We start from the raw sequence: 115,343 nt of genomic DNA on the forward strand, positions 1-115,343 counted from the left end.
TAAGGTACTTCCTCACGAGAGGAAGATCATTGGCTTAAGCATTACTGGTCTCGACTCGCCGTATCCAGACGAATCGAGTACTCTTCGCGGCCGTTAAGGGATTAGATGGGATTTCCCAGGTACTGATAGGTCTGCAGGAGCAGCCCAGCAGATTTCTCTCGGTTACCCAGCGCGTCTTCCTGTTCATTCCTGCATAGCTGAAGCGATGCATCGCAGATCGTCTTGCAACGCTCATATCGACGATTGGAGTACATCTCAACTGCAGCCTTTGCTGTCGAAGTGGCCGCGATGCTCTCTGCGAGTACAACAGCGTCTTCGATGGCCATGCCACCACCAGATGTCATGTGGGGCGTGGGCGCATGAGCAGCGTCGCCAAGCAGAATCACACGACTGCGATGCCAAGGCGCAGGCACCAGTGTGATATCCAGTGGGCGGAAAATAATCTGTTTAGCATCGGTCACAAATTCGAGCGACTCGCGGATTGCCGGAGCGGTGTATTCCATCAACCGATCCCGAATAAGGTGGTGAGCCTCTCCTTCCGGAATCCGCAGAGGCTCTTGGCTGTTTTCGAGATAGAAAATGTAGCAGCTCTCTTGCGACGTTGGGAACGATCCGACGGTATGGCCAGTAGGCGTCCGGTAAAGGCAGAAGGCATCGATTTCTGCCGGCCTGGGCGCGTTAAAACGCCAGACACTTTGCCCCGCGAATCGGGGGCTGCAGTCTGTGCCAAACAGCTGATCACGGAGCTTCGAGTAAACACCGTCGGCCGCGACCACCAAATCGTAAGTAGCCTCGCGGCCGTCCGAGAATCGAACGTCAACGCCGTCCTCACGATTGACAAGATTCTCTACAGTCAAACCGCGATCGATAATGGCGCCGGCGCGCTCGGCAGCACCCTCCAGGATGCGCGCCAGTTCGGGGCGGCGAATCCCGCAGCTGGGAGGGGCGGGGTTGGTTAGTAAAAGCTCGCCTGCGGAGTTGAACTGGCGAAATTTGTCGAATCGATAGCCACTATCTAGGCAGGGCTCAGCGAGACCGAGACCGTTAAGAGCACGCATCGCATTGTGAAGCATGCATATTCCAGAGCCGGCCATCGGGGCTTCGGGCTTGATATCGATGCAGTGAACATCAACACCAATCCTGCGAAGCGCAAAAGCTGCTGTAGCGCCACCGATTCCGCTGCCCACGATCAGGACGCGTTTAATTGCATTCATTTCTTGTCTCCTCTCCGCTTCTTTGGCGGGTGGTATCTGCCATAGCAGGTGCAGTCGCCTGCGCGCACAAGCGCTCTGCGCGAGGCTGATCAATTTTGCGCCTCTTACTGATCGGCGCAGGTTCCTCGCCGCGGATATTTGCGGCTTGGAATCTGCGCCCGTCTGATCTGCTTGGATGCTGCACTATCTTTCCCAAGCAGGTCTAGTCACCTTCCGACGCTCAAACCACGAGGTTTGAAATCTTCATAGGCGGAAATTAACAGCTGTACATCTGATACCTACATGAACGGCTTGCGAGGCTCTGGCCACCAGGACTCTTGCGGGCGCTGCCCAATGCGGTTACGCAGCACACCGACACCGCCCACTTCCAGCTCGACCACATCACCAGGGTTCAGACTACGGCCCAGCTCGAATGCCGAGCCGTCACCCATGGTGCCGGAACCGATGACATCGCCGGGCTGGATGTGGTCGCCGATCGAAACATAGGCAATCAACTCTTCTGGAGTCCAGAGCATCTCGGACGAATCACCTTCGCCCCAAGTCTCGCCATTAACGCGCACGGACATCTTGATGTCGCTCAAGTTTGAGAACTCATCAATCGTGGTGATCCACGGGCCGATGCCATAAGCGAAATCCTTACTCTTCGTCGGACCCATGCCGATTGCGAACTCGTTGGCCTGGAGATCGCGAGCGCTGAAATCGTTGAAGATAGTCACGCCGAACAGATGGGAAAGAGCAGTGTCCGGAGTAAGGTTGTTGGCGCGGCTACCAATCACCCAACCGAGCTCCAGCTCGTAATCGATACGCTGGCCGCGTGCAGGCCAAGGTACTTCAGCATCGTGACCGATGACGGTCCAAGGCGAACCCTTGAAGTAACCAGGGATTTCCAGCAGGGCCGGTTGCGGAGTTACATTCATCCGCTCATGAAACTGGCGGATGTGCTTGGTAAAGGTGAGTCCGTCCCGGACAACTGAAGGATCGCAGGCAGCGCCCCACTTCAGACCATCCATGGCCAGCGATGCATCAGCGCCGTTTTTCTCCGCAGCTTCGGCGGCAGTCTCCAAGAACTGCTGCCCAAGAGCGATCGCAGCAGACATGCTTTCAGGGAAAACCGTAGATGCATAGCGAAGAGCCGCTTCGCGGGTAGCGCCCCTTGCTTGAAGGCGCAGCGCTTCAGCTGCACGCAGATCGATAACCCTGTTCTGCTCTGGCAAAACCATGCAGATACGCTGTACAGGACCATCCAGTCCTTCAACTACAAATCGACCTAGCTTCATCACTTTCTCCCGAGGGGTGGCTGTTCTTTCGATACCAAACTATACGTATCGTTTCACAAGTGCAACCACTCGGATCGACTTTTGAAAAACTAGCTAATGGATCTCTTTAATTAGCCTTGCCTGATGAAAATATTTTAGATACGCTCCGTTTCGTTATGGCGAAATCATCCCCTGCCTGGTACCGCAGGAGGGGCTTAACTGAGCTGTCATGCACATCGGAAGGCCACACGACCAGAAGCCTCCAGTTGCCTCACGAGGCAACCTAGCTGGCTGCAGATTTAGGGAGCTGTGTAGCTAGAGGCGTCTCTGCAGCGGACATGTTGCCGAGGCTGGGCCGCCCTGCTCTTGCTCACCCCGTAACCGCTGCGTTTTGGAATCAACCACATGACCGTCAATTTCAAAAACCCTGTCTTCATCTCCAGCGACACCGCACGGGCTGTCTTTCGCTGGGAAGATGCAATTGCCGCTCTCCAAAAAGCATACGCCCACTCTATCCCCGCGAAGGCGACACCGCCTCGCACGGTAGCGGTGCTTGAAAAAACCTGGCTGCGCAATCTCCCCGCTATTCCGCCTGGCAGCCGTTGCTACGGCGCCAAGCTGATGGGGTCGAACATGGGGGGCGACGCGCCTCCAGGTATCGAATACGTCATCGTCCTGTTTGATCGGACCACCAACCGGATTGCAGCTTTCGTAGACGGCAACCTGGTGACGGGCTTCCGTACCGCCTCCACCTCGGCCGCAGCCCTGGATCGGCTTGCCCCCAAGGGTCATGCTCGGCTGGCAGTACTCGGTAGCGGCCTGGAAGCAGCGATGCATACCCGCGCATTTGCAAGTGTCCGCGAGCTCACCGAGGTCACCGTATATAGCCCGACTCCCGAGCGTCGAACGGCATTCGCCGAGGCGGTGACGGCAGATACCGGCGTACCTGCCAAAGGTGTGGCATCTGCCAAGGAGGCAGTGGAAGGAGCAGACATCGTACTGACCGCGGCACGCTCTCGTGGCGAGGAGCCGATCCTGTTTGCAGAGTGGCTGAAACCTGGCGCAACGGTTGTCTCGATTGGCTCGACCATTCCTGAACAGCGCGAAATTGACGTTTCGGTCGTTGAGCGCAGCGACATCATCATCTGCGACACACTGGAAGAAGTGCTTGAGGAGACTGGGGACATGCTGGCTGCCAAGGCAGCGGGTATCGAGTTCCATAACAAGGCATTCAGCCTGGCCGATCTCATGAGTGGCGCGTGCGCTGATGCCCTGGCGAAATCTCGCGCACCGATGTTCAAGTCCGTAGGCGGCGGCTTGCAGGATATCGTCGTCGCTGAGCTGATTCTCACCAAAGCCATCGAAGCAGGCCTAGCCACCCCGCTCCCAATCGAATTCGAAACCAAGAGCTGAACGATTTTTTATCCAATAGCATCATCCATAGAGGAAAATGAACATGGCCAATTACAACAAAAAGGACGCCCGTGAGTGGGCACGTGAACACCTGCTCGGCGTGGCCAACGTCACCATTCCGACGATGACCTCCGACTTCAAACGCATCAACGAAAAAGCTGTGCGCCATGACGTCGAACTGGCGATCAAGCATGGCTTTGTGGGCACGCTGTCGTGCTCTGAGGTTGCGATCACTCAGGATCAGTACTTCGAATTCTGCCAGATCATGGCCGACCAGGCCGCAGGCCGGATGATCGTGGTCCACCAAGCTGTATTTAACACCCTCGAAGAAAACATCGAAGCGGTGAAGCGTGCCGAAGCTGCAGGCGCCGACTTGGTCTTGCTGGGCTACCCGCCTTACTTCTACCCGAAAGATTACGAAGAAGTCTTCCAATACACAAAGGCGGTCTGTGACGCGACCAATCTGGGCGTAATCATCTTCCCGCTACCGGCTTGGGGCTTCAGCCGACTGCATCCCGCAGACATCCCGAATTCTGTTCTGCGTCGTATGGTTGACGAAATACCTAACGTTGTCGCGATCAAGGCCGAAGGCGGTCTGCCCTACATAATGTCTGCCATTGAGGTGCATCGTGAGTTCCACGAGGAAGTCGTGATCTCGTCTCCTCTGGAATACGAATATGTACCCCTGGCCCAGGTCATGGATATTCCTTTCTGTGGGACCAACTACTCCGCCTACTACGGCCCGCTCTTGCCACAGATCCACAAGCTGATCCGTGCCGGCAACTACGATGAAGCCACCCAGCTTTGGTACAAGATGGACCCGGCCCGCAAGGCTTTCGCCAGCCTGCCGATGGCAGCCAACGGCCTGCTAAACCGTATGATGTGGAAGTACCAAGGTTGGCTCCAGGGCTACAACGGCGGTCCCCTGCCCCACCCGACTCAGCGTGTATACCAGCGAGACATGGCGATGCTGCGCAAAGGCCTCGAGGCCGCTGGCCTCAACCCAACCCGCGACGCAGACGAAGCCTTCTTCGTCGGCCGTAATCCTGTTTGAGGCCTACCATGTCCAGTGCGAATAATCTGCAATTGAAAGACCCTGACCTGCTGCGTGAAGCCATGCTGATTGATGGCCAATGGGTTCAAGCCGAAAACGGCCAAACCATCGAGGTCCGCAACCCTGCCACCGGCGAGCTGGTAGCTCGTGTTCCCAACGGTGGCGAGCGCGAAACTCAGCGTGCAGTAGCAGCCGCAGAGCGCGCCATGAAAAGCTGGCGCAAAACCCTGCCAAAGGAACGCTCCAAGGTTCTGCGCAAACTCTTCGATCTGATGCTTGAAAATATCGACGACCTGGCAATCATCATGACTGCCGAACAGGGTAAACCCCTGGTTGAGTCGCGCGGCGAAATCCTATACGCCGCTGGCTTCATTGAATGGTTCGCGGAGGAAGCAAAGCGTATTTACGGCGACATCATTCCGCACAACGTTGAAGGCCGTCAGATCCTCGTGCAGAAGGCCCCGATCGGGGTGTTCGCAGCTATCACTCCTTGGAACTTCCCATCTGCGATGATCACCCGCAAAGCCGGACCGGGTTGGGCTGTTGGCTGCGCCGGCGTGATCAAGCCGGCCAGCCAAACGCCACTGTCTGCGCTGGCACTGGCAGTACTTGCGGAGCGTGCAGGTCTGCCAGCAGGCGTCTGCAACGTCGTGACCGGTTCAGCCCGAGCAATCGGCGGCGAGTTAACTTCCAATCCGACCGTGCGCAAGCTGTCCTTCACCGGCTCGACCGAGGTCGGTGCGCAACTGCTAGCTCAATGTGCACCAACCATCAAGAAGACCAGCATGGAGCTGGGCGGCAACGCTCCGTTCATTGTCTTCGATGATGCTGATGTGGACGCAGCTGTGAAGGGTGCCATTGCAGCCAAATACCGCAACACTGGACAGGCCTGCGTTGCTGCCAACCGGATGCTGGTTCAGTCGGGGATCTACGATACGTTCGCACAGAAGCTCGCTGAGGCTACTGCAGCTCTGAAGGTTGGCAACGGTATGGACGAAGGCGTGGTTCTTGGCCCGCTGATCAATGAAGAGGCGGTCAAAAAAGTCGAAGAGCATATTGCTGACGCGGTAGAAAAAGGCGCCCGGGTAGCAACCGGCGGTAAGCGGCACACCTTGGGTGGGAGCTACTTCGAGCCGACCGTTCTCACCAATGTCCCGAACGAAGCGTTGATCTTCAGCGATGAAACCTTCGGGCCGGTAGCGCCCTTGTTCCGCTTTGAGTCCGAGGAAGAAGCGATAGCCATGGCAAACGACACTCCGTTCGGCCTGGCCGCTTATCTCTACGCGCGGGATGTGGGCAGGATTTTCCGCGTTGTGGATCACCTCGAGTTCGGCATGGTAGGTGTGAACGAAGGGATGATTTCTACTGAAGTTGCGCCGTTTGGCGGCGTGAAAAACTCCGGCCTCGGTCGTGAAGGTTCCAAGTATGGCGTGGAAGACTACCTGGAAATCAAATACGTCGCTCTTGGCGGCCTGAATCAGTAACCGCAGACTTCACTAGTACTCGGCAGCCAGAGGTGGCTGCCGAGTACACTCCTCGCCTATCCCCCGCTACGCACTGAAGCACTGGCATCGCCAATCGTTCCATAACCGCACTTCTTCCTACAACATAGCGCGTATGACACCGTCCGCATCATTGATGCAGGCTACACTGCTGCAGCATCTTGGGCCGACTGTGTATCCCCTGTGCGCGGCCGTGGAGTAACAGTTCGAGCATTCATGACTAGAACTCGGTTACATTACGATCCGCCGCGTCCCTTTCAGCTAGCCAAAAAGCGACTTGCTGCGAATCAAGTGTAAATACATCGCCACTCTCGCGCCCTCAAGGTCACGACGGGCAATAGCAGAGTAAATAGCTTCATGCTCATACTGCAAACGGTGGGTATAACTTGCTTGATCTCCACGCGCTACAGCGGCTGAGTTGATGCGTGAGCGCGGGATAATGCCACCGCCCAGACTCTGGACAATATCTGCGAAATACCGATTGCCGCTGGCTTGGGCAATGCACAAATGAAATCGAAAATCCGCCGACGCCGCGGCTTTACCATGCGTAGATTTATCGTTGAGCTCGTCCAGTGTGCTACGCATCTCTGCGAGCTGCGCATCGCTGCGCCGGTGCGCAGCTAAACCGGCTGATTCAACTTCCAGGGCTATACGCAGCTCCAGCACATCCAGTACACCCCGAATGGTCTTGATGGCGAATACATCGATCTGCAGTGCGCCTATCGAAGGCCCCAGTATAAACGTGCCGATACCATGCCGTGTCTCTACAAGTCCAGCCGCATTCAACCCAGAGATCGCCTCCCGAACGACGGTGCGGCTAAGACCTTGCTCGGCCATGAGTTGCGACTCAGTCGGGAGTCTGTCTCCATGACTGAGTTGGCCAGTGCGTATGCGCTCACTTAATACTGCCATCAGTTGCTGAGCCAAACTGCGCTTGACCTTGAAGTTTTCCGGAGCTTGATGTTGCATAAATATAATTCCGGCCGCCAAAAAATGGAGAATGGGTATTAATAAGATCATCTTGCAACTGATTGTCTGGACAATATCCGGGAGTGAGCTGCCCTATAAACTACTAACAGCACGAGACCTCCGCAGAACTTAAAGAAATGCGACAGGAAGGCGTAAATCCAGAAACTTGTAGGTGCTGACTGCGCAGCGGCCCTACGGCACAATCACGCCTCCACGCGCAAGGTTCCCCAGCTCACGGGCGAGGTCCTGCTTCAGCTCTAACAAGCTTAGTAAGGACTGTGAGCGAGGCGGTTCGCAAGTCTAGGTCAGAGGGGGGGAAGCCTACACTACCGCGCGATCAGTGCTTTGGCGAACCGAAGGTGCGCTGCAAAGTCCGGTATAGAAGGAGCAAGGTTGGATGCCTGGTACTCTCCGCTTCAAAACGCCCAGCCTTTCGGGCTGGGCGTGTGAGCACATCAGTACTTCAGAAAGCCATTGAGCATGATCGTGTCACCTCCCGAAGTATTGCGGGCATAGACGTCGTTCTGGTACGCGGCGACTAAACCCCACTCACGAGTTCCATAGCCAATCTGCGGTCCGATCTTGGTGCTGCGGCTACGGTTACCAATATCATGGCCGTTAGACTGGTCGTCGGTCAGCTGAGTAGAAATGTATCCACCGACACCTGCTAACCAGTTCTGGGACACTCGATAGTTTAGGCCATAGTCTGCCACCAGCTGAACACCCGACTGGTAGTTTGTATCATTATTCTCCCAGCTGTAGTTCAGGCTGATCTTCGAGCTGAGCTCGACGCGATCCATTGGCAACCAGGTAAAAGCATAACCCATGTACAAGGCGCGGGTATTGTTACCTGCATTGATGAGGGCGTGCTCGTCGTACTTTCCCCACGGCGCAATCAGCTCAATATCAATGTTATGCAGGTAAGTTGCAGACATCCAGCTGACCAAGAATCCAAACATCGGATCGCCCATGCCGCTGACAGAGTCCCGCTCGAATGGCCCCAGCGCCGGGATATTGATATGACCTTTTACGTAAGGCAGTGCGGCCTGCACAGAGATATCACCACCCAGAAACTTTGGGCCGTCCAGCGTGTGAACAACCCGAATGGCGTGGGCGTGAATACGCCCCTTAGCCTTCGGAAAGACTTTATTACCTTCATTATTTCGAATCGAATTAATATCGATCAGCTTGTTGTAGGTGTAGAAGGTTGTTTCACCGGGCGCTCCCACTGCACCACTCATTACAGTTACCGTACCTGCTGGGTAGCTAGAAGTCCCCCCCTCCAGAGCATAAACATGCGAGGACAGCAAAAAACCGAAGCAGCAGGTAGCCGCTCGCAAAGCACAGGTATTATTCATGGCGAGACTCCGTCTTTTTTTGTTTTAATTAGAAATGAGTCACCCGGAAAGTAGAGCCCCACCCCGCCATTTATTGGAATAAGGCAGCAGGCACGGAAACTACTCTAGGCGTTTACTACAAAAATATTACCATCCTTGTCTACGGCCACTGACAGGGCGGTGAGTTTGCTTCCCACGCAGGGGCCGTGAATACAAACACCGGTATCAACCTCGAACAATGCGCCGTGCCCGTGACAGACGATATACTTCGATGCTCCATCCAGGTATTGGTCCTTCCTCAGGGGCAGCGTTGCCCCCGGCCAGTGCGGGCAAGAGTTCCGATATCCATATATCTTCCCAGACTTGTTTACTAGGAAGATATCGTCCTTGCCAAACGGCGAATATCGGAACCCTATAGAAGCTCCAGGCAATACATCATCGATATGGCAGATTCTTTCCATAGCGACTTTCCCGAATCAACGTCAGTTAACGGGGGGCGCCGCCCGGGGCCCACTGCTCGCGCCAATGGAACAGGAAGACCTGGGAGTTATCCATGATCCCTGGAGCAATGCGAGGCTCCCAGCTGTCATCATGCTGATCCATATCCGCGTCGTATTCGATATGGCAGCCCATCGGGGTATTGAAGTACCAGAACCAGTTGGAGCCAAAACGGTGGCGGCCAGGGCCCCAGAAAGTTTCGTACCCCTTGTTGACCAGCGCAGTACCAGCACTGAGAACCTCGGTCGGGCCACCCATGTGGAAGGTGAAATGCTCACATCCTTGAAGATGCGGCGGGGTCTGGATGAAGAACAGGGTGTGGTGTTCGAAGGTGCCTGCAGGACGCAGGAATGGGCCCATACCGACAAACTTGTCAGTCAGCTTGAAGCCGAGACGATTGGTGTAAAACGCCTCAGCCTTGTCGATATCGGGCACGAAGAACACAACGTGAGAGAGCGAACGCGGGCGTGCGTCGATGGGGGTGGCGACATCGGACGGAACGCCGGTTACGTTTGCGGGGCGGCGGGCATCGCCAGGAGCGTTGATAACTTCCGCGGGTAGATCGAGAGGTTTACGCACAGTGACCTGGAAGCCAAGCGCGAAGCCAAGATCGTCTACGAGCTCCAGTGAGCCATCAGCCAGGATTTTAACCTCGCGCTCACCTTCGAATTCTTGCTTGATTTGCTGCAGCACCGAGGCGTCTTTAACGCCGTAGACGGTCTTGCGCAGCATGTTGGCAGTCGGGAGGTCCCAGGCCGGCAAAGAAGGATCGTTACGCTGCCTTAGCTCAACGCCAGTGCCATCAAGGGCCTCGAAACGGCCGTTGCCCACAGGCGTCAGACCATAGTCAGTCAGAAACTGCTCACAGAGAGCAACATCATCCACACCAAAGACAAGCATATCTGGGCCAATAATGTTCATTCGTTTACCTTCTTATTATTCATCGTGCTGTCGGTTTGACCAGCAGGCCTGACGAAGCCAGCCAGCTCTTGATACATGACAGGCATGCGCTCTTGCGACCACCTGCCACCCTATTCTGCCAGCGCTTATCGCCGCCGGGCGCCCCCAGTCCAGACCACCGGACCGACCGGCGAATCAAGCTGAGTAAACCTGATTTGATTCTTGGGCTCGAAAACCAATCTATACGGCACGTATCGTTTTGTAAAGCCATTTGCTAGACTCCGCATTAAGAGACGGTTCCATCCAGGCCTTCGCTTTCAACCAGCAGGTTCACGGCGCTGCGGTAGCAATACCAAAGCGTAGACAATATACTGTCCGAATCGTATCGTAAGCATCTCCAAAGCGGATTGCACGAGCGTTTTAGCTAATTAACAGGATGCATGCATGCAGGTTAATAAGACCGCATCGAACGAAAAAACATCAGTCGGCCGCCCCCGCAGCGAGGCAACTCGACGTCAAATTCTTAGCGCGACCATCGGCCTACTCCAAGACAAATCCATTCAGGGCATCTCCATCGAGGCGATTGCACGCGAAGCTGGAGTAAGCAAGGCGACGATCTACCGTTGGTGGGACTCCAAGGCGCTTGTAGTTATCGACGCCTTTATGGAAAACCACCTGGTTAAGACAACGATTCCACGTGATCTTAAGCCGCGCGAAGCCCTGGCCTATCACTTCGAATCGCTGGTCGAGCAATACTCGGGTTGGCCCGGCCGCCTGGTCGCTCAGATTATTGCCGAAGGGCAATCAGACCCCTCGATCTTGCGGGCATTCCGCGAACGTTTCCACTACGGCCGTCGAGCAGTTGTGCGTGAAGTACTCGAAGAGTGGAAGGTGAGTGAAGAAATACCAGCAGATACCAACATCGAGATCCTCATGGATGTGATCTATGGTGCAGTCTACATGCGCCTTATGCTGGGCCATGCACCGCTTGATGAGGCTTTTGCCGAATCTCACATCGCTTACGTGTACCACCTGCTCGGCATCGACTGAACATCAAAAAACCGGCCACAGGGCCGGTTAGGAAGAAGATAACTATCGGACTTAGAACGCAGTGTTGTCTTTACCTTTGAGTGCCAGGATTTCACGCGCCTCCGCTGGAGTCGCGATTTCAATCCCAAGCCCCTCGAGGATCTCGCGGATTTTTTGCACCTGCGCTGCATTGGATACTGCGAGCTCTCCGCGGCCGATGTACAGGCTGTCCTCCAGACCTACGCGCACGTTGCCACCCAGAATAGCGCTGATGGTGGACAACGGAATCTGATCCTTCCCCGCCCCCAGCACAGACCAGTGATACTGATCGCCAAACAGGCGATCAGCGGTGCGCTTCTGGTGCAGGACATCCTCGATGTGGGAGCCAATAGCCCCACGCAAGCCAAAGATGGTTTGAATAAACAGCGGCGCCTTCACCAAGCCTTGATCAAGGAAGTACTTCAGGGTGTAGAGATGGCTGACGTCATAGCATTCGAACTCGAAACGGGTCCCTGCACCACCGATCGTCTTCAGGATCCACTCGATATCGGCATAGGTGTTCTTGAACACCAGGTCCTTGGTCGCCTCGAGATGCTGCACCTCCCAATCGTACCTCCACTCCCTATCTTTCTTGGCCATTTCGGAAAGATTGAGGTTGATAGACCCCATGTTCAGCGAGCACATCTCGGGCTGCAGATCGATACCAGCGGCGGCGCGCTCATTGATCGGCATGCCCGGACCACCACCTCCGGTGGAGATATTCACGATCGCATCGGTTTCACACTTGATACGGCCGACAAACTCACGAAACACCTGCGGACTGCCAGTAGGACGACCATCCTCAGGGTTACGCGCATGAAGATGGACAATGGCAGCACCGGCCTTAACCGCTTCAATCGCCTGCTCGGCAATCTCATCTGGAGTCACTGGCAGGTAAGGTGACATAGAGGGGGTATGTGCACCACCAGTGATAGCAGCGGTAATGATCGCCTTTTTCACAGTTCCTCTCCTTCATTGAGAGCCAAGAGCACAAACAGCATTCGGCAGTTTTTTCCCGACCTATTCGACCAGCTATGATTTGTGGCACGCTGGATTAGAACGTCGCCAGCCTTCATCAATGACTCACCTTGATCGAGCATTGCGTAGATCTCGCCCTCAAGCACTACGGCGTAGTCCAGCGATTCGGTTTTGTGAAACCAGAAGTGCCGCGGCTGCGCGTTATCACGCACGCCTTCCTTGTCGAGAAACTCGAGAAGCTTCTCTTTGTCGTACGACTCGTCTGGCGGGAAGTCCACGATCCGCAAAAGCGAACCGCCTTCAGAATGGAAGCCGAATTTGTGTCCTGCCGGCGCTGGCTCTGCGCCGACCGCACGGCCTTCTCCGGTAGCCCAGAGCACCTGAGCGACAGGTTTTCCGTGCTCGGCAACAACGTTTAGCGAATGGCCATCGCTGACGATGATCGATTCACCTTTTTCGTTGTGACCAGTGACAATTCGTCGAACTGCTGCGTAACCCAGGTTTGCCGGCTTAGTCATGTTTTCTCCACAGAAACGGGACGTTTCGTATAATTATTGGTTAAATTTTTTTCCGCCTGGATTTACATCCATGACCAAGAACGTTGCCGAGGCATTTGCTATCAATATGTTTCTCTCGACGTCATGCACTTCGCTTCTGGCGAATGCCACCTGTCGACCGACACGGTCGACATTACCGGTAACCTTTAGCCGCTTAGGTGTTGCTGCAGACTGCATATTCACAGCGATGCTAGTGGTCGCGCAGGTCTTTCCGAAAGGCAGCTTACTGAGGACTGCATAGGCCATTGCATAATCCAGCATGGTCATCAAAGTTCCACCGGAAACAACACCATTACCCTGAATGGCCTTAGGCGATACCATAAAACTGAATTCCAATTCACCTGGCGATCCGCTTACCAGTCGAGCACCGAGTTCCTTCAGTCCTTCCGTTGTTTCGATAGCAAAATCAAACGTTTGACCAGCGATAATTTTTTCAAGTAGTGCACGGTCGGGATTATCATTTAGCGTTTGCATGGTCTGCCTCAGTTCGCCCCTGCCACACACTTCTGGCGCTGATGCCCGAGACCCGATATTTCACCGACCATAACGTCACCTTCAGTGAGATAACGATTGTAATGGGTGCCATTACCGGCAGGAGAACCGGTACAGATAATGTCGCCGGGTAAGAGTTTTGCATACTTGGAGATGTATGCAATTTGCTTTTCAATATTAAAAAGCATATCTGCGCTCGTCTCGTCCTGCATGACCGCCCCGGAAACCGTGAGCTTCATAAGCAGATCATACGGATTGTCGATGAAACATTTAGGCACAACGTAAGGGCCCAAGGGCAGGAAACCTGGCTGCCCTTTCGAGCGGAACCAATCGGTCCCAAGCATTTTATAATCGGTTCGCGGGATCAGGTCGCGGGCAGAGATATCATTTACGATGGTATATCCAGCCACGTAATCCATTGCATCCGCTTCGCGGATGTTGTATCCCTCTTTGCCAATTACGACCGCCAATTCCAGCTCCCAGTCTGGCTTTTCAGTAGTTGGCGGCAAAACCAGATCGTCATAGGGGCCAGAAATTGCGGACACCGGCTTAGTGAATACGTACGGTTCGCCGCTCGCGACCCGATTGTCCATCATCTCCTCAGCCCACTGCTTAAGCTCTTTTTTGCTGAGCCCTTCTGGTCCGACATTGGCATCTACGGTCATATCGACTACGTGCTTTCGATAGTTTGCGCCCGTGCAGAATATTTGCCTGGGAAGATCTACAGCCGGGTGAAACTCAAGATCGCTCTCATCGTACCACTGGGTAGTATCAATTTTTTCTACCAGTACGTTAAGTGCCTGGAAAGCAGTGGGCCATGAATCTAGAAGAGCGAGTACACTTTTCCCGGCAAGCTCAGGCTTGCCGTAAACTTCTGCCAGCTTGGAAATCGGAGCAATCTTACGATCCACCACAAGGCCAGCAAACTTCTCAGCACCTGCACCTCGAATGGAGAACGTACCTAATGCGAACTTTTTCATACCCACTCCAAAATTAATATATCAGTCTAGGGATACAACTTGATCGTAGCTAGCATCCGAACCGATCAATCCAAGCAGCCGCCGATGTTCAATTAGCAGATTTACACCACGCTCATCGGGTGTAAGCGATACCGGGATCGCGAGGATCATTGCATTAACAGCTTCATCAGGGAGCCCTTGGCCCGAAAGACTTTCCTGGAGCCTTTCCAGATTCTCGGGAAGCTGAGCGAGGGTCTCGGAAAGGTTGTTTAACCAAAGCCGTATGCCTGGATTCAAGGACAGCGATGACTTTCTGACGACCAGTCCCTGACCAGGGAACTCGGGGTAATACGCCTGCACCTCAGCAATTTTATGCATCCCTTCCTTGATTGCGAGCGTGTCGAACGGCGGGCCAAGGAGCGTGGCATCGCCCTCCCCGTTTACCAATGACACATAGCGTTCTTTCACACCCCCCACCGGGGCAAGCGTGTAATCAGGTAGATCCAGGCCTGCTTGATTCAGCATGGCTCTGAGAGCAATGACGAACCCATTTTCAGGAGCATCAACCAGAATTTTTGCGCCACCGAGATCGCTGACGCTTTTGATGCGAGGGGAGGTAACGATGGAAAGTGGCGTCGTGGTCTCTAGCTGAGCAACTATGACGAAGTCTTTGGGGCCAGGCCGATGATTCCAGTGGAAGACGTTGTCCATCGAAGTCACAACGGCATCTACGCTGCCGTCCGAGAGCGCAGCAAACTGCTCATCGGAAGACTGGGTACGGCTTGTCTCAACTGACAATCCCGCGCACTCTTTCCAAGAGGCGGCAATTGCGATCGCGGGGGGCACGAACCACATCACACTGAGCCTACGATTGGTCATTTTTTCTTCTCGTTTTTGTGGTGTCCAAATATAATACTGTACGTATCGTATTGTCAAATGAGCTTGATACGAGCTTCTACATCGGAAAGGCTATAAAATTCAATAGGTAATGACAGAGACTGCTCACTGCCTGAAGCCGCAGATTAGGCATTCCTGGCGCACTTTCGTCGGAACGAAAAAAAGGGAGGCGGCCGCTGGCCCCTCCCTTCTGGCACTTCTACCGATCCCCGGATTAGCCGCTGGCGATCAGGCTGCACAGCACGGATTTAAAGCCTTCAATCTGCTCAGGAGCAAATCGGGCGAAGATTTGCGCTTGCTGCTCTTCGGCAATACTCCACAATGTTTCTGCCTGGTCGTGACCCGCGGCGGTCAAAGAGCAATCGTCTTCATTCCTACGTACCAAACCCTTGCGCTCCAGAATCGCTCGAGCCTCCTCAATCTCCCGCAAAGGCATCGCCACCAGCTGTTGAAGCGCAACAGTACTAAGACTGGCGTCTTTCTCCATGACCATCAGCATGCGCGCCTCGCTGGTACGCAGGCCGTTTGCCAGCTGGCGAGGCTGATACTCAGCCTGATAACAGCGAACAGCCTGGGTCATGAGGTAGTAAAGGTTGTGATTAAGGCGCCCTTGGAACGCTGTTGGAGGCAAACCTGCTTGCGCTTCACGCAGCCTTGGATGTGGAAGAACACTGGAGTACACACCCTGGTGATAAAGCAGAGGTGCCCTTCCCAAGTCGTCAAACGCCACAACCCGACCGATCAAGATCCAATGATCCCCGCCATCCACGCGCTGATGCATCTCACACTGAAAACGCGCAGCACAGTCTGGCAGAAGCGGAGCTCCGCCGGCCCCCTCTTCGCAATCGACTCCGGCGAATTTATCGGCACTTTGGCGAGCAAACTGGTTGGACAGGTCGATCTGATCTGCGGCCAGAATATTTACTGCGTTATGGCTAGCGCGGTTAAACACGTCAAGGCTGTTGGCACGCTTGTCGATGCTCCAAAGCACCAAGGGCGGATCCAGAGAGACTGAGTTAAAACTGTTGGCGGTCATGCCGACACGCTCCGTACCGGCCGCCGCAGTCATTACTGAGACGCCGGTGGCGAAGTTACCCAGCGGACGTCGAAAGGCACGCGGGTCCAGGCCCACTTCGTTGTTCTTATTCATGGCAGATTCCTTCATGCCGGCGAGGCCGGCGAGCTAGCAAGGTTCAAGAGAGGTTGATCGTCAGGCTAAGGTCGGATCGGGCTCCAGGCCCATCAACTCTCGTCCGAGAATCTGTGCACAAACGTCATAGTCGGTGTACGCATGAGCACCGGTCATGTGTGAGTCACGGAACAGCCTCTGCACCTCATTGCTCTCAAACCAAGACGTACCACCTGCAGCCTCAAACAGTCGATCGACAGCCTGGATGCACATCTTGACGGCGTAGGCCTGATTGGTACGCCAGAAGGCCAGCGTTTCTCGGCTCGGGTAGTGATGACGCTCGCCGTGGTCGGCATGCTCTTGCCACCCCTTTTCGAGGAAAGCTCTTGCCGCAGCGACCTGATGCGTCGACTCAGCTAGGCGCATCAGTGCGGGCGTGGCAGCACCAACGCTGGCACCGGTATAGGCACGAACGCGGTTGCGCGTTTTTTCCCTAAATGCCTCGAGCATTCGCTCTGCAATGCCCAAACTGATTGCCGAGAAGCCACTTGCAAAATAAGGCCGGTACGGCGTGTAGTAAATCTTGCTGTAGGGGTAAAGTCCGAAGCCTGCGGAGTTTCCTTCCATCATGTCTTTTGCTGCCTGAATGCGATGATTGGGAACGAAAGCGTCCTTCACGATCAGCGTCTTTGTGCCACTCCCCTTCATACCAGCCGCGTACCAATCATCTCTGATCTCGTAGTCGCTGCGAGGCAGCGCAGCGAAGCAATAAAGCTCTTCACCTGCAGCATTGCGGCGGCGGAAGCCCATGATCGCCCACTCAGCATGATCGCTGCCGCTACTCCATCCCATTTCCCCACTGAACAGATCCCCCCCCTCCACCTCCAGGGTTTTGCCGAACGGTGCAATGCTGCTGCTCGCCGTTGCATCGGAGTTCTCGCCCCATACCTCGTCTTGAAGCTGCTTGGAGTACATCGCCAGTTGGTGGCTATGAGTACACAAAAGGCTGAAAGCCCAAGCGGTACTGGCACATGCCCCCGCCAATGCGACAACACAGTCCGCGAACTCAGGGAGAGAAATCTCCATACCACCGTAGCAATGCGGCTGGAAGGCCCTGTGCATCCCAATACCCTTCAGGAGAGTGATATTTTCTGCGGGGACCATTCGCTCCCTCTCCGCTCGCTCGGCGTTGGCCGCGATGGCAGGAAGGATCGATTTGAGATCTTCAAGAAGAGAGTTTGGTGCTTTCATTTCGGCGACCCTTGATTGTTATTGGTGGCTTGCCTTGAGGCCGGCGTTGTGACGCAAGACGGCCAGCATATGCACATGAAGCTCTCGCGATCAGTAAGAGAGGTGCGGTTATTATGGAACCGTGTCGCCACCAACTTGAATGCAACTTCCGAGCACTCGATTGTACTTTTCACGACCCTTTCGATGCTCGTGAGGCAGTACGAAGCGATGCCGCGTCAAGTTCCATGGGGACTTGGTTAACATGTAAACCCTGTAGTGGCTTTTCCGCTATCATTGCGCTTTCTCTGTTCGAGCGAGTGAGCGATGCTTGCGTCCTTTGGTTAGCCAAAGCGCTTGAGGGCTCTTCGGCATCGCAATGTCAGCCTGTATTTCGCAGGCCACTCGGTATCAACCCTAGGAACCTGGATCCAACAGGTTGCCCTGGCATGGCTGATAAACCGCTTGACCGACTCTGCTGCGCTTCTAGGGAAAACCAGTTGCCTTGCCCTACTGCCTCAACTTTTCATAGGCCCAGTCGCCGGCGCCTGGATCGATCGCCACGATAAGCTTCGATTACTGCTTGTCACGCAACGTCTCATGGCAGCGCAGGCTGCGATACGGCGACCTGAATGATCACCGCAGCGATGATCGTCGCCATGTCCGCACTCCTAGGCGTGCTGAGCGCCTTCGACACGCCGCTGCGTCAGTCACTGCTCAGCAACTTTGTTGGCGATCGGGGTGATCTACCTAACGCCTTGGCACTGAACGCGACCTTGTATACTTGCTCGCGGTTCGTTGGCCCGCTACTGGCTGGTTTACTGCTCGAATACACCAGCGATAGTGTCTGCTTTTCGCTTAATGCGCTGTCGTACCTAGCCCTTGTGGCGACCCTTTTGAGAGCTCGGACAGAACCGACCGCGCGCCGTCCGCAAAAATTACGCGGACACCACCGCCCTTACAGCCGGATTTTGGAAGGTGACCGGGTCGGACGCTTACGCATCAATCTGCTGAAGTACGGGATTAAAGGTCCAACACAAGTCGGGGCGACTTGCTCCCGGAGCAGCAGACAAACATTGTCTTATTGCTCGAGCGCTCATACTCACTAAGGATCGAGTCACGATGGTCTGGCTGCCCCTCAAGCACTTGGACCTCACACGCGCCGCAGATCCCTTCGCGGCACGAGTTCATCACCTCCACCCCAGCCTGACCCAGAGCATCCAGGACGCTCTGCCCCTCGACAACACTGACAGTCTTGCCGGAGCGAGCAAGATGAACCTCGAAGCCGCCTCCAGTGCTGGCTTCCTGCAGCGGCACAAAACTCTCGTAATGGACCCGCTCGGAAGGAACTGCCTTCGATGCCTCTAGATACGAGTTCAGCATCCCGGAAGGACCGCAACAGTAGAAGTGAGTATCGTCGTCACCAGTGCTCAAGAGCGAGCTGATCGTGCTGACAGTCTCGTCCACGGACTGAGCGAAATGCAGGTGCACCTCACCGTACTTGAAAGAGCTCTCGAGCCGATCCAACAGCGCTGCGTTTTCACGCCCCCGCGCAAAGTAGTGCAGCTCCCAATTGATGGCTAAGTTTTCCAGGCGCTGAGCCATCGACCAGATCGGTGTAATACCGATGCCGCCAGCCAATAGAATCGCCTTGCCACCCCCTTCGTAGAGCTCAAAGCAATTTTTGGGCGCACTGACTTTGATCTGATCACCGCAGTGCAGCTTCTCGTGAATCAGCCTGGAACCACCTCGACTCTTCGGATCCTTGGCAACGGCGATCACGTAGCGATTCTTGTCGCCTTGGGAGTTCAGAAGCGAATAGCTTCTGAGTGGCGCACCTTCAATGATCAGGTCGATGTGCGCCCCTGCTGAAAACGGCGGTAGTTCGGCGCCTGCCTCGGGTAAAGGCAAAAACTCATAGGAGAGAATATCGTGAGCTTCATGGACGACAGATTTAACGTAAACAGAGAAGGAATTCTGGGAACTCATGACAGCAATCACCACGCTTCTGGAGCAAAACCGAGCGCCAGCAATCTCTGGCGCTTATGTGGGCAAGCGTTATTCAAAGCGCTCGCAGCGCTCCTGCTGTTTCTGATTAGTGAAGTTCTGGATGTTCGTACCGACCGGGATCATCTCAGCTAAAGCACGCAGAGCGCGGTAGTCACTAGCATCTGCCTGTACACAATCCTCACCAGCATCAGACTGGCGGATTCGTTCCATCAGCTCGCGGCGCAACCGAACGATCGCAAGGTCGCCGCTACCTAGGAACTCACGCGTGCGGTCAACAATCGGAATGCTCTCTGCCACCGCATAGTCTTCAAATATCACGCCGGGCACACCGCTCCAGGTTTTCCCTGCACGCATGGCTTCGCGGTCTTGGCCGTAGTTCGGCAGCCCCTGACGCGAACCAGCGAAGTTGTCGTCCGACTCATCAGTGCCGAGCAAAGCGAAGTCGGGCAGGTTGCTGTCGATGTCCTGGCGCGCATCCCAGTAGACGTACCACTGGAGGCTGCGGGTGTTGTTGACCGGAACCACGATGATGAGGAACCCTGCTTCGGCATCGGTCGTGCCGATAAACGCCGAGGCCGGTGCAACGTACTCGGTGACGCGCAGGTAGTCTTTCTCACCACCAGTGGTCCGCAACGAATACGAACGAAGTCCGTAGGGACGCTGTTCGAGCGTGTACTTGGGAGTGTCGTTTCCGGTGACGAGCTGCAGGCCGGCCTGCGGCAGGTTCGCATCGGCGGTCGTATCGTGATGCAGAAGCCCAATGTGCGCGGAGTCCATCAGCGTCTCCAGGTTCTGCAGCCAATTAGCCTCATTATAAGAGGCTCGCGGGCGGGCATTCTGGCGACTCAAGTGGGTGAACGCGAAGTCAGAGAATTTCGGCGGCTCACCATCCCCCAGGTATACCCAAACGATCCCGCCGCCTTCGCGTACCGCGAACCCCTGCCCCTTCACCTTCTGGCAGAAGCTCTGATCTTTCTCGGTAGGCATGCGGGTGCAGTTGCCGTCCGCGTCGAAACTCCAGCCATGGAAGATGCAGGTCAGGCGATTGTTCTCGTTTCGACCAAGCGCGAGGGACACGCCACGGTGCGGGCAAGCTTCATAGAGAAAGCCCACTTTCCCATCGTGCCCACGAAAGGCGACGTACTTTTCGCACAGCAACTCTACGCGCTGCGGATCGCCTCCCGCAGCCAGCGCTTCGCTGCGCAGTGCTGGAATCCAGTGGCGTTTCCAATACCGATTTAGCGACGTCCCAGGGGTCACGTCGGTCAGGAGGCGGTTCTGTTCTGCAGTAAGCATAGGAATTTTCCTTGTTTTTATGGCGGGCCACGGCTCGATCATGCTCAGTTAATCTTAACGCTTATTCTTCTTAGCGGTTAAGATAATACAAAGCTATCCAGCGCTAATCTTACTGTCAAGCTTATTTGTTAGCATGTTAACCACCGAAACAGTACTGCAATCCCTTAGCAGTGCTTGTATCTGCCAGCCGTGAGGTATGATCGGCTGATCCATAGTCCTGGAATCGACCATGAACGAGCTGTTCTCACCAACCGCAAGCCCCGAAGCTATCGCTCAAGCATGGATGAGGGAAAGGCCGGACCTAGACCACACCGGCCTCTCCGTCGCGCTGCGAGTCAGGAGTCTGTCCATGCTCATCGATCAGAGTCTGTCCGAAATTGCAGCGAGCCTTGGGCTAGATCACAAGGAACTGATTCTGCTCTTCGCTCTTAGACGTAGCGGCAAGCCTTACTGCATGAGGCCTACTGATGTGTTCCGGCTGCTGAAGGTGACCTCTGGCGCCGCAACCTATCGCGTCGACAAGATGGTTGAGAAAGGTGTTGTTGATCGAGTGGCCGACCATCTGGATCGTCGGAGCCAGTTGATCCGGCTCACGAAGAAGGGCAAAACAGCGATCGACTCCGCAGCAACTCAGCTGGCAGCAACCAGTACCGCAGGCCTCGGGGAGTTGCGGGGCGATACCGCGCGGCTTCAGCAACTGCACGAGTTGCTGCGATCCCTGGAAGAAGGTTGGCTCAAGCTAACGCCACCGGGACAGAACCCCTTGGTGCATCAGAAGATCTCCGCAGACGACGCAGCAGACTGAAGGTTCGCGTCAGAGGTACGCCCGAATTCATGAACCATCCGCCTGGTTAGCTCATGAACCGATCAAACACCTGCTTCATCAATTGACGAAGCCAGATGTTCCCAGACTCATGGTGGTACCGCGGGTGCCAGTACTGTCTGAGATAGAGAGCCGGCGACGCCACAGGGGTGTTGATCACCTTCACTGCACTATATCGCTCGAAGGTTTTGCCAAGCTCTGTTGGAACCGTGGCAATCAACCCGGGATTCTTCTCCAGAATCATCGGAATGGTGATGAAGTGGGGCGTCGTCAGGTAGATGTCCCTACGTAGGCCAAGATCCTCAATGAATTGGTCGTAACGGGTGCTCTTATCCGACAGGACCACCGATATGTGTTTCATCGAGAGGAAGGTCTCAACATCCATCTGGTCCTGCTCGAAGCACCGACTGACGATGCTGGAGAACGAGTGCCTGAACAGCTCTTGCTGAAACAGACTGGACTCCTGAATGTAATGAGAACCGATAGCAAGATCGATCTCCCCTCTCTCCAAGGCGTTGAGGATGTTTTCAGCCGGCAACTGGGAGGTTCGAAGCCGACAGTTGGGGGCTACTTGCTGCAATTCCTCTATCAGCCGCGGCAGGAATACCAACTCACCCATATCCGTCATGCACAGGCTGAAGACACGCGTCGATGTCATTGGGTTGAAGTTCGATTGCGCCATCAGATTGCGCTGCACAGCCAACATGATTTCCAGCACTGAGGACGCCATTTGCTCAGCAAACGGCGTGGGCTTCATAGAATCCCCAATGCGCACGAACAGCGGGTCCTCGTAGAACTTACGCAGCCTTCGCAGGGCGTGGCTCATAGCGCTCTGGGTCAACCCCAGATGCTCAGCCGCCCTGGATACATTTCGCTCCCGGAGCAATGCGTCGAAGGCAACCAACAGGTTCATGTCGAATTTCTTACCATGAATGGTATGCATGGCCTGAATTAACCTCATGATCTATGCACATAAATCATCACGCTTTAGGCTGAAAAGGTGCAAGTACCTATAACAAAAAACACCTGAGGAACACCTGATGCTGATTCGAAACACGTGGTATGTCGCTGCCTGGTCCAGTGAAGTAGCTCAGGGCGAGCTTTTTGCACGGACACTCCTAAACGTCCCGGTGGTGCTCTGGCGCGACACCAACGGCTCGATCACTGCATTCGAGGATCGTTGCTGCCACCGTGGTGCACCGTTGTCGAAGGGCCGGCTTGAAGGCGATCGACTTCGTTGCATGTACCACGGCCTCCTGTTCGATACCGCTGGACGTTGTGTCGAGATTCCTGGCCAAGATCGCATTCCTCCCCAAGCACAAGTCTGCAACTTCCCGATTGTCGAGAAGCACAAGTGGATTTGGATTTGGATGGGAGAGGCGCACTTGGCAGATCCAGCACTGATTCCTGACACTCACTGGCAGGATGACCCTCAGTGGCGCAGCCTCGAGGGCTATACCTACTACACGACGAACTATCTGCTCATCGCCGACAACCTTCTCGATCTTGCACACCTGCCATATATCCACCCGACTACCCTGGGTGGCGACGAGGCTTATGCCGCATGCATTCCTCAGGTAGAGAAGCTGGCCAACGGAGTACGAGTTACCCGCTGGGGCGAGGGGATCAACCCGGCGCCCTTCGTGCAGAAAGTCAAGAACTACTCGGGCTTGGTGGATCGCTGGAATATTTATGATTTTCTGCTACCCAGCATCTTCCTCATGGACTCAGGCATGCAGCCTACCGGCCATGACGCCAAGCTGGGTAATCGCTTCGATGCAGCTGAGTTCCGCAGCACGCAGGCACTCACCCCCGAGACTGATGAGTCGACTCATTACTTCTTCTCGCAGCCCCACAACTTCGCCATCGACGATGCGAACGTGACGAAGGCGATTCACGACCAGGTTATCAAAGCGTTTGAAGAAGACAGCGACATGATTCATGCACAGGACAAAATGCTAAAGCTCACGTCTGACTTCAAAATGATCCCGATCGGCGCTGACGCCGCGTTGTCTTATTTCCGATGGCTGGTAGCGAAGACGTACAAGGCAGAGCAGGAATCAAAAGTGCCTGTCCTGGTTCAGGAGGTCTGAGATGAACGACTGGACGCGTGTTCGCGTGGTGTCAATTTCGAAGGCGGCTGAGTCGATCCTCGACATCCGCCTGCAGGGGGAGGCCGGACGAAGACTCCCAGCCACCGAGCCTGGTGCTCACATCGATCTCCGTTTGCCAAACGGGCTGGTCAGGCAGTACTCCGTTCACCAGTACGACCCTGCAAGCGGGATTTACTCCTTGGGCGTTGGCCTTGCCGAAGGGTCACGCGGCGGGTCTGCATTTGTGCACCTCCAGCTTCACAAGGGTGATTCCGTGGAGATCAGCGCCCCACGTAACAACTTTTCCTTGGACCCGAATTCCAGGGCGTATCTTTTTATCGCGGGGGGAATCGGCATCACGCCGATCCTCAGCATGATTCGCTGGTGCGACTCGGTGGGTAAGCCTTGGAAGCTTCAATACTGTGTTCGCTCTCGCGCTCGGGCAGCCTACCTCGAGCATTTGCCCCGAGGCGGCGAGCTGGTTTTCCACGCCGACGACGAGATGCAGGGCCACCCCGACCTGGAGTCGTTCATCAGCCGGGCCGACCAGTCCGACCACGTGTACTGCTGCGGCCCCTCCCCGCTGATGGATGCAGTCCGCAGCGTGAGCCTGCGCCATTTGCCAGGCAGCCAGGTGCATTTCGAACTGTTCAGCGTGCCCACCTGTGCCGACGCAGACAGGGGGGCCGACCGAAGCTTCGTGGTCGAACTGGCCCAGAGTCAGATGGAGCTGACCGTGCCCGCCCACAAGAGCATTCTCGAGGTGCTGGAGGCTGCGGGGGTCCTGGCGCCTTTTTCCTGCCGTGAGGGCCTCTGCCGTACCTGCGAGTGCAGCGTTCTTGAAGGCGAAATCGAGCATCGCGATTACGTACTCAGCGACGAGGAACGCGCCTCGAACAAAGTCATTCTCCAGTGCGTCTCGCGCGCCAGATCGGCAAAGCTTGTGCTCGATATCTGACTATCTGCCAAGAGACTACGATGAGCCAACACGAATTAGATAACGTACATGCGCAGCTGCTTGCTCGAAGAGCTACACCGCCTGCTTCATTGGCGGAGGCAAGGGACGGGTACGATCAACTCTGCAAGCGGTTCCCACCGCCTGCCGGCTGCACCTCGACACCTTCCGCGCTGGGGGGTGTTCCAGTGCGGGTGGTTGGGCCGCCCAGTGCAACTCGCGCTTTGCTCTATGCGCACGGTGGCGGCTTCATGGTCGGCAGTGCCGAAGGCTTCGCAGGGGTGGCCGGCACACTTGCGGCAGCAGCATCAGCAACGGCTTACGTCGTCGATTATCGACGTGCGCCTGAACATCCTTCACCAGCGGCAGAGGATGATGTACTCACAGCGTATGAAGCCTTGCTCAATAGCCATAATGCAGCCGAGGTTGTTCTGGTTGGCGACTCGGCCGGCGCATATCTCCTTGTCAGAAGTCTGATCAAGGCCAAAGCCAAAGGCATCCCGCTGCCGGGGTGCGTTGTACTTTTTTCTCCCTGGATTGATCTCGAACTTTCAGGAGCGAGCGTTCAGGCCAAGGCTTGTGTTGATCCGTTTCTCTCTGCCGACAAGCTCAAAGCCAGTGCCTCTGCCTATCTGGCAGCTACGCGCCAAGATCCATACACAATTTGTGAGAGCGACCTGAGGGGCTTCCCTGTGCTGCTGATTCAAGTTGGGGAGAATGAAATTCTCCTGGACGACGCATGCACGCTTGCCAGGATTGCAGGGGCAGCGGGAGTGCATGTCAGGCTAGAAGTATGGCCACAGATGTTCCATGTCTGGCATCTGTTTGCTCCGCAGCTGTCTGCTGCACGTAAGGCACTCACCGACGCTGCGGAGTTCATCGACAAGAGCATATGACGCTGCGATCAGTTGCGGTGGGAGGCGTAATCTTATTCAGGGCGAGACAGCGGATGCCTTCCGAGAGCCGAGCGCTGGCAGGCGACTTAGCGACCGCAAACTTAAACTGCAAGGACGGCCGGTGGACGCACCAATGAGTGTGGAAGATGTGGGCTTCAGCTCGGTGGTGCGCGAAAGCACCTGATTCAGTCAGCCGTTCGCCCAGCGCAGCAATTGTGTAGAGAGGTGTGCCCACGCCCGCTCGATCTCGGCTACGCCGAAGGCTCGTAAGCTCGAATGCACCATGCCCTCACCCACCCAAACCTCGGCGGGCACGCCGTGCTTCGTCAACGCAGCAGCGTAGGCGATGCCGTGATCGCACAGCGGGTCAATCCGGGCCACGATTACCAGCGCTGGTGCCAGCCCCGCAAAGTCATCAGCCTCCAGCGGCATCGCGCAGGGGGCGTTGCGCTCAGCCTCATTGGGAAGAAAGCCTTGCAGTGATTGCTTCAACCCCGCCACGGTCATCATCGGGGCCTGGGCATGTTCCTGCATCGACGGAAGATCCGGGCGTGCGGTGAGTACCGGGTAAACCAGCAGTTGCCCCAAGGGCTGCGGCTGGCCAGCGTCAAGCAGCGCTCTACACAGGCCGGCTGCCAAGGTACCGCCAGCGCTATCACCGGCAACCATCAATGCCATCCGGCTCAGGTTGGCATCGACTTCACCGTTGCGCAGAGCCATCCAGGCCTTGAGGCAGTCTTGTAACGGTGCGGGGTAGGAATGTTCGGGTGCAAGGCGATATTCGACGGCCACAATAGCCAACCGTGCCCGCTGGGCCAGGGCGTAGGCAAACCAGTCATGTGTGTCGAGGTTGCCCAAGTCCCAGCCTCCACCATGTACGTAAAGTACTGTCGGCCAGCCGCTTTCAGGTACCGCCCCACCAGGTCGGTAGCAGCGCAGACGCAGACCCTCGAGATTAATATCATCAATATGCCACCCCTCAGGCACCGGCGGGGTGCAGTCACGGCAGGCCCGCAGAAAGGCGGCACGGCGAGCGACCAACGTGTTTTCCTCAGGGGCAAAACGTTGACTGCTGTCGACGTAGGCCTGCATTGCGCAATCCAATTGGGTTGGCATTGCTTCACTCCTCGGCGTCTCTATGTGGCTACAAATTGCCGAGGGTGCATTGCACCCCAAGCGTGGTATTCAAAACAACGGCAGGGTGTACGCGATGATCACCCGGTTCTCGTCCCGCCGCCCGGTCGCATCACCTCGCAGCTCGACGTTACGCCAGCGCAGCGCCAGGTTTTTCAGAGGGCCGCTCTGGATTACATAAGTGACATCGAGGTTGCGCTCCCATTCACTACCCTCCTCTCCTGCCACCTTGAAGTTGTCACCGCGCACATATCGGGCGAACGCGGTTAGCCCCGGCACACCCAGCGCAGCAAAATCCAGGTCGTAACGGGCCTGCCATGAACGCTCCTGCGCGCGGTCGAAACGCAGCACCTGCACGGCGTTAGCCACCCCCGGCAAATCCGTGTCATGAATGAATGGCAAAGCGCTGTCACCGGCGTTGTACTGGTAACCCAGGCGGAAGGTCTGCGCACGCAGGTTGGCGCTGAGCATCGCCGAGGTCATACGGCTGTCCAGTTTGCCAGCCTCTTCGCTCCCGGACTCGCCGGTGTCGAGGTAATTCAGGGTGCCAGACAGCTTCCAGTCACCAGCCTGGAAACTCTGCGTACCCGTGTACAGCGCCTGCTGGTAGACATCCTGCAAACGGCCCGTCCATAGCCCAAGGGAGGTCTGCGGAGTGGCGCGCCAGGTTCCGGCCAGGTAGTCGAAGCGATCGCTAAAAACACTGTAGTAGTTGCCGACCTGAATATCGCGCGCGCCTGCGAACTCGCGTTGGTTGACCTTTCGCATCTGGCCCAAGCCGATGTCGAGACTCTCCAATTCGCGGATGTCGAGCATGGCGCCTTCGAAGAATTGCGGCAACAAGCGCGCATCGCCCGAGCTGATTAACGGAATTTTAGGGAACAAACCGCCGACCTTAAGTTCGCTCTTCGAGTATTTGAGTTTGAGCGCCGCGGTGGCCTCAGAATACTCGTCCACCGATCGCGGGTCAGCATTGCGAGGGCCGCCCGCCCGGTCATAGGCTGCGGGCAGCAATGCGGTGCCGCTGCGCGAAGGCGATGAATCCAGTTTCAAGCCAAGCCCCGCATAGACATCCACGCCTACTCCGACTGAAGTGTCGGTGTATCCCGACTCGCCTTTGAGAATAAAGCCTTGCGCCCACTCCTCCAGTTTGGATTGCGCGGGCTTGGTCGAGTCGCGCAAGTCATGGTTGTAGTAGAAATTGCGGAACGTCAAGCTGGCCTTGCTATCGTCCACAAAGGCCGCCTGAGCACACAGCGGCCCAAGACCCAGCAGCAGCGACAAGGGTTTTGCAGCGCGAGCGAAGCCCGCTCCAATCGAGGAGTCTTTCATTATTATTGTTCTCTTTTATGAGTTGTATCAGGTACAGCGGACGAGCCGGAACTCAGCGTCTTTGCCAGCTGAGGTCGAGAGTGGCCTCTAGATGCTGCCCGGGCGCGAGTTCCAAAGTGCCGTTCTGCGCCCAGCTATCCCGTGGCTGGTTGAACGCATCCGCCAGGTGTGACACCGGCTCCAGACATAGGTACGGGCTGCGGGCGGGAGCAAAGGCAACCAAGTGGCTCAGGGGCAGGCTGGCATTCAGGCACAACCTGCCGCTGGGGTAGTCAAGCTGAAGTTGGCCATCCCAGCCCGACTGGTAATGCGCCATCGCCTGGACGTCATCAGCATCGATCAACTGCGCTTGTGTCACTTCACGCGTGGCACCGGTCGCCAGATACTGGTCATCGATCTGCCATTCTCGGCCTACTCGATATTGCACCTTCAATCCTGGGTGGCGCTGAAAGTACGGGTGCAGCCCAAGGCCCGCAGGCATTGGCGAGTCGCCCAGATTGATCAGCACCAGCTCGATACTCAGACGTTGCCTATCAAGCAGATAGCGCTGCTCGGCACGGAACGGCCAAGGCCAGTGCCCGCCTTGATACTCACAGGCGATCGTCACCTGCTGTTCGCTCTGCTCCAACACCTGCCACGGCACGGTGTGGGTCACGCCGTGCAAGGTATGCGGCTGTGCGGCAGGGTGAGCTGGCAATGGGTAGCCGCGCCCGGAAAAATGCAGGTGAGCATTGCGGATGCGGTTGGAATAAGGCATCAGCGGATAGGCGCCGGCTCGCGGCCAGTCCAGCGGGTCGAATGCTTCGGCGTTAATCGGCAGCAGCACGTCGAGTCCCTCGGCTCGCAGGTGGGCGATTCGTCCGCCCCAAGCGGGCAGCAAGCCAATCGACCAAGTTGCATTGTTCAGCAGCAATGGTTGCATGAAACCTCCTATGCCCTTTTCCGGGCACGGCTTGGCCCAACCGCCACACCTGAGCGTGGCAGAGGGAAGCAGAACGGGAATAGCGCGTGGCTTAGCGGCGGAATCGCTCGGCCACGGTGAGGTCGATGTCCAGACCCAGCCCTGGGCCCTGCGGAACCTGCAACTGGTTACCCTGGCGCAACTGCTCCACCGGGTACAGCCAGCCCGCCGGCTCGACGAACAGGTACTCCACCTGCGACACCCGTGGCTGCACAGCGGCCAGGTGCAAGGTGGCGATCAGGCCAGGGCCAAAATACGGGCAATGTGGAAGCACCACGGCATCGTGCTGATCAGCCAGTACCGCGATGCGCAGGCACTCGGAAATGCCGCCGACCTTGGTCACGCTGGGCTGGATCGAGTCCACCGCGCCCGCAAGCAGTGCCTGTTCGAACTGCACCGCAGTACACCAGTTCTCCCCTGCTGACAGCGGCACCCCCTGCCCTCGCAAGCTGGCTAGGGTAGCGAAGTCTTCGGGCGGAAAAATCGGTTCCTCTAGCCAGGCCAGCTGCAGGTCAGCCAGCGCCGGCAGCCATTCGCGGGTGTCGGCTACAGTCCAGGCGCAATTCACATCGGTAGCCAGCGGCACATTGAGACCAATCGCATGGCGGCAGGCAGCAATTTCCGGCAGGGTCACTTCATGCAATTTGATATCGCGGAAACCCATCGCCAGCGCCTTCTCGCAGATTGCCGGAGCCACTACATCGTCGGCATAGCGCACCAGACTGGCATAGGCGGCCACTTCCTCGCGCTGGGCTTGGCCAAGCAACGCGTGCAGTGGCACGCCTTGGCGACGGGCAGCGAGATCCCACAGCGCGATGTCGACACCCGAGATGGCAAACATCGTCACCCCATAACGGCCAAACAGATGCAGGCGCAGTTGCAGTTCTCGGTTGAAGACAGCTATGTCCTCGACTTGCCGATCGAGCAGTAACGGTGCAATGAGGCGGTCGATCATGGCCTTGGTGGCATCAGCGACGAAATAACCGAAGGCTTCACCCCAACCGACATTACCGTATTCGTCTTCAAGGCGGATCAGCACGTTTTCCAGGCTGTGCCATGTAGTCGGGGTAATGCCCTGCCCTTTGCCACCGTCCTGGAACGGAATTTCGACGATTTGGGTATCGATACGGACGATTTTCATGCTTGCTCCAGCACGCTGGCCAAAGGAACCCCGGCGTAGGCGCCGCCCACGTGGTCGCGGCCAGAACCGACCGGCGCCATTGCATCATAGGCAAGGAAGTTTTCTGCCAAGTGATCGGCAGCGTTGTCCTGAGGGCAATAACCCAGCTCGTGCGCTCGGCGGTTGTGGAAGAACGCGTCCGGGCACTCTGAAACGCCGTAGACGATCTCGTGGCGCACCTCTGGATGCTCCATCCCGATCAGTACCAGTTGCGCCAGGTCTCGGGCGCTCGTCCATAAGCGCAGGCGACGGGCATCAGCGACTTTAGGGTCTGCATTGCCGATGCGAACAATGAAGGTGGCCAGCTCGCTACGCTGCGAGAAGGTGGCGCAGGCAGCCTCACCAAACACCTTGCTCAAGGCGTAATAGCTGTCGGGTGCTACGGGACTGTCATCGAAGTGTGTGGCCGACTCGCTGTGGTACTGGCCCAGCACATGGTGGCTACTGGCGAATACGAAGCGCTTGGCACCTACGCGCTGGGCAGCCTCCAGCAGGTACAAGGTGGCGTGGTAGTTGGGCTCAACCGTGGTTTGGAACTGGATATCTGTGCCGTGAGCACATGCCAGGTGAAGTACCGCGTCCACCCCTTCGGCTGCCTGGCGGACGAAGTTCGGATCGGTCAGGTCGCCGACAAGCGCGGTTTCCCCGCTCACCAGGTCAGTGACGGGGCGGCGATCCAGCAGGCGCAGGTTGAAACGTTCGCGCAGGTAAGGACGCAGTGCGGTTCCGACGATACCGGCGGCGCCGGTGACAAGAAGCGTAAGCATGGCGAAATCCCAAAATCATGTGTGGTGCAAAGGCCTGGCGGTGCTGGGCCGCCAGGCGTGGCAAGTCAGGCAGTGGCGGGCACGGTAGCGTGCTTCAGCGGTTTTTTGCCGACGAACAAGGCAACGATCAACGCTCCCAGAATGCCCAGGCCCGCCGCCAGGCCAAAGCCGCTGGCGTAAGTGCCGGTAGACTGGATGATGAAGCCGGTCACGGTTGGCGCAACGATGCCGCTGAGGTTGGCCAGGCCATGCATGAAGCCACCTGCAGTGCCGACCTGGTGATCCGGCACGGCGTCCTGGATTAGCGACCAGTAGGCCGGGGCGGTCAGCATCAAGAAGCCGATGGCCACTGTCATTACCACCACTGTGCTGGTAACGCTCTCGACCTGGCCAGTGAGGCCGATGCATACGGAAGCGATCAGCAGACAGGTCACCAGCACGACCTTGCGCGAGAATAGTTGCTTGCCGGTGCGCTTGAACACCCAGTCGATCAGCAGGCCGCCGCAGACGAAGCCGACTGTGCCCACGAGCCAGGGCAGCGCGGTGACGATGCTCATCGCCTTCAGGTCGATGCCTTTGGCGTCAATCAGGTAGCTGGGGAACCATGTCATGAAGAAGTAGAGGATGTAGTTGTAGCAGAACAGTGAAACACCGGTGACTAACACAGAGCGCTGCAAGATGATCTGCAGCACCGGCGTGCGTGGCGCGTCTTCTGCTGTGGTTACGGGCGCCTCACGGCCTTCATTGATTAGCGCCAGCTCTTCAGCCGACACCAGCGGGTGCTCTTTAGGTGTGGAAGCCGACATGCGCCACCAGGCAATCGCCCATAGTACGCCGACCACCGCAATGATCACAAAGGCCACACGCCAGCCTAGCCACAGGGCGAGAAAACCCACGATTGGGCCGGCCAAGGCACCACCCAGTGGGCCACCGGCCTGGTTGATGCCGATGGCACGGGCGCGCTCCTTGACCGGGAACCAGCTGTTAACCGTTTTGTTGGCGGTGGTCGATACCGGTCCTTCACCCACACCAAATAGCGCGCGCACGATGAGTAGCGACCAGAAATTGAAAGCCAGCGCGGTTGAACCGCACAGCACCGACCAGAAACTCATCGACCAGGTCAGTACACGCTTGGGACCGAAGCGGTCAGCAAGGTAGCCCCCGACGAAGCAGAACAGGGCATAGCCGAAGAAGAAGCTGCTGAAGATCATGCCCTTTTCGGCAGGCGTCAGGTGGTATTCCTGGGTAATGAAGGGCATGGCGATCGATAAGGCAGCGCGATCGACATAGTTGATGATCATGGCGAGGAACAGCATCGTCAGGATCGTCCAGCGATAATTCTTTTTCTTGTTCATGTGCGACTCCGCCCGGCACCTGTGATGCCGGATCTTTCTTGTTATAGCGCCTGACCCCAGCCAGCGGATCAGGCACTGATCAGGGGTCTAGACGCTGTAATCCACTGCCACCCACTCGAAGTATTGCTTGAGGTCGGCGACCAAAGCCTGGTGTGCTGGGTGTGGCAGATACCGTGTCACTGCATCGGCGTCGTCGAAGCTGGATTCGAGGATGTAGTCCCAGCAAATTGGCCGATCCAATTCGTTCGCAGCGACTCTCCAGTCGCGGATGAAGTCGATTCTCTCCCTGAGGTTGCGCATCTGCGCTATCAGCCCTGCTTCCAATTCAGGCTGAGGCTCGACGCCGGGCAGGCGGCGGAACAGGACGATATGTCTCATCATCGCTCTGCCCTCCTCAGCCCAACACCCAGGCCGGGGCATCCTGCAAGGCCACCGGCCGGAGGAAACGTTCGATGGCGGCGTAGCCGACCGAGGTACTCTGCGGTGCGGTGGATGCCGGCCATGGCCCACCATGCTGCTGGGCATGACACACGGCGACGCCGGTCGGCACGCCGCTGAACAGCACCCGCCCCGAGATCTGCTGGGCCGAGCGCACTAGCAGACGGTTTTCCTCGCTATCAGATTCCAGGCCCCATAACGTGGTGGTGAGAGTGCCGCCCACGGCATCTAGTACTTCGGCCACCTGAGCAGCCGACTGCGCAGTGACGATCAATGCGGCGGGGCCGAACATTTCTTCACGCAGGTCAGAATTGGCGATGAAGGATGCAGCGTCGGTGGCGAACAAACGCGGGGCCGGGCCGGCTCCGTCGGCCTGCGGGGCGAACACAGCAGTGGCATTGGCGGCTACCGCGGCAGCGGCAGACTCGAAGCCCTGCTGCATGCCCTGGGTGAGCATGCGGTGCGTGGCGATCGGCGCAATAGCCTCGCCCAGTTGAGCGACGAAACGGTGGCTGTGCGGCGAATCGAGCAGCACGATCACCCCAGGGCTGGTGCAGAACTGGCCGCAGCCGAGGGTGATCGACACAGCCAAAGTCTTGGCCAGGTTTTCACTATCTTTTTCCAGCGCCCTGGGCAAGGCGACCAACGGGTTGATCGAGCCCAGCTCGCCAAAGAAAGGTATCGGGCGGGTACGATCATTGGCCGCCTGCCACAGGGCTTTGCCGCCCTGATACGAACCGGTGAACGCCACAGCGGCAATGGAGGGGTGCTGTACCAGGTAGGTGCCGGCGGCGCGATTGGGGGCTTCGGCCAGGGTTAGCAGGCCTTCCGGCAGACCCTGGGCTCGCAACACGCCTGCAACCAGAGAGAACACCGCACGGGACAGCTCCGGGTGGCCGGAGTGTGGTTTGATCACGACCGGGCAACCCGCAGCCAGTGCAGAGGCGGTGTCACCGCCCAGTACTGAAAATGCGAATGGGAAATTGCTGGCCGAGAACATGGCCACCGGGCCCAGTGGGCGCTGGATGCGGGTCAAACGTGGGCGACCTGCAGGTGGCGCGCCCGTGATGGCCTGATCATCGATCTGGCGAAACGGCACGCCGGCCTCAACCTCGCTGGCAAAGCCGCGCAGTTGGAAGGCGGTACGTGCCACTTCGCCATTCAGGCGCCCTTCGCCCAAACCGCTTTCGCGGTCGGCGATGGCGACTAGTTCGGCTTGCTGCTGCTCGAGGGCGGTGGCCAGGCCGCGCAGCAAAGTGGCGCGCAGGGCGGCGCTGGATTCAGCCCAGAAAGCGGCAGCGGCAGCCGATTTGGCAACGACTGCATCGATAGCAGCGAAATCTTGGTTATGCAGGGTGCTCATCTTAACTCCTTGATCAGTACGAGGTGGCGCTCTCGGGCAAGCTCGTTCCAGTAGAGGCGGTCTTGCCCACTAAACGGCCAAAGGCGTTAACGCGCTTTTGGCTCCAGGTGATACCCACGGCCCACGTAGTCGAAATCAACCAGTTCATTGATGGTCACCTCTTTGTCAGCAGGCGATGCGTAGTAGGCTCGAATTTCCTTGATCAACCCGCTCTGCTCATCGAACACATACCACTCGTCCCCCCGCAGCGCGGTGCCGAGTTTGTTTTTCCAATGCGTCCACTCGATGACTGCTTCGTTGCTGTCGTGGCTGACCAGGATCTTCTCGATAGTCCACTGCGACCCCAGGTTTGCCACGCACCAAACCCACTTGCGAGCAATGGTGTCGGCGGTGCGCCATGGCACTTCCGGTAGCCCCGCAGGGAAGTAGTGCACCGCGTCCGGGGTAAAGCACGACACCAGCTTGTCGTAGTCACCTTCGTTGCAGGCGTCGAAATAGCGGCGGATCAGTTGCGCATGCTTGTGCTCGGCCATGGTTCAGCCCTCCTTCCTGTCGATGATCGATGGGATCGGCGGACGACCGGCAGCAACCCAGGCGTGGTAGTCGGAAATCGATGCCGGGCTCGGTGGGTAAACGCCCCATAGGGCTTCGCCCGAAGCGATGCGCATAGCCAAATAGTTTTCGATATCGTCCTGCACCCTGCAGACTTCGGCCAACTCTTCGGCCAAGTGAGCAGGCACGACCGTCAGGCCATCGGCGTCACCAACGATGATGTCACCTGGATAAACGGCCACCCCGGCGCAGCCGATCGGCACCTGCAGGTCGGCCACATGGTGGTAGGAGATGCGTGTAGTAGCGGTGATTTCACGGGCATAGGCCGGCAGTCTCATTGCCGCGATCTCGCTGCCGTCGCGCAGCGCACCATCGGTAACGATGGCCTTGGCGCCGCGTGCAAGCAAACGGGTAACCAAGATGTTGCCAGCCGAAGCTGCTGCAGGATCATTGCGGCTGTCGATCACCAGTACATCGCCTGGCTTGATCTGCTCAACACCGACCCACTGCAAGTTGTCGTCGTTGGGCTTAGTGGTCATGGTCGAATAAGTGTCGATGTCTTCACGCGCGGGAATGAAGCGCATGGTGAAGGCACGCCCGGCGAACGGCTTGACGTCGCGGGTCATGTTGCGCAAGCCGACCAGCGCCGGTTGGCGGAAGCCGCGCTTGAACAGCTGAGTGGTCAGCGAGCCACTGCTGCACGTAGCCAGTTTGGCCAGTACTTCGTCGCTGACTTCGACTTGCTTGCCCGAGACGCTCTCATGAGCATCGGCATAGTTGTGGATGACGGACATTGTTATGAGTTCTCCTCGCAGGTTCATCCGATGGCGATCAGAGCGAATTCCCATGATGTGGGAAACTGCTTTGCAACCAGCCGTGTTGAGACCGATCTTATTGGAGAAACCGATTTTAAAAAGAGGCAAACTGCATACCTACGCACTGGAGTTCCAAATGGTGGGAAAACAATGAAGACAGGTGAAGGAACTGCGGCTTTAGAAAAGGCGCTAGATGTGTTGCAGGCCATTGGGGCTAGTCCCAGTGGTATCAGCCAGGCCCAATTGGCCGCACAGGTAATGCTGCCCCGCACCACGCTGTACCGCATCATTGCCACCCTGGTGGAGCGCGGCATGATCCGACGTGATCCGACCCGTAAGGTCTACCGGCTAGGCTTCAACTACTTGGAAATGGTGCGCAACGCCTATCTGGAACCCGACCTCGTGTCAGCGGCCAGCGAAGAACTGCGTGCCTTGCGCGATCTGACCGGAGAGACCTCTTATCTGGCTGTACTCGACGGCAACCAAGTGCTTTCACTTGAACGCTGCGACGGCGCTCATACTCAGCGCTCGGCGGCAAGCCTCGGTCAGGCAAAGCCGGTGTACTGCACTGGCCAAGGCAAAGCCATTCTCTCAGCGCTGTCACCTATGGCTCGCGACGAGATCCTGAAAGGTCTGGTTTTGTCCCCGCTGACCCCCTTAACCATCACCGATCGCCGCAGGTTGTTGGCAGAGCTGCAGATCACTCAGGCTCGCGGGTACGCACTGGACGACGAGGAAATTCGCTTGGGCGTGCGTTGCGTCGCTGCGCCCATCATCGACAAACAAGGCCAGGTACGCGGTGCGTTGAGTGTGGCCGGCCCAGCCTACCGGCTGACCCTGGAGCGTCTGACGCTGCTAGGGCCGGAACTGGCCGAAGCGGCTCGCCGCGTGGGCGAGCAACTGCGGTCGAATCACGTCCCACAGAACGCCAAAGAGTTCACCGTGCTCGCCGGCCCCTGGGCTTTCCATGGTGCCTTCCCGCGATGGCATACGGGTCAGCAGCGACTTTACTGGGCAGATACCCTTGCTCCAGCTATCCATTGCTGGGATGGGCACAACAGCCGGTTGGTTGCCCGTTTAGACCTGCCGATACGCGGAATGGAATTGCACCCGGAGGGTTTGCTTGTGGCACAAACCGGTGGTTGGTCGCTAGTCGACTGGGACGGCAAGGAACATCCGCGCCAAGACCTGCTGGGCAGCCGTCTGCTGGCGTTGGCGACTCACCCTTCGGGTGCATTGTGGGCCTGCGCAAAAACTGCCGGTGGATGCCTGATCGGCGAACTCAGCGCTGAGGGTGAGTTGCGCCATGGCTGGGCCGTGCCAGAGCAGGTAAGTGCGTTCAGTTGGGACGTCTCAGGGCGTTCGGTGTACGCCCTGGCATCGGGCTCGGGCAACATCCTCATGTTGAACACCGGTAGCACCAACGTGCGCAGGCTTTCCTCCCTGCCCCGCGGTGGAGGGCGTCTTGGAGGTCTGGCAGTGGATCATGCCGGCGGGGTCTGGACAACACAACTGGACGGCTGGAGCCTCGCCCACTTCGATGCACATGGCAATCTGGATCGCATGGTCGGGCTGCCGGTGCCTACCCCCACTGACCTCTGTATTGGCGGGGTAGACGGCAAAACCCTCTACATCACCAGTGCACGGCATTCCCTACAGCTGGAGGCCTTAGCTAGCGCGCCTAATGCGGGTTGCCTGCTACAGATGCAACTCTGAACGAACGGCATGACTACGTGCAGCGCTATAAGGGTGCGCTCCGATCAAGCGTTGAGGCGGCCGCAACTACGCGCGGAACTGTCAAGGCTAACGGCAGCGCTTGATTGATGGAAAAGCGTCACTTAGCTCAGTGACATGCCGAACGGTTTAAGGGTTGGCTGTAGTACTGTGCCTGCACAGTGGTTTAGCCCCTCGACATGAATCCGCGACCCTCCAGGAGGAACGTCATGCTCATTGACCGCCGAACGCTGCTGCAACTGGGTGCCTGTGCAACCACCAGCCTGGTTTTGCCAAGCATGGCCGCAACGGCACCTGCTCCTCCGGCCACACGCCTGCTGATTCGCAATGCCACGGTGATCACTATGGACCCGGCCCTTGACGACATGGCGCAGGCCGACGTACTGATCGACCAAGGCGCCATCCGTGAGGTGGGTCGCCACTTGCCCGTCAACGGCGCGCAAGTGCTCGATGCCAGCGAAATGATCCTGATCCCTGGCCTTGTGGATTGCCACTGGCACTTGTGGAACAGCCTGCTGCGCAACAGTGCACCGGTGCCGGGCGGGCCGCCCTTCTTCGCCTCCCAGCAAGCCATCAGCAAACGCTTCAGCCCTGAACTCAACGAACTGAGCGTACGCCTGGGCCTGGCCGAGGCCGCGCATGCTGGCATCACCACGGTAAACAGCTGGTCGCACAACCTGCGTAGCCCGGAATACGCCCAGGCCGAATTGCGTGCGCTGGCCGCCAGCGGCCTGCGCGCCAGGCTCTGGTATGGCTACGCCCAAGAGCTGGCGCCCACGGCGCCCATGGACTTCAAAGATATCCAGCGGGTACAGGCGCAGTTGCAAAGCGCCGGTAATGCGCGCCTGGACCTGGGCCTGGCCATTCGCGGGCCCGAGCGTACCGAGGCGCCGATCTGGGAAGAGGAATTCGCCTTCGCCAAGGCGCATGCGCTGCCGATCTCCACGCATATTGCGGTCAGCCGCCAGATGCAGGAGAAAAAGGCCATCCAGCAACTGGCCCGGCGCGGGCTGTTGAACCCCTCGGTGCAATTGGTACACGCCACCCATGCAGACGAACAGGACTTGGCCAGCATTGCCCAGTCGGGGGCCACAGTGTGCATCACGCCGCTGACGGAAATGCGCGTGGGGTACGGCCTGCCGCCGGTGGCCGCGTTGCAGCGGGCCAAGCTACCGGTAACGCTGGGCATCGACACCCTGGTGCTAGGCGGCAATGCCAACCCGTTCATGCTGATGCAGACCTGCCTTAACCTCGCCATTGCCACCTCCGGTGAAGAGCAGCTGATGACCGCCCGCGACGCCTTGCACTGGGCGACCCAGGGCGCGGCGGATGCCATGGGCATCGGCAAGCAGACCGGTTCGATCACGGTGGGCAAGCGAGCGGACCTGGTCCTCATCGACACCCGCCGCCTAGGCATGTTCCCGGTCAACGAACCTCTGGCATGCATCGTCCAGTCAGCCACTCCGGGCGACGTAGACACCGTCATCGCGGACGGGCGCATCATCAAGCGTGCCGGCCAGCTCGTCGGCGTCGATCTGCCGGCACTGCGCAGCCAGGCCATCGCTGGGGCGCAACATCTGTTGCAGCACCGCTGAGGACGCTAGGCCGAGGGCCCTCCGACCTGGAGGGCCTGCCGCCGAATCAAGTAATGGCTCGGCGGGCAACCGGCCCAACGCTTGAACATCTTGCGAAACGAGTGCTCATCGCAAAATTCCATGTCGTCCGCGACCTCTCCGATGCTGCGGTAGCGCCCGCTGCTCAACAGGCGGATCGCGCGGCTCAGTCGCACTTGCTGTTTCAGCGCCTTATAGGAGGCGCCTTCCACCAGCAAGTGGCGGCGATAAGTATGCTCGCTGATCGACAGGCGCCTGGCGAGTTCGCGTTGTGTCGGCCAGTCCCTGACCGGCAACCGGCTCAAGTATTCCAGGGTCGCGCCTTTCCAGCCCAAATCGCGTGAGCAAGATCGAGACATTCCTGCGCTCCTCAGTCCATGCCGTCATGTGGGCGTCTGTTGGCGCCAAGAGCACGCACCCGAATGATCGGCGGGTGCATAATCCTCGTGCGCACAGCGGGCCACAGGACGCGGCCCGCCAAGGCGAATGTCAGAAGATGGCTTGCACTTTCAGCCCGCCGACCCACGCATCATCCACCGCCCTCACCCCACCGGGGTGGCGCACGAACTGCAGGTTCGGGCGTACCGTCAGCCAGTCGGCCAAGTGAATGCCGTAATTCAGTTCGGCGTTGTACTCGGTCTCCTGCACGGGCAGAAAGTTCGGATCATCGTAATCGTCGACACCGTTGACCAGGTTGGTCAGCGCTGCGTTCTTGCGATACGCCGGGTTCACGTGCACTTCGGAGACTGCCAGACCGATGTCATCCTTGGGGCGCGCATCGAACAAGCCCTTGTAGATCGCTCCCACCGACATGTAATGGTCGACTTTGCTGGTCTTGCGGTCATGGGCGGTCCCCATGACGAACAGGGTCAGCCCACGGGAAGCATCGCCACCGCGCTGCGTCACCTGCTGCAAGGCGCCGACCCAGATACCGTGTTTGCTCGACGCACTGCGGTAGGCCGCGCCGCTGATCAGCGCAGGCTGACCGTCGCTGTCCTTGAGTACGTCCTTGGCGTTGGAGGTACTGTAGTAGTAACCAGCGCGGTATTCACCTGGCAGGCCGTCGATGCGTGGCTTCCAGAGCAACTCTACCGGCAGGACCGCGCCTTCTGTGCCGCTGCCGCTGAGCTTGAAGCCGTTGGCGTTTTCGGTGTTGGACGGGTTCTGCTCGTACACCCCGATTTGTGCGAACAGCTCAGGGGTGAGCTGGTACTTGACCCGCAGGGCCCACTGGGTGATTGGCCAGTTGTACCAAATGCCCCCCCAGTTGCCGACTTGCGAGCCGCAGAAGGTCAGGTTCTGGAAGCTGCAATCGAAGCTGTTGAAGTCGTCACCTTCGCCGAAGCGACCGACCTTGATGTCTAGACGACGGTCGAACAACGCTTGCTGGTAGTACAACTGGGTCATGCGCCAGTGCGAGCCACGGCCCCAGACTTCCTGGGACGAGCTGAGGGTGCCGGTGCGTGGGTCGCCGACGCGGTCGTTGGAGATGTTGTCGCCGTTGCGGTTGGCCACTGTCAGCTGGAAGCGGGCGTCGTGCCAGCCCAGCAGCTTCTCCAGGTCGAACCGTGCGCCCAAGGAATACTGGTCGCTGTAGCGGACAGTACGGTCGTTGTTATAGCCACCGCCGAGGTTTGCGCCGATCTCGCCGACATAGGCGAATTCGAAGTCGATGCCCTGCTGGGCCAGATCACTACGGGTGCCGTTCCAGTCGCCCAGGGCCCAGGGGGAATCGCTAGCGAAGGGTTCGGCGGCGTGTACTGTCTGGGCACAAGCCACGGCGGCGAGCAGGGCTCGGTATTTGTAAGTGAGCATGGGGTTCTCTGTTGTTATTGACGTGCTGCCTGTTCTGGCCATTCGCCGGCCATTCAGCTCCTACAGCATCACCGCAAGATCGAGATCGCGGTGTGAGCTGGCTGGCCCGCGATAGAGTCGCAACCGGTTTTACTGAATGCTGGCGCGCATCTGAGCCGGCAAGTCCAGTTGCTTGCGCATCTTCGCCACTTCCTCGGTTGTCACCGCAGGCGCACCGTTGCCCCAGCTGTTGCGGGTAAAGGTGAGGATATCGGCGATCTCGCTGTCGCTGAGCTTCCAGTCGAATGCCGGCATGCCGGCCCCTGTGGTGTAGGTGTGGGTGTGCACGGCACGTGCACCGCCCAATACCACGCTGGTCAGGGTGTCGGTGTTGTCCGCCAGGATCGCCTTGTTGCCGGCGAAACCTGTGATCATGTGACTCACACCTTCACCCTGGGTGCCGTGGCAGGCCGAGCAATGCACCTCGTAGCCCTGCCCACCGCGCTGCATGCGCGCATCGCCGGTGGCCAGCGCGGCAGGCGCAGGCTGTGGCGTGCCAGGCAACGACTTGAGGTAAACCGCGATGGCGCGCAGGTCGTCGGTGCTGAGATGCTGGGTAGAGTTCTCGATCGCTTCGGCCATCGGCCCGCTGGCAACGGCCACCCCGTCGCTACCGGTCTTCAGGTAGTCGACGATCTGCTCGACACTGCTGTCGCCAAGCCCCAGGTGAGGGTCGTTGGTGATGTTGGGCGCGAACCAGGTGCCGACCAGGCCACCCTGCAATGCCTGGCTGGCAATCGGCCCACCCAAGGCATTACGCGGGCTATGGCAGGCGGCACAATGCCCTGCCCCGTCCACCAGGTAACGGCCGCGGTTCCACTCCACGCTTTGCGCAGGGTCTGGGGCGTACGGCTTGTTGTCGAAGAACATCCAGTTCCAGCCGGCCATCAACAAGCGCTGGTTGAACGGGAAGTTCATCCCAGCCAGCTCGTTCACTTCGTGCGGCTTAGGCTCGATAGTGCTGAAGAACGCCCACAGCGCGCGCAGGTCATCGTCGCTCATGCGCGTGTAGTCGGTGTAAGGCATTGCCGGGAACAGCAGGCCATGACGGCCCTGGCCCTGGCGCACGGCATTGAAGAAGTCGCGCTGGGTGTAGTTGCCAATACCGGTTAGGCGGTCGGGGGTAATGTTGGATGACTGGATGTCACCGAATGGCGTGCCGATCACGTAGCCACCTGCAAATTCGCCACTTTTGGCTGTGTGGCAGGCCGCACAGTCGGCGCCCCGCATCACATATTCACCCTGTTTGATCAGCGCTACATCGGTGGATTTGAAATCGCCAAGGCGCACCGTATCGTCAGCCACCTGCGAGCGTGTGGTGGAATTGGCCTGGATTACCAGGCCGAGCATCACGGCGCCAGCCAAGGCCAGCACGCCGCCGCCGATCAGGGCAGTTTTCTTGTTGAGCATCGCGGGCCTCACACCAGGGAACCGGGGTTGTGCTGATACTTCTCATGGATCGCGCGTGCCGTACGAATGGCCAAAGCGCCGACGGTGCTGGTGGGGTTGTAACCCGCGTTAGTCGGAAACGCCGATGCACCGACCACGAACACATTGTGGGCATCCCAGCTTTGCAGGTAGGTGTTGACCGCACTGGTACGCGGGTCTTCGCCCATGATCATGCCGCCTTGGGTGTGGTTGGAGTTCTCGTCGTACGGGCTCCAGGACTTTGCCGCCGAATTGAAGGTGTGCACGTGCTTGGCACCCATCTTTTTGCCGATTTCCACTGCGCGCTGCTCGATGAACCGGGCCATGTTGCGGTCGTTCTGATTCCAGTCGAAGGTCATGCGCAGCAGCGGCGTGCCCCAGCGGTCCTTATAGTTTGGATCCAGTGACAGATAGGCATCACGGGTCGGCATCGAAGTGCCCTGGCCGAAGATGATTCCGTAGTTCTGGTAGTTGTCCTGGTAATTCTGCTTGAAACCTTTGCCCCAGCGTGGGGTGCCTGGCGGCAACAGGCCGGAGCGCCCAATCGGCATACCTTCGCGGGAAACGGTGAGCAAGCCGGCACCGCCAATGAAGTCGTGCTGGCCATGGTCGAAGTTGTCGCCGTTGTAGTCGTCCACCTGGATGCCCAGGCCACCGGCACCGATGAACGGGTTCAGGGTCTGGCCTTCGAACCACACATGGGCGCCGGAGCATGTCTGGTAGTTGTAGGCACGGCCAAGGGTGCCGGTCTGGGTTACCGGGTCGTACTGCTGGCCGATCTCACTGATCATCATCAGGCGAGCATTGTCGTAGGTGAACGAGCACAGCGCGACGATATCGGCCGGCTGGATCACTTCGCGGCCCTGCTCATCGAAATAACTGACGCCGGTGGCGGTCTTGCCGTCTTCGGCCTTGTGGATTTTGGTCACATAGCCTTGGGTGATGAGAGTAAAGTTTTTGCGCCGCATCAGGGCCGGGATCACACAGGCCTGGGGCGAAGACTTTGAGTAGTTGCCGCAGCCATGGAACATGCAGTAGCCGCAGTAGGTACACGGCGCCATGCTTACGCCCAGCGGGTTCACATAGGCCGCGCCGACGTGGGCTACGGGAATATAAAATGGGTTGAGGCCCATTTGCGCGGTACTGTCGCGATACATCTGCATCAATTGCGAGTCTTTCAGCGCCGGTGTCGGGAACTCGCGGCTGCGTGGCCCTTCGAACGGGTTGCCGCCAGGTTGCAGCTTGCCGTTGATGTTGCCCGCCACGCCGGAGATACCAGCGATGCGCTCGAAGCGGTCGTAGAACGGCTCGAGGTCGGCATAGGTAATGCCCCAGTCCTGCACCTGCTCCAAGCCCTTGAGCTTGCTCGCACCGTAACGCTCCAGCGTGGCCGAGCGCACGCGGAAGTCCCACTCGGAGAAGCGCCAAGCCATGCCAGCCCAGTGGAAGCCTGCGCCACCGACCGACTTGCCCATCTGAAAAGCCTTCAGTTCGCGGGTCGGCACGGCGGTCTGGCCGGACTGATTGCGGAATGTCAGGGTGTAGTCACCCGGCTGTAGCAGCAGTTCCCGGCGTATGCTCCAGCGTAGCTCGTCCGGGTCGACAGCCGGTGGGGTATCGGTAGAGGTGTCGAGCCAGGGGCCGCGGTCGATGGCGACCACTTCCAGCCCGGCGCGAGTCAGTTCTTCGGCCATCAGTGAGCCGGCCCAGCCCAGGCCGACGATCACGACGTCAGCTTTCTTGCGTTGAATTGCCATTGGTTTCTCCTGAACTCAGCTCACCGGGATCAGGCTGATGGGCTCAAGGCCCAAGTCCTGACCGCGCCGGTCGATGTATTGGCGGTAGTCGTAGCGGGCACCGGGGAAGCCAACCAGCTTCCAACCAGCCATCCCGCGGTTGCCGCCGTACAACGGATCGGAGAAGTAGCCTTCACGCACGCTCATCAGCAGGAACTCGAACAGGCGGTTGCTGCTGCCCTTGCCTTCCCAATCGAGCTTGCCGGCCTCCAGGTCAGACAGCACTGTGTCCATCTGCTCGCCTCCGAGTTCGGCAAAGGCTTTGGAATGCCGCGCGCGGGCGTGCCGGTCGATGAATTCGAGCCCGGCAAGGGTGTAGTCGCGGCGCGTGCGCAGGCTGATGGTCAGGCCCATCAGTTGCGACTCGTCGGCGCGCAGTGGCTGGTCCAGATAGAGGTCTTTCGACTCACCGTAGGGGCCATTCATCTGCGCATCGAGAAAGTCCACACAGCCCGCTTCACTGGCGGATGGACCAAGCTCGTCATGAGGGATCAGGCGATCGAACACGGCCGTCAGGGTGGCGCGCGTCTGGCCTTTGAACACGTTGCCCTGGCCACCGCTCATGACCGGTGACGGCAGCATTTCTCGGGTCAGGCCGGTTGCTGGCGGAACCGACTTGAGTTCTACCGCACCGACCTTGGCAAGGCCGGCGGCGGCGAACAGCGCACCCATAGAACGCAAGGCGTCCCTACGTTTCATGGAATTCTCCTTATCGACAATCACGGGGGGCGTGGGCAGGTAGCGGTTTTTCGAGCGCACAAGGACACACGGCGCGCACGGGGGGGCACGTCGAAGCGATTGAATGCAGTGGGCGAACGAAAAACGCGGGGTGCTGGGAGTTAGACCTGGCGACCTGCCGATCACGGCGGGCGCCAGTGTAGGGCGCGACATTACGCCACGCCACTGGGGCTTTGACGTGTTTACGTCAAAACAATTTCAGGGTCGGACAGAGTCAACGGTCTCATCAATCACTATACGCAGCTGCGGGTGCACTTGCGGGGGGGCGTCCAGGTCTCCGTTGGCGTAGAGCAACTGCTGGATGGCGGCTTCAGCCTGACCTTCAGGGTCCTGGTCGAGTACCAAAGACAGCACACCCTCGGCGAGCATATCGGCATGCTGATGCGTCGCCTCATGACTGATCCAGACGGGACTAGCAGTGAGTCGCTTCAGCCCACGATGCACCCCGGTCGAGCCACTGCCCGTGGTATACAGCCCGGCGATCGGCGCGTCCTGGGTGGAGTACTGACTGAGCGTCGCTGCATTCAGGTCGTCATCATCAAAACATTCCAGCGGCCCAAGCACCGCTACGTTCGGCGCCCGTTCGCCCATGACTTCGAGAAAACCTTGAACCCGCTGCTGATGAGCGTGGTACAGCAGGGAATTGGTCACCAGCAACACCGGGCCCTGCCCGGGCCGGACCCACTGGCTCATCAACCGACCGGCAGCGCGGCCAGCCTTGTGGTTGTCGATGCCGACATAGGTTGCACCCGTCAGCCCCGAGAGGCTGCTGGTCAGCAGCACCACCGGTACGCCAGCATCGATCTGCGCCTTCAGCGCGGCGCGCACTTCAGGCGTGTCCTGAGCCACCACGATCATGCCCTGGCGCGGCACTCTGGGCCTGCTGATCAACGCCAGTAACTGCTGCGGTTCTCGCTCTTGCCAGACTTGGCGTTGCAGCACCAAGCGGGAGCGGTGCATCTGCGCCTGCTGGACGAACGCTGCAGTCAGCCGCTGGAAGTGATCGGTTGTACTGTCGACCATCAACAGGTCGAAACGCAGCAGCCCGTGCACGGGTGATGGCAGTAACCGCTTAAGGCCCAGTACCTGTGCTGCTTGCAGCACCTTGCGGCGCTTGCTGTCGGAGACACTGCCCCGTTCGTTTAGCACACGGTCCACGGTGCTCAGGCTGACCCCCGCCTGAAGGGCAACATCGGCCATGCGTTGGCGACGATCGATCTTGTCCACCTGCAACATCCAGTTACTTAAAACGGGCAGTCTGCCATGCCTGCCCGGCTCTCGCCTACTCGCGTCGCAGGTCAACCCTGCACGGCGCCTTGCCTGTTGACCGCCAAAGGTACGAGTCGCCGCGGGATCAGCCCGCGACGCAACAACCAGCCGTCCAGTGAAAACTTGCCGGCGCCCGTCATCATCACCCCAGCAAACACCACCATCAACAGCATCACGTACTCCCATCCGCCGCCGCCTGGCGAGGCCCACGCGTAACCGCGGCTCCATTCCCCACCAAAACCGACGGTGGCCACCAGGAAGTAGATGAGGCTGACGAATGCGCCCAGCCTGGCAAACAGGCCAAGACCGACACTAACCGCACTGGCGAACTCGATCAAACCACCCAGTACCACGAATGCCGCAGCCAGTTCACCCAGGCCAAAACCCTGGAAGCCCGCTTCGAGCTTATGGAACCAGCCCATGCCAGCGAAGATCTTTTCCGCGCTGTGGCAAAGCTCGTTCAAGCCAAAGTACATTCGCACGAGCGTGGCCTGCCACAACAGGGTACCCAACCAGGCACCCGGCTTGGATCTGTCTCGGCGCAGGTCGCTGAGGGCACAGTCCACGAACTGCAGAAACATCGGAATGGCGGCGATGCTCGCGACCCATACCATCACCTGAGCATCATTCATGGCCGCGACGCGCCAGGCGATCAGAAACGGCAACAGTGATAACAGATACCCAGGCGCGAACACCCTCGGCGTGATCAATACGGCGCTGAGCAAGGCCACGCACATCCAGAGGGTGCTGGACCAGGCTGCGAAATCTGGCAACGTATGGTTGCCCCAGCCACAGTACAGAGCGGCCAACAACGTAGCCGCCAGCCCCGTTACGCTGAGCGACTGAGGCATCATTGAAGGCTTCAGAGTGCCATAGTCACTGGCAGAAGCGCCCTCGACCGTGTCGAGGCGTTGCAAGGCGCTGTTCATGGACGAGTCTCCTTCAGGGTTTGGGGCGCGGGTAGCGTTTGTTCGAAGGCGCGCAGCACTTCGGTGGCAAAGCGCTGCTCCTGGGCATCACTGGCACCACCGGCCACTCCCATGCCGCCAACACGCTGACCCTGCCGGCGTATCACCAGGCCCGCCACCGCCGGCAAGATTCCCGGTATGCTGCCCAATTGCAGATTGTCCTTACGCGCCATCTCGTAGAACACCACCGTGTCGACATCGTTGATCGCGGCCGAGTTGGCCTTCTTGATTGCCGCCTCGACGCACCCCGGCGCCGCGCCATCCATGCGTTTGAACGCCAGCAGATAACCGCTGGCATCGGTGACTGCGATACACGGGTGCACACCTTCACCGGCCGCCTTTGTAACGGCCTGGTCCAGCAGCGCGGAAGCTCCGGCCAGCGAAAGGTTCGCACCGCCAAGCAATGGGGCAGGTGCTTCGGCGGCGTTGGCCAAAGGCAAGGCCACTGCGACAGCGGCACACAACAGTAAACGTGACAAGCTCATGTTCGATTCCTTGCAGACAAAGTGCCGGTCCAATACGGCCCCCTGCAATACAGGAGGCCGCTGCCTTCAACGGAACGTGGCCGCCACGTCTTCAGCCAGTTTCTGTTCGGTCAGGTCGGTCGCGCCGCTGATGCCCACGCTGCCGATGACGTTGCTGTCATGCTTGACCACGACGCCGCCCACCGCTGGCAGGATGCCCGGTATTGTGCCGATGGCCAGGTTCTCTTTACGCGCCAGGTCGTAGAAGGTGATGGTGTTGATGGCAAAGCGCGCTGCCGATTTGGCCTTGGCAATCGACGCTTCGATACACCCGGCGTAAGCGCCCTGCATGCGGGTAAAGGCCAACAGGTGCCCGTCGGCATCGGTCACGGCAATACAGATATTCATGCTACGGCTGCGGGCCATCTCAGTCGCCCGTTCGGCCAACTGCTGGGCAGCGGCGGTCGACAGGTTTTCCTGGGTGACCACTGAGGTATTTGGCGCCGTGGCGGCCTGGACATGGGTCAGCGCCGAAGCAATGAAGGCGAAGCTCAAAGCGGCCATGCTGATTGTTGTTTTCATGGGTACAACTCCTTGGTTAACGACCTGTGCTCCACTGCACAGGCAGGCTTGGAAAAATGTGCGGGCGCCTTTCGCGCAGACGAACGCACGCCGCGGCCGCCGTTGACGGCCGCTGGATCATGGGGTCGAAGGTGCAAGGCTGGCGGTCGCCGCGACGCCCGCCTAAAGGCTTAACGCGTGGCGGCTAACGGTTTGCCGACCAAACCAGGGACTTTCTCCCGATCGCCCAAGTGTGTGGGCAACTGCAGCTTGTAGATCTTGAATGGCAGCTCAAGGGCGTCCTTGCCGCCCGGACCACGGTTCGAGGCCATGCGTGCACTCTGCGGAACCGGTATATACAGCTCACGCTGATCGGAGATGATCATCGCGTCGGCATTGGCCAGGCGCGCATCTTCGGCAACCACGCGCAGCGTGCCATCCGGTGAATAGACGGTGACGCGTGGCTTGTCGTACTCACCCATGTAAATGTTGCCGGCACTGTCGATTGCCGTGCCAGTGAGCGGGCTGGTGTTGTAGACGAACTGCACTTGCTTGCCCAACGCTTCATCGCTCAGCCCAAGGTCACGCAGGCCGGCGGTCGGTACCCGCCACAATGGCCCGCTCAGTGGCTGGTAATAAAGCCACAGGCCATCGGGACTGATCTCGATGGGGTCAGAGTGAACCTGGTGGTCGCTGCCGTCAGGCAGCAGCAACACGTGGCCGTCTTCACCAATTGGCCGTCGCGTTGGAATCATCTGCGTCGACGGATGCCCGGCCAGGCGCCTGACGGCTTCTCCGGTGCGCAGGTTGACGACGATGATCCCACCCAGCCCGGAGTCAGTCACGTAGGCGTGCTCGCTGTCCAGGCGCAAGTCATTGAGGTTGGCGCCAGCCGGCAACACGCTGGCGGGCAAGCTGATACTGCGCAACAGCTTGCCGCTGCGGGTATCGAACTGGAGAATCTTCTGCCCGAGATTAATGCCTTTCGGGCCCGCATCCTCGCCTTGGTCGATCGCCCACAAGGTGTCATCGTCGAAGATGTGGATAGTGTTGATCTTTACCAGCGCGGCGTCGCTTGGTTTGCCCGGCGCCCAGTCGTTCCAATGCCCGCCCGGGAATGGCTTGAGGGTGCCGTCAGGCATGACTTCTGCAATGGAGGGGGTTTTCTCGAACCCCGGCCAGCGAGGCAGGCCGACGAACAAGCGACCGTCAGAGGTGAGCGCCACCGCATTACATAGCCAATCCAGGCGTGCCACTTCGGTGAGCGCCGTGCCCATGCTCGGCCACTGGTCGGCGTGCGTCTGCGCTGTGCCGGCCAGGCCGATCATGCACGTTGCGAGGCCCAAGGCGCGGAACAGGTTTCGGGTCTTGTACATTAATGTTGTCCTTGTCAGTAATGTGGCCACAGTGGTTAATCAATGGACAGCAGCAGCGTTGAGTGATGGGCCAGGTTGTGCATCGTTCTGGCCGTTGGGGCCATCGTCTGGACGGCGCAAAGGGCCGACGATCACCAGGTAGCTGACGAACGCACCGACGGCATTCAGGGCGACGTAAATCAACGCACCGTTGAACGAGTTCATCGACTGCACCATGTAGCCGATCACCACCGGTGTGACGATGCCGGCCAGGCTGCCGAAGGTATTGAAGATGGCACCGTTCATGCCAATGCTGTCCTTTGGCGAGACGTCCGCGATGATCGCCCAGCCTAGGGCTCCCACGCCTTTGCCGAAGAACGCCAGCGCCATGAACAACACCACCAGCAGGTTGGTTTCCACGTAGTTGCACAAGATCATGCTCATCGACAGGGCCATGCCGATGAAAATTGGCAGCTTGCGCGCCAGGGTCAACGACATGCCTTTGCGCAGCATCCAGTCCGAAACCATGCCCCCGGTGATCCCTCCCACGAAACCACAAATCGCCGGTACCGCCGCCAACAGGCCCGCGTCCAGCAACGAAAGCCCGCGCTGTTGGACCAGATACACCGGGAACCAGGTGAGAAAAAAGAACGTCAGGGTGCTGATGCAGAACTGCGCCAGGTAAATGCCCAGGTACATGCGCTGCTTGAGCAAGCCACGGGCACGCACCCAAGTCTGCCTCCAGCCCTGCGCTTGCGGCCGGTCAAGAGCATGCTCGCGCAGGCTTGCACCACCACTGCGCATGGCCTCCAGCTCCAGCGGGCTTAACGATGGGTGCTCAACGGGCGCCTTGATTCGGTATATGAACACCACCCCCATTACCACACCCGCCACACCCATTACATAAAATACCCACGGCCAGCCCCAGCGTGTGGATATCCAGGCCAGCAGCGGCGTGAATACCACCGCTGCAAAATACTGCGAGGAGTTGAAGATCGCCGTCGCGGTGCCGCGCTCGGCAGTGGGGAACCACATCGAAACGATCTTGCTGTTGGCAGGAAAGCACGGTGCCTCTGCGGCACCGACCATGAAGCGCAAGAGGAATACTGCGAAGAACGCTAGCCCTACCGGCATCATCGCCACCGTGCCGATCAGCCCGGTGAACACCGACCAGGCGATGATCGCCAGGCCCAACACACGGATGCTGCCGAACCGGTCGATGGCCAAGCCGCCGGGCAGTTGCAGCATCATGTAGGCCCAGGCGAAGGCAGAAAATAGCCATCCCATCTGCGCGTGCCCCAAACCCATTTCATCGGCCAGGCTGGCGCCGGCGATGGACAGCGTGGCGCGATCGCCCTGATTGATGATCATCATCACGAAGAGCAGGATGATGACTTCGTAACGCCGGTGCTCGGCGAAGAAACGGCGCAGAGAATCTGTTTTTTTCATTGTATTCTCGATGGCGGATTTGCGGCGCAGGCGACTAACCGCTGCGTCGCAACCACTCAGCAGTGGGTTTCTCGGATGATTACGTCCGCACGCTGCCGGGTTTCCGGCCGCAACGCCGTGCCCAAGCCAGGCTGGGTGGGTGCCAGGGCGAAGCCCGATTCGATCTGTGGCAGCTGGGTGACCAGTTCGCCGTACCAGGTCGACAGCGAGGCACGCACAACCTCTTGCAGCACGGCAGTGGGTGCGTGCAGTCCCAGGTGCAGGCCGGCGTACAGCGCCACCGGCCCGGTGCAGTCATGGGGCGCCAGCGGTTTGTTGTAGGCTTGAGCCAAGGCGGCGATTTTGCGTGCTTCGGTGAAGCCGCCGCACCACACCAGATCGAGCATCAGGTAGTCGAGGCTGCCGGCCTTGAGCAGGTCGCGGTAGGCGGTGCTGCCGCCAAGGGTTTCACTGGCGCAGACCGGCACCCGGGTGCGGTTGCGCAGGTCGGCCAGTGCCTGGGGGTCATCCATCTTGCACAGTGGGTCTTCCACCCAGTACACGTCGAAGGGTTCCAGCGCCTGGCAGATGCGCAGGGCCGCCGTGCTATCCCACAGGCTGTGCAGCTCGCACATGATCTCGATGCGGTCGCCAACAGCCTCTCGGATTTGGCGGAACGCCTCACAGCCTTTGCGCACTTGCTCAAGGCTGATGGTGTTGGCCCCTTGCTGGGTGGCGAACTGGTCGAACGGCCAGATCTTCATGGCCGTGTAGCCCTCTTCCACCAAGCTGATGGCTAGGGCGCCAGCATCCCGCGCAAAGGCCAACTGGTCGTCGTAGGGGCCCTGCGCACGATCGGCCGCAGTGATCTCGCGACGCGCCCCTTGCTGGGTGTTGAAATCGTAGCCGGCGCAGGTGTTGTAGACACGGATTCGGTCGCGGCAGGCACCGCCCATGGCTTCGTGGATAGGCACCCCATGACGCTGCCCCTTCAGATCCCACAGGGCGATATCCACCGCGCTGGCTGCACGGATTTCAGCGCTCGCGCTGTGGTAGCCGATGTACGGGTTGGTGTGTTCCAGGGCGATGGCCTCGATCTGCCGCGAGTCCCTGCCGATCAGGCCGGGCGCGAGAAGTTCGTGCACCGCAGCTTCGACCGTGGCAGCACCACGAAACGTTTCGCCCAGTCCGACAAGCCCTTCATCGGTTTCGATCTCCAGCCAGATTAGCTTGGGGCGCTCGGGCAGGCGCAAGGTTCTAACGCAGGTTATCTTGGACATTGTTCTTATCCTGAATCCATTCCAGCCAAATGGTATCGTTACCATTTCCGCTAAAAAACCTAGCGCATAGAATCAGGATCTACAAGTAAAAAGTATTTCTCGCTGAAAGAATTGGATTTGATAACGCTACCGTCTCCCCGTCCAAGCAGCGCGCGGCCAAAGCTAGACGGTGCTCTCCCGCTTCACCAGGTCGAACCCGATATCGACTGTTTTCACCAGCGCGCCTTCGCCCTGCAAACGCTGCAATAGCATCGCCGCGGCAGTCTGTCCCATGAGCGTGCCATCGATCCTGACCGTGGACAGGGCGGGAAAGGTGTGGGCCGCGAATGCCATGTCACCGAACCCCATTACCGCCAGCTGTTCAGGTACACGAATACCACGGGCGGCGGCCTCGGTGAGCACACCTTGAGCAATGGTGTCAGAGGTGCACACCACCACACAGGGCCCGTCCTGCTCGCTTGGCAATGCTCGCAACAAGGCGCTCAGGCCCTCGCGCCCCTGCGCCAATGAAGGCAAACCTTGCCAGGTGCTCCGGTGCAGAGCAGTGACACCCTCCTCTGCCAGCGTCTTGCAGAAGCTGTCGGCACGGCGCAACCCGCGCGGATCGTCGACGGCAAACAAGGCGAAGTGCCGATAGCCTCGGCCAAGCAGATGCCGAGCGACATCGCGGCCCGCCTGCTCATGGGAAAATCCGACCAGCATATCGATCGGTTCGGCTGACAAATCCCAGGTTTCCACCACCGGCACGCCTGCAGCGCGCAGACGGTTGCGGCTAGTGGTGGTATGCAGGGTGCCGGTGAGGATGATGCCGTCGGGGCGGCGGCTGAGGATCACTTCAAGCAGCTCTTGCTCCTGCTCGCTCTGGTAACCCGAGACGCCCAACAATACCTGATACCCAGCCTTGGCAAGGCGCTCGTTGATCGCCTGGAAGGCGTCCGAAAATATCGGATTGGTCACCATCGGCACCACCACCGCCACCAGCCGAGTACGGCTGGACTTCAGCGCACCGGCCAGGCGGTTATGTACGTAGCCGGTCTGCTCAATGGCCCGGCGAACTTTCAGGCGAGTAGGTTCACGCACGGTTTCCGGCTGATTGAGATAGCGCGAGACCGTCATGGGCGCAACACCGGCCAAGCGAGCCACATCGCTCAAAGTGACTGCTGCACGCCCCTGCCCTTTGCCCTCTGAAGACATACCTGCCCTACCTCGTAATCCAGCGTTCCATAAGTCGCGCAAGAGTAGCCTGCGAAAATTTTGAAGGAAACCCATCAAAAGCATCGTGGCACGATGTTCTGTCGCAGCCCTAGACTCGCCCCGCTTGGATTGGAAGCAACGTCCAGCCTCGTCAGTGACCTGCCGGGGCCTGCCTGCCCGGCCGAACACGCGGTGTTCGGCGCACGTTGCATCAAGTCGATAACAATAACTCAAGCGTCATCGCGCGGTGCCAGCGCACCGATAGCGGTCGACGCACGTCCTGAGGATGATGGACATGAACAGACGTGAAGCCCTGATATCGCTTGTTCAAATCAGCGCCCTTGGCGCGATCAGCAGCGCCAGCGCCGGTGTGATACGTTCCGATACCCACTTTCCTGTTGGCACCCAGGCTGATGCGCTGCCGTCACCGCCAACCTCGGGTGCACTGGTCTATTTCACTGCTGCCGAAGCGCACGAAGTGGCCGCCATCTTCGACCGGCTCATTCCCGAAGACGAACTGGGCATGAGTGCCAGCCAGGCGGGTTGCGTGGTGTTTCTCGACCGCCAGCTGGCCGGCCCCTACGGCCAGGCTGCCAGCACCTATCGTCTTGGGCCCTTCAAGCAAGGCACGCCCGAACAAGGACCGCAGTTCCGGCTGACCCCGGCCCAGCGTTACCGTGAAGGCCTTGCACGTCTGGGCGACTATTCCCGCAGTCAGCACGGCAAGCTGTTCAGCGCGCTTGAACCCGAGCGCCAAGACGACCTGCTTCGCGCCATGGAAGCCGGCCAAGACCGCCTGCCATCGGCACTGGATGCCGACTTCTTCGCACTGCTCCTGCAAAACGTGCGCGAAGGTTATCTGGCTGACCCCATGTACGGGGGCAACCGCAACATGGTGGGCTGGCGCCTGATCGGTTTCCCGGGGGCACGCTACGACTACCGGCCCTACCTCCATAAAAAGGGCCAGCCGCTTCACCTGGAACCTGTGAGCTTGCTCGACAGGACAGTCTGACCGGCACATCACGGCATATCGCACATCCCTTCAAGCAAGGCGGTCACGGCATCTGCCGGGGCCCGGCTGCGCGCGCACCAAGGAACACTCATGAAAACAACAAGACCTAAAGCGGACGTGGTGGTCATCGGCCTAGGCTGGTCCGGCTCGGTTATTGCCGAGGAACTGGCCAGGGCCGGGCTCCGGGTAGTTGCTGTCGAACGCGGCGCCTGGCGTGACACCGCAACCGACTTCCCACCCTCGGTGGACACCGACGAACTGCGCTGGGCAACGCGCAAGGAAATTCTCCAGGCGCCGCGCATGGAGACCTACACCGTGCGCAATAACGCACGCCAGGAGGCGCTACCCGTTCGCGAGTGGAGCAACCTGACCCTCGGCAACAATGTGGGTGGCGCAGGCACGCACTGGGCGGCGGCGTCCTGGCGCTTCAACCCGTTCGATTTCGAGCCGTACAGCAAAACCGTGGAGCGTTACGGCAAGGGCCACCTGCTGCCTGGTCTACAGGTCCAGGACTGGGGTGTCACCTACCAGGAGTTGGAGCCTTTCTACGATCGCTTCGAGCGCATTGCCGGCACCAGTGGCAAGGCAGGTGTCATCCAGGACGTTGTCATCCCCGGCGGCAACCCGTTCGAGGGTTCGCGCAGCCGTGACTTCCCTACGCCGCCACTGGTCCCCAGCCACTGGAACGACATCTTCAGCCAGAAGACCACGCAGATGGGCTACCACCCGTTCCCGGTACCCGCCGGGACAATATCCCAGGCCTACGTCAACCCGCTGGGTGTACGCATGGGGCCCTGCACTTATTGCGGCTACTGCCAACTGTTCGGCTGCGGCAACTGGTCCAAGAGCAGCCCCAACGCCTGTGTCGTGCCGGCATTGATGCGCCAACCTAGCTTCGAAGTACTAACCGAAACCGAAGTCCTGCATATCAACAAGTCGTCTGATGGCAAAACCGCAACCGGCGTCAGCTATATCGACAAGAACGGCGTGCGCGGCGAGCAACCTGCCGACATCGTCATCGTCGCCGCCTACCAGCTCGACAATGTGCGCCTGATGCTGTTGTCGGGTATTGGCGAGCCCTACGATCCGCGCACCCGCCGGGGGGTGATTGGCCGCAACTACAGCTTCCAGACCCTTTCGTATGCCTACCTGTGGTTTGAGAACGAATACCTCAACCCGTTCATGAACACCGGCTGCCTGGCGATTCAGATCGACGACTTCAACGCCGACAACTTCGACCATAGCGGTCTGGGATTCATTGGCGGTGCGGGTATCCAGTCGTTGTCCAACAGCGGCTTGCCGATTGGCATGGCCGGCGTACTGCCCAAAGGCGCCCCGGCCTGGGGCATGGGCTGGAAGCGGGCGTTCCGGCACAGTTACCAGAACTGGGCGATGGTCCAGGGCCAGGGCACCAGCTACGCCCATGAAGACATGTATTTCGACCTCGACCCTACCTACAAGGATAACTATGGTCGCCCGCTGATGCGCATGACGTTCGACTACAACCTCAATGACAAACGCTCGGGCGAATTCATCCGGCAGAAATGCGAACAGATCGCCAAAGCTGTCGGAGGCAAGCACATCGAGTCCTATAACTTCGCTGCAGACCACTACACGCCGTTTCGCGCGAACGACTCGTCCCACACCAACGGCGGCGTGGTCATGGGCACCAACCCCCGAACCAGCGCCCTGAACCGCTACCAGCAGTGCTGGGCTGCGCACAACGTTTTTGTTCTAGGCGCTTCATCGTTCCCCAACAATGGTGGCTACAACCCGACCGTGACGATTGGCGCACTGGCCTTGTGGACGGCCAAGGCGATCCTTGAGCATTACCTGAAAAACCCTGGCCCAATGGTACAGGCATGAGGACCGCAGGCATGAAAACGAAAACGCTGCTGAGCGCCTTCTGCTCGCTCGCCCTTGTAGGATTGGCCGGCGCCCTGTACATCAATAACGACACCAGCGCCGACGATATCGCCGACAACCGCATCACCGCCGCTCAGGCCAGCCCTGCCGACCCAGCCGCCATTGCCCGCGGCGCCTATGTGTCAATTCAAGGGGATTGCGTGGCCTGTCACAGCGTACCCAGTGGCAAGCCGTTTGCCGGGGGTTACGGCTTGAAGACGCCATTCGGGGTAATCTACTCCACCAACATCACTCCCGACGTCAAGACCGGTATCGGCAACTGGACCGAACGGGACTTCTTCCGCGCTGTGCGACACGGCAAGCACAAGAACGGCCAGTTTCTCTACCCGGCCATGCCCTACAACGCCTACGTGCGCATGAGCGACAATGACCTGCAGGACTTGTGGGCGTACATCCGCTCGCTGCAACCGATCGAGCAAACCACACCGACTAATACCTTGGGCTTCCCCTACGACATTCGCCTGGCGATGCTCGGCTGGAACCTGCTGTTCTTCGACAACGCGACGCTCGAGGTTGATCCGTCGCGGTCAGAACAGTGGAACCGGGGCCGTTATCTGGTTGACGGTGCCGGCCACTGCGCCTCGTGCCATACGCCTAAAAACCTGCTCGGCGCAGATACCGGCCGCTACCTGCAGGGGGCCGACGTGGCGGGCATCCATGCACCGGAAATCACTGGCGACCCCTACCGCGGTATCGGTGCCTGGAGTGTCGAGCAATTGCAGCAGTATCTAAAGACCGGCACCAACCACCAAGCTGTGGCCTCTGGCACCATGGGTGAAGTGGTCGAATTCTCGACCCAGCACCTCAGCAACCAGGATCTCGCCGCGATTGCCCATTACCTGAAGTCGCTACCAGGCTCGCAAGCTACCCCACCCGAAGTACTCGCCGCGTCGACTCCGGTGATGCGCCGAGGTGGCGAAGTGTACGAGCATAACTGTATGGCATGCCACAACGTCGCCGGTGAAGGCATCGACGGCATGGTCAGCGGGTTCGCTGACAACTCGGGCATCCGTGCCTCCAGCCACACCAACCTGATCTCTACGGTATTGATCGGTAGCCGGGCAGTAATTACTGAGCACAACCCCACGGGCGCCGGCATGCCCTCCTTCGACTGGAAGCTCAACGATGCGGACATCGCTGCGGTACTGACCTATGTGCGCAACAGTTGGGGCAATGCCGCATCTGAAGTCAAAGCGCAGGACGTAGCCGGCGCGAGGGAACGCCTTGGCGTTCAATCACCGATGCAGAGCGGCTTTTGAGTCATTGATACGGTTTGCTGGATGGCTGCCGATTGGAATCATAGCGTTGAGGCCTGCGCTTCGAAACTGTCGGCAATCCATTTGGCGGTGCGATCGTAGTGCGCCTCGACCTCTTTCACCCCGAAAGCCCTCAGTGACGAAAGAATCATGCCCTTTCCTACAACCAACTGAACAGGTACAGCACCTCAATGCACTTGCATACGCAACCTCGTGATCGCGCGAAGGGTATATTTCGGCAACGACGATGAACCCGGGCGGCAGCCCGTGCTTTTTAGATTAATAAATTGTCGCCACGATGAGCTGATCAAACTGTATGCGCTCCAATGTGGCTGCGTCGGCTTTGTTATCGACGATGCCATCCGTGATGTCGCCTGCTTTGATGACATTCCCTGCCACGTGTACGTTGTTACGGCCCCTATAAAACAGGACCTGGCGCCATCAACTTCCCCGAGTCGATTGGCGGGACGGTAGTAGTAAACACGGGTGACATCATCGTCGGCAATGAAGAAGGTGGGGTTGGCTTCCGCCGCAGAGTTGCTTGAGGCGGCCCGCCGGCACGAAGACACGGAAGAACGCGTCAAAGATGGAGATTGCCACTGGGGCTAATAGGCTGTCATGGATTGGCAGGATGCTGATCAAGGCCGGTTTGGGCTGATGAAGCAATACCAGGCACTGCTGGCCGGTCGTAAGCATGTCCTCGAAAAGATCGGCGGTACATATGTCGAGCCGAACATCTTCGACGGCGTGACCAATGCCATGAAGATAACGCAGGATGAATCTTCGGTAAACCTTATAGACGCGGAGCAAAAAGCCTCCCTACGTAAGCCCCAACATTGGGTCTGATAAGCACAGGTTATCCGAACCTATTGCAGCGTTGAGCGAGATGAAATTGACAGAGCCGGTACAGATGCCCCCCCTCCCAGCCGCTGGTGCTAGCAGAGTTGGCCGACAGCACCCGCGCCGCCGCTGAGGCATTCATCGCGGCAGGCACTGCGGCCAATACCGTGCGCAGCTACCAGAGCGCCCTCACCTACTGGTCCGCGTGGTTGCGGTTGCGTTATCGCCGCTCGCTCGGCGACGGCGCGTTGCCACCCGAGGTCGCCGTGCAATTTATCGTCGACCACTTGGCCAGGCCCGATACTGTTAGTAACTGGACACATCTGCTGCCGCCGGAGGTCGATGCCGCGTTGGTGGAAGCCAAGATCAAGGGCAAGCCGGGGCCACTGTCGTTCAGCACAGTTAGCCATCGCTTGGCAGTTTTGGCTAAATGGCATCGCCTGCGACGCTGGGATAACCCAAGTGAGGCTCCTGTGGTGAAGACGCTTCTTCGCGAGGCACGCAAGGCCCAGGCGCGCCAAGGCGTATCCGTGCGGAAGAAAACCGCAGTGGTGTTGGAGCCGCTGCAGGCCATGCTCGCCACCTGCACTGACGGCGTGCGTGGCACGCGCGATCGCGCCCTGCTGTTGCTGGCCTGGAGCGGCGGTGGCCGGCGCCGCTCGGAAATCGTGGGTTTGCAGATCGGAGACCTGCGCCGCCTGGACGCCGACACCTGGCTGTACGCACTCGGGGCGACCAAAACCGACAGTAGCGGCGTGGGGCGGGAAAAGCCGCTGCAGGGACCGGCGGCTCAGGCGCTGAACGCCTGGCTCGCTGTAGCACCGGCCTGCGAGGGCCCGCTGTTTCGCCGCTTGTACAAAGGGGGGCGGGTCGCGTCTGCTGATCTGTCCGGTGACCAGGTCGCGCGCATTGTCAAACGCCGTGCGGCACTGGCCGGCCTCGACGGCGACTGGGCAGCGCACAGCCTGCGCTCGGGCTTCGTCACCGAGGCAGGACGCCAGGGGGTGCCTCTCGGCGAGGTAATGGCGATGACTGAGCACCGTAGCGTCAGTACCGTAATGGGCTATTTCCAGGCGGGGTCCTTACTGGGCAGTCGTGCCAGCCAACTCCTTACGATGAAATCGTCCAACGAGAACGCGCCAAGTGACCTTCAGCCTACAGCGAATCCCTCCTAGCGCGCAGGGAGGCGCCCGCCAGATGCGTGAACAAGTACGGTGTGAATCGCCCCTAGTTTCGTAGACACCTCCAAGCCTCCTAATAAGGCCCAAATAGGAGGTGCCATGAGTCGTCAGCGTTACCCCGAAGAATTCAAGATCGAAGCGGTCAAGCAAGTGACCGAAAAAGGCAAATCTGTCGCCGATGTCGCCCAGCGCCTGGGCATGTCCGTGCACAGCCTTTACGCCTGGATCAAGGTCTATAGCAAGCGTCAGCAAGACGACGATCGGCAGGCCGAACTGCGCAAGCTACGCGCTGAACTCAAGAGCGTGACGTAAGAGCGAGACATCCAATCGCCCCCGTAATGAGCAGCCGCAGCTCATTGCGCCGCATCACGCCTTTGCCTCAGGGCTAACAAGCAGTGGCAGCAGCTCCGAAACTAACGCTTTCGCATCCTGTTCGTACCCTTCGCGCCAACGGCGAGACCAATCGCAAGGACGCCCATCATCCTCCCACTCGGCCAATGCCAGCGCATTCACAATTTCCATCTCAAACCAAAGGGTCTGCCACCTTTCTGCATCTGACACCAAGATTGAGTTTTGCCTGGCGAATTCGGTCTGCGCTACGAAGCTCGACCAGCACAGCAGATCCTGAGGTGCTTCCCGCGCCAATACCATCAATTCCGAAACTGTCATCACAAACTTCCTCCACTGACTAAAATCGCGATTGGCGCACACACATAACCGTTTAGCACCGCTTCTTAAGCAGGTACCACCCGCCGTGCATCCCTTCGCACCGCTTGTGGCGGTACGCCGAATCCGCGGATGAATACCTCGCGCATATGCCGGCGATCCCTAAAGCCAGTTTCTTTAGCCACCACATCCAGGCTGTGTCGGCTCTGCTCAATCATCAATCGGGCAGCCTCAAGACGAAGACGCTCTATGGCCTTGGCCGGAGATTGCCCAGTCTCGGCGGTGAACACGCGGGTGAACTGCCGAGGGCTCAGGTGCACAACTTCAGCGAGTTCCTCAACACTCAACGGACGACTCAAATTTTTGCGAGCGTAATCCAGAGCGCTTTGAATCCGATCCGACTTCGGTGCAAGCGTCAGCAGTTCGGAGTGTTGGGATTGCCCACCCGAGCGGCGCTGATGCATCACGAGCTTGCGCGCCACGGACCTGGCCATTTCGGCTCCCAGGTCTTTTTCCACCATACCCAGCGCCATATCCAGGGCAGCGGTCATGCCGGCGGACGTCCAGATCTGCCCGTCCACAATGAATATCCGATCTTCTTCGACTTCAATCTTCGGATGCAGCTCGCGCAGCTTTTTCGCATAGGCCCAATGCGTCGTTGCACGCCGATAATCCAGCACGCCTGCCTGAGCCAACACAAAACAGCCCGTACAAAGGCCCGCAGTGCGCCGTGCGCCGTCGACAAAGCCCCGCACACTGGCCAGCACGTCTTCACCAGGAGGCGTCAATGGCGTCAAAGTCCCCGTAATCATCCAGGTATCGGCCAAACCAGGAGCCCCAAGAGGAAGCGTATCCATGTACATCCCCAGAGAAGAGCGCACTGTGCCACCCTCCATGGAGAAATTCTGGATTCTGTAAACCGTTTCGCCCGCGACGATGTTGGCGAATTCGAATACCGCCTGCGTTGCCAGCGACATGACCTGGAAACCTTCGGTAATTAGGTAGCCGACACGGTGCATGGTAGAGCTCCACTGTTCAATGTCCTAAAACCGTATTATATGCGTCGTTTAAGACAACAGCGCTATTCTGCATCATGGCTCCACACCCAAACACCGGAGCATCACCATGACGCAGCAATTCAAGGGCACCGCCCTCATCACCGGCGCCTCCACCGGAATCGGATCGATCTACGCAGAACGCTTGGCCCGCCGGGGTTACGACTTGGTGCTGGTCGCCCGTAACCGGGAGCGCCTCAACACCTTGGCCAGCCGGCTCACCAGCGAAACCCGGCAGAACGTAGAGGTGTTTCCGGCAGACCTCGCCAAGGCAGATGACCTCGCCAAGGTAGAACGCAAACTGCGTGAAGACGCCAGCATCAGCCTGCTTGTGAACAACGCAGGCATCGGCACCCACACCAGCCTGCTGGAAAGTGATGTCGAGCGCATGGCCGAAATGATCACCCTCAACGTGACCGCCCTCACCCGCCTTACCTACGCCGCCATCCCAGGATTTACCGCTCGCAAGCACGGCGCCGTCATCAATATCTCGTCCATCGTGAGCCTGGCGCCAGAACTGCTCAATGGCGTGTATGGCGGCAGCAAGGCCTATGTGACCGCGTTCACTCAGTCCCTGCACAAGGAGCTTGCGGATAAAGGCATCAAAATCCAGGCGGTGCTACCAGGGGCCACAGCCACCGACTTCTGGCAGATCGGTGGCTTGCCTGTCGAGAACCTCGATCCGGGCATCGTGATGTCGGCCCAAGACCTGGTGGACGGGGCCCTGCAGGATTTCGACGACGGTGTGTTGATCTCCATCCCCTCGATGCATGACTTGCAAGCTTTCGAACGCTACGAAGCCAGCCGACAGGCCATGTTCAGTCAGCTTTCCAGCAATCTGCTTGCTCCGCGTTACAACGCCAAATGATCAGCAGGACAAACGCTACCCACCATTTTCACCGCAGGCGACAAAGTCTTACTCCATTCAGGCTATTTCTTGAGTGAATCGAAACGTCTAGCCTTAACCCACATTCAATCAGAGAGTCAAACCAATGAAGGCCGTCGTCTACACCCAACCCGGTTTGCCGATCCAAAACCCTCAATCGCTGTACGACACGGAGCTGCCCACCCCGACACCCGGTGCCCGGGACCTCCTTGTCGAGGTCAAGGCTATCGCCGTCAACCCGGTTGATACGAAGATCCGTGCAAGCCGTGGCGGTGAGCAACCACAGGTGCTGGGCTGGGATGCCGTCGGCGTCGTCCGTGAGGTAGGTGCTGAAGTGACGTTGTTCCAACCGGGCGATGAGGTTTTCTACGCCGGTGCTATCGACCGCCCGGGCACCTACAGTGAGCTTCACGTAGTGGATGAACGCATCGTCGGGCACAAGCCTCGCAGCTTGGATAATGCGAGTGCCGCTGCCCTCCCCCTGACCTCGATTACCGCGTGGGAGCTGCTGTTTGACCGCTTGGGCGTTGTCGAAAATGCAGGTAAAGGCCAAAGCCTTCTGGTTATCGGCGCGGCTGGCGGGGTGGGTTCGATTTTGGTTCAACTGGCCAGCAAGCTCACGCAGCTGACCGTCATCGGCACCGCCTCAAGGCCTGAGACCCAGGCGTGGGTCAAGGAACTGGGTGCCCATCATGTCATCGACCACTCCAAGCCGATCGCGCCTCAGTTGCAAGCGCTCGGGCTCGATACCGTCGATTATGTGATCAGCCTGACGCACACCGACACCTACCTTGCGCAGCTGGTGGAAGTGCTTCGTCCACAAGGCAAACTGGCGCTGATCGACGACCCCGCACAGCTGGATGTAATGCCACTCAAACGCAAGTCGCTGTCACTGCACTGGGAGCTGATGTTCACACGTTCGTTGTACAAAACCGAGGACATGATCAAGCAGCACCAATTGCTCGAGCGTGTTTCAAAGCTGATCGATGACGGTGTACTCAAAACCACCGTGGGTGAGCACTTCGGCACGATCAACGCCGATAATCTCAAGCGCGCGCACGCCGTAATCGAAAGTGGCAAGGCACGCGGCAAGATTGTCCTGAAAGGCTTTTGATGGCTACACCGGCCTGCCCTCACGGCCATCACATTGTCCTGGACTGAGCCCCTCGTCCTTGGAGCACAAGGCCGATCAGGTTCAGGCGAAGTCTGCAGCCTCCGCCGCACGATTGGTCGAAAAGCTTGAGTAAAAGCGTCTGTGATTTGCCCGCAGACAAGCTGGCCATCACAACATGTAAGAGACACAGTCTACATAGCGACATCACGACGACTCGGCCGTCACAGAACCGTAAAACACCAATTGACAACCACGAGAGAACCGAAGGATTATGCGCGCCGCCTTTATGCGAAGCATTACCATTAGCAATACGTTTCGTAATGGGAGCCTGCGTTCTATCGAACAGGAGTCAATGGATGTCCACTCGTTTTGCTTCAGCCACCAGCCTTCGCCAAGCCGCACTCGCGGTCAGCCTGTCTGGCACGCTGCTAACCACCGCCACTGTCTGGGCCGAACCTTTTGCTTACAGTATCCCGGCGGGCTCCCTCGCTAGCACCATAGATAAATTCGCGAAGGCCAGCGGAGTAGTTGTCAATTTCAGCAATGAAGCAGTTGCGGGGCTTAACAGTGAAGGGCTGCGAGGTAACTACGAGGTAGACCAGGGCTTGGCTCTACTGCTGCAAGGTACAGGCCTGCAGTTACTGCAAGCTGGAGAAAAGCGTTACGCGCTGGTTCGTCCCCGCCAGGACGGTTCGATGGAGCTTGCAGCCACCACCGTTTCCAGCGTGGGACTCGGCGCCACCACCGAAGGCACTGGCAGCTACACCACGGGCTCGGCCAACACCGCGACAGGCCTGCGCCTCTCGGCACGAGAGACACCGCAATCTATCAGCGTAGTGACCCGTCAGCAGATCGAAGATCAGAACCTGAACGAGGTTGCCCAGGTGCTTGAACAGACGCCTGGCGTGGTCGTGGACAGCATGGGGCCGGCTGGCAGCGACGCCAACCACGTTTACGTGCGGGGGTTCGAGGTCGGCAGCATTCAGGTCGACGGCATCAACCGACCGAATACCTATGGCTTCCGGGACGACCTTTCCGACATGGTGAGTTATGACCGGGTCGAAGTAGTGCGCGGCGCCACGGGGCTAATGTCCGGCACCGGCGATCCCGGCGCGACCGTGAACCTGATTCGCAAGAAGCCGACGCTCGAAACACAACGTAAGTTGACCCTTAAAGCGGGCTCTTGGGACAACTACCGTCAGGAGTTTGATGTGTCCGGCGCGTTGACGGAAAGTGGCAATGTGCGAGGTCGCTTCGTCGCATCGAACACCAACAGCCAGAGCCACATTGATCGCCAATCCCTGGAAAAGCAGGCAGCATATGGCGTATTGGAATGGGACGTCACCGACAGCACGATGCTGACAGTGGGCGCTGAATATCAAGAGATGGACAGCGACGGGGCAGGTAACCATGGTTTCCCGATGTTCAATTCAGATGGTAGTCACTTCAGCCCTTCCCGCTCATTCAACTCTGCTGCTGACTGGAGCTATCACAAGCGTCGAACTAGAACCGTATTCACCACCTTGGATCACGACCTCGCCAACGGCTGGCATCTGAAACTCAATGCCGAGCACAACCGCCGCAGCTACGATGACGCCTTTGCCACTGCAGCCAGTGGCACCGTCAACCCTGATGGCAGCGGCATCAATACTTGGACTGGCCGTTGGGCCGGCGAGCCTCGTCAAACCTCGTTCGATCTCTCGGCGTCGGGCCCATTTGAGCTTTTCTCCCGCGAGCACCAAGCTTACCTAGGCGCCAGTCACTACAAGGCCTACTATCGTAACGACGGTTATCCTCTGTGGTCGTTCCAGGACATTGACAATATCCATACCTGGGACGGGTCGCTGGCGATACCTGACGCCATCCACACCAAGTCCTCCGAAGATGCTCTAGATGAAACCCAGGATGGACTGGTGACTTCGGTGCGTTGGAGCTTGGCGGATGACCTGTCACTGATCACCGGGGCCCGGGTCATCGACTGGAGACGAGACGAGGTTTCCACCTCCCTGTCATCCGGCGACACCAGCCGCACCTCGCGGAGCGAAACTGGGGTCGTCACCCCTTACATCGGGCTGGTTTATGACCTCAACGAGAACTGGTCGGCCTATGCCAGCTATACCTCCATCTTCAAGCCGCAGAGCAACAAAGATGTCGGAGGTACCTACCTGGATCCGCTGGAGGGCGAGAACTACGAGCTCGGTCTCAAGAGCGAATTCTGGGACAAGCGCCTGACTACGGCGTTTAGCGTATTCGAGGTCCATCAGGACAACCTGGCGGTAGCCGACGGTAGCAACCTGGCCCCGGATGGCAACCAGGCATACCGTGCCGAGTCTGGTACCAAAACGCGGGGCTTCGAGATGGAAATGGCAGGCGAGATTCTGCCGGATTGGCAGGTCTCGGCGAGCTACACCTACGCCGTCAGTAAAGACTCGGACGGCGACCGCCTGAACACTGAAGTGCCGCGAGACACCCTGAAACTCTTCACCAGCTATCGTCTTCAGTCCGTACCGCAGTTGAAGGTGGGCGGTGGAGTGCGTTGGCAAGGTACCGAATACTACAAAGGCGCAGGTCCAAACGACGAAACGTTCACCCAAGACCCCTACAGCGTGGTCGATCTGATGGCGCAATACGCGTTCACGCCGCAAACCAGCGTCTCGCTGAACTTAAACAACGTGTTCGACAAGACTTATTACACCGCGATTGGCTCACGTGGCTGGTATGGCTCCCCGCGCAGCGCCACGGCTACTTTGGTTTATGCGTTTTAACTGAGTGCGTGGATCCTGATGGCTTCTACGCTTGGGGAGCCGCTATCAGCCACACAGTGGGCCTCTCGACGATGCGGCCATCACATCATGAGAACGTTTCTTTCACTCAATTTTCACGTGGTTTGAGAGAACCTGAAGCTATCCCTACGTGTGATAGACCTTGCCCGCCTAGCAGCGGGCTTTCTTTTGCCCGCAAAATCTCACCGGCATTTAGCCAGTACTGGCTTACTTGCGACGGGTCATAGCGCTCAGCACAGCTGCAACAAGCAAAAATACTCCGCTGGCTACGAACGTAGCTTGATAGCCCATCCCGTCGTACAGCACGCCGCCTACCGTTGCCCCTGCAGTAATAGCCAACTGAATCACCGCGACCATCAGGCCACCCCCGGCTTCTGCATCGTGCGGCAGTGCCCTGGCCAACCAAGTAAACCATCCCACGGGAGCACAGGTAGCGATCAGCCCCCAGAAACCCAGCAGAACGGCGACTGGAACGACCCAGCTACCCACCGCAATCACGGCGAATGCAATGGCGGTCATGATCAAGGGTATCCCCATCAGCACCCGATTAAGATGACGTGCAACGAGGGGGCCCACCAACACAGTGCCTACCAATCCTGCGGCGCCAATGATCAGCAGGAGCAGCGAGAGCGTAGCCACATCCACCTGCGTGACCGTTTCCAGGAAGGGCCGCAGATAAGTGAACAGTGTGAACTGCCCCATGAAGAGGAAGGCAACGGCGGCCATGCCGAGCGCGACCCTGCTGTCTCCCAGCAAGCGCAGCGAGCCGGTGGCCGATAACTTGGTCCGCTCACTCGGCATTGCCGGCAGCGTGAAGGCTTGCCAGATCAACGCCAACGCGGCCAACGGCACCACACACAAAAATGCCCCTCTCCAGCCAATGATGCCGCCCAAATAACTCCCGATCGGAGCCGCGACTGCCGTGGCCAATGCGGTACCGCCCTGCATCACGGCAATGGCCTTGGGAACGAGCGCTTCGGGTGCGATGCGCATCATCACCGCTGTGGACATCGACCAGTAACCACCGATGGCAATCCCGAGCACTGCTCGCCCCACCATCAACGTCAGGTAGTTCGGGGCGTATGCCACCATCCCTCCGGAAATCAGCATCAGCGCGGTTGTGGCCAGTAGCACAGGCTTGCGATCGATGCCCTGGGTCAGGGTGGCCAGCAACAGGCTAGTGATCACGGCAAAGAAGCCCGAGATTGAAATGGCCTGCCCGGCCTGGCCTTCAGTCAGCGACAAATCGGATGCAATGGGGGTGAGCAAGCTCACTGGCAGAAACTCAGACGCTACCAGGGCGAAGGCACAGAGTGACATCGCCAGCACAGCACTCCAGACCTGGCGGCTTGAATGCTGAAGGGGTAGTGAATCCCGTTCGAGCGAAACCGGCTCACGCTTGTACAAATTGTTCGCTCCATGGGGCATGTCCGCGGCTCCCGCAGTGAATGAACTGCCATCTTCCTCGCGTAAACCGGCCTACCAGTAGAGCAAATGGCTAGTTTTCTTGCCTAAATCTCCAACCCGTGCTGACCGGGCATGGACATCTCAGGCAGCAAACGCGTAGTGTTTTCCCACGAGATCATCGGATGCTTCCCATGAACGCCAGCACACAACCGCCCTCTCCCTCTAACCCAATGGCCACGCTGTGCAGGGTCATCAGCGCCCATGCGCCTACCGCTGGCGATTTCGCGACGCGCATTGCAGCGCTCGGCGTCTACCGACGTCATGCACCGGCCCCGCCGATCACGTGCATCGTTGAGCCGAGCATCGTGCTGGTCGCCCAGGGCGCCAAAGAAATGGTCATTGGCAGCGACGTGTTCCCCTACGACACGAGCCGCTTCCTCGTCACCTCACTGAATATCCCCGCCAACTCGGCGGTGACGATGGCCAGCGAGGCAGCCCCCTGTCTGGGCCTGGTGTTCAGGCTCGACCTGCGCACGCTGGCGGAACTGATCGCGCAAGACGGTCGTCTTCCCTTGAGCGGTCAGGCCTTTCATACCAGCGCTGGAGTGGGTGAGCTCAGCCCGAAGCTGCTGCAGAGTTTCACCCGCCTGATCGAGTTGCTGGAAGAGCCCGATGCGATCCCTACGCTCTGGCCGCTCATTCAGCGAGAAATCCACTACCGGCTATTACTCAGCGATCAGGCCCCTCTCCTGCGCTACATCGCCTCCGTGGGCAGCAAGGGGCACCGAATAGCCAAGGCCATCGACTGGATGAAGCTGAACTACGCCGCCCCGCTGCGGGTGGACGAGCTGGCCTCCCAGGTGCAAATGGGGCTCTCGACCTTCCATCATCACTTCCGCCAGCTCACCGCGATGAGCCCGCTGCAGTACCAGAAATGGTTGAGGTTGAACGAGGCGAAACGGTTGATGCTCAACGAGCATCTGGATGCCGCCACCGCTGCCTTCAAAGTCGGCTACGAAAGCCCCTCGCAGTTCAGCCGCGAGTATGGACGGCAGTTCGGCACGCCGCCAAAGCGCGACATCACAGGGTTGCGCCTAGGTGCGGAACGATCAGGCGCCACCACGCCCAGCCTGCCCTGAACCTTGAGCACTCATCTACAAGGAGGAGAACATTTGTACTCCACAGGTAAAATGAAGATCGTCCGCCTCATACGTCATGGAGAAAGCGCGGCGAATGCCGGCGCGGCCACCCTGGATCATGCGACCATCCCATTGACTGATAAGGGCCGCGATCAAGCAGCGCGCGTAGCCAGGTCAATCAGCAAGGCGCCTGGATTGATCGTTGCGTCACCCTTTTCACGCGCTCAAGCAACCGCGGACGCGACGAGCTCAATGTTCCCCAACGTTACCTGCGAGACTTGGCCCATCGAAGAATTCACCTACCTCGCGCCTGCGAATTGCGTGAACACTACGGTTGCTCAACGAAAAGCTTGGGTCGACCTGTATTGGGCTAAAGCTGATCCGTCCCACGTCGACGGAGAAGGCGCAGAGTCGTTCCTCGCATTTATTGAGCGCGCGCGGTCGTTCTTGGATCGCCTAGCCCTGCACCCTGCAGAAGACATTCTGGTGTTTTCCCATGGTCAGTTCCTCAATGCCGTGGCTTGGCTGATCGAGTGTGAACCACGCATGATCGATGGCCAGGCAATGACTGACTGGCGCGAATTTGAGATCGCGAACCACATTCAAAATGGCTGGGGACTGGAGCTGGTACTCAATGCCGAAAAACCATCCTGTACGGCCCGGCGCGCCTTTGTATGACCGAGTCGCGAAAAGCGATTAGGCTGCGGCGTTATGTGGCGTTATCTCAGCAGGAAGCCCTACATGCTCGACCACACTACCTGGCCAGCGGCAGTTGGCGCCCGAATGCAGCCAGAATGACTGAGAACAGCTTCTTTTCATGCCCCAAGGATGACCATGGCCACACACAGTTCTACCACCACGCAAAAACACCTCGCAGTACTGATTGACGCCGACAATGCGCCAGCCGCGATCGTCGAGGGGCTTTTCGAAGAGATCGCCAAGTACGGTGTCGCCAGCGTCAAGCGTATATACGGTGACTGGACTGGCCCGCAACTGGGGGGCTGGAAAAAAGTGCTGCTCGACCATTCGATCCAACCCATTCAGCAATTTGCCTACACCAAGGGCAAGAACGCCACCGACAGCTCGCTCATCATCGACGCCATGGATTTGCTCTACACCCGGCGCTTCAATGGCTTTTGCCTGGTGTCCAGCGACAGCGACTTCACACGCCTCGCGTCACGGCTGCGGGAGGAAGGCTTGACGGTTTACGGGTTTGGTGAGGAAAAAACGCCCAAGCCCTTTGTGGCCGCTTGCGACAAGTTCATCTACATCGAATTGCTGCGTGACGAAGCCGCTCAGTCGCCCAATGCCGAGGCGTCTGTCGAGTCGTCAGTGACGCCCGATGCAAAACCGGTGGCGGCAGAAAAGCCCAAGAAGCCCAAGGCGCCCATCGGTTTCATTACCAAGATTCTGGACGATATTGCTGATGAGGATGGCTGGGCACATTTAAGTGTGCTGGGTACGAACATCTCGAAGCTTCGCCCGGAGTTTGACCCGCGTACCCATGGTTTCAAGAAGCTGAGCGACCTGATCAAGGCATACCCGCAAACGTTCGAACTGCAGGCTCGTGGTGCATCTGCTGGGGGTACCGCGATGTACGCCCGGCACAAGCCACCCAGCAAGTGATGCCATTGTAATCAGGAGGTCCTGTTTCGAAGCCGGCGAGCTGGGCGCCTTCCGCACCTTGGCGAACGACGCCCGTTGTAGGAGCGGCCTTGCGTCGCGAAAGGGCTGCAAAGCAGCCCCGGCACTATCAGCGGTGACGCACCAATCTGGGGCCGCTGCGCGCCCCTTTCCGACCGGTCCGGCGCCCCGGCAAGGCCGCTCCTACAAGGGACCGCAGAGGGTCACAGGGCGATGCCTTGTTCGCCGAAGAAGGGCTTGAAGGGGCGCTCGATGACAAAGGTAAGGCTCCGCAGCACCCACCTTTCACCAACGCAAGATCGCGTCACTACCATCGCCAATCGGTTGCTCGGCTTTACCGTTAATAGTCACCCAGACTGTCAGCACGGTTTCTCCAGGCTTCATTGTGGGATGCAGTCATGCTCGCAGGGTAAAGTCCTCAAGGCGACGCTCGCCATGCCCATCAATCGCGCCGAACGCGACCTCGTTACTGAAGGGGACGGGATCAGTCCATGAGAACTTTCCGTCCACACGCCGTCCCAGCGTAAAGTGAATACGGTCCACGATGACTGATGCGTCGGTGCGGTTTTCGACCACCAACTCTTTGAAGTCCAGAATCACGATATTGTTCTCGAACCGCATGTTTCCGCTGGCTCGGATTTTCATGGGCATCAACTCGGTGCCCGCTACGGTCAGCTTGTCGGAACCATTCGAAAATGAAAACTCGCGTGGCATTTGACCCGCTATCCGAACCGGTTTCTTGCTCGGCGCAGGCGTTTCGGCGCTCATCGAGTAACTGATCCAGCCCATGATGCCTATTGCCATTATCAACGATACGAACAACAGGAATGCAGGCAGCCGGCCTGTTCTCACCACCGCCGCAATGCTGCGAACAAAGCCCCAAGTGATATAGAGCAGATGGAAGATCAAGCCAAGATTGAACACGCCCATCACAACCATCAAATGAGGAGGAAAGTTGTTGATCTCCTCTGCTGTCTTCAATTCCGCTGCACCGCCCTCCTCCAGCGCGTTCATCATTTGCGTGAAGAAGCCATCCGGCAAAAAGCTGACCCATACTGTGAAGTAAAGGACCCCGCACGTGATGATGGCTGCACAGAATCTCAACGCGTATGTAAATCGCCCACGAGGGTGGGCCCTGGCAGGCCCAAAGCGGGTAATCAACGATGCAAGCCCGTATACCAGGCCAACAAAGATGACAACCACTCCGAGGATTTTACCCAAAGGCGCCAGTGCATCGAAGTCCTCCCTCAGCACCATGGACAGCATCAGCAGGCCAACTGCCGAGAAGCTGACCCCAAGCAAAGCCGATGTCATGCCTGATGCCGTACCTCGTAATGCAATGCCCCCTGCACTCACTGGGTACAGGAGGCTGTAGAAAAGATCGGCAACCATCGCCCCGATCGACGCCCCTCCTGCCCCTGTAGCGGCCAGGACATTGCTGCCGATGGCACGTTCGAGCGCCTTGATTCGCCCCAGCTCAGGCCCTGTGCAGTCGACCGCATGCAGTTTTGTGAGCCAGGCAATGGCTGCGGGTAGCTGGGTCAGGGCTGATTTCCCCGCGCCGCTGCCAACCACTACGGGAATAATGGGCTTGCCAAGACTACGGGCAATATTGAGTTCTTCATGCAGGTGGTCCGGGCCGCTTTTGCGCAACGACGGTTCGCTCCAGCTATCACCCACTGCGCAAATAACCACACTGCTTTGTATGACCGCTGCCCTCATCTCCGCTTGCCAGTCCGTGCCGCCGAGAAAGCCATCCTGATCGAGCACAACTGACGCTTGCCCGAAATAACCGCGCAGGTGCTGCTCGAGGGTGCTGACTCCGGCCGTATAGTCTTTGCGACGATAGCTGATGAAGATCGATGCCATCTGAGCCTCCCTACCCAATGCCTGGGTAGCGTCCACCGGGTGACTGATGTAAACGCATGGCACGGCATGAGCTGAATAACCCACACGCTAGTCGTAGCGGTTTATCCAAGCGAATCAGTTGCCATGCCTTTCCAATGCTGTCGGATCGCCTGCAGCGTGATGCCTTCATTCGCTTCATAGAAGCCTGAGCCTGACAAACGCGGGCATGTCTGCGAGCCCGCGTGATGCAGCGCTATGACTTCCCAGTCTCTGTTGAACACCGGGCTGCCGGAACTACCCGGGTCGGTCGGCGTGCGGTAGTGCATCAGCCGCTCGTTGCCGCAGACGTCGAGCAGCACGCTGTCTTGAAGCGAGAACTGCAGTTCGCCGGCTCGCGGGTGGCCGACGACGAAAGCTTTGGTTCGCGGTGAGGGCCAAGGGACAGTCGGTGCCACCGGCAGGCCAGCAGCACCGTTTGGCGTGCGGCTCAGGCGGCAGACGGTAACATCCAGCTTACCCGGCGCCTCCTTCACGTTACCCAGTTGCCCTGGCTCCGAATTGAAAAGGATCGCTTGCACCAGACAGGGGGGCATGCTGCCGTCTGCCTCCGTCTCGAAGGTGACGCGTGCATCGCTGCCGCGTATCGCTTTGGTCAAGGTATCGCTGATCACATGGGCATTGGTGATGAACAGCAAGCCGTCATCGCCGAAAGCTGAACCCTGCACCAGGAAACCGGTGCCCATACGCACCCCTTTGTCGTTCGTCACGCAACCGATGTTAGGTGCGAGCGCGAGCATCTTGCGGATGTCGGCAACCGTGAACGACTTTTCACCGCAAAAGTTCTTTTCGAGCTCTTCGGGATTTTGTTGAAGCCATTGCAACTGACGGGCGTCCACGGACCAACGGCGCTGAGTGCGCAGCATGTGCCGTTCAAAGATCCTGGCCAAGCGCCCCGCACACGTGGATTCGTCCAGTGGGGCTCCACTCCAGATTTCGCGCACCTGGCGAAAATAGCTCTCGATCTCGAACGGGCCGCATTTCGGGTGCGCCAAGAACCGGTACAACCACAATTCGGCCCAGTCGCACCAGCTCTCGTCCGGCAGGAAGCGGCTCAAGGCAAGGCACGCTTCGGACGCAGTTGCCAGCGCCCATGGGTCGGCAGGCTTGGTTCGTATAGCGACGGTTGCCTGCTTCAAAACATCGTGGGCCAACTCGATGAGTACTTGGATCGGCTGTGCTATCCGATCGTGCAGGCGTACCCGCAGCGCCAGTACATTCACGTCGAGGAAGAAGCTTGGTTGCGCTAGCTGCTTCTTCTGGTAGTAAGCGATTGACTCGGCGAGTACGTTCACATTGTCCGTCAACACAAACCGTTGCTTGCGGATACGCCCGCGCAACGCGTTGTAGTCCTTCTCCTCTGCCTGGTACTCCAGGTCTGTCGGGTGCCTGATCGCCATTTGGTCGGCTTCATCGAGCAGATCGTCGGCCCCTTCCAGTGCGCCAAGCTCCACCTTCGCCTGGGCGAGCAGGCGCTGGATCATGGCGTCGCAACCGAAGGTATCGTGCCAGGCGACGCCTAGCTCGTGCACATGTTCGAAATGGCGGTGCCTGCGCAGCAGGTCCATGGCCTCGCGGACGCTTTTGCGCGAAGCCTGCTTGCCATCGAGCACCTCGTCCGCGAGCAAATGCACAGCGTGCGTCAGCAACTGCAACGGCGGGTTGGGAAACTCGCCGCGTTTCAGGGCCATGGCGAGTTCACCCGCAGACATGGGCGACATCAGCGTGATATCCCGAGGGTATGCATCAGCAATGAGCGGAACTGCCTGCCGGCGAAATAGTGGGTGACGGTATGGCGCCAGTTTCCCCAGTTGCTCTCTCTAACATCCTCCACCCTACGCCCCTGCGTGGGGCGAAAATCGTCCATTCTCGGGTCAGCACCACAGATGGGGTCGAGGGGGTCGTAGACGTTGATCCATCGACCGAGCCCAGGTGGGAAATCGACGTGTTGCAGCCCATCGGCCCGCAGTTGCTCCTGCACTTCGGTGATGCCCAGCGGCGATCCAAGGGTGAACAGCACCTCCACCGGAGGGCATTGCTTGCAGTTGCGCAGAACGTCGTAGGCGATCATCGTGCCCATGCTATGAGTTACCAGCACCAGCTTGTTGGCCTGCTCCGCCGCTTTTCTCAAGTCGTCGATCAGGCGCTGGCGCAGCTCGTCACGCACCTTGAAGATCGCGCCATCGGCTGGCCGCGCATAGTCCTTGTTGAACAGGAAGTAATACGCTTCCATCGCCGCTTTTTTGATGATGGCCTCCTTCACGGGCCCCGGCAGCCACGAGGCGATCTCCAATTGTGTAGGTTGCTGTGCAGCTGGATGGGCCACAAGGCACGGCGGCTCGGGTGGGAAAGGCGCCTCGCGCATCTTGCGCTCCACCTCAGCAAGGAACCTTGCTTCTTTTTCATTGGCAGGCGTCGGGATGGCAAGCTCGCCTGCTATCTGGTGCAGGCTCCCCAGGTCAACGACAGAACCGTCCCTGGACTCATAAAACGCATCGAGATCTGTTTCGTAATCGGTGCCGTAGAATACGTCCGCATAGTAGTTGAACAGGCCTGGCACGCCCTGGGTGTCGAGGTCGATCCCTGGGTTTTGGCCATGAAAAGGTGCAGGCGTGTCCGCTCGCTCCAGCCCCCAACGCCAGATTTCCTCAAGCTTTTCAGGCGAAGGCTTCTTTGCCAGCCCATGCACAAAGACGACCGCATATTTCCTCATGCTCCTTCCTCCCCACCTGTGCACTGGAAGAGCGCCTGGGCGTCGCCGCAGAACGACCGTGGGGCCGGCCCGCCTTCTTTGATGGCATTCGCCATGGCGCGAGCATGATTCATGTCTGCAGGATGAAAACGGACGAGTTTGCCTTTGCTGTGGCCTGCTACGAGTTCGTCGCGGGCGATCGCGCCGCCGCCGATGGCGATCATCACGTCACTGGCATCGACCATGGCCTGTGAGGTGGAGGACAGATATTCATTGGGCTGCATGCCACCCCAGGTAGGGTCGTCCACCACGAACACACGCTCGCAATCCTTGGAAAACAGCACCCCCTCGGCGCGCGCCCGCGAAGAGACGATACCTACGGTGCGAAACCCTTTACGCAGTGCCAGTGGATAGACCATGCCAATGCCTTGCGCAGTGGCACCCGAGCACACGATGGTATCCCGAGGGTCGAAGGTCGCGAGCTCTGCCAGCAACACCTCCTGGGCTCGAGCTTCATCCTCATAGCCCGCGTCGGAAAAACCCAGAAAGGTCACCACTCGCTTCTCGCCGAGGGAACGAATGCCGTCGACCGCTGCTTGTGCGTCCATGGAGTGGATCTCTTGGCGAAAACCCCGTGCGCTGGGGCAAGGCCTGCCGGTTTCAATTTGATCGTGATGAAAACCGGCATGGGTCAATTACTTGACGAAAGCACTAAACCGAAAGTTCTGCAACTTACCAAGCTGGTTAAGGCCTTCGCAATGAAGGCCCAACGCAGAACACACTAACGCGCCACGTTTGCGGATTAATCCAGGCCACCCTGGCACACATACTTGATGTGCATGTATTCCGCCAGGCCGTGGACGGAGCCTTCGCGGCCATAACCCGAATCCTTCACCCCGCCGAATGGCGCAGCTTCGGCAGCCAGCGCACCTTCGTTCACTCCGACAATGCCGCACTCCAGCACATCGGTAACGCGGTGCACACGGCGCATGTCGTTGGTATAGAAGTAGGCTGCCAGCCCGAATGGCGAGTCGTTGGCCATCTTGATGACTTCCTCCTCGGTGTCGAATTGAGTGATCGGCGCGACGGGCCCGAAGGTTTCCTCATGGAAGCACTTGGCAGCGCGGTCTACGTCGGCCAGAACGGTTGGCGCGTAGTATGTGGACTCGGCGCGCTGTTCGGTTAACAGGCGCTTGCCGCCGGTCAGCACTCGGGCGCCCCGGGCAACGGCATCGTTAACATGCTCTTCGATTTTGGCGATGGCTTTGGCGTTGATCATTGGGCCGATCTGCGACGCCGGATCGCTCGCCGGGCCGACGACCAAGGCTGCTACGCGGGCTGCCAGTTTTTCCAGGAACCTGCCGTAGATCTTCGACTGAACGTAGACACGGTTGGGGCACACGCAGGTTTGGCCGCCGTTACGGAACTTGGCAACCATCAAGCCTTCTACCGCAGCATCGACATCGGCATCTTCGAACACGATGAACGGAGCGTTACCACCCAGCTCCAACGCCAGTTTTTTCAGGGTATGGGAGGATTCGTGGGCAAGGTGCTTACCCACGGGGGTCGAGCCGGTGAAGGTGATTTTACGAACGCGCGCATCGTCCAGCCACACATCGGCAACGGTCTTTGACGAGAGGGTGTTGACGATATTCAGAACACCTGCCGGCACGCCCGCCTCTTGCGCAAGCTTGACCAAGGCCAACGCAGTGAGTGGGGTTTCTGCTGCGGGCTTGCACACAACGGTACAACCGGCAGCCAGTGCAGGCGCGATTTTCCGGGCAATCATCGCGGCGGGGAAGTTCCAGGGCGTGATGGCAGCAACGATACCCACAGGCTCCCAGTAGGCTGTCATTTTACGGCCACGCACCGCCTGAGGAATGATGTCGCCGTTTGCGCGGGTCGCTTCTTCTGCAAACCACTCGACATAACTGGCGGCGTAAGCGATTTCTCCAATGGCTTCCGCAAGGGGTTTGCCTTGCTCAGAGGAAATGATTTTGCCCAGATCCTCGGCGTTCGCCATGATCAGGTCATTCCAGCGTTTCAAAATGACAGCGCGTTGTTTGGCGGGCGTGGCGCGCCAAGCTTCAAAAGCGGCGGCTGCCGCGTCAATGGCAGCTTCCGCATCTTTTTCATCGCTATTTGCAACCCAGGCAACAGGCTCCCCAGTCGCCGGGTTATTGACCGGCAGGGTGGCGCCCGATACTGCATCCTGCCACTCACCCGCAATGTAATTCTTGGTAACCATCAACGCGTCGCGCTGCAGTTTAAAGCTCATAAAACCCCCAATTTGAGTAGCAGTCTTGGCAACTAAGCCGACAGGCCGCGACACCGCGCGTGCCCTGTAACTATCGCTTTAAGCGATTGCATCGAATCTGATGCACGATTCCGATTAGCACCAACGCGAGCCCTGCACTGCCCGTAGACACCACCAGCACCTGGTAGTCAGGCATGAACGACATCACCCCCAGGCAAACCACGATGAACACGATCACCGCCCAGGTCAGCCAAGGGAACAGCCACATCTTCAACGGGATGTCACTGCCTTTGAGTTCCAGTTTGCGTCGCATCTTCAGTTGAGAGCAGGCGATGACCAGGTAAACCAGCAGTGCAATAGTGCCGGTCATGTTCATCAGCGTATCCAGTACATCCTTGGGCCGCAGCGCCTCACTAAAGTTGATCAGTGCCAGAATCACAGCCACCAGGCACGAGCCAATAATCGCGTAGACCGGGATGCCCGTTCCGGCCTTGGTGAACTTGAAGAACGCAGGTGCGTCACCGCGGGTGGCCAAGGAGAAGAGCATGCGCGAGGCGGTGTAGTGCGCAGAAATCAGGCAACTGCTCACCGAGGTCAGCACCACGAAGTTCATCAGCACTTCTGCGCCAGGCACCCCAAGCAGCTCCAGTGTCCGGCGGTACGAGCCATAGCCCGACACGCCCAGCATGGGGTCATTCCACGGCACCAGGCACACAATCAGGAAAATCGACCCCACGTAAAACAGCCCTACGCGCCAGACAACCGACTTCGTCGTCTTGATGATCTGCTGCGAGGGGTTTGCAGACTCTGACGCTGCAATCGTCGCAATCTCGGCCCCCAGGAATGCAAACATCACCCCGAGCATTGCGCCGACGACGGGGTCTATGCCGTTTGGCATAAAGCCATGCGCGGTCAGATTACTGATGCCGCTCACCTCCCCTAGCGTCCAGAGGTTGGTCACGGCCAGGCCGCACACAATCAGGAAGCAGAAGATCGCCACCACTTTGATCAAGGCGAACCAGAACTCGAATTCACCGTAGTTCTTCACATTGAAGAAGTTGATACTGAGCAAAACCAGGGTCGTTGCCAGCACAAAGACATTGATGCTGATCGATGGAAACCAGCCGTTGAGTATTTTTCCGGCAACGTATGCTTCCCACGCCATCAGGCTGACCCAGTAACCCCAGTACAGCCACCCAATGGTAAAACCGGCCCAGCGACCAATGGCGCGGTCGGCGTAGGTCGAGAATGACCCAGTGTCTGGCGATGACGTTGCCATTTCCCCCAGCATTCGCATGATCAGCATCATCAGAATGCCGCCAACCAGAAAGGCCAGAACGGCGGCTGGCCCCGCGCTGTGAATGATACTCCCCGACCCTACGAACAAGGAGCCACCAATGACCCCTGCGATCGACATCATTGTCAGATGCCGAGACTTCAAGCCCGCCTTGAGTTGGCTGTCATGGGTGTTCGGTTTATCGATACTTATACTTGTATTCATCATCGAGGCACCTCTATTAATTGACGGGAAACATTGACGCGCGAGAAGCCGCCAACCCCCTTCCCGGCACGCTGTTTGATTAACTTGCGGTGTGATAGCCCCCTGCAGGGAGGGGGCAAGTTCAAGTCGGTGAACGTGAACAGAATGATCCGTTCGATCCCTGCACCGGCAAGCAGTCGGACTCAGGCTTGTGCGGCAACCAGTGCACGCTCGAACATGCCAAGTGCCTTGGCAACGTCCTGCTCAGTGATCACCAACGGGCAGATAAAGCGAACCACGTTGCGGTACACACCACATTTGATGAGCAGCAGGCCCTCTTCACGGGCAGCGTCAATCACGCGCTGCGCCATCGCCGCATCCGGCTCTTTGCTGTCGCGATTGGAAACGAACTCGACCGCTGCCATGGCACCAATGGCGCGTACGTGGCCGATGCTGTTGAAACGGCCCTCAAGTTGCTTGAAGCCTTCCAGCAGTTGCGCACCAATAGCGCGGCTACGCTCGGTCAGGTTCTCGGACTCGAAGATCTTGATCACTTCCAGGGCAGCGGCGCAGCCCAGTGGGTTGCCACCGTAGGTGCCGCCCAGGCCGCCTGGCTGCGGGGCATCCATGATTCGGGCACGGCCGACAACGCCCGAGATCGGCAAGCCGCCGGCCAGGCTCTTGGCAACGGTTACCAGGTCAGGCTGGATGCCGGCGTGCTCGAAGCCGAACATTTTGCCGGTACGGCCAAAGCCGGTCTGGATTTCATCGCAGATCAGCACGATGCCCAGTTCTTCGGTTTTCTTGCGCAGTGCACGCATGAACTCGACGGGCGCTGCGATAAAGCCACCGTCACCCTGTACTGGCTCGATGATGATTGCCGCAACACGATCAGCAGCGATCTGCGTGTCGAACACCTCCTGCAGGGCCACCAGCGCTTTCTCGGTGGTGATGCCTCGGTATTCGTTCGGGTACGGGGTGTGGTAGATGTCCGGCGCGTAAGGGCCGAAGTTCTGGCGGTACGGCTGGCTCATGCCGGTCAGGGTCATGCCCATCAAGGTACGGCCGTGGAAACCGCCGCGGAATGCGATCACACCTGGGCGGTTGGTGTAGCCCCGCGCGATCTTGATGGCGTTCTCGACCGCTTCGGCACCGGTGGTCAGGAACACCGACTTGTAGTGCTCTGGGCCGCCAACCAGGTTATTCAGCTTGGCAGCCAGATCGGTATATTGGTCGTAAGCCGCAACCTGGAAGCAGATATGCGAGAAGGTGTCCAACTGCTTGCGTACCGCTTCGACCACACGCGGGTGATTGTGCCCCACGTTCAACACGCCTATGCCACCCACGAAATCCAGGTATTTCTTACCTTGATCATCCCATAGGTAGGCACCCGCAGCGCGGCTCACCGTAATGGGGTGAGCAACTGCAACACCGTTGGAAACATGCTGGGCACGCGCCGATACAGACAATTTTTGTTGAGAGGACATAGCATTCACCTTTATGTGTCAGTGTTTTAATGCTAACCACTGCCCTTCCCTCCAACTACAACCATGAAGTAGGAAGCGCGCGCAAACTAATCCTGCTTAAAGCAGGAAAAGCCAATTCAACGCTTTTACTTATCATCCGTTGCCAACACGTACATCTGAGCCGCTACCTGCAATTTGAACTTGTCGTCTGGATTGTCGAGCGAGATATTCAGCATCGACTCGATCCGCTCGACCCGGTACCGCAGCGTACTGATATGAATATCCAGTGCCTTTGCCGTATTGAGTAGTTGAAAGCCTTCTCTGGCCAAGGTCAGTACGGTGTCTATCAGGGCATTGCCGCGCTTGGGGTTGCCGAGCGGCTCGATCAGCTTTTCCATCAGCAAGCGACGGGCGTCCGAGTCCCCCATCAAGGCGCGAGGGAATAGCACCTCGTCGAAGTCATGCAGCTTTCCGGGCTTGAGCAGAGGCAGCAGCGCCAGCACGTCCTCTGCCCCTTGAGCCATGCCCGTCACCCCCTTGTGCACGCGGCTGACGGCCATCGCACTACCTTCTGTGCGTACCGACCTCCAGATGGCGTCTGGGGCGTTTTCTGCCGGGAGCAAGAAGCTGACCTGGTTCAGCGAGACGGACATGAGCGGCGCGATGCCCATGCCCTGCATCGACTGGGCAATACGCTCGGCAATTCGCGAGCGTCGGTTGAAGCCTTCCACCGACAACGGGATAGGTTCATTCAACAACACCAGACAAACCCGGTAGTCCCTGTTTTCGCCCCATCCCGACACTTGCGCCCGCTCTATGGCACTTGGCGTGGCAGAGAACTTGCCCTCCAGCAACCCAGCGACGAATGCATAACCTAAGCGAGTCTCCTGGTCGGACAACTGGCGCTGGTAGGCAAGGTGCAACGCCGCAATCACCGAGGCGTGTTCGAGCGCTCGAGACTCCAGCTCCTCAAACGCCCCTTCTTCGCCGTGCAGCCAGACAATGCCCACCACTTCTCCACGAAGCCTGATGGCACCGCCCAGCCTGGGGCGCTGCACGCCCTGCGTCACGACTTTTGCCGTGGTGGTATCGAAACAGCCCGTGAGCGAATCCAGTTCGGTGATTTTCTTGATCAGTGCGCGCTCGGCCAGCGCGTCGACCGCGGGGTCGGAGGCCCCCAGAACAGTACCATCCGCAGAGACCACGGTTGCATGCTTGTCCAGGGCGGATTTCAGCGCCTTGGCCAAGCCTTCCAGGTTGTTGCCTTCCAAGGCAGCCTCGGTCAACGTGCGATGGATATGGTCTGAGCGGCGAATGGTCTCGGCCTGGATGTTGATGATCCGGGCCAGTACATCGTGCATGATCTCGCTGAACTGGATCTCCCACGGCAACTCGAGCAGTGGCAAGTCGCAGCGGTTCGCTTCGTCAATGGCGGCCTGGGTGAAATGCTCGCGAAAATGCGGAACAGCCAGTACCACCCCCGTCAAACCGATTTCACTCAGCCGGCGCACCATCACACGGCACTCTTCGTCGTCTACTGGCCAGTTGTAGCCGGTGGTCAACAGAAGCTCGCCAGGCTTCAACCAATTGGTGATCTCGGGGTGATCGACGATGTGAACCCAGGTGATTTCGCGATCCATGGCTGTTTCACCGGCCACCACAGTGGCCTCGCGAAGCACAGTGTTACCTATCGCTGCGTCGAGCTTCATGACCTATCAATCCCACTTAGTAATAACCACTCGACAGCACTCGATGGCTGCCAGGTTTGCAACGACCTTAGCAGCCAGATACTGGAGAATGCTGCGCTGCGTGCAACTAACCCAGAATTTTCGCAAGGTACTCGGCCAGGTGCATGGCTTCTCTGCCACTCACGTTGCGGATCTGCCCGCGGCAACTGAAGCCATCGGCAACGACCGCCGCCTGCTGCGGGATCTTGTCGATGTGAGGTTTGAACTCATTCTCACCGATGATCTTCGCAATCGGAGCCGTCTTGCTATGGTAAGCGTATGCACCCGCCACGCCGCAGCACCCCGCAGCAATCACCTGGCCCTGGCCGCCCAGCTTTTCAAGAACGCCCTGCTCCCCAGCCATCCCGCCGCAGGACTTCTGGTGGCAATGCCCATGTATGCGCACGTCTTCGTTGATCGAAGGCAACTGCAGACCACGCTGCTCGATGAACTCACTCAAGGTCATGATCGACTTCTCGAGCTTTTTGGCGCGCGGGTCCGTCGGGTACAGGCCCGGCATTTCGTCGCGGAACACCGACAAGCAACTGGGCTCAAGGACGATGACTGGAAGCCCCTCTTCGAGCACCGGCGCCAACTGGGCAAGGATCTGCTCAAGGTTCGACTTGGCCTGATCGATCATGCCCACGTCGTAATAAGGCCGGCCGCAGCACACATGGCGCTTCATCAGTTTTACGCTAAACCCAAGCGCCTCAAGTACGGTTACACCCGCTTCGAGCACGTTGGGCGTGAAGCCATTATTGAAGCTGTCCACCCACAACAGCACCTCTGTACCGGCACGCACACGCTCATTTTTCAGGATACGCCTGGCCGTAGCGCTGCTACGGAAACTCTGCGAGGCGACCTTTGGGAACTTGGCTTCACGCGCCAGCCCGAAATAAGCACCCGCCGTACGCACCAGCGGGTTACCCATGGCGTAGTTGAGTACGGGTGACAGCTTGGTGGCATGCGGCAGCCATGCGCCGATGCGCCCGATCATGGCGTCCATCACCGGGCGCGGCTTGTGGCTGTAATAGCGGCTAAGGAACTCGGTCTTGTAGCGGGCGATGTTCACATTGGTCGGGCAGTCCGTCTTGCAGCCCTTGCAGCTCAGGCACAGATCCAGGGAGTCCTTGACCTCCTCGTTCTGCCAGGCACCTTCGATCACCTCGCCCTTCAACAGCTCGAAAAACAAACGTGCACGGCCGCGGGTGGAGTACTTCTCTTCGCGGGTCGCCCTGAAGCTTGGGCACATGGTGCCGCCTTCGAGCGAGCGGCATTTACCCATCCCGATGCAGCGCTCGGCCTCGCGCGCCAGGCCCTTGTCACCGAGGCGTGCATCGTAGGTGAACTGGCTGGGGATTTCGCGGCGCTCATAGTCCGGGCCCAACCGCAGGTTGGCATCGACCGGCATGGCATGGATCAGCTTGCCTGGGTTCATCTTGTTCAGCGGGTCCCAGATCGCCTTGAATTCGGCAAAGGCATTCATGATCTCGGTGGAGTACATGATCCGCAGGTATTCCCCCTTGGCCTGGCCATCACCATGCTCGCCCGACAACGAACCGCCGTAGCGCACGACCAGGTGAGCCGCCTCCTCCAGGAATGCTCGCCAGTTATCCAGGCCGTCCTGGGATTTCAGGTCGAAGGTAATGCGCGAGTGGATACAGCCATCACCAAAGTGCCCGTAGAGGTTGGTCTTGTAGCCGTAGCTGCTGACCAGGCGCTTGAACTCGCGAAGGTACTGGCCAAGGTGCTCGGGCTCGACCGCTGCATCCTCCCACCCTACGACAGGATCAGGCGCGTTCGGGTCCAGCCCCAGCGAGGTCGCCGAGGCGCCCGTCTCTCGGATCGTCCAGATTCGATTCATCAAACCTGCATCGGTCACCAGCCGCACACTTGGGCTGCCCGGCAACTCAGGCGCGATGTCCACGGCCTTCTGGGCGAAGGCAATCGCTTGCTCAGTCGACAGAGCACCGAACTCGATCATCAACCAGGCGTTGCCAGCCGGAAGCTCAGCGATATCGGCAAGCTTCATGCCGCGTTCTTTGAGCCCATCGATGATGCCATCATCCAACCCTTCCATTGCGATTGGGTTGAGCGGCAGCAACTGCGGTACGGAGTCGGCTGCGTAATAGATCTCGTCATAGCCCAGCACCACCAGCACGCGGTGAGTCGGGTTCTTCACCAGAATCGTCTCAGCCTGCAGGACGGTGACGCAGGTGCCTTCGACGCCCACCAGCGCGCGTGCAATGTTGAAGCCGTTTTCAGGCAGCAACTGATCGAGGTTGTAGCCCGACACGCGACGTTTGAGCTTGGGGAACCCCTGGCGAATGTGTGCCTCGTTGCGATCGACCAGCGCTTTCAATGCCTGCACGATCTCGGCACGCCGCCCACCGGCCTTGATGTGTTCCTGGTAGGCGGCCTCGTCGGTAGGCCCGACCCAGAAACGCTCACCGTCATAGGTCAGAATTTCCAGGCGCTCGACGTTTTCGACTGTCTTGCCGGCCATCACCGAGTGAGCGCCACAGGAGTTGTTGCCGATCATGCCGCCCAGCGTGCAGCGGCTATGGGTTGCAGGGTCCGGGCCGAAGGTCAGCCCCACCTTGGCCGCCTCGCTTTTGAGCTGATCGCAGATCACACCCGGCTGCACCCTGGCCAGGCGCCTTGCAGGGTCGATCTCATGAACAGCGTGAAGGTATTTGGAGGCATCGATCACAACCGCCGCGTTCACCGCCTGGCCGCACATGGAGGTACCCGCGCCACGCGGCAATATCGGCATGCCGGCCTCTTTGCAGAGGCGTACCGTGGTCACGATATCGTCGACGGTTTTGGGAATGACAATGCCTATCGGCAGCTGACGATAGTTTGAGGCCTCGGAGGCGTAGATGGCGCGGGTGGCGGCGTCGAATCGAACCTCCGCCGAGGTTTGCGCCTCAAGCTTGGCGCGCAGGGTCATCAGGAGGTTGAGGTCGAAAGGGATAGGGTTGTTTTTTGTCATTGGGAGAAGCCTGGTCTCGATCATCAGCACGGAAACGCAACGGCCCTACGGGGACTCCCCAGGGTAGAGCGGTGGGCGTTAACTACTGTAAGCCGAGCGCGGATGAGGCTCTACCAACTCGGAATAGGAAGAAACAGGCTTTTCATGCTTCTTCAGGCAGGATCAAATCGCAACGCCTCAGTACCCCTTGCCGCGATGCACCGTGTTCAGCAAGGGCAGGCCGCTGCGCGCGCGGTGAAGGTTTCGCACGATGACATCAACAGCGCCCTTGACCTGAACATTGCTGGCGATATGCGGGGTCAGCAACACCCGCGGGTGCCGCCAGAACGGGTGGTCGGGCAAGGGAGGCTCCTGATCAAGCACGTCCAGCACCGCGCCTGCGACCTTGCCGGTATCAAGCGCCGCCAACAGATCCTGCTCGATAACATGAGCACCCCGCCCCACGTTCACCACACCTGCCCCTGTGGGCAGCGCATCGAGCGTGGTCGCGTTCAATATGCCCGTCGTTTCGGGTGTCAGAGGCAACAGATTGATCAGGATGTCGCATTGGCCTAGAAATGCATGCAATTGCTCATTGCCCACGTAGCAACGCGCACCCGCGACCGCTTTGGGCGAGCGGCTCCATGCATTCAGCTGGAAGCCCAGTGGCTGCAACCGCTGCAGGGCTACCTGCCCGAGGTTCCCCAGCCCCATCACACCCACACGCCGCTCGCACGCAGGGATGATCGGCAAAGGCGCCCAGCGGCGCTCGCGCTGACTGTTCTGGTAAGTGAGGATGTCACGGTGCAAGGCCAGCACGGCAAAGGTCACGTACTCGGCCATGATGTCGGCCATGGCGCCATCCACCAGCCTGACCAGCGAAACGTGCTCGGGTAGCTCAGACAGGTCGAACTGATCGACGCCGGCGCCTGCCGAGTACAGCACGCTGAGGTTTGGGAACTGCGCCATCAGCCTCGGCATCGCTTTCCAGGCAATCAGATACTCGATGTCGCGCGCATCGCCCACCTCGGGCCATTCGCGAAACTCAAGTTCGGGGGCACTTTCATGAAAAGCCTGACGCCATTGAGCAGCACTGCCGGGCTCGGCCATGTAGAGAATAGCCATGTCTGGCTCCTGTTATTCAGTACACACATGATGCCCACCCCAACGACATGATGCCTTCTCATGGGTGCACTAAAAGAACAGCCGTTCCTCCTGCCTTGAGTAGGTAGTTTCACCACCGGTACTGAAAGCCCTGAACCGCCAAGTCACAGCTGTTCGGAAATTTCGATCAGATTGAGATCAGGGTCGCGCACATAGACCGAGAGGATAGGCCCGGTCGCCCCGGTCCGCTGAACAGGCCCTTCGACAATGGGCCAGTTCTGAGCCTCGAGGTGTGCGACCACTTGCTCGAGCCCGACACTGGCGATCAAGCACACGTCCAAGGCCCCCGGCACCGGCAGGTGGGCCTTTGGCTCGAACTCATGCCCGCGAACATGGACGTTGATCTTTTGATTGCCGAAACAGAACGCAAGGCGGCCTGCCCCAAAGGTCTGCAAACGCATCCCCAGAACACGGACGTAGAAATCTTTGCAAGCGTCGACATCAGTGGTGGTCAGTACCAGATGATCCAAGTGATCAATCATTGCGGTAGAAGCTCCCTTGCCTGCGTTGTCGGGTTTTCTTTATGTGCGGTCCCCTATTGGCCTCGCAACACCTTATAAATCTCGGCAACCACCTGCATCGTCGCCTCCTCGACCGTGCCCTCATTGCGGCACAACACCCACCCCTGCTCCGCAACCGCTCGCTCGAACGCCTGGGTACTGGCAACCTGCTCATGCAGGTTGAACATCACGGTACTGCCCAGCCCGCGCGACCGCGCCGCTGCCCTGGCCCATGAGATTTCAGGGTCGGTGACCACCCCGACATGCAGGTCTGGCACGCGCACATTGCGCTCGATATTCAGGCGCAGAATGTCTGCAAACGGGACTATCCGGCGAAACGCGGCATCCGACGGGTACCAGCGGTCGATCAGGATGATGCTGCCCTGGGGCTGTCTGGGCAGCACATGCTGTGAAATCCAGCTACGGCTATCGGCCAGGCGCTCGCAAACCCCCATTTCCAGCTCCCGGCTGGGGTTTCTGACCAGTTGGTTGACCAGCGCCATTGTTGCACCCCTGTTGGGGTCGTTATTGCGCTCGCAAAGCCGGACCACCTTGTTGTTGCCTGCCCTCAGTACTTTTGTAATGGCCTCAAGCAGTGTGGTCTTGCCAGTGCCCTTGGGCCCATCCAGAGAAACGAACAGCGGACGATTCATTGTTTGAACATCACTCACATAAGGCAATAATACGCGCTGACCTCGGCAACGATCGCCCCCTTGGCATCGTATAGCCGCGCCTCGGGCGTCAAGGCCATGGAACGCGCCTCCAGCACATAGCGCTGGCCGGCTTTGAAATGCGGGTAGTTGAGCGTCAGGTAGCACTCGCGCACTGTGGAGCCCCCCATCATGCTCATGCCCGAACCCCCGCTTGCTTCGTAGTCGAACCTGACGGTCAGCTCATGGCCGCCGGGGCTGACCTGAAAAAACCGGCCGTCGCGCAGGCGTTGCTGGTCCAGGCGTTCAGCCATCAACAACCTGTCGTTGGGAAACGGCACCGAGAAGTCGACCCAGGCCATCTGCGGATCGGCAGCCGGCATTGGCGCCTGACAACCCGCAATCGCCGTGATCGCGAGCAACACCATCAACCTGCGCATGATAGATGCCCCAAGGGTGCAGGCATTCAGGATAGCGCCCACTGGGCCTGCGTGGTCAAGCCAAACAGCTCACGCAAACCGTTGACACCCAGTTTGCGGTATAGCCGTTTCACATACGTCGCGGCGCTGACGGGGCGAACCCCCAGATGCTCGGCAATGTCTTCCACTGCAAGGCCGCTCAGCATCAGGCGCAACAGCGTTTGTTCACGCAAGGTCAGCGCCACATGCTGCTGCTTGATTACCCGCTCGGCCAAAAGCAAGGGCAGCTCATTGGCTTGCAGGTGCGCATGGTAATGCAGGCGCACGGCCTGGATCAGCAACGGCGCCAGGGCTTCCAGGTAGTTCATTTCCTGCGCCGAGAAGCGCCCGTGCTCGCGGCCGCGGTAGAAGTTCACCGACAACCAGCGGTTGCTTTCACAGTGGGTCAGCAAGGCTACCCGCTCGGCAATCTGTGGCTGCTCATAGCAGATGCGCCGGTACTCGGGGTGCGTGATGTCGTCAGCTGACTGGCGTTGCACGATGGTGTTGGTGACGCAGTGGCTTTGGCTCATCACCTGCTGGTTGCCATCCAGGCCGAAGAAGCGTTGCACATATTTGTGGGAGATCGCCGGCAGCGAGACTTCGCGCGCCCGGTCCGCAAACGAGAACACCTCGGCGTTGCGCCGCTGCGGATAAGCGAAGATCGTGCATTGGGCCAACGGCACGCCCGAGCCGATCACCTGCAGCAAATCCGCTGCGAGGAACTTGCTGCGGTTCTGGCCCACCCTGGCGAACAGATTGGCGGTGTGAGCGATATTGAAGCGGTGTTCACTACTGCCGGGGCGCAAGGGCCAGTACTGCATAGCGGTTTCTCTCGACGTGTCGGGCGCAGGTTTTGTGGTTATTGCCTACTACGGCTACCCGACACTCTATCACCCTTCAGCGCCCGGGCTCTGGCGGCGCTATGGGCAGGCGCAGGGCCAGCAGTGCGCCGAGGACCAGCAGCAGGGCAGCATAGGCGAAACCTGCGCTGAAACTGGACGTCAGGTCCTTCAGCCAGCCGACCACCAGCGGGTTGACTGCCGAGCCGATATTGCCCATGGCGTTGATCACCGCGATACCCACCGCACGGGCACTGAAACTCAGCACCTGGTCGGGCGTTGTCCAGAAAATCGACATAGCGCTGTAAGAGCCGCTGGCCGCCATGCACACCCCCAGCAATTGCACCGCCGGATAGCTCGACAGCGCAGTGAGCACCCAGCCAGCCGCAGCCATCAGCATGGGCAGCACCAAGTGCCACCGGCGCTCGCGGGTGCGGTCCGAATGCAGGCCCCAGACGATCATCAGGACAATGGTGCAGATCTGCGGGATGGCCGCCAGAAAGCCGATCGCCTGGTTACTGCTGGCGCTGTTGAAGCTTTTGACGATCAACGGCGTCCATACCGCAATCATTGCCAAGGTGTTGACCAGGCAAAAGTAGACCAGGCAGAACAGCAGGATGCGCGGCGAGGCCAGTTCGCGCCACACGCTGCGGGCAGGCTGTGTCGCAGTTGCCGTGCAGGCAGCGCGGTCCGCTTGCAGTGCGCGCTGCAGTAGCGCCTGTTCTTCGCCATCCAACCACTTCGCCTGTTGCGGGCGGTCATCCAGATAACCGAACACCACGCAGCCCATCAGCACCGAGGGCAAGCCTTCGAGCAGGAACAGCCATTGCCAGCCCTTCAGCCCCCAGATGCCATCCAGGCCCAGAATCAGCCCCGACAGCGCAGCGCTGAACCCGGCGGTAAATGGCATGGCGATCATGAACAGCGCGTTGGCGCGGGCCCGGTAAGCCGAAGGAAACCAGAAGGTCAGGTACAGCAACACGCCAGGCAAGAACCCCGCTTCGGTCACACCCACCAGAATCCGCAACAGGTAAAGCGAGGTGGCATCGGTCGCAAACAGCGTGCAGGTAGACGCCAGCCCCCAGGCAATCATCAGGCTGCCGATCCAGCGACGGGCCCCGATACGCGACAGGGCCATGTTGCTGGGTATGCCACAGGCGATGTATGCGACATAGAAGAAGGTACTGGCCAGGCCAAACTGAGTGCCCGTGAGGCCCAGGTCGCCCATCATGGTCAGGCCGGCGAAACCGATATTGATGCGATCCAGAAACGACAGTACGAAGCAGGCAAACAAAAAGCCGATCAGCCTTTTCGAGATCTTTTTACACACGTGCTGATAGCGGTCGTCAACACCGGCCACCGTCGGGGTGGTCGCGCTGGCGATAGGACTGCGTGTCATGGGGAACTTCCTGATTATTGTTATAGGAAGGCTCGCCGGCTCGAACAGATAAACCGGCGGCAAATGCACGAAAGCCAGGGGCTGATTACAGGTCCAGCAACGCCGTGCGCGTCAGCGCCAGAAACTGCTCTGCGTCGCCAAGCGCCTGGGCGCTGAGCAGCGCCAGTTTCACCAGAAACAGCTCGCGTTTGCCCTCTTCGATGTGGTCAAGGGCATCCGCTAGCTGGTCGTAGAGGGTCTCAATGTCGCTGATGGTCAATTGCTTGTGTTCCATAGGGTTCTCACTCATTGCCCAAAGCGGTTTCGACGGCATCACGCAAAGCCTGCCCATTGAGGTGATGCCAGCGCGCGCAAACGTGCTGGTCCGGGCGCATCAGGTAAGCACCGCCCGCCGACGCACCATATTTGTTGCGCAGGTGGCCGCCAGGGTCGTCGATCACCCCGTCTGCGCCCCGGACCTCGCCTTGCCGATTACCCACGACAGCCAGCAACTGCAATGGCACGCCTTGGTCGCGCAGGCTTTGCGCCTGCGCTTGAATATCGCTCGGCACTTCAACGGCATCAGTGAAATACAGCAGGCAGAACGACGCCCCTAGCCTGTCGAACAGGAACTGGTCATCGCCGAGCCGCACGTTCAGCAGCGGCGCGCCCTGGTGCGGCCCGCAGCTGAAGCGTGAATTGTCGTCATGCTTGCAGTTGAGTGCAGAGTCCACATAGTCATGTGGCCGCGAAGTGCGCCAGTGGTACAGCGGGCGGACGAACGCCTGGGTCAGTGACAACGACAGTACGGCATCGCGCAACAGGCGATAACCCGCACTGGGCGGCGTCATGAAACGGGTGCTCTTCCCCGCTTCGGCAATGATCTCGCGCGCGGCCCCTACCCGCTCCGCGCTATACGAGGCCAGCAGCCCCGGGCCGGCAATACCCTTGAGGGTCAGCGCCAGCTTCCAGCCCAGGCCGTGACAGTCCTGGAAACCGGTGTTGGCACCGCGCACGCCAAAAATGGGCAGCAAATGCGCGGCATCGCCGGTGAATATCACCCGAGTATGCAGGTAATCGGACAGTGTCAATGCGCGCGCCGAGTACACCGAGCACCAGTCCAGCTCCCACTGCGGGTTCGCTACCCCGACGATGCCCAACTGGGCATTGATACGCTCGCGCAGGGAGTCAGCCGACAAGGCCTGTTCGGGCGTTTCACCCCGTGCCAGTTGATAGTCGATGCGCCAGATATTGCCTGGCTCGCGGTGCATGAGCACGGTATTGCCCGGGTTCCAGTGCGGGTCGAAGTACGCCAGGCGCTCAGTGGGCAGGTCTAGGTCGATCTTGATGTCGGCGATTACAAAACGGCCTTCGTATGAAGCACCTTCCAGTTGCAGCCCAAGCAGCGTGCGAATGGCCGAACGCGCCCCATCTGCGGCAACCACCCAGCTGGCTTGCAGGGTGTACTCACCCGCGGGGGTATCCACCTCCAGTGTCGCGCGGTCTTCTGCCTGGGCCAGCGCCTTGACCCGGTTGCCCCAGCGCAGCTCGATCATCGGGTTGGCGTGGCAGGCATCGACCAGAAACTGCTCCAGGCAAGGCTGTTGCAAGTTGGTCATGGGCGCAAAACGGTCATCGGGGTCGTGCGGCGCCTCCATGCGAAATACCCGCTGATTGCGGTAGTAGGAATTGCCAAAGCGCCAGGGCAGGCCCGCTGAGGTGACACGCTCGGAGATGCCGACCTGCTGCAGAATCTCCAGTGATCGACGGGTGAACACGATCGCCCGGCTGCCTTCGCTGACCTGCCGTTCGGCTTCCAGCACGATCGAGGGGATGCCGTAGCGGGCCAGGTCCAGGGCCGTGGTCAGGCCAATGGGCCCAGCGCCGACGATCACCACAGGGTGATGCTGCACCTGGGCATTCACGCTGGCGGTGTGGGCAGGGAAAACCTGGTAATCGAAATAGATAGAGCGACGAGGCTCTGCGAGTGGTGTGTGCATCGCACTGCATCTCCGGATTGTTATGCTTTTTTTGGCCTGAGCCATTTCGGATATGCAGCGGACTGTAAGCGGTGTGAGAAACAGACATGTCCCCTTGAAGGGACAACATTGCACAGCAGAAAGCACGCCCTCAGGAAAAAAACGCAGGATGTTGTGCGCAGAATTCGCTTGAGATAGACGGCCGCATTGCCCAAGGTGGCCAGCCTGACAGCTATTGCCTGAATAAAAGGCTGCAGGGCGTGGACGCAGGCGCACGACGACGCCTGTGTGTGGGGGGTGACTATTTTTGCGGTGGCAAGCCTTGCGCTGCACGAACGTTGCCAATTCCTCCCCGATAATAAGAGAGGACAAGGAAATGCAATCCAACAGTCTGAAGCAAAGCCTGAAACAACGGCACATCACCATGATTGCGCTAGGCGGGGTGATAGGCGCGGGGCTGTTCATGGGGTCGGGCAAGTTGATTGCCTCGGCGGGGCCGGCCGCGATCCTGTCATATTTCATCGGCGGCATCGTGGTCACCTTGGTGATGTTCATGCTCGGCGAGATGGCCTGTCGCAACCCGGACGCCGGCTCGTTCTCGACCTATGCCAATACCTACCTCGGCGAATGGGCGGGTTTTGCCGTCGGCTGGCTGTACTGGCTCAAATCGATGCTGACCATCACCCTGGAGGCGGTGCTGCTAGGCGCCATCCTCAACGACTTTCTGCCGTGGCTACCGATCTGGGCGGGCGCCTTCATCATGCTGGTCACCTTGATGGCCAGCAACGCCTACTCGGTCAAATCGTTCGCTGAAGTGGAGTACTGGCTGGCCGCGATGAAGGTCGCCACCATTCTCATCTTCATGGTGCTGGGTGTTTCGATACTGCTCGGCCTGCACAGCAACATCCCCTCCCCTGGCTGGGTCAACCTGACGGCGCACGATGGCTTCATGCCCAATGGCCTGTCGCCGGTGATGGCGGGCGTGGTGGTGGTGATCTTCTCGCTGGGCGGCAGTGAAATTGCAGCCGTTGCGGCCGGCGAATCGGAAAACCCGCGGCAGAACGTCATCAGGGCAATCAAGAGCGTGATTTTGCGGGTGATGCTGTTCTATGTCGGTTCGGTGTCGATTCTGATTCTGTGCCTGCCCTGGACAGACACTGAAAACCTGGCTTCGCCGTATGTGTCATTGTTCAGCCTGGCCGGGTTCAGTGGCGCGGCGGTGGCCATGAAGATCGTGTTGTTCATCTCGTTCATGTCGGTGATGAACTCGTTCATGTTTTCCAACTCGCGCATGCTGTTCTCGTTGAGCCAGCGTGGCCACGCGCCGAAGCTGTTCTCCCGCACCACCTCCAAAGGGGTGCCGCTCAACGCCCTGCTGCTGAGCCTGAGCATCTGCCTGTTGATCCTGACGGTGCACTTTGTCAGCGGCGGCGACCTGTTCATGACCCTGGCCAAAAGCAGCGGCACGTTCGTGATGATCGTGTGGATCTTCATCATCATCGCCCACTTTGCCATGCGCTGGAAAACCCGGCATGAAGCGGTCGACCCCACGGCGTTCCGGGCGTGGTTCTTCCCTTACGCCAATATCGTTGCGCTGTTCGCGCTGCTGGCCGTGATTGTCACCCAGGCCTTCGACCCAGGGTCGCGCTTTCAGTTCTGGTTTACCACGGTGACCTCACTGGTGGTGGTGGCGGCCTACTTCGTGAAACGTAATCGGATGGCGGCGAAGTCGGTTGGTTACGCAGGGAGCTGACCAGTGCAGGAGCGGGTTTACCCGCTCCTGCCCCATGGCGGCACGCTAAACCCCTGTGCTTGCCACCTGTTGCCCTTGATGACGAAGCGTGCCCTGCAAGCTAGACTCCCATGCTGAATTTGACTGTAAACACTTCGTTTGCCTGAAAATGTTCGGCGGTCATGCAGGCAGCCGGCCTCTGGTAAACCGGCAGGGGCAGCCCATGACTTTGCAACCTCCCGTCAACTTGACCAACTGCGATCGCGAACCTATCCAGATCCCCGGCAGCATCCAGCCGCACGGTTGCCTGTTGGCCTGCAACGCGTCGGCAAGCGTTGTGCTGCGGCACTCCGCCAATACCGCCGGCATGCTGGGCGTGGCGGGTGAAATCAACGGGCAACGGCTCGAAACCATCATCGGCAGCGAGGCTGCCCATACGCTGCGCAACGCGCTGGCACGCGTCAGAGAGGCGTCCCGACCGGCGCTGAGCTTTGCCGTGAGTCTGCCGTCCGGGCAGGTGTTCGATGTGGCCGCGCATATTTTCAAAGGCACTGCCATCCTGGAGTTCGAGCCCTCCGGTGCGGGCATTGCCGAACCAATCGAACTGGTGCGCACCGTCATCGCCCAGTTGCGCGAGATCGACCGCTCCGACAAGCTGTTCCCCGATACTGCCCGGCGTGTTCGCGCACTACTGGGTTATGACCGGGTGATGATCTACCAACTTGGCGTCGACGGCGCCGGCAAGGTCATTGCCGAGGCCAAGCGCAGCGGCCTCGAAAGCTTTCTGGGGCAGTACTTCCCCGCCTCGGACATTCCTCAGCAGGCACGCGCCCTGTACCTGCGCAACCCGGTGCGAATCATTGCCGATGCCCAGTTCAGAACCGTGCCGATCGAGCCGGTACTGGACCTTTCCGGCGAGCCACTGGACCTGTCCTACACGCACCTGCGCAGCGTTTCGCCCATTCACTGCGAGTACCTGAGCAACATGGGCGTGGGCGCGTCCATGTCCATTTCGATCATCGTCGACGGCGCGCTCTGGGGGCTGATTGCCTGCCACCATTACGCACCCCGCACGCTGACCATGGGTCAGCGGGTCGCGGCGGAGATGTTCGGCGAGTTCTTCTCGCTGCATGTCCAGACTCTGCGGGCCAAGCAAACCGTGGAAGCCGCTGCTTACGCCCGCCAGGTGTTGGACAACCTGCTGCGCGATGCCCACCGCACCGCGGATATCGAAGAACTGCTGCGTGCCCGCATGACAGACTTCAAGGCACTCATCCCTTGCGACGGCATCGCCATGTCGCTGCAAGGGCGCTGGTCGGCCGACGCGCTGACACCGCCCAAGGCGGCGGTACCGAACCTGCTGCGCTTTGCCGAGGGGGTCGCCGAGGGGCGTACATGGGCGTCGAACTGCCTGTCGATGGCGCACCCTGCCGCCCAGGATTATGCCGTCGACGTTTCGGGCGTACTGGTGATTCCGATGTCGCAGCAACCGAGGGACTACCTCATGCTGTTTCGCAAGGAGGTGATCGAAACCCTGGATTGGGCCGGTGACCCCAACAAGACCTACGAAAGCGGCCCGCTCGGTGAGCGCCTGACCCCACGCAAAAGCTTTGCTGTGTGGAAGCAGACCGTACATCAGCACTCGCAGCCCTGGTCCGAACAGGACCGCCAGTTCGGCGAGGCCATCCGCGCCGCGATCGTCGAGGTTGCCCTGCACAACAGTGAGCTGATGGCCGATGAGCGCTCCAAGGCCGAAGTGCGCCAGCGGATGCTCAACGAAGAGCTCAACCACCGGGTGAAGAACATTCTTTCACTGATCGGTGCACTGGTGGCCCACCCCACCACTGAAAACCAGACCCTCAACAGCTACGTGGCCACGCTGAAGGGCCGCATCCAGGCGTTGTCGCTGGCGCACGATCAGGTGGTGCGGGGGGATGGCGGCGGCCGTTTCGCAACGCTGCTGGAAGCGGAACTATCGCCGTACCGCACTGCAGCCGATGCCATCACCCTGAACGGCCCGAACCTGCTGCTCGATGCCCGCGCCTACTCGGTAATGGCGCTGGTGCTTCACGAGCTGGCGACCAACGCCGCGAAGTATGGCGCGTTGTCTCGGGCAGGCGGCAAGCTGGCGGTCAGCTGGACGATTGATTCGGGTGGCGCTTGCGACATCGCCTGGTGCGAAAGCGGTGGGCCGACGGTGCGCCCGCCGAGCCGAAGCGGTTTTGGCTCGGTACTGATTGAACGCAGCATCCCCTTCGACCTGGGCGGCAGCAGCACGCTCGAGTTCAGACCAGAAGGCCTGCATGGGTATTTCAAAATTCCTGGCAAACACCTGACTCAGCTTGAAACAGCCGACACCCCAGCGCCGCAGGTCGCGCCGGCTGCGCCACCGGTAAGCTGCACGGCCCTGGTCAATGCATGCGTGCTGATTCTTGAAGACCAACTGGTGATTGCCGTGGGCCTTGAACAGATTCTGGCCGATGCGCTGGTCGAGGATGTGATCACCGCAAGCTCGGAAGCCGAGGCAATGAAACTGCTGGCCAGCCACAGGCCTGATGTCGCCGTGCTGGACATCAACCTGGGGACGGGAACCTCCATTGCCGTTGCCGAAGCGCTCTCGCGCCAGCACATCCCATTCCTGTTTGCCACGGGTTACGGCGACAGTGTCAGCATTCCCGCGCACTTGAAGCACGTTCCCGTGGTGCGCAAGCCCTATGACGCCTTTTCGATATTGTCGAACCTGGAAAGCCTGATCGACATTCGGAAAGCTACGGACCAAGCACAATAGCCAGCCGGGCTGGCATTAAAAACCCGCGCACAGGCGCGGGTCGTATTCGTTCAGCACCCGGTCACTTGTCCAACTCATCCTTGGTAATGGCGCCAGTGTGCGGATCAACGTGGAATTCGTACTGCTTGCCATCTGCCTTGATACCCTCGCCCTCCCAATGGCCATCATCGGCCTCGATCTTGGTGATCTGGGTGTAGCCGGCGCTCTTCAGCGCGGCTTCGGCCTGGTCTTTGTTCACCTTCCAGTCGGCGCCTGGCTGATCCGCCCAGGCAGCACTAACCCCCAGTGCACCCACCAGGGCCAAACCCGTGAACAGTCGTGTCATCGCTTTCATCGTCAACATCCTTTTTGCCAGAGTTAAACACTGCGACCCAAGCACTGTCGCTCCGGTTCAATTAAAGTGGCAAGACGGCTATTCATGACATAAGGGTTGATGTGCACTCATCAGAGCGCCTGAAAGGCATCGATGTATTTGTCTGCGTTGCAGACCTCGGCAGTTTTGCGGCAGCAGCGCAGCGCCTGAACCTGACAAGTTCGGCGGTCAGTAAAGGTATCGCGCGGCTGGAAGCGCGCCTGGGGCTGCGCCTGTTCGAACGCACCACCCGCCGGCTTGCCCTGACTGACGCGGGGCAGACCTTCTACAAGACCTGCTCACGGGTGCTGGCCGACCTCGAAGAATCGGAGCTGTCGCTGCACGAGGACTACTTCGAGCCGCGAGGCAGAGTGCGTATCGACCTGCCTGCGGCCTACGGGCGGCTGCACGTATTGCCGGTCATCCTCGACTACGTCAAACGCCATCATCAGCTGCAGCCACACGTGTCCTTTACCGACAGCTTCGTCAACCCGACCGAACAGGGCATCGATATCGTGGTACGTATCGGCGGCCCGGACGTTTGGCCGGACGAGCTGGGCCACCAGTTCATCGGCGCTCAGCGGGTCATCTTTTGCGCGTCACCGGCCTACTTGCAAGCGCGTGGCACGCCCGTCGATGAGCGTGACCTGCACGCCCATGACTGTGTGGTTTACGGGCAAGCCGACGGTTTGGGCAGCCCTTGGCACATGACCGGTACCCAGCCTGGCGAAATGGAACGGCGCTTCATGCCGGCGCGGCTTGCCATTGGCGATGGCGAAGGTGTGGTACAAGCCGTGCTGCAAGGCTTGGGCATCACCCAGGTGCCTACCTGGCTGGTCAACCAGCAACTGGCCTGTGGCGAGTTGGTTGAGGTGTTGCCGCACCTGGCAACAGAGGGCTTGGCGATGAACGTGGTATGGCTCAGGAAGCGCGAGGCCCTGCCGCGCGTCAGGGCGTTACTGGACGTATTGCTGCAATCACTGCGCATGGACGGCCACGCTCTGCAGCCCGGTGACTAGTGAATAATATTCGCCAAGCCAGTGAATTTTTGCCAGCGATAAGCTTTTTTTGAATCAATACAATGGCAGCACCTTTGATTTCAGGAACTGCCTGCATGACTGCTGTTGAACGCCCTCCCCTGGGCTTGGCGACCAATCGACGCGCCACCTTGGGGACGTTGATCCTCGCCACCTCGGCCTTTCTGATCGTAACCACCGAGTTTTTGATGGTTGGCCTGCTGCCGGGGCTGGCAAGAGACCTTGATGTGTCGATTTCCAGTGCCGGGCAGCTGATCACGCTGTTCGCCTTCACCGTCATGCTCGCCGGCCCGCCGCTGACAGCAGCACTTGCCCACCTGGACAGGCGTAAGCTGTTCGCAGCCATCCTGGCCTTGTTCGCTGCGGCCAATGCGCTTGCTGCCATTGCGCCGAACATCTGGGTGCTAGCAGTAGCGCGATTCTTGCCCGCCCTGGCACTGCCGGTTTTCTGGGGGACGGCCAGCGAGACGGCGGCCAGGATGGTCAGCGCAGATCGCCAGGGGCAGGCCGTCGCGCAGGTGTACCTGGGCATTTCAGCGGCCCTGCTGCTCGGTATCCCGCTGGGTACCTTGGCGGCCAATGCCATCGGCTGGCGCGGCGCCTTCTGGGTATTGGCCGCCGCCTCAGCGCTGATGGCCTTTGCCGTGCTGGCCTGGATGCCAGCGGTTGCCCGCCAGCCTAAAGTCGACTTCAGCCAGCAGGCGCGAATTTTCCGTGAACCGATCTTCCTGGCCAACGTGGCCCTCTCGGTCCTGGTGTTCACCGCCATGTTCATTGCCTACACCTACCTCGCGGACATGCTTGAGCGCACCGCAGGTGTGGCAACAGCAGATGTCGGCTGGTGGCTGATGGGCTTCGGTGCCATCGGTTTGCTGGGCAACTGGCTGGGTGGCCGCGCGGTCAGGCAATCGCCGATCAAGGCCACTGCGCTGTTCCTGGCTTTGCTAGGGGTGGGCATGGCGGCATTCAGCCCGCTGGCTTCTGCACCGGTTACGCTCTGGGCGGCGCTGGCACTGTGGGGCATCGCCAACACGGCGCTGTACCCCATCTGCCAGGTGCGGGTGATGAACGCGGTGTCGCATTCCCAGGCGTTGGCCGGCACTACCAACGTATCTGCCGCCAATGCCGGGATCGGCCTGGGCGCGCTGCTGGGCGGGTTGGTCATCCCGGCGTTCGGTGTATCGTCGCTCGGTTATGTGGCGGCGGGCGTAGCCCTGCTGGCCATGCTGTGCGTGCCCGGCGTGGCGCGCCTGCAGGCACGGGCTGAGCATATGGCGGTACAACCCGGCTGACGGGCACTGCCTGAATCCGCGTATCATCAGGCCTCACAGCCGAGGCCTGTCATGTTCGATTGGGAAGACCTGCGTCACTTTTCTGCTTTCATCAGCGCCGGCTCGCTCTCGGCCGCCGCCAAGCGCCTGGGCGTTGACCACGCCACCGTGGCCCGGCGCATCAGCTCGCTCGAAGCGTCCTTGCAGCTCAAACTGGTGGACCGTCGGCCGCGGGCCTACGCCCTCACCGAACAAGGCTTGCGGGTCGGCGAGTTCGCCGAGCAGATGCTGGCCTCTTCGTTTGCACTGGAGCACTTTGCCAGTGCCGACCAGCACACCGTTGAAGGCGAAGTGGTGATTGCTGCCCCCCCTGCGCTGCTGGGCAGCATGGTGGCGCGCAGGCTGGGGGCACTGTATCAACGCTACCCCCATTTGCAGTTAAAACTGGTCGGCAGCAAGTCACGCGCCTCGTTGGCGCGTCGTGAAGCAGACGTGGCCATCGCCTTGGCCAGGCCCACCGAACCCACCTTGGTGGCCAGCTTGCTCGGCCATCTGGAATACACGCTGTACGCCTCGGCGGCCTACCTGCGCCAACGCGAACCGCAGGTGTATATCGGCTACGACGACTCCCAGGCCAAATCCCCACAGCAACTGTGGCTGCTCAAGCACGCCACAGGCCGCCCTTTCGCCCTGCAAAGCAACGACTTGCGCATCCAGGCCCAGGCAGCAGCCGGGGGCGTGGGCATTGCCTGCCTGCCCGCCTTCATGGCTGAGGAATACGGGCTCAAGCCAGTCAACGAAAACAGTTCGATGAGCATCGAAATCTGGCTGGCCGTTCACGAGGACGTGCGCAACACACCCCGCATCAAAGCCGTGACCGACTTTTTGATCGAACAGGTGAAGCCCCTGCTTCGCTTGTGAATTTTTGCAAACATCGCCTGCACATTCCGGGAATTTGCGCAGTGCCGCATCGCCGTTAACCTTGTGCCATCGCTCGGCAACTGCGCCGGGCAATGCCGCCAGAGAGGGCACGCAGATGCAGTACGTCAAACTCGGAAACACCGGCCTGGATGTCTCCCGGCTGTGCCTGGGGTGCATGACATTCGGTGACCCCGATGCCGGTACCCATCCCTGGACCCTGGATGTAGACCAGAGCCGCCCGATCATCCGCCACGCGGTGGAACAGGGCATCAACTTCTTCGACACGGCCAACAGCTATTCGGCCGGCACCTCGGAGGTCATCCTGGGCCAACTGCTCAAGGCGTTTACGCGCCGTGAAGACACGGTGATCGCGACCAAGGTCTTCTACCCCGCGAACATGTGGGAAGGCGCCAGCAAGCCCAATGAGCAGGGCCTTTCGCGCAAAGCCATCTTCAGCAGTATCGACGCGAGCCTGAGCCGCCTGGGGGTGGATTACGTCGACCTGTATCAGGTGCATCGCTGGGACTATCACACCCCCATCGAAGAAACCATGGAAGCGCTGCACGATGTGGTCAAGGCCGGCAAGGCCCGCTACATCGGTGCCTCGTCGCTGTATGCCTGGCAGTTCGCCAAAGCCCAGCACGTTGCCGCGGCCAATGGCTGGAGCCGGTTCGTCTCGATGCAGAACTACCTCAACCTGGTGTATCGGGAAGAAGAGCGGGAAATGATCCCCTTGTGCCAGGACCAAGGCGTCGGGCTGATGCCCTGGAGCCCGCTGGCACGCGGGCGGCTGACCCGGCCCAAGGGGCAGGAAACGGCGCGCACGCTGAGCGATATTTCCGGCAAGTCGTTCTATGAGCGGACCGAAGCCGAGGATGGCCGGGTGATTGATGTGGTCGAGCAGGTTGCCGCTGAACGTGGCGTACCCATGGCGCAGGTGGCGTTGGCCTGGGTGCTGGGGCACCGCGGCGTGTCTGCACCGATTATTGGTGCATCGAAGCCTGCGCACCTTGACGATGCCATTGCGGCATTGGGGCTTGAGTTGAGTGATGAAGAGGTCATGCGGCTGGAAGCGCCTTATGTGCCGCATGCGGTTACGGGGTTCAAGTAGGCCTTGGTGTAGGGCTTGGGAGGTTCAGCGCCTATGAGATCGAGCGCCGCCCACGCGGCGCTTCGCGGCGCAAGGCCGCTCCCACATCTGTTTCGGGCCAGTTATTCCTGAAGCATTGCCGCGCGGCCCTTTGGCGCCCGCCCCTATATAGCGTCGTACAAACAAGGCGGTCGCGCGCAAATATCACAGGCCTCACTGGCCCGAAACAGATGTGGGAGCGGCCTTGCGCCGCGAAGCGCCGCGCGGGCGGCGCTCGATCTCATAGGCGCCAAAGAACTTGCGACAAGCACATCGCAAGCCCCCTGCAGCCTCGACGTGCCTCTCCCGGATTGACTATGATTCCGCCTTGAACGTTTCAGCATGTTTCAATAGGGATTCAAATGTCTGTCCAAGAACCACCACCGCTAGCCCTCCCGAAACGCACTGTCGCCAAGATGGAAGCCGCCATGGCGCTGGGCAGCTTTGCCATCGGCACCGGCGAATTCGCCATCATGGGGTTGATGCCGGACATCGCCAGCAACCTGCAATTGAGCGAGCCTGAGGTGGGCCATGCCATCAGTGCCTATGCGCTGGGCGTGATGGTCGGTGCCCCGACGCTGGCGATCCTCGGCGCCAAGCTGCTGCGCAAGCACATGCTGCTGCTGTTGATGGCGCTGTATGCCTTGGGCAACCTGGCCACGGCATTTGCGCCCTCCTTCGGCGGCCTGGTGGCCTTTCGCTTCATCAGCGGCCTGCCCCATGGCGCGTACTTCGGCATTGCGGCGGTGGTGGCATCGAGCATGGTGGCGAACAACCAGCGGGCGGGCGCCGTCGCGCGGGTGATGATGGGCCTGACGTTGGCCATGCTGCTGGGCAACCCGGTTGCGACCTTCCTGGGGCAGTACTTTGGCTGGCGCTCTGCGTTTGTGTTGGTCGGGCTGATTGCCCTGTGCACCATCGCCCTGGTCTGGCGCTTCGTGCCGCAACCGCACGATGAAGTGCGCAGCGACCCGCGCAAGGAGCTGCAGGCGTTCGCCCTGCCCCAGGTGTGGATGGCACTGGCGATTGCCTCGATCGGCTTTGCCGGCATGTTCTGTGTGTTCAGCTACCTGGCACCGACCATGCTGCACGTGACCCAGGTGTCGCCGCAGTGGATCCCCTTTGGCCTGGCCGCCTTTGGCGTGGGTGGCATCGTTGGCAACATCGCCGGTGGCAAGCTGTTCGATCACCTGCAGTTCCGCGCCGTGGGCCTGGTGTTGGTCTGGTCGATTGCTGTGCTGCTGTTTTTCACCTTTGCGGCACAATCGCTTTGGACGCTGCTGCTGGGCGTCGGCCTGGTCGGCACCATGATTGCCCTGGCCGCGCCGTTGCAGATTCGCCTGATGGATATTGCCCATGAAGCGCCAAGCCTGGCGGCGGCTTCGAACCATGCGGCGTTCAACCTGGCCAACGCGCTTGGGCCGTGGTTGGGTGGCATGGCCATCACCGCGGGGCTGGGCTGGACCAGTACGGGTTACATCGGTGCGGCTACGGCATTGGTCGGTTTGGGGATTTACCTGGTGGCCCGTCGCATGAAGGGGGGGCATTGATCCAATCGAGGTAATGGGGGGGGCGCTGTGGGAGCGGGCTTGCCCCGCGAACACCGGCGAAGCCGGTGCCACGCACCGTGTGCCCCATTCGCGGGGCAAGCCCGCTCCCACAGAATACGCAGCTTACGGGGGCAGTCTGCTAGGCTGCGCCATCGAGCCCCATCTGCCAGAAGTCGGCTTCAAGGCTCGAGGCCTGGCCGAAGATGCCTGCCAGCTCGACGAACCGTTGCTCGGTCATGCTGCGCGCCGCCAGTTCATCCAGGTGCTTGCGCGCATTGGCCGCCACGGCCTGATAGCCCTCCCCGGCGTACTCACCAATCCACTCACGGTAAGGGTGCTGGCTCAGGTCGCCAATACGCTGAGCCAACGTGCGCCCGATTTCGGCATAGCCGATCACACAGGGGGCCAACGCCACGTGCAGTTCAAGCAGATCGCCCGCAGCGCCGCAATCGAGCACATAGCGGGTATAGGCCACCGTGGCCTGATGCTCCGGCGCAGCCTGGATATCGGCTTCGGTCAGCCCCCAGCGGGCGCACAGGCGCAGGTGCAGTTCGGTTTCGTCGAGAATCGCCGCCAGGCCTGCCTGGGCGGCACGAATGTCAGCCGGCAGGCGGCTTTTGTAGGCGGCCAGCGCCCAGGCGCGGGCGAACTGGATCAGGAACAGGTAGTCCTGCACCAGGTAAGTCCGAAACGCAGCTTCGCTCAGCGTGCCTTCGCCCATCTGCCGCACGAAATCGTGATCGACATAGCGATTCCACTGGCCGGCGCGGGCGGCTTTGAGGCGATCGAAAATATCCATGCTCACGCCTCCCCCTCATACACGGCATCGAAGAAAGCCAGTTCCAGGGCCACGGTACGCAGGTAGAAGTCGGTGCTCAGCTCAGCCTCCTGCGGCCCCACGCGGTCCAGCTCGGCTTGCAGAAAGGCAACGAAGGCCTGGAACGCCGGGTTGTCGTGCAGGGTGATCCATTCGGCATGCACGAAGTGCTCGGGCAAGGGCTTGGGGGCTTTGATTGCCCAATCCAGGTACAAGCCTTCGGCAACGTTCAGCACAGCCAGCGCGGCGGCATACGAACGGGTGGCCGCAGCTTCGCGCATGATGGCCTTGAAACCTGCGGTTGGGGCAGTGTCGTCGGCTTCTACGCGCTGTGCCGGGCTTACGTCCAGCGCCTCGAAGGCACGCAGGAAATAGGTGTTTTCATCACTCGAGATCATCCCGGCGAACTGGCCGAAGCGCAGGCGTGCCTCGAAGGTGTCGGCGGTCGCGATGGCTGCGCCGAGCAGGGTCAGGAAGCTGTCGAGAAAACGATGATCCTGCACCAGGTAGCGGACCATGATCGGGTCCGGCAGGCTGCCGTCACACAATTGGGTAACGAAACGGTGCCCGACGGCCGCCGACCAGGTCGGCTCGCTTTGGCGACGCAGGGTTTGCGTGAAGCGTTCGGTCATGATGCTGTCCTCTGCAGGGGGTGACAGCGAGACCGTTGCAGCTGGCATGGACTGGCCTCGCAGTGAGGCCGGCAAAAAGGCAGGTCGCAAGTCCCATCCCTTCGCCGGCATGATCCGGATCAGGTTCGAAGGGTCACCGCGCTAAAGCATTCAGCGGTTTCTCAGCCCGTTGCCGGGGCTCCCCTTGGTGGCGCACAGGTATACAGCAGGTACGAAGGTGCTGTCACTACCCAAACAGTGGGCATGGGTACCCCGCTTGTGGGGACTTATACCCATTTTTTGACACCTCATTATTTAGCGCGACTCAGGCGCCGCAAGGATTTGTTTAACAAAGCATTACCGAAACATCTGTTGGCACAGCCGTTGCTCAGGCCCCTAAACCAGGCAAAACGCCATTGATGGCTCCAAGCCATTTAGCCGCGAGCGAGGCACAGGGCAATGAAAACACCTGCCGTGATCCACCCAACCAGGCACGCCTTCAGGCTGTCTTCCGTCACCGTGCTGATGCTCGGCCTTGGGCTGATCCCGGCCATCGCCTCCTCCCTCGATGACGTCAGCCAGCCCCCGCCGACCGACCCGTCGGCTTACTCCAATCAGCCGGCCGACCCGAACCCGGCGTTACTCAATTTGTATACCCTGCCGGAAGCCAACGAAGGCTCACTGGAACTTACCGACGGTGCCTACGGCGACCGCACCACCGTGCGCAAGGACAACGTGCTGCCGCCCGCCCTGCAAACCTCCGAAAAATACCCTACCAACGGTAAACCGAGCCCACTGTTCGGTGCGCAGCCGTTCACCCAGCAACTGCTGCTGTTCGAAGAGTTCGGCCCCGAGAAGCTCGACCCAAGCATCCCAGTACCGAGCCTGACGTTCCCGGTGCCCACCCTCGGCGCTGCACCTGCGCAAGACCCCAACATCGTCGCCCGCAGCGGCCCTAGTGGCACGGCGCTGGAGGCGTTTCTAAAGCAACCTGGCCTGTACCCTTTCCCGACCCAATACGCCAACGTGCTCGACCGCAACCCCTGGAAGGCGCAGATCGAAATGTTCCTCAACCGCCAACCGGTCGGTTCGCCGGCTGAGGGCCGGCCACCAGGAAAAGGCTGGTCCCATCAGCGCTGGAACGAGTTCTACCCCCAGGCTGCATTCAAGACCGCCCAGGCCGGTGCACGCATCAACCTCGGGCTGCGCGACCGCAAGCAATTGCACAACTATGCGGCCGGCGAGTTCGCGCCGGGCGGGCTGTACTACCAGACCTCGGACATCCCTACCACGCTGGGCACCACCAAGGGCATCGACACCCGTTTTCACCCAAGCATGCCCCTGCAGAACCACAAATCGCTGTGGTCGTTCGATGGCACCTTCCCGCCCAAGCTGCTGATGGTGCGGTATGGCCAGCCGATCCTGATGCGCCACTACAACGCCCTGCCGATCGACCCTTCGGCCAACGGTGGCTTTGGCCTGCACACCCTCTCGACCCACGAGCATAACGGCCACTCACCGGCCGAGAGCGATGGCTTTGCCAATGCCTACTTTTTCCCCGGCCAGTACTACGACTACCGTTGGCCGGTCCAGTTGGCTGGCTACGACACGATCAATACCCGTGCCCAGGACCCGCGTGCAGCGTTCCCTTGCTCACCTGGCGAAACCTTGTTTGTGAATGATGCGTCGCCTGGCCTGAAGACCTGCGAAAACGGCAGCATCAAGATTCGTGGCGACTGGCGCGAAACCATGAGTAGCCACTGGTTCCACGACCACATGATGGATTTCACGGCGCAGAACGTCTACAAAGGCAACGCCGCGATGATGAACTATTACAGCGCCCTGGACCGCGGCAACGAGGCCCTGCAGGACGGCGTCAACCTGCGCTTGCCCAGTGGTTCGGGCATGCCCTGGGGCAACCGCGACTATGACGTCAACCTGGTGATCGCCGACAAGGCCTGGGATGCCAACGGCCAGTTGTGGTTCAACCCGTTCAACACCGACGGCTTCCTCGGCGACCAGATCCTGGTCAACTGGCAGTACCAGCCAAAGCTTAAAGTGCGGGCGCGCAGCTACCGTTTCCGCCTGCTCAACGGCTCGGTTTCGCGCTACTTCAAGTTCGCTGTGGTGCGTGAAATCGCCGGCACCAGCGGCGAATTCAAGGGGCCGACCGGTTCCAACCTGTCGTATGCCCGCGTGCCGTTCCACATGATCGCCAACGACGGCAACATCATGGAACACGCCGTGCCGTTCGACGGCACCCTGGACCTCAATGGCGACGGCGACCTCAAGGACAACAACGGCATCCTGCCGGTGCAAGGCATTGCCGAGCGTTACGACATCATCATCAACTTCGCCAAGAACGGCATCAAGGCCGGCGACAAGCTGTACTTCATCAACCTGATGGAGCACCAGTCCGGCAAGGGCCCGAACATGGCCATCGCGCTGGCGGACGTGCTGTCGGAGAAATACAAGGCTGTCATCAAGCAGACCAGCAAGGGCCCGCAATGGGACAATGGCGACCCGGTGGTGGGCAAGTTCCTGCAGTTGCTGGTCCAGCCCTACAGTGGCCAGGACCTGAGTATGGACCCAGTTGCCTATGAACCGGCCAAGCCGGGCAAGGCTGCAGGCCTGAAAATGGTTCCGTTGACCCTCGACCGCAACGCCGTTGCCGACCAGGCCAAACTCAAGGATGCTCGCCACCGCGAATTCCTTTTTGGCCGTTCGGATGGTACTGACACTCAGCCCTGGACCATCAAGACCGATGGTGGCTTCGGCTACAGCATGGACCCACGGCGCATCAATGCCGCCCCTCAGTTGGCCAGCCAAGCCACACCCGCCGGTTTCAGCGGCGATGGCACCCTGGAGGTTTGGAAGATCAAGAATGGCGGTAATGGTTGGAGCCACCCAGTCCACGTTCACTTCGAGGAAGGCATCGTGCTCAGCCGCGACGGCAAGGCACCGCCAGAATGGGAGAAATGGGCACGCAAGGACGTCTACCGCATCGGCTCGGAAACCGACTCCTCGGAAGAACTGGATGTGGCAATCCGCTTCCGTGAGTTCGCCGGGACCTACATGGAGCACTGCCACAACACCCAGCATGAGGATTCGTCCATGCTGCTGCGCTGGGACCTGGAACACCCTGGCCAATTCCAGGTGATGCCAACCCCGTTGCCGGGTTGGGACGGCGTAGAATACGTCGCCTCCGTTGGCCTGCCGACCTTCCGCACGGCTGCCCATGACGATGATGACGATGTCAACAAGCCACCGGTTGCGGTCAGCGACAGTGCAGCCACCACAGCAGGCAAGGCACTTACGCTGAGTGTGCTGGCCAACGACACCGACCCCGAGCGCAATCTGCCCTTGACCATCATTGGCTTGAGCCAGCCGGACTCTGGCCAGGGTACCACCAGTACCAATGGCACCACGGTGACTTACACACCACCGGCCACTGTCGCCACGCCGTTCACTGCCAGCTTCACCTACTCGGCACGTGATACCAAAGGTGCCGAGTCGGTGGTCCCGGCCACGGTCAGCGTTGCAGTAAGCCCCGCAGCACCCGTCGACGTTATCCAGGTCAGCAGTGCCTCGGTGCAATTGCGCAGCGGCAACCGTTACACCTGGGAGCTGATAGGGACGACCTCGATCGCCACCGGCAACAGCATCAATGTGTCGGTGGCAACCACCAACGGCCCGCTGAACCTGGGCGCGGCCACGCTGACCGCAGCCACCACCGGTGCCCGTTGGCGGGTGTCGGTCACCACCACCGGCTACGGCCCGGCAACGCCCGCAACGGCGACCGTGAAATCGACGCTGGGGCAAAGCGTGACGGTGCCGATCAGTTACAAGTAATCGCTTGGCGAAACGGGGCTGCTGCGCAGCCCCACTGGCTCACCTTCCGAGGCGTGCATCATGACCGGCTCATGGCGTGTTCTGCTCGTGCTGTCGCTGTTCGCTGCCAGTGTCCCGTTCTGGCCCGTACAGCCCCAGCAAGCCCATACCAACGAAGCTGCTACGCCCTGGGGCGCCGACTACTTCCCCAATACCCCCCTGCTCACTCAGGATGGCGAAAAGGTCCGCTTCTTCGACGACCTGGTTAAGGACAAGGTCGTCGCCATCAACTTCATCTTCACCGGCTGCTCCGATTCCTGCCCGGTTGAAACCGCCCGCCTGCGCCAGGTGCAGAAGATCCTCGGCGACCGCGTAGGCAAGGATATATTCCTCTACTCCATCAGCATCGACCCCTACAACGACACCCCCGCCACCCTCAAACGCTACGCCGAAAAATTCGCCATCGGCCCCGGGTGGACCTTGCTCACCGGCGAGCCCGACGACATCGAGCAATTGCGCAGAAGCCTGGGCCTGTACATAGAGGGCCTGGAAAACGGCCGCTCCAAAGACCACAACCTGAGCTTGATCATCGGCAACCAGGCCACCGGCCGCTGGATGAAAGCCTCGCCCTTCGAAAGCCCCTATATCCTCGCCGACCGCCTGGGCAACAGCCTGCACAACTGGAAACAAGCCAGCGCCATGGCCAACGACTATGCCCAGGCGCCGGAAGTGCGCTCGCCCAGCAGTGGCGAGCAGATCTTCCGTACCCGCTGCTCCTCCTGCCACACCTTGGGCAACACCGAGCCCGGTATGCAACAGGGCATCGGCCCCGACTTGCTGGGGGTAACCCGCCAACGCGATGCCAGCTGGTTGAGCCGTTGGCTGAAAGCGCCTGACCAGATGCTTGCACAGAAAGACCCGCTGGCCATGCTGCTGTATGAGCAGTACAACCGCCTGGCGATGCCCAACCTGCGCCTGGGCGATGCCGAGGTCAGCGCGTTGATGGCCTATATGGAAGAAGAAACCACGCGCCTGCAGACGCCTTTGGCGGATACGGCAAAACCTTAGAAGCAATTGGCCATCAGTCATTAGCCTGTCATCTTGCTGTCGTATTTTGCCGGCATCACCCTGGGTCGGGACCCTCCGCCGTGATTCGCCGCTCGCTCTCTTCTGCAAGCCTTCTGCGCCTGTTGGTACTGATGCTGTGTGCAGCCACCCTGGCCTTTCTCTGGGGGCTGCACGTTTCGCAGAAGGCCGCCGCACGCCAGGATGCACTGTCGGCCAAGGCTGCCGAACACCTGAACCTGGCCAGCATTGTCGCGCAGAGCCTGCGCCAGCTGGTCGACCGGGCCCAGGCCGTGGGCCGCGTCACCCAGGGCGACATGAAGGCGCTGCGCCAGGGCAACGCCAACCTGGCGCGGCTGCTCGCCGAAGACCCGGTGTTCAAACGCATGAGCCTGTACGACCGGCAGGGTCGGCTGGTGTCGGCCAGCCATGCCGACGAGGCCGCGACACTGCCTGAAGACTGGCTGCGCCAGTTGCAGTTGCACGTGGCCCGCTATGGCTTCAAACCCTTCCTGCCCAGCGCCGAAGCACCCGGCATCAACGCCATGCCTAGCTGGCGCCTGCCGTTCATAATGCCGCTGACCGCCCTGCCTGGCCGTGAAATCGACAGCATCCTCGTGGTGCAACTGGACATCGGCTACCTGGCGGTACTGTTCCAGCACATCGACCTGGGCAGCACGGGCCTGATGCGCCTGCTGCAGGACGATGGCCAGGAACGCCTGCGCATCGACGCCAGTGGCGTGCTGATGGCCGCAGACAACCTCGAGCCCGGGCTGCCACAAGCGGGGCCAGACGCCGGGGCGCTGACCCAGTACTCACCCGGTGGCGCCTACCAGAGCCTGTACCGGCGGGTTGCCGAACGCGGCTTCAGCGTGGTGGTCAGCCAGCGCTACGAAGCGATTCTTGCGCCCTCGACGCAGGCCTACGCCCGCCAGTTCTGGCTGAACCTCAGCATGACCCTGATGATTCTCGCCAGCCTGGCCTGGACCTTGCGCCTGCTGCGCAAACGCCAGGAAGCGTTCAGTGCCCTGGAGCATGCGCAACAGGTCAACCAGCAACTGATCGAGCGGCTCGAGGAGGCCCACCGGCGCAGCAGCCATGCCGCCGCCACCGATCACCTCAGCGGCCTGCACAACCGCCGCCAGTTCGTCGAGGTGGCGGGGTTTGCGCTGACCCGACAACGGGGCCAGCGCCGGCTGATGGCGATCCTGTTCATCGACATGGACCGTTTCAAGTCGATCAACGATTCACTCGGTCACAAGATCGGCGACCTGCTGCTGCAAGCCGTGGCCGGGCGTATTCAGCGCCTGCTGGAGCCCGGCGACGAGGCCTCGCGCTTTGGCGGTGACGAGTTCGTGGTGCTGCTAGCCGGGCAGCGCAGCGAAGAGCAGATCAACGCCTGGGTACGCGAACTGGTGCAGAAACTCTCGGCCACCTATGCCCTGGATGGCCAGGAGGTCAACACCAGCCCCAGTGTCGGTGTCAGCATCTGCCCACGCGATGGCCAGGAGATCGACAGCCTGATCCGCTGCGCCGATGCCGCCATGTACTCGGCCAAGCAGGCCGGGCGTGCCCAGTACCGCTTCTTCGACCCCTCGCTGAACCTGATCGATATCCATGCCTTCACCCTCGAACAGGCCTTTGGCGCAGCCCTGGCCGAGCACCAGTTCGTCCTGCACTACCAGCCGCAGATCCGCCTCGATACCCACCAGGTGCTGGGCTACGAGGCTCTGGTGCGTTGGGACCACCCTGAATTCGGCCTGCTCTACCCGGACCGCTTCATCGACCTGGCCGAGCGCAGCGGCTTCATCATCGAGCTCGGCTGGGAGGTGCTGCGCCTGGCCTGCGAGGCACTGGCGCGCTGGCACGCCCAGGGCCGTGAAGCACGCCTGGCGGTCAACGTCTCGGCGCTGCAACTGCGCCAGGCAGACTTCAGCACGCGGCTGCTAAGCCAGTTGCAGGGGTACGGAATTGCCGCGCAACGGCTGGAGCTGGAGATCACCGAAACCACCATCCTCGACCCCGAGGGCACTGCAGTCGGCCACTTGCACCGCCTGCGCGACGCGGGCCTGGGCATCAGCCTGGACGATTTCGGGCGCGGTTATGCGGGCTTTGCCCACCTGCATTCGCTGCCGTTGAGCAAGTTGAAGATCGACCGCTCGCTGATTGCGCCGCTGTCCAACAGCCACGACGACAGCCCGATCGTCTCCTCCACCATCATCCTGGCCAAGCGCCTGGGCCTGGAGGTGGTAGCCGAGGGCGTGGAAACCCGCGAGCAAGTGGTGTGCCTGAAGCTCGCCGGTTGCGACATCGCTCAGGGGTATCACTTCAGCCGCCCGCTGTCGCCGGCGCAACTGCTCGACTACCCGCCCTTCAACGGCATCGAGGACTTGGTGGCAGCGGGTTCACCCGCGTATACGCTCGAAACCAGTGCCATGGGCCACAGCGGCTAAGTGTGCCAGGACATACCCGCCGATTCGGTTTATCGTGTCACCACTGAATACCGGCTACCGCACCATGACCGACATCGAGCGCTACGTCCGCGCCGCCACCCGCGACAACACGCGGCGCAGCTACCAGGCTGCCATCGACCATTTCGAGACCCAATGGGGCGGCTTTCTGCCGGCCACTGCCGAGGCGGTAGCCCGCTACCTGGCCGACCACGCCGGACAGCACGCCGTGAGCACACTGCGCCAACGCCTTGCGGCCCTTAGCCAATGGCATATCAGCCAGGGCTTCCCTGACCCGACCAAGGCACCGCTGGTGCGCCAGGTGCTACGCGGTATCCGCACCCTGCACCCGACCCCTCCGAAGCAGGCCGCACCGCTGTTGCTGCAGCACCTGCAAACGGCGGTGCAGTGCTTCGAGGACGAAGCTCGCCAGGCACTCGAAAACCATGACCTGACCGCGCTGCGCCGCGCACGTCGCGATGCCGCGTTGCTGTTGCTGGGGTTCTGGCGAGGGTTTCGCGGTGATGAGCTGGCCCGGCTGCGCATCGAACATATCCAGGCCGAGGCGGGTGTCGGCATCACGCTGTTCCTGCCGCGCAGCAAGGGCGACCGGGAAGCGCTTGGCGTGCAGCACCGCACACCGGCACTCAAGGCGCTGTGCCCGGTCACCGCCTACCTGCAATGGCTGGAAGTGGCCGGCATCGCGCATGGCCCGGTGTTTCGCAAGCTCGACCGCTGGGGCAACCTCGGCGACGCGCCGCTCAACAGCAACAGCCTGGTCGGCCTGCTCAGGCGCATGCTGGAGCGTGCCGGGGTGCCGGCGGCGTTGTACACCGGCCACTCCCTGCGCCGCGGTTTCGCCACCTGGGCCACGGCCAATGGTTGGGAGCTGAAGGCGTTGATGAGCTACGTGGGCTGGAAAGACGCCAAGTCGGCGCTGCGCTACATCGATGCAGCGCAGCGCTTTGGCGAGCTGGCCGTGTTACCGGCCAGCCGGGTGCATCAGCTCACTCCTTGAAGGCGTGGCGGTGGATGCCAGCGATCTCCGGGCGAATGGCGTAGAGGTCGCCGGCATCCGGATAGTGCCGCAGTTCAACCGCGTTCATGCCGAAACGCGCCGTGGTGATGTACAAGGTGGCCATGCCTTCGCCGCCAAAGCAGCAACTGGTCGGGCGTGGCACCGGCATCACCACCTGGTCGGTCAGGTGGCCGTTACGGTCGTAACGCAACAGGCAACTGCCATTGAACTGGCAAACCCACAGCCCGCCCTCACGGTCCAGCGCAATGCCATCCGGGCGGCCCAGCTCGGCGGGGGTTTCGGCGAACAGCACGACTTCGGCCAGGCGGCCTTCCGGCAGATATTCGGCGCGGTAGATGGAACGGGCGACCGAGTCGACGAAGTACACGGTGTGCCCATCTTCCGACCAGGCCAGGCCATTGGGCAGTGCCATGCCGTCGTGGATCACCTCGTCGCTCAGCTGTGCCTCGAAACGGAACAAGGCACCGGTATTGCCGCTGGGCGCTTCGTCCATCAGGCCGCTGACAAAACGCCCCTGGGGGTCGCAGGCGCCATCGTTGAAGCGGTAGGTTGAACGCGGATGGACCGGCACGGAACACTGCCGCACCTTGCGCGCGTTCACGTCAAGAATGGCGACGCTGGAGTCTTCGGTGAAGATCAGGTTGCCCTTGTCGGTCAACGCCAGGGCACCAATGCGCGCCGCCGATTCATACAGGCTCTCGACCTCACCATCCGGGTTCAGCCGATTGATGCGCCCACCGGAGATGTCGACGAAGTACAGCGCGCCGCTGTGCGCGTCCCAGACCGGGCTTTCGCCCAGGTCGGCACGGGTGTTGGCGACCTTGACCGGCACATAGTGGCATTCCTTGATACGGCTCCAGCGTTCGGCCACTTCCTTGAGGTTGCCCGCCTGCACCCGCGCCAGGTCGCGCGGGTAGCTGACGCCGCTGTTCTCGGTGAAACGGGTGGCGGTGAACTGCCCGTTGCTGGCACGCAGGATGTACCCCGTGTCACGGCACAGTGAACTGGCCAGGTACAACACCCCCGGCGTGACCCATTCGGGCTTGAGCTCTTCCGGTGCGTCGGTCACGCCCCACATGCGGGTCTTGGCCACGGGCGAGATGGCATTGACCAGAATGCCGTGCGCCTGCCCTTCCATGCTCAACGCGTTCATGATGCCGACCTGGGCCATCTTGCCGGCCGAGTAGGCCACCAGGCCGGGCTGCGAATAGCGCTGGTACATGGCGCGGTCCGAGGTGGTCAGCACCACACGCGGCGCCGCCGAGTGCTTGAGGTACTTCCAGGCATGCTTGGCCAGCCACACCGGGGCGTGCACGCTGATGCCCAGCGCACGCTGAAGAAAGCCCTCTTCCTGCGCCTCGATCCCCTGGTAATCGACCCAACCGGCATTGTGAATGAGGATGTCCAGCGCACCGAAATGCTCGATGGCCAGCTCGATCAACTGCTGGCATTCACGTTCGTCTTCCAGTTGCCCGGCATGGGCGACCACGTTGCAGCCCTTGGCCTGCAGGGCCTCGAGCGCCTGGTCCAGTGCTGACGGGTCTTGCCCTTGGCCAGCGCGGTCAGTCCCCAGGTCGCTGATCACCACCCGGGCGCCACGCTCGGCCAGCGCCATGGCATAGGCCAGGCCCAGCCCTTGGGCGGCACCGGTAATGATGGCAACTTTATTATTGAAAGGGTCTGTCATGGGCATTGCGGGGCACCTTCAGATTCTCCTTTTTTACGATAACAATAAAAAAATCAATGACTTAATATTAAAAGCATGCAACTTTGATATCTCAGGGATATCACCGGGCTTTGTCACTCGGGTGCCACGCACTATGATGGCCGCCTTGCAGGGGCGGCCCGGCCGCCTTCCGGGCACCCTGCATGTCGATGAAGGAACGTAGAATGATCGAAACACGTTTGCTCAGGCAGTTCATTGCCGTGGCCGAGGAACTGCACTTCCACAAGGCTGCCATCCGCCTGCACATGGCGCAGCCGCCCCTGAGCCAAGCGATCAACCGCCTTGAAGAAAAGCTCGGCTTCAGCCTGTTCCTGCGCAACAAGCGTGGGGTCAAGCTGACCGCCGCCGGCATGGCCTTCCTGGAAACCGCCTACCGCACGCTCAAGGAACTGGAGCAAGGCATCGAGTACGCGCGCAATGTTTCCGAAGGCATCTGCGGCAAGCTGACCATCACGGCCATTTCCATCGCGTACTACGAGTCGCTGCTCACCACCTTGCGCAGGTTCCGCGAGGTCTACCCGAATGTGCGCCTGACCATCCGGGAGATGCCCTCAGCCTCCCAGGCCAAGGCCTTGTTGGCCGGCGAAGCCGACATCGGCTTCATGCGTAAACTGCCGATGCCGCCCGACATCATCGCATCGCGGCTGTTGCTGAACGAGCAGATCATCATGGCCCTGCCGGCCAGCCACGCCAAAGCGCAGCAGCCCCTGGTCGACCTGCGCGACTTCGCCGAAGAGGACTTCGTGTTCACCCCGCAAGCCCTGGGCAGTGGCTACCACAGCCAGTTGATCGCCCTGTGCGAGTCGGCCGGTTTCTACCCCAAGGTTGTCCAGGAAGCGGCGCAGATCCATACCTTGATCGGCCTGGTGGCCTGTGGTTTCGGCGTGGCCCTGGTGCCCGAGTCGATCGCCTACTCCACGCTGCGCGACCGTGTGCAGTTCCGGCCGATACGCCCGATCAAGGACCAGCCGACCCCGACCATGGGCCTGTACATGAACTGGAACACTCAGAACGCCTCGCCTGCCTTGGGCAGCTTCATCGCCATGCTCGACCAGGGCGCGCCGAAGCGCTTCAGCGACACCCTGAAGAGCCCTTTGATCCTGTAGCCCTACAGCGTCAGGCGATACTCCTGCAGCCAGGTATCCAGCGCCAAGGCGGTCTCCAGGTTGTTGCGCCGCAGCTGCGAGTTGAAGTAGCCCTCGGGCTGGCGCAACTCGGCGGCCAGCTGGCCACGGTCGATGACCTGAAACACCGGCTGGCCTGGCGCATTCAGCAACTGCCCGATGCGCCCCCGCAGGAAGCGTTCATAGGCCAGGTTGGCCGACGTCGGGTACGGGCTCTTGCGCCGCTGCAAGACCGCAGGCGGCACCAGGCCGGCGCTGGCTTGCTTGAGCAACCATTTTTCCTCGCCATCCTTGCCCTTGATCGACCACGGCACGTTGTACACGTACTCCACCAAGGTGTGGTCCGTGAACGGCACCCGCACTTCGAGGCTGGCGGCCATGCTCAGGCGGTCCTTGCGGTCGAGCAGAATCGGCAGC

98 protein-coding genes, 3 pseudogenes and 1 riboswitch (1 of these 102 only partly in view) are annotated in these 115,343 nt (G+C 59.8%); of the genes and pseudogenes, 36 read left to right on the forward strand and 65 right to left on the reverse strand.

The features are described from left to right. Window positions 1-101 precede the first annotated feature (101 nt). Entirely contained in the window at window positions 102-1,214 is a 1,113-nt protein-coding gene (locus CKW22_RS18610; RefSeq protein WP_095064632.1) for an FAD-dependent monooxygenase, read from the reverse strand. 278 nt (window positions 1,215-1,492) lie between these two features. Beyond that, the gene (locus CKW22_RS18615) at window positions 1,493-2,491 is read right to left on the reverse strand and encodes a fumarylacetoacetate hydrolase family protein (RefSeq protein ID WP_095064634.1); all 999 of its coding nucleotides are present in this window, start codon (window positions 2,489-2,491) and stop codon (window positions 1,493-1,495) included. A 384-nt stretch (window positions 2,492-2,875) separates the two neighbouring features. Here CKW22_RS18615 and CKW22_RS18620 point away from each other — a divergent pair, with 384 nt between their 5' ends. From CKW22_RS18620 to CKW22_RS18630, 3 genes are read left to right on the forward strand one after another with little or no spacing between them, the layout of a single operon-like run. Beyond that, the gene (locus CKW22_RS18620) at window positions 2,876-3,883 is read left to right on the forward strand and encodes an ornithine cyclodeaminase family protein (protein WP_095064636.1); all 1,008 of its coding nucleotides are present in this window, start codon (window positions 2,876-2,878) and stop codon (window positions 3,881-3,883) included. 43 nt (window positions 3,884-3,926) lie between these two features. Next, entirely contained in the window at window positions 3,927-4,937 is a 1,011-nt protein-coding gene (locus CKW22_RS18625) for a dihydrodipicolinate synthase family protein (RefSeq protein WP_095064638.1), read from the forward strand. Between the two features lie 26 nt (window positions 4,938-4,963). Continuing rightward, the gene (locus tag CKW22_RS18630; protein WP_271910701.1) at window positions 4,964-6,421 is read left to right on the forward strand and encodes an NAD-dependent succinate-semialdehyde dehydrogenase; all 1,458 of its coding nucleotides are present in this window, start codon (window positions 4,964-4,966) and stop codon (window positions 6,419-6,421) included. Window positions 6,422-6,700: 279 nt separating this feature from the next. Here CKW22_RS18630 and CKW22_RS18635 read toward each other — a convergent pair whose 3' ends face one another. The 4 genes from CKW22_RS18635 to CKW22_RS18650 all read right to left on the reverse strand — a co-directional run bounded on the left by CKW22_RS18635 (window position 6,701) and on the right by CKW22_RS18650 (window position 10,164). Next, a complete protein-coding gene (locus CKW22_RS18635) occupies window positions 6,701-7,408 on the reverse strand; it encodes a FadR/GntR family transcriptional regulator (protein WP_095064796.1) in 708 nt (235 codons plus the stop codon). A gap of 455 nt (window positions 7,409-7,863) precedes the next feature. Beyond that, window positions 7,864-8,766 carry a transporter gene (locus CKW22_RS18640; protein WP_095064643.1) on the reverse strand — a complete coding sequence of 301 codons (903 nt, stop codon included), beginning with the start codon at window positions 8,764-8,766 and terminating at the stop codon, window positions 7,864-7,866. A gap of 104 nt (window positions 8,767-8,870) precedes the next feature. Beyond that, entirely contained in the window at window positions 8,871-9,206 is a 336-nt protein-coding gene (locus CKW22_RS28180) for a Rieske 2Fe-2S domain-containing protein (RefSeq protein WP_095064645.1), read from the reverse strand. Window positions 9,207-9,231: 25 nt separating this feature from the next. Next, the gene (locus tag CKW22_RS18650; RefSeq protein WP_095064647.1) at window positions 9,232-10,164 is read right to left on the reverse strand and encodes a VOC family protein; all 933 of its coding nucleotides are present in this window, start codon (window positions 10,162-10,164) and stop codon (window positions 9,232-9,234) included. A 423-nt stretch (window positions 10,165-10,587) separates the two neighbouring features. On the opposite strand from CKW22_RS18650, the gene CKW22_RS18655 reads away from it, so the two are divergent. Next, window positions 10,588-11,193, forward strand: a complete 606-nt coding sequence (locus tag CKW22_RS18655) for a TetR/AcrR family transcriptional regulator (protein ID WP_095064649.1) — start codon at window positions 10,588-10,590, stop codon at window positions 11,191-11,193. Window positions 11,194-11,244: 51 nt separating this feature from the next. On the opposite strand, the gene CKW22_RS18660 is transcribed toward CKW22_RS18655, so the two are convergent. The 7 genes from CKW22_RS18660 to CKW22_RS18690 form a co-directional block, all read right to left on the reverse strand. Next, entirely contained in the window at window positions 11,245-12,171 is a 927-nt protein-coding gene (locus CKW22_RS18660) for a 3-keto-5-aminohexanoate cleavage protein (protein ID WP_095064651.1), read from the reverse strand. Beyond that, the gene (locus CKW22_RS18665) at window positions 12,168-12,707 is read right to left on the reverse strand and encodes a cupin domain-containing protein (RefSeq protein ID WP_095064653.1); all 540 of its coding nucleotides are present in this window, start codon (window positions 12,705-12,707) and stop codon (window positions 12,168-12,170) included. Before CKW22_RS18665 ends, CKW22_RS18660 begins: the two co-directional genes overlap by 4 nt. Window positions 12,708-12,740: 33 nt before the next feature. Beyond that, window positions 12,741-13,220: a PaaI family thioesterase gene (locus CKW22_RS18670; RefSeq protein WP_095064656.1), complete on the reverse strand. Its 480-nt coding sequence runs from the start codon at window positions 13,218-13,220 to the stop codon at window positions 12,741-12,743. Between the two features lie 8 nt (window positions 13,221-13,228). Beyond that, window positions 13,229-14,218: a fumarylacetoacetate hydrolase family protein gene (locus CKW22_RS18675; protein WP_095064658.1), complete on the reverse strand. Its 990-nt coding sequence runs from the start codon at window positions 14,216-14,218 to the stop codon at window positions 13,229-13,231. A 21-nt stretch (window positions 14,219-14,239) separates the two neighbouring features. Next, the gene (locus CKW22_RS18680; RefSeq protein ID WP_095064660.1) at window positions 14,240-15,076 is read right to left on the reverse strand and encodes an ABC transporter substrate-binding protein; all 837 of its coding nucleotides are present in this window, start codon (window positions 15,074-15,076) and stop codon (window positions 14,240-14,242) included. A gap of 232 nt (window positions 15,077-15,308) precedes the next feature. Next, window positions 15,309-16,244 carry a p-hydroxyphenylacetate 3-hydroxylase reductase component gene (locus CKW22_RS18685; RefSeq protein ID WP_095064662.1) on the reverse strand — a complete coding sequence of 312 codons (936 nt, stop codon included), beginning with the start codon at window positions 16,242-16,244 and terminating at the stop codon, window positions 15,309-15,311. A gap of 60 nt (window positions 16,245-16,304) precedes the next feature. Next, window positions 16,305-17,474, reverse strand: coding sequence for a p-hydroxyphenylacetate 3-hydroxylase oxygenase component (locus CKW22_RS18690; RefSeq protein WP_095064664.1), 1,170 nt, complete (start codon window positions 17,472-17,474; stop codon window positions 16,305-16,307). A 333-nt stretch (window positions 17,475-17,807) separates the two neighbouring features. Between CKW22_RS18690 and CKW22_RS27940 the strand changes: the two genes are divergently transcribed. Beyond that, window positions 17,808-18,086, forward strand: coding sequence for an MFS transporter (locus CKW22_RS27940; protein WP_256577318.1), 279 nt, complete (start codon window positions 17,808-17,810; stop codon window positions 18,084-18,086). A gap of 23 nt (window positions 18,087-18,109) precedes the next feature. Continuing rightward, window positions 18,110-18,559 carry an MFS transporter gene (locus tag CKW22_RS27945; RefSeq protein WP_256577324.1) on the forward strand — a complete coding sequence of 150 codons (450 nt, stop codon included), beginning with the start codon at window positions 18,110-18,112 and terminating at the stop codon, window positions 18,557-18,559. On the opposite strand, the gene CKW22_RS18700 is transcribed toward CKW22_RS27945, so the two are convergent. After that, window positions 18,474-19,439: a PDR/VanB family oxidoreductase gene (locus tag CKW22_RS18700; protein ID WP_095064666.1), complete on the reverse strand. Its 966-nt coding sequence runs from the start codon at window positions 19,437-19,439 to the stop codon at window positions 18,474-18,476. The genes CKW22_RS27945 and CKW22_RS18700 overlap by 86 nt on opposite strands. A 69-nt stretch (window positions 19,440-19,508) precedes the next feature. Continuing rightward, entirely contained in the window at window positions 19,509-20,756 is a 1,248-nt protein-coding gene (locus CKW22_RS18705) for a Rieske 2Fe-2S domain-containing protein (RefSeq protein ID WP_160015200.1), read from the reverse strand. 229 nt (window positions 20,757-20,985) lie between these two features. Here CKW22_RS18705 and CKW22_RS18710 point away from each other — a divergent pair, with 229 nt between their 5' ends. Further along, complete coding sequence (locus tag CKW22_RS18710; protein WP_095064670.1) at window positions 20,986-21,561, forward strand: MarR family winged helix-turn-helix transcriptional regulator; 576 nt, start codon at window positions 20,986-20,988, stop codon at window positions 21,559-21,561. A 46-nt stretch (window positions 21,562-21,607) separates the two neighbouring features. Here the strand turns inward: CKW22_RS18710 and CKW22_RS18715 are convergent, their stop codons facing one another. Continuing rightward, on the reverse strand, window positions 21,608-22,492 hold the full coding sequence (locus tag CKW22_RS18715; RefSeq protein ID WP_160015202.1) for a LysR family transcriptional regulator: 885 nt from the start codon (window positions 22,490-22,492) through the stop codon (window positions 21,608-21,610). Between the two features lie 127 nt (window positions 22,493-22,619). Between CKW22_RS18715 and CKW22_RS18720 the strand changes: the two genes are divergently transcribed. Genes CKW22_RS18720 through CKW22_RS18730 form a run of 3 tightly spaced genes read left to right on the forward strand, consistent with a single transcriptional unit; the run spans window position 22,620 to window position 25,523 of the window. Beyond that, on the forward strand, window positions 22,620-23,672 hold the full coding sequence (locus CKW22_RS18720; RefSeq protein WP_095064675.1) for an aromatic ring-hydroxylating dioxygenase subunit alpha: 1,053 nt from the start codon (window positions 22,620-22,622) through the stop codon (window positions 23,670-23,672). Window position 23,673: 1 nt separating this feature from the next. Continuing rightward, window positions 23,674-24,630: a PDR/VanB family oxidoreductase gene (locus CKW22_RS18725; RefSeq protein ID WP_095064677.1), complete on the forward strand. Its 957-nt coding sequence runs from the start codon at window positions 23,674-23,676 to the stop codon at window positions 24,628-24,630. 20 nt (window positions 24,631-24,650) lie between these two features. Next, window positions 24,651-25,523 (forward strand): alpha/beta hydrolase, encoded by an 873-nt coding sequence (locus tag CKW22_RS18730; RefSeq protein ID WP_095064679.1) that lies wholly within the window; start codon window positions 24,651-24,653, stop codon window positions 25,521-25,523. Window positions 25,524-25,712: 189 nt separating this feature from the next. Here CKW22_RS18730 and CKW22_RS18735 read toward each other — a convergent pair whose 3' ends face one another. The 10 genes from CKW22_RS18735 to CKW22_RS18780 all read right to left on the reverse strand — a co-directional run bounded on the left by CKW22_RS18735 (window position 25,713) and on the right by CKW22_RS18780 (window position 35,399). After that, window positions 25,713-26,639 carry an alpha/beta hydrolase gene (locus tag CKW22_RS18735; RefSeq protein WP_095064681.1) on the reverse strand — a complete coding sequence of 309 codons (927 nt, stop codon included), beginning with the start codon at window positions 26,637-26,639 and terminating at the stop codon, window positions 25,713-25,715. Between the two features lie 69 nt (window positions 26,640-26,708). Continuing rightward, on the reverse strand, window positions 26,709-27,989 hold the full coding sequence (locus tag CKW22_RS18740) for an OprD family porin (protein ID WP_095064683.1): 1,281 nt from the start codon (window positions 27,987-27,989) through the stop codon (window positions 26,709-26,711). A 52-nt stretch (window positions 27,990-28,041) separates the two neighbouring features. Further along, window positions 28,042-28,911: an aldose 1-epimerase gene (locus CKW22_RS18745; protein WP_095064685.1), complete on the reverse strand. Its 870-nt coding sequence runs from the start codon at window positions 28,909-28,911 to the stop codon at window positions 28,042-28,044. 91 nt (window positions 28,912-29,002) lie between these two features. Further along, entirely contained in the window at window positions 29,003-30,091 is a 1,089-nt protein-coding gene (locus tag CKW22_RS18750) for a mandelate racemase/muconate lactonizing enzyme family protein (protein WP_095064687.1), read from the reverse strand. Next, window positions 30,088-30,897, reverse strand: a complete 810-nt coding sequence (locus CKW22_RS18755) for an NAD(P)-dependent oxidoreductase (RefSeq protein WP_095064689.1) — start codon at window positions 30,895-30,897, stop codon at window positions 30,088-30,090. The genes CKW22_RS18750 and CKW22_RS18755 overlap by 4 nt, the downstream gene beginning before the upstream one ends. Window positions 30,898-30,962: 65 nt before the next feature. Further along, on the reverse strand, window positions 30,963-32,252 hold the full coding sequence (locus CKW22_RS18760) for an MFS transporter (RefSeq protein WP_095064691.1): 1,290 nt from the start codon (window positions 32,250-32,252) through the stop codon (window positions 30,963-30,965). Between the two features lie 87 nt (window positions 32,253-32,339). After that, window positions 32,340-32,633 (reverse strand): Dabb family protein, encoded by a 294-nt coding sequence (locus tag CKW22_RS18765; protein WP_095064693.1) that lies wholly within the window; start codon window positions 32,631-32,633, stop codon window positions 32,340-32,342. Window positions 32,634-32,646: 13 nt separating this feature from the next. After that, window positions 32,647-34,053 (reverse strand): aldehyde dehydrogenase (NADP(+)), encoded by a 1,407-nt coding sequence (locus CKW22_RS18770; RefSeq protein WP_095064695.1) that lies wholly within the window; start codon window positions 34,051-34,053, stop codon window positions 32,647-32,649. An 86-nt stretch (window positions 34,054-34,139) separates the two neighbouring features. After that, on the reverse strand, window positions 34,140-34,586 hold the full coding sequence (locus CKW22_RS18775) for a nuclear transport factor 2 family protein (RefSeq protein WP_095064697.1): 447 nt from the start codon (window positions 34,584-34,586) through the stop codon (window positions 34,140-34,142). 3 nt (window positions 34,587-34,589) lie between these two features. Beyond that, entirely contained in the window at window positions 34,590-35,399 is an 810-nt protein-coding gene (locus tag CKW22_RS18780) for a ribonuclease activity regulator RraA (protein WP_095064699.1), read from the reverse strand. Here CKW22_RS18780 and CKW22_RS18785 point away from each other — a divergent pair. Beyond that, window positions 35,367-37,136, forward strand: a complete 1,770-nt coding sequence (locus CKW22_RS18785; protein ID WP_256577319.1) for an IclR family transcriptional regulator C-terminal domain-containing protein — start codon at window positions 35,367-35,369, stop codon at window positions 37,134-37,136. The two genes, CKW22_RS18780 and CKW22_RS18785, sit on opposite strands and share 33 nt — an antisense overlap. 227 nt (window positions 37,137-37,363) lie before the next feature. After that, window positions 37,364-38,749: an amidohydrolase family protein gene (locus CKW22_RS18790; protein WP_160015206.1), complete on the forward strand. Its 1,386-nt coding sequence runs from the start codon at window positions 37,364-37,366 to the stop codon at window positions 38,747-38,749. A gap of 5 nt (window positions 38,750-38,754) precedes the next feature. Here the strand turns inward: CKW22_RS18790 and CKW22_RS18795 are convergent, their stop codons facing one another. The 13 genes from CKW22_RS18795 to CKW22_RS18850 form a co-directional block, all read right to left on the reverse strand. Then, a complete protein-coding gene (locus CKW22_RS18795) occupies window positions 38,755-39,126 on the reverse strand; it encodes a helix-turn-helix domain-containing protein (protein WP_095064706.1) in 372 nt (123 codons plus the stop codon). 130 nt (window positions 39,127-39,256) lie between these two features. Continuing rightward, complete coding sequence (locus CKW22_RS18800) at window positions 39,257-40,582, reverse strand: carbohydrate porin (RefSeq protein WP_095064708.1); 1,326 nt, start codon at window positions 40,580-40,582, stop codon at window positions 39,257-39,259. Window positions 40,583-40,711: 129 nt separating this feature from the next. After that, window positions 40,712-42,031: a cytochrome c gene (locus CKW22_RS18805; protein WP_095064710.1), complete on the reverse strand. Its 1,320-nt coding sequence runs from the start codon at window positions 42,029-42,031 to the stop codon at window positions 40,712-40,714. An 8-nt stretch (window positions 42,032-42,039) separates the two neighbouring features. Further along, the gene (locus tag CKW22_RS18810; protein ID WP_095064712.1) at window positions 42,040-43,806 is read right to left on the reverse strand and encodes a GMC family oxidoreductase; all 1,767 of its coding nucleotides are present in this window, start codon (window positions 43,804-43,806) and stop codon (window positions 42,040-42,042) included. 15 nt (window positions 43,807-43,821) lie between these two features. After that, entirely contained in the window at window positions 43,822-44,544 is a 723-nt protein-coding gene (locus tag CKW22_RS18815) for a gluconate 2-dehydrogenase subunit 3 family protein (RefSeq protein WP_160015208.1), read from the reverse strand. Window positions 44,545-44,781: 237 nt separating this feature from the next. Next, entirely contained in the window at window positions 44,782-45,810 is a 1,029-nt protein-coding gene (locus CKW22_RS18820) for a LacI family DNA-binding transcriptional regulator (protein WP_160015210.1), read from the reverse strand. A 71-nt stretch (window positions 45,811-45,881) separates the two neighbouring features. Then, on the reverse strand, window positions 45,882-46,781 hold the full coding sequence (locus CKW22_RS27330; protein WP_143500761.1) for a DoxX family protein: 900 nt from the start codon (window positions 46,779-46,781) through the stop codon (window positions 45,882-45,884). Beyond that, on the reverse strand, window positions 46,778-47,305 hold the full coding sequence (locus CKW22_RS18825) for a heme-binding protein (RefSeq protein ID WP_095064718.1): 528 nt from the start codon (window positions 47,303-47,305) through the stop codon (window positions 46,778-46,780). Before CKW22_RS18825 ends, CKW22_RS27330 begins: the two co-directional genes overlap by 4 nt. Window positions 47,306-47,371: 66 nt before the next feature. Beyond that, on the reverse strand, window positions 47,372-47,866 hold the full coding sequence (locus CKW22_RS18830) for a heme-binding protein (protein ID WP_256577320.1): 495 nt from the start codon (window positions 47,864-47,866) through the stop codon (window positions 47,372-47,374). A 170-nt stretch (window positions 47,867-48,036) separates the two neighbouring features. After that, entirely contained in the window at window positions 48,037-49,221 is a 1,185-nt protein-coding gene (locus CKW22_RS18835; protein ID WP_095064720.1) for an L-dopachrome tautomerase-related protein, read from the reverse strand. Between the two features lie 39 nt (window positions 49,222-49,260). Further along, a complete protein-coding gene (locus tag CKW22_RS18840) occupies window positions 49,261-50,649 on the reverse strand; it encodes an MFS transporter (RefSeq protein ID WP_095064722.1) in 1,389 nt (462 codons plus the stop codon). A 56-nt stretch (window positions 50,650-50,705) separates the two neighbouring features. Next, window positions 50,706-51,908: a mandelate racemase/muconate lactonizing enzyme family protein gene (locus CKW22_RS18845; RefSeq protein ID WP_095064724.1), complete on the reverse strand. Its 1,203-nt coding sequence runs from the start codon at window positions 51,906-51,908 to the stop codon at window positions 50,706-50,708. Window positions 51,909-52,070: 162 nt separating this feature from the next. Further along, a complete protein-coding gene (locus CKW22_RS18850; RefSeq protein ID WP_095064726.1) occupies window positions 52,071-53,102 on the reverse strand; it encodes a LacI family DNA-binding transcriptional regulator in 1,032 nt (343 codons plus the stop codon). Window positions 53,103-53,397: 295 nt separating this feature from the next. Here CKW22_RS18850 and CKW22_RS18855 point away from each other — a divergent pair, with 295 nt between their 5' ends. From CKW22_RS18855 to CKW22_RS18880, 6 genes and pseudogenes are all read left to right on the forward strand, one after another. Then, a complete protein-coding gene (locus CKW22_RS18855; protein ID WP_095064728.1) occupies window positions 53,398-54,114 on the forward strand; it encodes a gluconate 2-dehydrogenase subunit 3 family protein in 717 nt (238 codons plus the stop codon). 90 nt (window positions 54,115-54,204) lie between these two features. Further along, the gene (locus CKW22_RS18860) at window positions 54,205-55,980 is read left to right on the forward strand and encodes a GMC family oxidoreductase (protein ID WP_095064730.1); all 1,776 of its coding nucleotides are present in this window, start codon (window positions 54,205-54,207) and stop codon (window positions 55,978-55,980) included. A gap of 11 nt (window positions 55,981-55,991) precedes the next feature. Further along, complete coding sequence (locus CKW22_RS18865) at window positions 55,992-57,299, forward strand: cytochrome c (protein ID WP_095064732.1); 1,308 nt, start codon at window positions 55,992-55,994, stop codon at window positions 57,297-57,299. Between the two features lie 672 nt (window positions 57,300-57,971). Continuing rightward, window positions 57,972-58,076, forward strand: a pseudogene (locus CKW22_RS27950) (hypothetical protein); the annotation flags it as partial. Between the two features lie 164 nt (window positions 58,077-58,240). Further along, window positions 58,241-59,311, forward strand: a complete 1,071-nt coding sequence (locus CKW22_RS18875; protein ID WP_371856433.1) for a tyrosine-type recombinase/integrase — start codon at window positions 58,241-58,243, stop codon at window positions 59,309-59,311. Window positions 59,312-59,416: 105 nt separating this feature from the next. After that, window positions 59,417-59,626, forward strand: a pseudogene (locus CKW22_RS18880) (transposase); the annotation flags it as partial. A gap of 57 nt (window positions 59,627-59,683) precedes the next feature. Here the strand turns inward: CKW22_RS18880 and CKW22_RS18885 are convergent. Both CKW22_RS18885 and CKW22_RS18890 read right to left on the reverse strand, forming a co-directional pair. Continuing rightward, window positions 59,684-59,986, reverse strand: a complete 303-nt coding sequence (locus tag CKW22_RS18885) for a hypothetical protein (protein WP_156310199.1) — start codon at window positions 59,984-59,986, stop codon at window positions 59,684-59,686. A gap of 65 nt (window positions 59,987-60,051) precedes the next feature. Next, entirely contained in the window at window positions 60,052-61,002 is a 951-nt protein-coding gene (locus tag CKW22_RS18890; protein ID WP_095064738.1) for a GlxA family transcriptional regulator, read from the reverse strand. Window positions 61,003-61,108: 106 nt separating this feature from the next. Here CKW22_RS18890 and CKW22_RS18895 point away from each other — a divergent pair, with 106 nt between their 5' ends. The 3 genes from CKW22_RS18895 to CKW22_RS18905 all read left to right on the forward strand — a co-directional run bounded on the left by CKW22_RS18895 (window position 61,109) and on the right by CKW22_RS18905 (window position 65,803). Continuing rightward, window positions 61,109-61,906, forward strand: coding sequence for an SDR family oxidoreductase (locus CKW22_RS18895; RefSeq protein WP_033697825.1), 798 nt, complete (start codon window positions 61,109-61,111; stop codon window positions 61,904-61,906). A 124-nt stretch (window positions 61,907-62,030) separates the two neighbouring features. Continuing rightward, window positions 62,031-63,038, forward strand: a complete 1,008-nt coding sequence (locus CKW22_RS18900) for a zinc-binding alcohol dehydrogenase family protein (RefSeq protein WP_047583714.1) — start codon at window positions 62,031-62,033, stop codon at window positions 63,036-63,038. A 356-nt stretch (window positions 63,039-63,394) separates the two neighbouring features. Then, a complete protein-coding gene (locus CKW22_RS18905; protein ID WP_033697823.1) occupies window positions 63,395-65,803 on the forward strand; it encodes a TonB-dependent siderophore receptor in 2,409 nt (802 codons plus the stop codon). Between the two features lie 225 nt (window positions 65,804-66,028). Here CKW22_RS18905 and CKW22_RS18910 read toward each other — a convergent pair whose 3' ends face one another. Beyond that, window positions 66,029-67,141 carry an MFS transporter gene (locus tag CKW22_RS18910; protein ID WP_050506103.1) on the reverse strand — a complete coding sequence of 371 codons (1,113 nt, stop codon included), beginning with the start codon at window positions 67,139-67,141 and terminating at the stop codon, window positions 66,029-66,031. A gap of 278 nt (window positions 67,142-67,419) precedes the next feature. Between CKW22_RS18910 and CKW22_RS18915 the strand changes: the two genes are divergently transcribed. The 3 genes from CKW22_RS18915 (at window position 67,420) to CKW22_RS18925 (ending at window position 69,993) form a co-directional block, all read left to right on the forward strand. Next, the gene (locus CKW22_RS18915; RefSeq protein ID WP_084213369.1) at window positions 67,420-68,367 is read left to right on the forward strand and encodes an AraC family transcriptional regulator; all 948 of its coding nucleotides are present in this window, start codon (window positions 67,420-67,422) and stop codon (window positions 68,365-68,367) included. Between the two features lie 51 nt (window positions 68,368-68,418). After that, window positions 68,419-69,045 (forward strand): histidine phosphatase family protein, encoded by a 627-nt coding sequence (locus tag CKW22_RS18920; protein ID WP_050506053.1) that lies wholly within the window; start codon window positions 68,419-68,421, stop codon window positions 69,043-69,045. A gap of 156 nt (window positions 69,046-69,201) precedes the next feature. Beyond that, window positions 69,202-69,993 carry an NYN domain-containing protein gene (locus CKW22_RS18925; RefSeq protein WP_033697820.1) on the forward strand — a complete coding sequence of 264 codons (792 nt, stop codon included), beginning with the start codon at window positions 69,202-69,204 and terminating at the stop codon, window positions 69,991-69,993. 414 nt (window positions 69,994-70,407) lie between these two features. Here the strand turns inward: CKW22_RS18925 and CKW22_RS18930 are convergent, their stop codons facing one another. From CKW22_RS18930 to CKW22_RS19010, 17 genes are all read right to left on the reverse strand, one after another. Next, window positions 70,408-71,880: a toll/interleukin-1 receptor domain-containing protein gene (locus CKW22_RS18930; protein ID WP_095064741.1), complete on the reverse strand. Its 1,473-nt coding sequence runs from the start codon at window positions 71,878-71,880 to the stop codon at window positions 70,408-70,410. Window positions 71,881-71,981: 101 nt separating this feature from the next. Then, window positions 71,982-73,607: a serine protease gene (locus CKW22_RS18935; RefSeq protein ID WP_160015212.1), complete on the reverse strand. Its 1,626-nt coding sequence runs from the start codon at window positions 73,605-73,607 to the stop codon at window positions 71,982-71,984. A gap of 29 nt (window positions 73,608-73,636) precedes the next feature. Next, window positions 73,637-74,629 carry a hypothetical protein gene (locus tag CKW22_RS18940; RefSeq protein ID WP_047583711.1) on the reverse strand — a complete coding sequence of 331 codons (993 nt, stop codon included), beginning with the start codon at window positions 74,627-74,629 and terminating at the stop codon, window positions 73,637-73,639. Continuing rightward, window positions 74,626-75,216, reverse strand: coding sequence for a hypothetical protein (locus CKW22_RS18945; RefSeq protein ID WP_095064745.1), 591 nt, complete (start codon window positions 75,214-75,216; stop codon window positions 74,626-74,628). Before CKW22_RS18945 ends, CKW22_RS18940 begins: the two co-directional genes overlap by 4 nt. Window positions 75,217-75,410: 194 nt before the next feature. Beyond that, on the reverse strand, window positions 75,411-76,886 hold the full coding sequence (locus CKW22_RS18950; RefSeq protein WP_095064747.1) for an NAD-dependent succinate-semialdehyde dehydrogenase: 1,476 nt from the start codon (window positions 76,884-76,886) through the stop codon (window positions 75,411-75,413). A gap of 70 nt (window positions 76,887-76,956) precedes the next feature. Then, entirely contained in the window at window positions 76,957-78,369 is a 1,413-nt protein-coding gene (locus CKW22_RS18955) for an amino acid permease (RefSeq protein ID WP_033697810.1), read from the reverse strand. 179 nt (window positions 78,370-78,548) lie between these two features. Continuing rightward, on the reverse strand, window positions 78,549-79,832 hold the full coding sequence (gene gabT, locus CKW22_RS18960; protein ID WP_033697808.1) for a 4-aminobutyrate--2-oxoglutarate transaminase: 1,284 nt from the start codon (window positions 79,830-79,832) through the stop codon (window positions 78,549-78,551). Between the two features lie 125 nt (window positions 79,833-79,957). Next, window positions 79,958-81,520, reverse strand: a complete 1,563-nt coding sequence (locus CKW22_RS18965; RefSeq protein WP_095064749.1) for a PucR family transcriptional regulator — start codon at window positions 81,518-81,520, stop codon at window positions 79,958-79,960. A gap of 106 nt (window positions 81,521-81,626) precedes the next feature. Next, a complete protein-coding gene (locus tag CKW22_RS18970; protein WP_095064751.1) occupies window positions 81,627-84,533 on the reverse strand; it encodes an FAD-binding and (Fe-S)-binding domain-containing protein in 2,907 nt (968 codons plus the stop codon). A 177-nt stretch (window positions 84,534-84,710) separates the two neighbouring features. After that, a complete protein-coding gene (locus CKW22_RS18975) occupies window positions 84,711-85,637 on the reverse strand; it encodes a glyoxylate/hydroxypyruvate reductase A (RefSeq protein WP_047583707.1) in 927 nt (308 codons plus the stop codon). Window positions 85,638-85,780: 143 nt separating this feature from the next. After that, window positions 85,781-86,158 carry a VOC family protein gene (locus CKW22_RS18980; protein WP_033697802.1) on the reverse strand — a complete coding sequence of 126 codons (378 nt, stop codon included), beginning with the start codon at window positions 86,156-86,158 and terminating at the stop codon, window positions 85,781-85,783. 53 nt (window positions 86,159-86,211) lie between these two features. After that, a complete protein-coding gene (locus CKW22_RS18985; protein WP_047583706.1) occupies window positions 86,212-86,829 on the reverse strand; it encodes a dTMP kinase in 618 nt (205 codons plus the stop codon). A 14-nt stretch (window positions 86,830-86,843) separates the two neighbouring features. After that, window positions 86,844-87,266 (reverse strand): hypothetical protein, encoded by a 423-nt coding sequence (locus tag CKW22_RS18990; protein ID WP_047583705.1) that lies wholly within the window; start codon window positions 87,264-87,266, stop codon window positions 86,844-86,846. 26 nt (window positions 87,267-87,292) lie between these two features. Then, on the reverse strand, window positions 87,293-88,108 hold the full coding sequence (locus CKW22_RS18995) for a helix-turn-helix transcriptional regulator (protein WP_050506052.1): 816 nt from the start codon (window positions 88,106-88,108) through the stop codon (window positions 87,293-87,295). A gap of 76 nt (window positions 88,109-88,184) precedes the next feature. Then, window positions 88,185-89,525 (reverse strand): MFS transporter, encoded by a 1,341-nt coding sequence (locus CKW22_RS19000; RefSeq protein WP_047583704.1) that lies wholly within the window; start codon window positions 89,523-89,525, stop codon window positions 88,185-88,187. Between the two features lie 85 nt (window positions 89,526-89,610). Beyond that, on the reverse strand, window positions 89,611-89,799 hold the full coding sequence (locus tag CKW22_RS19005) for a hypothetical protein (protein WP_033697795.1): 189 nt from the start codon (window positions 89,797-89,799) through the stop codon (window positions 89,611-89,613). A 7-nt stretch (window positions 89,800-89,806) separates the two neighbouring features. Further along, complete coding sequence (locus CKW22_RS19010) at window positions 89,807-91,504, reverse strand: FAD-dependent monooxygenase (RefSeq protein WP_047583703.1); 1,698 nt, start codon at window positions 91,502-91,504, stop codon at window positions 89,807-89,809. A 355-nt stretch (window positions 91,505-91,859) separates the two neighbouring features. Between CKW22_RS19010 and CKW22_RS19015 the strand changes: the two genes are divergently transcribed. Then, complete coding sequence (locus CKW22_RS19015) at window positions 91,860-93,236, forward strand: amino acid permease (RefSeq protein WP_033697791.1); 1,377 nt, start codon at window positions 91,860-91,862, stop codon at window positions 93,234-93,236. Between the two features lie 202 nt (window positions 93,237-93,438). Then, a complete protein-coding gene (locus tag CKW22_RS19020) occupies window positions 93,439-96,003 on the forward strand; it encodes an HWE histidine kinase domain-containing protein (protein WP_095064753.1) in 2,565 nt (854 codons plus the stop codon). Between the two features lie 61 nt (window positions 96,004-96,064). On the opposite strand, the gene CKW22_RS19025 is transcribed toward CKW22_RS19020, so the two are convergent. Further along, on the reverse strand, window positions 96,065-96,337 hold the full coding sequence (locus CKW22_RS19025; RefSeq protein ID WP_050506051.1) for a PepSY domain-containing protein: 273 nt from the start codon (window positions 96,335-96,337) through the stop codon (window positions 96,065-96,067). Between the two features lie 101 nt (window positions 96,338-96,438). Between CKW22_RS19025 and CKW22_RS19030 the strand changes: the two genes are divergently transcribed. The 5 genes from CKW22_RS19030 to CKW22_RS19050 all read left to right on the forward strand — a co-directional run bounded on the left by CKW22_RS19030 (window position 96,439) and on the right by CKW22_RS19050 (window position 102,263). Beyond that, window positions 96,439-97,374 (forward strand): LysR family transcriptional regulator, encoded by a 936-nt coding sequence (locus CKW22_RS19030; RefSeq protein ID WP_095064755.1) that lies wholly within the window; start codon window positions 96,439-96,441, stop codon window positions 97,372-97,374. Window positions 97,375-97,469: 95 nt separating this feature from the next. After that, window positions 97,470-98,684 (forward strand): MFS transporter, encoded by a 1,215-nt coding sequence (locus tag CKW22_RS19035; RefSeq protein ID WP_033697786.1) that lies wholly within the window; start codon window positions 97,470-97,472, stop codon window positions 98,682-98,684. Between the two features lie 51 nt (window positions 98,685-98,735). Further along, window positions 98,736-99,584 (forward strand): LysR family transcriptional regulator, encoded by an 849-nt coding sequence (locus tag CKW22_RS19040; RefSeq protein WP_033697785.1) that lies wholly within the window; start codon window positions 98,736-98,738, stop codon window positions 99,582-99,584. Between the two features lie 115 nt (window positions 99,585-99,699). Continuing rightward, window positions 99,700-100,695 (forward strand): aldo/keto reductase, encoded by a 996-nt coding sequence (locus CKW22_RS19045; protein WP_095064757.1) that lies wholly within the window; start codon window positions 99,700-99,702, stop codon window positions 100,693-100,695. Window positions 100,696-101,075: 380 nt separating this feature from the next. Beyond that, entirely contained in the window at window positions 101,076-102,263 is a 1,188-nt protein-coding gene (locus CKW22_RS19050; protein ID WP_095064759.1) for an MFS transporter, read from the forward strand. A 139-nt stretch (window positions 102,264-102,402) separates the two neighbouring features. Here CKW22_RS19050 and tenA read toward each other — a convergent pair whose 3' ends face one another. After that, entirely contained in the window at window positions 102,403-103,062 is a 660-nt protein-coding gene (gene tenA / locus CKW22_RS19055) for a thiaminase II (protein WP_033697781.1), read from the reverse strand. A 2-nt stretch (window positions 103,063-103,064) separates the two neighbouring features. Next, window positions 103,065-103,712: a TenA family protein gene (locus tag CKW22_RS19060; RefSeq protein ID WP_033697780.1), complete on the reverse strand. Its 648-nt coding sequence runs from the start codon at window positions 103,710-103,712 to the stop codon at window positions 103,065-103,067. A gap of 79 nt (window positions 103,713-103,791) precedes the next feature. Further along, window positions 103,792-103,907, reverse strand: a riboswitch (TPP riboswitch). A gap of 243 nt (window positions 103,908-104,150) precedes the next feature. Between CKW22_RS19060 and CKW22_RS19065 the strand changes: the two genes are divergently transcribed. The 4 genes from CKW22_RS19065 (at window position 104,151) to CKW22_RS19080 (ending at window position 112,055) form a co-directional block, all read left to right on the forward strand. Next, window positions 104,151-107,543 (forward strand): Ig-like domain-containing protein, encoded by a 3,393-nt coding sequence (locus CKW22_RS19065; protein WP_033697779.1) that lies wholly within the window; start codon window positions 104,151-104,153, stop codon window positions 107,541-107,543. A gap of 60 nt (window positions 107,544-107,603) precedes the next feature. After that, on the forward strand, window positions 107,604-108,590 hold the full coding sequence (locus CKW22_RS19070) for an SCO family protein (RefSeq protein WP_095064761.1): 987 nt from the start codon (window positions 107,604-107,606) through the stop codon (window positions 108,588-108,590). A gap of 80 nt (window positions 108,591-108,670) precedes the next feature. After that, on the forward strand, window positions 108,671-111,040 hold the full coding sequence (locus tag CKW22_RS19075) for a bifunctional diguanylate cyclase/phosphodiesterase (protein WP_095064763.1): 2,370 nt from the start codon (window positions 108,671-108,673) through the stop codon (window positions 111,038-111,040). 34 nt (window positions 111,041-111,074) lie between these two features. After that, the gene (locus tag CKW22_RS19080; RefSeq protein ID WP_084213366.1) at window positions 111,075-112,055 is read left to right on the forward strand and encodes a site-specific integrase; all 981 of its coding nucleotides are present in this window, start codon (window positions 111,075-111,077) and stop codon (window positions 112,053-112,055) included. On the opposite strand, the gene CKW22_RS28185 is transcribed toward CKW22_RS19080, so the two are convergent. Together CKW22_RS28185 and CKW22_RS28190 are read right to left on the reverse strand one after the other, a co-directional pair. Next, window positions 112,045-113,154 (reverse strand): SMP-30/gluconolactonase/LRE family protein, encoded by a 1,110-nt coding sequence (locus CKW22_RS28185; protein WP_337993469.1) that lies wholly within the window; start codon window positions 113,152-113,154, stop codon window positions 112,045-112,047. The two genes, CKW22_RS19080 and CKW22_RS28185, sit on opposite strands and share 11 nt — an antisense overlap. Continuing rightward, a pseudogene (locus tag CKW22_RS28190) lies at window positions 113,128-113,769 on the reverse strand (SDR family NAD(P)-dependent oxidoreductase); the annotation flags it as partial. The gene CKW22_RS28185 and the pseudogene CKW22_RS28190, both read right to left, overlap by 27 nt. 197 nt (window positions 113,770-113,966) lie before the next feature. On the opposite strand from CKW22_RS28190, the gene CKW22_RS19090 reads away from it, so the two are divergent. Then, window positions 113,967-114,908, forward strand: a complete 942-nt coding sequence (locus CKW22_RS19090; protein WP_095064767.1) for a LysR family transcriptional regulator — start codon at window positions 113,967-113,969, stop codon at window positions 114,906-114,908. 2 nt (window positions 114,909-114,910) lie between these two features. On the opposite strand, the gene asnB is transcribed toward CKW22_RS19090, so the two are convergent. Further along, window positions 114,911-115,343, reverse strand: the 3' end of a protein-coding gene (gene asnB, locus CKW22_RS19095) for an asparagine synthase (glutamine-hydrolyzing) (RefSeq protein ID WP_095064769.1). Its footprint extends 1,403 nt past the window's final position; 433 of the gene's 1,836 nt are visible here — the last part of the coding sequence; the start codon falls outside the window, past its right edge — the gene reads right to left on this strand; it ends in the stop codon at window positions 114,911-114,913.

Source organism: Pseudomonas sp. Irchel s3f19, from assembly GCF_900187555.1.
In the GTDB taxonomy this organism is placed as follows: Bacteria; Pseudomonadota; Gammaproteobacteria; order Pseudomonadales; family Pseudomonadaceae; genus Aquipseudomonas; species Aquipseudomonas capeferrum.

Excerpts from the sequence above, each read along its gene's own strand:
- CKW22_RS18895 (WP_033697825.1), top strand. The coding sequence starts at position 61,109 with ATGACGCAGCAATTCAAGGGCACCGCCCTCATCACCGGCGCCTCCACC.
- CKW22_RS18935 (WP_160015212.1), bottom strand. The coding sequence starts at position 73,607 with ATGGCCCTGAAACGCGGCGAGTTTCCCAACCCGCCGTTGCAGTTGCTG.
- CKW22_RS19045 (WP_095064757.1), top strand. The coding sequence starts at position 99,700 with ATGCAGTACGTCAAACTCGGAAACACCGGCCTGGATGTCTCCCGGCTG.
- CKW22_RS18825 (WP_095064718.1), bottom strand. The coding sequence starts at position 47,305 with ATGAGCTTGTCACGTTTACTGTTGTGTGCCGCTGTCGCAGTGGCCTTG.
- CKW22_RS18700 (WP_095064666.1), bottom strand. The coding sequence starts at position 19,439 with ATGAGTTCCCAGAATTCCTTCTCTGTTTACGTTAAATCTGTCGTCCAT.
- CKW22_RS19090 (WP_095064767.1), top strand. The coding sequence starts at position 113,967 with ATGATCGAAACACGTTTGCTCAGGCAGTTCATTGCCGTGGCCGAGGAA.
- CKW22_RS18850 (WP_095064726.1), bottom strand. The coding sequence starts at position 53,102 with ATGTCTTCAGAGGGCAAAGGGCAGGGGCGTGCAGCAGTCACTTTGAGC.
- CKW22_RS19000 (WP_047583704.1), bottom strand. The coding sequence starts at position 89,525 with ATGACACGCAGTCCTATCGCCAGCGCGACCACCCCGACGGTGGCCGGT.
- CKW22_RS18990 (WP_047583705.1), bottom strand. The coding sequence starts at position 87,266 with ATGCGCAGGTTGATGGTGTTGCTCGCGATCACGGCGATTGCGGGTTGT.
- CKW22_RS19020 (WP_095064753.1), top strand. The coding sequence starts at position 93,439 with ATGACTTTGCAACCTCCCGTCAACTTGACCAACTGCGATCGCGAACCT.
- CKW22_RS18760 (WP_095064691.1), bottom strand. The coding sequence starts at position 32,252 with ATGAACAAGAAAAAGAATTATCGCTGGACGATCCTGACGATGCTGTTC.
- CKW22_RS19050 (WP_095064759.1), top strand. The coding sequence starts at position 101,076 with ATGTCTGTCCAAGAACCACCACCGCTAGCCCTCCCGAAACGCACTGTC.
- CKW22_RS18740 (WP_095064683.1), bottom strand. The coding sequence starts at position 27,989 with ATGAAAGACTCCTCGATTGGAGCGGGCTTCGCTCGCGCTGCAAAACCC.
- CKW22_RS18830 (WP_256577320.1), bottom strand. The coding sequence starts at position 47,866 with ATGAAAACAACAATCAGCATGGCCGCTTTGAGCTTCGCCTTCATTGCT.
- CKW22_RS18995 (WP_050506052.1), bottom strand. The coding sequence starts at position 88,108 with ATGCAGTACTGGCCCTTGCGCCCCGGCAGTAGTGAACACCGCTTCAAT.
- CKW22_RS19070 (WP_095064761.1), top strand. The coding sequence starts at position 107,604 with ATGACCGGCTCATGGCGTGTTCTGCTCGTGCTGTCGCTGTTCGCTGCC.
- CKW22_RS28180 (WP_095064645.1), bottom strand. The coding sequence starts at position 9,206 with ATGGAAAGAATCTGCCATATCGATGATGTATTGCCTGGAGCTTCTATA.
- CKW22_RS18940 (WP_047583711.1), bottom strand. The coding sequence starts at position 74,629 with ATGAGGAAATATGCGGTCGTCTTTGTGCATGGGCTGGCAAAGAAGCCT.
- CKW22_RS18800 (WP_095064708.1), bottom strand. The coding sequence starts at position 40,582 with ATGCTCACTTACAAATACCGAGCCCTGCTCGCCGCCGTGGCTTGTGCC.
- CKW22_RS19065 (WP_033697779.1), top strand. The coding sequence starts at position 104,151 with ATGAAAACACCTGCCGTGATCCACCCAACCAGGCACGCCTTCAGGCTG.
- CKW22_RS18915 (WP_084213369.1), top strand. The coding sequence starts at position 67,420 with ATGAACGCCAGCACACAACCGCCCTCTCCCTCTAACCCAATGGCCACG.
- CKW22_RS27330 (WP_143500761.1), bottom strand. The coding sequence starts at position 46,781 with ATGAACAGCGCCTTGCAACGCCTCGACACGGTCGAGGGCGCTTCTGCC.
- CKW22_RS18780 (WP_095064699.1), bottom strand. The coding sequence starts at position 35,399 with ATGTCCGTCATCCACAACTATGCCGATGCTCATGAGAGCGTCTCGGGC.
- CKW22_RS18750 (WP_095064687.1), bottom strand. The coding sequence starts at position 30,091 with ATGAAAATCGTCCGTATCGATACCCAAATCGTCGAAATTCCGTTCCAG.
- CKW22_RS18710 (WP_095064670.1), top strand. The coding sequence starts at position 20,986 with ATGAACGAGCTGTTCTCACCAACCGCAAGCCCCGAAGCTATCGCTCAA.
- CKW22_RS18945 (WP_095064745.1), bottom strand. The coding sequence starts at position 75,216 with ATGGACGCACAAGCAGCGGTCGACGGCATTCGTTCCCTCGGCGAGAAG.
- gabT (WP_033697808.1), bottom strand. The coding sequence starts at position 79,832 with ATGTCCTCTCAACAAAAATTGTCTGTATCGGCGCGTGCCCAGCATGTT.
- CKW22_RS18860 (WP_095064730.1), top strand. The coding sequence starts at position 54,205 with ATGAAAACAACAAGACCTAAAGCGGACGTGGTGGTCATCGGCCTAGGC.
- CKW22_RS19010 (WP_047583703.1), bottom strand. The coding sequence starts at position 91,504 with ATGCACACACCACTCGCAGAGCCTCGTCGCTCTATCTATTTCGATTAC.
- CKW22_RS18655 (WP_095064649.1), top strand. The coding sequence starts at position 10,588 with ATGCAGGTTAATAAGACCGCATCGAACGAAAAAACATCAGTCGGCCGC.
- CKW22_RS18865 (WP_095064732.1), top strand. The coding sequence starts at position 55,992 with ATGAAAACGAAAACGCTGCTGAGCGCCTTCTGCTCGCTCGCCCTTGTA.
- CKW22_RS18720 (WP_095064675.1), top strand. The coding sequence starts at position 22,620 with ATGCTGATTCGAAACACGTGGTATGTCGCTGCCTGGTCCAGTGAAGTA.
- CKW22_RS18950 (WP_095064747.1), bottom strand. The coding sequence starts at position 76,886 with ATGAGCTTTAAACTGCAGCGCGACGCGTTGATGGTTACCAAGAATTAC.
- CKW22_RS18805 (WP_095064710.1), bottom strand. The coding sequence starts at position 42,031 with ATGCTCAACAAGAAAACTGCCCTGATCGGCGGCGGCGTGCTGGCCTTG.
- CKW22_RS18735 (WP_095064681.1), bottom strand. The coding sequence starts at position 26,639 with ATGCCAACCCAATTGGATTGCGCAATGCAGGCCTACGTCGACAGCAGT.
- CKW22_RS19005 (WP_033697795.1), bottom strand. The coding sequence starts at position 89,799 with ATGGAACACAAGCAATTGACCATCAGCGACATTGAGACCCTCTACGAC.
- CKW22_RS18730 (WP_095064679.1), top strand. The coding sequence starts at position 24,651 with ATGAGCCAACACGAATTAGATAACGTACATGCGCAGCTGCTTGCTCGA.
- CKW22_RS18855 (WP_095064728.1), top strand. The coding sequence starts at position 53,398 with ATGAACAGACGTGAAGCCCTGATATCGCTTGTTCAAATCAGCGCCCTT.
- CKW22_RS18965 (WP_095064749.1), bottom strand. The coding sequence starts at position 81,520 with ATGAAGCTCGACGCAGCGATAGGTAACACTGTGCTTCGCGAGGCCACT.
- CKW22_RS18635 (WP_095064796.1), bottom strand. The coding sequence starts at position 7,408 with ATGCAACATCAAGCTCCGGAAAACTTCAAGGTCAAGCGCAGTTTGGCT.
- CKW22_RS18685 (WP_095064662.1), bottom strand. The coding sequence starts at position 16,244 with ATGAATAAGAACAACGAAGTGGGCCTGGACCCGCGTGCCTTTCGACGT.
- CKW22_RS28185 (WP_337993469.1), bottom strand. The coding sequence starts at position 113,154 with ATGTGGGGCGTGACCGACGCACCGGAAGAGCTCAAGCCCGAATGGGTC.
- CKW22_RS18785 (WP_256577319.1), top strand. The coding sequence starts at position 35,367 with ATGAGCATCGGCATAGTTGTGGATGACGGACATTGTTATGAGTTCTCC.
- CKW22_RS18905 (WP_033697823.1), top strand. The coding sequence starts at position 63,395 with ATGTCCACTCGTTTTGCTTCAGCCACCAGCCTTCGCCAAGCCGCACTC.
- CKW22_RS18770 (WP_095064695.1), bottom strand. The coding sequence starts at position 34,053 with ATGAGCACCCTGCATAACCAAGATTTCGCTGCTATCGATGCAGTCGTT.
- CKW22_RS18910 (WP_050506103.1), bottom strand. The coding sequence starts at position 67,141 with ATGTCACTCTGTGCCTTCGCCCTGGTAGCGTCTGAGTTTCTGCCAGTG.
- CKW22_RS18650 (WP_095064647.1), bottom strand. The coding sequence starts at position 10,164 with ATGAACATTATTGGCCCAGATATGCTTGTCTTTGGTGTGGATGATGTT.
- CKW22_RS18815 (WP_160015208.1), bottom strand. The coding sequence starts at position 44,544 with ATGAAACGTAGGGACGCCTTGCGTTCTATGGGTGCGCTGTTCGCCGCC.
- CKW22_RS18790 (WP_160015206.1), top strand. The coding sequence starts at position 37,364 with ATGCTCATTGACCGCCGAACGCTGCTGCAACTGGGTGCCTGTGCAACC.
- CKW22_RS18840 (WP_095064722.1), bottom strand. The coding sequence starts at position 50,649 with ATGAAAAAAACAGATTCTCTGCGCCGTTTCTTCGCCGAGCACCGGCGT.
- CKW22_RS18970 (WP_095064751.1), bottom strand. The coding sequence starts at position 84,533 with ATGACAAAAAACAACCCTATCCCTTTCGACCTCAACCTCCTGATGACC.
- CKW22_RS18930 (WP_095064741.1), bottom strand. The coding sequence starts at position 71,880 with ATGGCATCGATCTTCATCAGCTATCGTCGCAAAGACTATACGGCCGGA.
- CKW22_RS19015 (WP_033697791.1), top strand. The coding sequence starts at position 91,860 with ATGCAATCCAACAGTCTGAAGCAAAGCCTGAAACAACGGCACATCACC.
- CKW22_RS18795 (WP_095064706.1), bottom strand. The coding sequence starts at position 39,126 with ATGTCTCGATCTTGCTCACGCGATTTGGGCTGGAAAGGCGCGACCCTG.
- CKW22_RS18885 (WP_156310199.1), bottom strand. The coding sequence starts at position 59,986 with ATGACAGTTTCGGAATTGATGGTATTGGCGCGGGAAGCACCTCAGGAT.
- CKW22_RS19025 (WP_050506051.1), bottom strand. The coding sequence starts at position 96,337 with ATGAAAGCGATGACACGACTGTTCACGGGTTTGGCCCTGGTGGGTGCA.
- CKW22_RS18715 (WP_160015202.1), bottom strand. The coding sequence starts at position 22,492 with ATGAACCTGTTGGTTGCCTTCGACGCATTGCTCCGGGAGCGAAATGTA.
- CKW22_RS18725 (WP_095064677.1), top strand. The coding sequence starts at position 23,674 with ATGAACGACTGGACGCGTGTTCGCGTGGTGTCAATTTCGAAGGCGGCT.
- CKW22_RS18755 (WP_095064689.1), bottom strand. The coding sequence starts at position 30,897 with ATGCTTACGCTTCTTGTCACCGGCGCCGCCGGTATCGTCGGAACCGCA.
- CKW22_RS18620 (WP_095064636.1), top strand. The coding sequence starts at position 2,876 with ATGACCGTCAATTTCAAAAACCCTGTCTTCATCTCCAGCGACACCGCA.
- CKW22_RS18810 (WP_095064712.1), bottom strand. The coding sequence starts at position 43,806 with ATGGCAATTCAACGCAAGAAAGCTGACGTCGTGATCGTCGGCCTGGGC.
- CKW22_RS18925 (WP_033697820.1), top strand. The coding sequence starts at position 69,202 with ATGGCCACACACAGTTCTACCACCACGCAAAAACACCTCGCAGTACTG.
- CKW22_RS18845 (WP_095064724.1), bottom strand. The coding sequence starts at position 51,908 with ATGTCCAAGATAACCTGCGTTAGAACCTTGCGCCTGCCCGAGCGCCCC.
- CKW22_RS18900 (WP_047583714.1), top strand. The coding sequence starts at position 62,031 with ATGAAGGCCGTCGTCTACACCCAACCCGGTTTGCCGATCCAAAACCCT.
- CKW22_RS18615 (WP_095064634.1), bottom strand. The coding sequence starts at position 2,491 with ATGAAGCTAGGTCGATTTGTAGTTGAAGGACTGGATGGTCCTGTACAG.
- CKW22_RS18680 (WP_095064660.1), bottom strand. The coding sequence starts at position 15,076 with ATGACCAATCGTAGGCTCAGTGTGATGTGGTTCGTGCCCCCCGCGATC.
- tenA (WP_033697781.1), bottom strand. The coding sequence starts at position 103,062 with ATGGATATTTTCGATCGCCTCAAAGCCGCCCGCGCCGGCCAGTGGAAT.
- CKW22_RS18670 (WP_095064656.1), bottom strand. The coding sequence starts at position 13,220 with ATGCAAACGCTAAATGATAATCCCGACCGTGCACTACTTGAAAAAATT.
- CKW22_RS18975 (WP_047583707.1), bottom strand. The coding sequence starts at position 85,637 with ATGGCTATTCTCTACATGGCCGAGCCCGGCAGTGCTGCTCAATGGCGT.
- CKW22_RS18625 (WP_095064638.1), top strand. The coding sequence starts at position 3,927 with ATGGCCAATTACAACAAAAAGGACGCCCGTGAGTGGGCACGTGAACAC.
- CKW22_RS19060 (WP_033697780.1), bottom strand. The coding sequence starts at position 103,712 with ATGACCGAACGCTTCACGCAAACCCTGCGTCGCCAAAGCGAGCCGACC.
- CKW22_RS19035 (WP_033697786.1), top strand. The coding sequence starts at position 97,470 with ATGACTGCTGTTGAACGCCCTCCCCTGGGCTTGGCGACCAATCGACGC.
- CKW22_RS18765 (WP_095064693.1), bottom strand. The coding sequence starts at position 32,633 with ATGATGAGACATATCGTCCTGTTCCGCCGCCTGCCCGGCGTCGAGCCT.
- CKW22_RS18980 (WP_033697802.1), bottom strand. The coding sequence starts at position 86,158 with ATGATTGATCACTTGGATCATCTGGTACTGACCACCACTGATGTCGAC.
- CKW22_RS18690 (WP_095064664.1), bottom strand. The coding sequence starts at position 17,474 with ATGAAAGCACCAAACTCTCTTCTTGAAGATCTCAAATCGATCCTTCCT.
- CKW22_RS18955 (WP_033697810.1), bottom strand. The coding sequence starts at position 78,369 with ATGATGAATACAAGTATAAGTATCGATAAACCGAACACCCATGACAGC.
- CKW22_RS18745 (WP_095064685.1), bottom strand. The coding sequence starts at position 28,911 with ATGCAACCATTGCTGCTGAACAATGCAACTTGGTCGATTGGCTTGCTG.
- CKW22_RS18640 (WP_095064643.1), bottom strand. The coding sequence starts at position 8,766 with ATGAATAATACCTGTGCTTTGCGAGCGGCTACCTGCTGCTTCGGTTTT.
- CKW22_RS18610 (WP_095064632.1), bottom strand. The coding sequence starts at position 1,214 with ATGAATGCAATTAAACGCGTCCTGATCGTGGGCAGCGGAATCGGTGGC.
- CKW22_RS19040 (WP_033697785.1), top strand. The coding sequence starts at position 98,736 with ATGTTCGATTGGGAAGACCTGCGTCACTTTTCTGCTTTCATCAGCGCC.
- CKW22_RS18675 (WP_095064658.1), bottom strand. The coding sequence starts at position 14,218 with ATGAAAAAGTTCGCATTAGGTACGTTCTCCATTCGAGGTGCAGGTGCT.
- CKW22_RS18665 (WP_095064653.1), bottom strand. The coding sequence starts at position 12,707 with ATGACTAAGCCGGCAAACCTGGGTTACGCAGCAGTTCGACGAATTGTC.
- CKW22_RS18985 (WP_047583706.1), bottom strand. The coding sequence starts at position 86,829 with ATGAATCGTCCGCTGTTCGTTTCTCTGGATGGGCCCAAGGGCACTGGC.
- CKW22_RS18890 (WP_095064738.1), bottom strand. The coding sequence starts at position 61,002 with ATGCACCGTGTCGGCTACCTAATTACCGAAGGTTTCCAGGTCATGTCG.
- CKW22_RS18705 (WP_160015200.1), bottom strand. The coding sequence starts at position 20,756 with ATGCTTACTGCAGAACAGAACCGCCTCCTGACCGACGTGACCCCTGGG.
- CKW22_RS18775 (WP_095064697.1), bottom strand. The coding sequence starts at position 34,586 with ATGGCCGAGCACAAGCATGCGCAACTGATCCGCCGCTATTTCGACGCC.
- CKW22_RS27945 (WP_256577324.1), top strand. The coding sequence starts at position 18,110 with ATGTCCGCACTCCTAGGCGTGCTGAGCGCCTTCGACACGCCGCTGCGT.
- CKW22_RS18835 (WP_095064720.1), bottom strand. The coding sequence starts at position 49,221 with ATGTACAAGACCCGAAACCTGTTCCGCGCCTTGGGCCTCGCAACGTGC.
- CKW22_RS18920 (WP_050506053.1), top strand. The coding sequence starts at position 68,419 with ATGAAGATCGTCCGCCTCATACGTCATGGAGAAAGCGCGGCGAATGCC.